114 protein-coding genes and 1 tRNA gene (2 of these 115 only partly in view) are annotated in these 111315 nt (G+C 62.8%); 65 read left to right on the top strand and 50 right to left on the bottom strand.

Features of this window, described 5'->3' with window-relative positions:
- The 10 genes from AC1D05_RS23400 to AC1D05_RS23445 form a co-directional block, all read left to right on the top strand.
- A protein-coding gene (locus tag AC1D05_RS23400) for an alpha/beta fold hydrolase (protein ID WP_477444216.1) crosses the window boundary here: on the top strand, positions 1 to 514 show its 3' portion. 302 nt of this gene lie to the left of the window's left edge; 514 of the gene's 816 nt are visible here — the last part of the coding sequence; the start codon falls outside the window, past its left edge; the stop codon is at positions 512 to 514.
- A 439-nt stretch (positions 515 to 953) separates the two neighbouring features.
- Complete coding sequence (locus tag AC1D05_RS23405) at positions 954 to 1985, top strand: glycosyltransferase (protein WP_477444117.1); 1032 nt, start codon at positions 954 to 956, stop codon at positions 1983 to 1985.
- Entirely contained in the window at positions 1982 to 2926 is a 945-nt protein-coding gene (locus tag AC1D05_RS23410) for a hypothetical protein (RefSeq protein WP_477444118.1), read from the top strand. Before AC1D05_RS23405 ends, AC1D05_RS23410 begins: the two co-directional genes overlap by 4 nt.
- 204 nt (positions 2927 to 3130) lie before the next feature.
- Complete coding sequence (locus AC1D05_RS23415) at positions 3131 to 3772, top strand: 50S ribosomal protein L25/general stress protein Ctc (RefSeq protein WP_477444119.1); 642 nt, start codon at positions 3131 to 3133, stop codon at positions 3770 to 3772.
- Between the two features lie 23 nt (positions 3773 to 3795).
- Entirely contained in the window at positions 3796 to 4518 is a 723-nt protein-coding gene (gene pth, locus AC1D05_RS23420; protein WP_477444120.1) for an aminoacyl-tRNA hydrolase, read from the top strand.
- Between the two features lie 96 nt (positions 4519 to 4614).
- Positions 4615 to 5718, top strand: coding sequence for a redox-regulated ATPase YchF (gene ychF, locus AC1D05_RS23425; RefSeq protein ID WP_477444121.1), 1104 nt, complete (start codon positions 4615 to 4617; stop codon positions 5716 to 5718).
- 397 nt (positions 5719 to 6115) lie between these two features.
- Complete coding sequence (locus AC1D05_RS23430) at positions 6116 to 6253, top strand: hypothetical protein (RefSeq protein WP_477444122.1); 138 nt, start codon at positions 6116 to 6118, stop codon at positions 6251 to 6253.
- 157 nt (positions 6254 to 6410) lie between these two features.
- Positions 6411 to 7385 (top strand): magnesium/cobalt transporter CorA, encoded by a 975-nt coding sequence (corA, locus tag AC1D05_RS23435; protein ID WP_477444123.1) that lies wholly within the window; start codon positions 6411 to 6413, stop codon positions 7383 to 7385.
- Positions 7386 to 7509: 124 nt separating this feature from the next.
- Complete coding sequence (locus AC1D05_RS23440) at positions 7510 to 7980, top strand: MaoC family dehydratase (RefSeq protein WP_477444124.1); 471 nt, start codon at positions 7510 to 7512, stop codon at positions 7978 to 7980.
- On the top strand, positions 7977 to 8447 hold the full coding sequence (locus tag AC1D05_RS23445) for a MaoC family dehydratase (RefSeq protein WP_477444125.1): 471 nt from the start codon (positions 7977 to 7979) through the stop codon (positions 8445 to 8447). The genes AC1D05_RS23440 and AC1D05_RS23445 overlap by 4 nt, the downstream gene beginning before the upstream one ends.
- 169 nt (positions 8448 to 8616) lie before the next feature.
- Here AC1D05_RS23445 and AC1D05_RS23450 read toward each other — a convergent pair whose 3' ends face one another.
- From AC1D05_RS23450 to petA, 6 genes are all read right to left on the bottom strand, one after another.
- Complete coding sequence (locus AC1D05_RS23450) at positions 8617 to 9162, bottom strand: adenine phosphoribosyltransferase (protein WP_477444126.1); 546 nt, start codon at positions 9160 to 9162, stop codon at positions 8617 to 8619.
- A gap of 184 nt (positions 9163 to 9346) precedes the next feature.
- Complete coding sequence (locus tag AC1D05_RS23455) at positions 9347 to 10492, bottom strand: alpha-hydroxy acid oxidase (protein WP_477444127.1); 1146 nt, start codon at positions 10490 to 10492, stop codon at positions 9347 to 9349.
- Positions 10493 to 10667: 175 nt separating this feature from the next.
- Positions 10668 to 11363, bottom strand: a complete 696-nt coding sequence (locus AC1D05_RS23460; RefSeq protein WP_477444128.1) for an acid phosphatase — start codon at positions 11361 to 11363, stop codon at positions 10668 to 10670.
- Between the two features lie 131 nt (positions 11364 to 11494).
- Positions 11495 to 12361, bottom strand: a complete 867-nt coding sequence (locus AC1D05_RS23465) for a cytochrome c1 (RefSeq protein WP_477444129.1) — start codon at positions 12359 to 12361, stop codon at positions 11495 to 11497.
- Positions 12362 to 12388: 27 nt separating this feature from the next.
- Complete coding sequence (locus AC1D05_RS23470; protein WP_477444130.1) at positions 12389 to 13729, bottom strand: cytochrome b; 1341 nt, start codon at positions 13727 to 13729, stop codon at positions 12389 to 12391.
- Between the two features lie 17 nt (positions 13730 to 13746).
- On the bottom strand, positions 13747 to 14307 hold the full coding sequence (petA, locus tag AC1D05_RS23475) for a ubiquinol-cytochrome c reductase iron-sulfur subunit (RefSeq protein WP_477444131.1): 561 nt from the start codon (positions 14305 to 14307) through the stop codon (positions 13747 to 13749).
- A 315-nt stretch (positions 14308 to 14622) separates the two neighbouring features.
- Here petA and AC1D05_RS23480 point away from each other — a divergent pair, with 315 nt between their 5' ends.
- Entirely contained in the window at positions 14623 to 14967 is a 345-nt protein-coding gene (locus AC1D05_RS23480) for a cupin domain-containing protein (RefSeq protein ID WP_477444132.1), read from the top strand.
- A gap of 3 nt (positions 14968 to 14970) precedes the next feature.
- Here AC1D05_RS23480 and AC1D05_RS23485 read toward each other — a convergent pair whose 3' ends face one another.
- The 5 genes from AC1D05_RS23485 to AC1D05_RS23505 are packed head-to-tail and all read right to left on the bottom strand — an operon-like array spanning position 14971 to position 19967.
- Positions 14971 to 15282: a DUF6665 family protein gene (locus AC1D05_RS23485; protein WP_477444133.1), complete on the bottom strand. Its 312-nt coding sequence runs from the start codon at positions 15280 to 15282 to the stop codon at positions 14971 to 14973.
- Position 15283: 1 nt separating this feature from the next.
- Positions 15284 to 15760 (bottom strand): GNAT family N-acetyltransferase, encoded by a 477-nt coding sequence (locus AC1D05_RS23490; RefSeq protein WP_477444134.1) that lies wholly within the window; start codon positions 15758 to 15760, stop codon positions 15284 to 15286.
- Positions 15761 to 15764: 4 nt separating this feature from the next.
- Positions 15765 to 17648: an ABC transporter ATP-binding protein gene (locus tag AC1D05_RS23495; protein WP_477444135.1), complete on the bottom strand. Its 1884-nt coding sequence runs from the start codon at positions 17646 to 17648 to the stop codon at positions 15765 to 15767.
- Positions 17649 to 17658: 10 nt separating this feature from the next.
- The gene (locus tag AC1D05_RS23500) at positions 17659 to 19545 is read right to left on the bottom strand and encodes an ABC transporter ATP-binding protein (protein WP_477444136.1); all 1887 of its coding nucleotides are present in this window, start codon (positions 19543 to 19545) and stop codon (positions 17659 to 17661) included.
- Positions 19546 to 19574: 29 nt separating this feature from the next.
- Positions 19575 to 19967 carry a hypothetical protein gene (locus AC1D05_RS23505; RefSeq protein WP_477444137.1) on the bottom strand — a complete coding sequence of 131 codons (393 nt, stop codon included), beginning with the start codon at positions 19965 to 19967 and terminating at the stop codon, positions 19575 to 19577.
- 443 nt (positions 19968 to 20410) lie between these two features.
- On the opposite strand from AC1D05_RS23505, the gene AC1D05_RS23510 reads away from it, so the two are divergent.
- Positions 20411 to 20869: a tRNA (cytidine(34)-2'-O)-methyltransferase gene (locus tag AC1D05_RS23510; RefSeq protein ID WP_477444138.1), complete on the top strand. Its 459-nt coding sequence runs from the start codon at positions 20411 to 20413 to the stop codon at positions 20867 to 20869.
- A gap of 128 nt (positions 20870 to 20997) precedes the next feature.
- Positions 20998 to 21468: a redox-sensitive transcriptional activator SoxR gene (gene soxR, locus AC1D05_RS23515; protein WP_477444139.1), complete on the top strand. Its 471-nt coding sequence runs from the start codon at positions 20998 to 21000 to the stop codon at positions 21466 to 21468.
- A 94-nt stretch (positions 21469 to 21562) separates the two neighbouring features.
- Here soxR and AC1D05_RS23520 read toward each other — a convergent pair whose 3' ends face one another.
- Positions 21563 to 21820, bottom strand: a complete 258-nt coding sequence (locus tag AC1D05_RS23520) for a hypothetical protein (RefSeq protein WP_027030665.1) — start codon at positions 21818 to 21820, stop codon at positions 21563 to 21565.
- Positions 21821 to 21984: 164 nt separating this feature from the next.
- Here AC1D05_RS23520 and hemF point away from each other — a divergent pair, with 164 nt between their 5' ends.
- From hemF to AC1D05_RS23540, 4 genes are all read left to right on the top strand, one after another.
- Positions 21985 to 22899: an oxygen-dependent coproporphyrinogen oxidase gene (gene hemF / locus AC1D05_RS23525; RefSeq protein ID WP_477444140.1), complete on the top strand. Its 915-nt coding sequence runs from the start codon at positions 21985 to 21987 to the stop codon at positions 22897 to 22899.
- A gap of 193 nt (positions 22900 to 23092) precedes the next feature.
- Positions 23093 to 23278: a DUF1059 domain-containing protein gene (locus tag AC1D05_RS23530; protein ID WP_095201919.1), complete on the top strand. Its 186-nt coding sequence runs from the start codon at positions 23093 to 23095 to the stop codon at positions 23276 to 23278.
- A 295-nt stretch (positions 23279 to 23573) separates the two neighbouring features.
- Entirely contained in the window at positions 23574 to 24152 is a 579-nt protein-coding gene (locus AC1D05_RS23535) for a hypothetical protein (protein WP_477444141.1), read from the top strand.
- An 83-nt stretch (positions 24153 to 24235) separates the two neighbouring features.
- Positions 24236 to 25216, top strand: coding sequence for a S8 family serine peptidase (locus AC1D05_RS23540; RefSeq protein ID WP_477444142.1), 981 nt, complete (start codon positions 24236 to 24238; stop codon positions 25214 to 25216).
- A 56-nt stretch (positions 25217 to 25272) separates the two neighbouring features.
- Here the strand turns inward: AC1D05_RS23540 and AC1D05_RS23545 are convergent, their stop codons facing one another.
- The 3 genes from AC1D05_RS23545 to AC1D05_RS23555 are packed head-to-tail and all read right to left on the bottom strand — an operon-like array spanning position 25273 to position 27793.
- A complete protein-coding gene (locus AC1D05_RS23545) occupies positions 25273 to 26535 on the bottom strand; it encodes a CCA tRNA nucleotidyltransferase (RefSeq protein ID WP_477444143.1) in 1263 nt (420 codons plus the stop codon).
- On the bottom strand, positions 26532 to 27164 hold the full coding sequence (locus tag AC1D05_RS23550) for a CoA pyrophosphatase (protein WP_477444217.1): 633 nt from the start codon (positions 27162 to 27164) through the stop codon (positions 26532 to 26534). The genes AC1D05_RS23545 and AC1D05_RS23550 overlap by 4 nt, the downstream gene beginning before the upstream one ends.
- Positions 27164 to 27793, bottom strand: coding sequence for a DUF1285 domain-containing protein (locus tag AC1D05_RS23555; RefSeq protein ID WP_477444218.1), 630 nt, complete (start codon positions 27791 to 27793; stop codon positions 27164 to 27166). The genes AC1D05_RS23550 and AC1D05_RS23555 overlap by 1 nt, the downstream gene beginning before the upstream one ends.
- 142 nt (positions 27794 to 27935) lie before the next feature.
- On the opposite strand from AC1D05_RS23555, the gene AC1D05_RS23560 reads away from it, so the two are divergent.
- The 4 genes from AC1D05_RS23560 to AC1D05_RS23575 are packed head-to-tail and all read left to right on the top strand — an operon-like array spanning position 27936 to position 34878.
- Positions 27936 to 28940, top strand: coding sequence for an AAA family ATPase (locus AC1D05_RS23560; RefSeq protein ID WP_027044016.1), 1005 nt, complete (start codon positions 27936 to 27938; stop codon positions 28938 to 28940).
- The gene (locus AC1D05_RS23565) at positions 28940 to 29977 is read left to right on the top strand and encodes a DUF58 domain-containing protein (protein ID WP_477444144.1); all 1038 of its coding nucleotides are present in this window, start codon (positions 28940 to 28942) and stop codon (positions 29975 to 29977) included. The genes AC1D05_RS23560 and AC1D05_RS23565 overlap by 1 nt, the downstream gene beginning before the upstream one ends.
- Positions 29974 to 32796, top strand: a complete 2823-nt coding sequence (locus tag AC1D05_RS23570; RefSeq protein WP_477444145.1) for a DUF4159 domain-containing protein — start codon at positions 29974 to 29976, stop codon at positions 32794 to 32796. Before AC1D05_RS23565 ends, AC1D05_RS23570 begins: the two co-directional genes overlap by 4 nt.
- 3 nt (positions 32797 to 32799) lie before the next feature.
- Entirely contained in the window at positions 32800 to 34878 is a 2079-nt protein-coding gene (locus AC1D05_RS23575; protein ID WP_477444146.1) for a hypothetical protein, read from the top strand.
- A gap of 257 nt (positions 34879 to 35135) precedes the next feature.
- Here AC1D05_RS23575 and clpS read toward each other — a convergent pair whose 3' ends face one another.
- The 4 genes from clpS to AC1D05_RS23595 form a co-directional block, all read right to left on the bottom strand.
- Positions 35136 to 35441, bottom strand: coding sequence for an ATP-dependent Clp protease adapter ClpS (gene clpS / locus AC1D05_RS23580; protein ID WP_027044011.1), 306 nt, complete (start codon positions 35439 to 35441; stop codon positions 35136 to 35138).
- Between the two features lie 139 nt (positions 35442 to 35580).
- Positions 35581 to 35895 (bottom strand): hypothetical protein, encoded by a 315-nt coding sequence (locus AC1D05_RS23585; RefSeq protein ID WP_027044010.1) that lies wholly within the window; start codon positions 35893 to 35895, stop codon positions 35581 to 35583.
- Positions 35896 to 36054: 159 nt separating this feature from the next.
- Complete coding sequence (locus tag AC1D05_RS23590; protein ID WP_477444147.1) at positions 36055 to 36348, bottom strand: hypothetical protein; 294 nt, start codon at positions 36346 to 36348, stop codon at positions 36055 to 36057.
- A gap of 41 nt (positions 36349 to 36389) precedes the next feature.
- Complete coding sequence (locus AC1D05_RS23595) at positions 36390 to 36689, bottom strand: hypothetical protein (RefSeq protein ID WP_032931440.1); 300 nt, start codon at positions 36687 to 36689, stop codon at positions 36390 to 36392.
- Positions 36690 to 36971: 282 nt separating this feature from the next.
- Here AC1D05_RS23595 and AC1D05_RS23600 point away from each other — a divergent pair, with 282 nt between their 5' ends.
- A complete protein-coding gene (locus AC1D05_RS23600; protein WP_477444148.1) occupies positions 36972 to 37688 on the top strand; it encodes a response regulator in 717 nt (238 codons plus the stop codon).
- A complete protein-coding gene (locus tag AC1D05_RS23605; protein WP_477444149.1) occupies positions 37685 to 39094 on the top strand; it encodes an ATP-binding protein in 1410 nt (469 codons plus the stop codon). The genes AC1D05_RS23600 and AC1D05_RS23605 overlap by 4 nt, the downstream gene beginning before the upstream one ends.
- A 6-nt stretch (positions 39095 to 39100) precedes the next feature.
- Here AC1D05_RS23605 and choV read toward each other — a convergent pair whose 3' ends face one another.
- The 3 genes from choV to AC1D05_RS23620 form a co-directional block, all read right to left on the bottom strand.
- Positions 39101 to 40282: a choline ABC transporter ATP-binding protein gene (gene choV, locus AC1D05_RS23610; protein ID WP_477444150.1), complete on the bottom strand. Its 1182-nt coding sequence runs from the start codon at positions 40280 to 40282 to the stop codon at positions 39101 to 39103.
- Positions 40279 to 41133 carry a choline ABC transporter permease subunit gene (gene choW, locus AC1D05_RS23615; RefSeq protein ID WP_477444151.1) on the bottom strand — a complete coding sequence of 285 codons (855 nt, stop codon included), beginning with the start codon at positions 41131 to 41133 and terminating at the stop codon, positions 40279 to 40281. The genes choV and choW overlap by 4 nt, the downstream gene beginning before the upstream one ends.
- 132 nt (positions 41134 to 41265) lie before the next feature.
- Positions 41266 to 42201, bottom strand: a complete 936-nt coding sequence (locus AC1D05_RS23620) for a choline ABC transporter substrate-binding protein (RefSeq protein ID WP_477219810.1) — start codon at positions 42199 to 42201, stop codon at positions 41266 to 41268.
- 237 nt (positions 42202 to 42438) lie between these two features.
- Between AC1D05_RS23620 and AC1D05_RS23625 the strand changes: the two genes are divergently transcribed.
- The gene (locus tag AC1D05_RS23625) at positions 42439 to 43050 is read left to right on the top strand and encodes a thymidine kinase (protein WP_477444152.1); all 612 of its coding nucleotides are present in this window, start codon (positions 42439 to 42441) and stop codon (positions 43048 to 43050) included.
- Here the strand turns inward: AC1D05_RS23625 and AC1D05_RS23630 are convergent.
- Entirely contained in the window at positions 43037 to 43966 is a 930-nt protein-coding gene (locus AC1D05_RS23630; RefSeq protein WP_477444153.1) for a DMT family transporter, read from the bottom strand. The two genes, AC1D05_RS23625 and AC1D05_RS23630, sit on opposite strands and share 14 nt — an antisense overlap.
- 97 nt (positions 43967 to 44063) lie before the next feature.
- Here AC1D05_RS23630 and AC1D05_RS23635 point away from each other — a divergent pair, with 97 nt between their 5' ends.
- The 8 genes from AC1D05_RS23635 (at position 44064) to AC1D05_RS23670 (ending at position 54477) form a co-directional block, all read left to right on the top strand.
- Positions 44064 to 44921: a LysR substrate-binding domain-containing protein gene (locus AC1D05_RS23635; RefSeq protein ID WP_477444154.1), complete on the top strand. Its 858-nt coding sequence runs from the start codon at positions 44064 to 44066 to the stop codon at positions 44919 to 44921.
- Between the two features lie 95 nt (positions 44922 to 45016).
- On the top strand, positions 45017 to 45406 hold the full coding sequence (locus tag AC1D05_RS23640) for a c-type cytochrome (RefSeq protein WP_477444155.1): 390 nt from the start codon (positions 45017 to 45019) through the stop codon (positions 45404 to 45406).
- A 308-nt stretch (positions 45407 to 45714) separates the two neighbouring features.
- Positions 45715 to 46803: a hypothetical protein gene (locus tag AC1D05_RS23645; protein WP_477444156.1), complete on the top strand. Its 1089-nt coding sequence runs from the start codon at positions 45715 to 45717 to the stop codon at positions 46801 to 46803.
- A 40-nt stretch (positions 46804 to 46843) separates the two neighbouring features.
- Positions 46844 to 47989: a hypothetical protein gene (locus tag AC1D05_RS23650; protein WP_477444157.1), complete on the top strand. Its 1146-nt coding sequence runs from the start codon at positions 46844 to 46846 to the stop codon at positions 47987 to 47989.
- A 24-nt stretch (positions 47990 to 48013) separates the two neighbouring features.
- The gene (locus AC1D05_RS23655; protein ID WP_477444158.1) at positions 48014 to 49924 is read left to right on the top strand and encodes an AAA family ATPase; all 1911 of its coding nucleotides are present in this window, start codon (positions 48014 to 48016) and stop codon (positions 49922 to 49924) included.
- Positions 49917 to 51254, top strand: a complete 1338-nt coding sequence (locus AC1D05_RS23660; RefSeq protein ID WP_477444159.1) for a DUF6638 family protein — start codon at positions 49917 to 49919, stop codon at positions 51252 to 51254. The genes AC1D05_RS23655 and AC1D05_RS23660 overlap by 8 nt, the downstream gene beginning before the upstream one ends.
- A 104-nt stretch (positions 51255 to 51358) precedes the next feature.
- Entirely contained in the window at positions 51359 to 52483 is a 1125-nt protein-coding gene (locus AC1D05_RS23665; RefSeq protein ID WP_477444160.1) for a DUF2333 family protein, read from the top strand.
- A 314-nt stretch (positions 52484 to 52797) separates the two neighbouring features.
- On the top strand, positions 52798 to 54477 hold the full coding sequence (locus AC1D05_RS23670) for a formate--tetrahydrofolate ligase (protein ID WP_477444161.1): 1680 nt from the start codon (positions 52798 to 52800) through the stop codon (positions 54475 to 54477).
- Positions 54478 to 54542: 65 nt separating this feature from the next.
- Here the strand turns inward: AC1D05_RS23670 and AC1D05_RS23675 are convergent, their stop codons facing one another.
- Positions 54543 to 55187 (bottom strand): cysteine hydrolase family protein, encoded by a 645-nt coding sequence (locus AC1D05_RS23675; protein ID WP_477444162.1) that lies wholly within the window; start codon positions 55185 to 55187, stop codon positions 54543 to 54545.
- Between the two features lie 126 nt (positions 55188 to 55313).
- Here AC1D05_RS23675 and AC1D05_RS23680 point away from each other — a divergent pair, with 126 nt between their 5' ends.
- Complete coding sequence (locus AC1D05_RS23680) at positions 55314 to 56300, top strand: GlxA family transcriptional regulator (RefSeq protein WP_477444163.1); 987 nt, start codon at positions 55314 to 55316, stop codon at positions 56298 to 56300.
- 17 nt (positions 56301 to 56317) lie between these two features.
- Here the strand turns inward: AC1D05_RS23680 and AC1D05_RS23685 are convergent, their stop codons facing one another.
- A complete protein-coding gene (locus AC1D05_RS23685; RefSeq protein WP_477444164.1) occupies positions 56318 to 56875 on the bottom strand; it encodes a sugar O-acetyltransferase in 558 nt (185 codons plus the stop codon).
- Between the two features lie 139 nt (positions 56876 to 57014).
- Between AC1D05_RS23685 and AC1D05_RS23690 the strand changes: the two genes are divergently transcribed.
- From AC1D05_RS23690 to AC1D05_RS23705, 4 genes are all read left to right on the top strand, one after another.
- The gene (locus tag AC1D05_RS23690) at positions 57015 to 57476 is read left to right on the top strand and encodes a DUF4126 domain-containing protein (protein WP_477444165.1); all 462 of its coding nucleotides are present in this window, start codon (positions 57015 to 57017) and stop codon (positions 57474 to 57476) included.
- Complete coding sequence (locus tag AC1D05_RS23695) at positions 57473 to 58849, top strand: FAD-containing oxidoreductase (protein WP_477444166.1); 1377 nt, start codon at positions 57473 to 57475, stop codon at positions 58847 to 58849. Before AC1D05_RS23690 ends, AC1D05_RS23695 begins: the two co-directional genes overlap by 4 nt.
- A gap of 111 nt (positions 58850 to 58960) precedes the next feature.
- A complete protein-coding gene (locus tag AC1D05_RS23700) occupies positions 58961 to 60136 on the top strand; it encodes an MFS transporter (protein WP_477444167.1) in 1176 nt (391 codons plus the stop codon).
- A gap of 175 nt (positions 60137 to 60311) precedes the next feature.
- Positions 60312 to 61367 (top strand): peptidase M14, encoded by a 1056-nt coding sequence (locus AC1D05_RS23705; protein WP_477444168.1) that lies wholly within the window; start codon positions 60312 to 60314, stop codon positions 61365 to 61367.
- Position 61368: 1 nt separating this feature from the next.
- Here AC1D05_RS23705 and AC1D05_RS23710 read toward each other — a convergent pair whose 3' ends face one another.
- The gene (locus tag AC1D05_RS23710; protein WP_477444169.1) at positions 61369 to 62139 is read right to left on the bottom strand and encodes an isocitrate lyase/PEP mutase family protein; all 771 of its coding nucleotides are present in this window, start codon (positions 62137 to 62139) and stop codon (positions 61369 to 61371) included.
- Positions 62140 to 62459: 320 nt separating this feature from the next.
- Between AC1D05_RS23710 and AC1D05_RS23715 the strand changes: the two genes are divergently transcribed.
- Positions 62460 to 64649 carry an anthranilate synthase gene (locus tag AC1D05_RS23715; protein ID WP_477444170.1) on the top strand — a complete coding sequence of 730 codons (2190 nt, stop codon included), beginning with the start codon at positions 62460 to 62462 and terminating at the stop codon, positions 64647 to 64649.
- Positions 64650 to 64654: 5 nt separating this feature from the next.
- Positions 64655 to 65602, top strand: coding sequence for a cation diffusion facilitator family transporter (locus tag AC1D05_RS23720; protein ID WP_477444171.1), 948 nt, complete (start codon positions 64655 to 64657; stop codon positions 65600 to 65602).
- A 33-nt stretch (positions 65603 to 65635) separates the two neighbouring features.
- Here AC1D05_RS23720 and AC1D05_RS23725 read toward each other — a convergent pair whose 3' ends face one another.
- Positions 65636 to 66298 carry an NUDIX hydrolase gene (locus AC1D05_RS23725; RefSeq protein ID WP_477444172.1) on the bottom strand — a complete coding sequence of 221 codons (663 nt, stop codon included), beginning with the start codon at positions 66296 to 66298 and terminating at the stop codon, positions 65636 to 65638.
- 125 nt (positions 66299 to 66423) lie between these two features.
- Here AC1D05_RS23725 and AC1D05_RS23730 point away from each other — a divergent pair, with 125 nt between their 5' ends.
- The 3 genes from AC1D05_RS23730 to AC1D05_RS23740 all read left to right on the top strand — a co-directional run bounded on the left by AC1D05_RS23730 (position 66424) and on the right by AC1D05_RS23740 (position 69718).
- Positions 66424 to 67467, top strand: coding sequence for a hypothetical protein (locus AC1D05_RS23730; protein WP_477444173.1), 1044 nt, complete (start codon positions 66424 to 66426; stop codon positions 67465 to 67467).
- Positions 67468 to 67485: 18 nt separating this feature from the next.
- A complete protein-coding gene (locus AC1D05_RS23735) occupies positions 67486 to 68397 on the top strand; it encodes a hypothetical protein (RefSeq protein WP_477444174.1) in 912 nt (303 codons plus the stop codon).
- 109 nt (positions 68398 to 68506) lie between these two features.
- Entirely contained in the window at positions 68507 to 69718 is a 1212-nt protein-coding gene (locus AC1D05_RS23740) for an adenylosuccinate synthetase (protein ID WP_477444175.1), read from the top strand.
- A 243-nt stretch (positions 69719 to 69961) separates the two neighbouring features.
- On the opposite strand, the gene AC1D05_RS23745 is transcribed toward AC1D05_RS23740, so the two are convergent.
- Positions 69962 to 71059, bottom strand: coding sequence for a hypothetical protein (locus AC1D05_RS23745; protein ID WP_477444176.1), 1098 nt, complete (start codon positions 71057 to 71059; stop codon positions 69962 to 69964).
- A gap of 95 nt (positions 71060 to 71154) precedes the next feature.
- Between AC1D05_RS23745 and AC1D05_RS23750 the strand changes: the two genes are divergently transcribed.
- From AC1D05_RS23750 to AC1D05_RS23765, 4 genes are all read left to right on the top strand, one after another.
- Positions 71155 to 71592: a DsrE family protein gene (locus AC1D05_RS23750; RefSeq protein WP_477444177.1), complete on the top strand. Its 438-nt coding sequence runs from the start codon at positions 71155 to 71157 to the stop codon at positions 71590 to 71592.
- A gap of 63 nt (positions 71593 to 71655) precedes the next feature.
- On the top strand, positions 71656 to 72438 hold the full coding sequence (locus tag AC1D05_RS23755; RefSeq protein WP_477444178.1) for an SDR family NAD(P)-dependent oxidoreductase: 783 nt from the start codon (positions 71656 to 71658) through the stop codon (positions 72436 to 72438).
- A gap of 63 nt (positions 72439 to 72501) precedes the next feature.
- Positions 72502 to 72810 carry a putative quinol monooxygenase gene (locus AC1D05_RS23760; protein WP_477444179.1) on the top strand — a complete coding sequence of 103 codons (309 nt, stop codon included), beginning with the start codon at positions 72502 to 72504 and terminating at the stop codon, positions 72808 to 72810.
- Between the two features lie 67 nt (positions 72811 to 72877).
- Positions 72878 to 73981, top strand: coding sequence for an AbrB family transcriptional regulator (locus AC1D05_RS23765; RefSeq protein ID WP_477444180.1), 1104 nt, complete (start codon positions 72878 to 72880; stop codon positions 73979 to 73981).
- Between the two features lie 12 nt (positions 73982 to 73993).
- On the opposite strand, the gene AC1D05_RS23770 is transcribed toward AC1D05_RS23765, so the two are convergent.
- The 3 genes from AC1D05_RS23770 to AC1D05_RS23780 form a co-directional block, all read right to left on the bottom strand.
- Complete coding sequence (locus AC1D05_RS23770; protein WP_477444181.1) at positions 73994 to 75073, bottom strand: siderophore-interacting protein; 1080 nt, start codon at positions 75071 to 75073, stop codon at positions 73994 to 73996.
- Between the two features lie 144 nt (positions 75074 to 75217).
- A complete protein-coding gene (locus AC1D05_RS23775) occupies positions 75218 to 75547 on the bottom strand; it encodes a hypothetical protein (protein ID WP_477444182.1) in 330 nt (109 codons plus the stop codon).
- A gap of 98 nt (positions 75548 to 75645) precedes the next feature.
- The gene (locus tag AC1D05_RS23780) at positions 75646 to 76533 is read right to left on the bottom strand and encodes a LysR family transcriptional regulator (RefSeq protein WP_477444183.1); all 888 of its coding nucleotides are present in this window, start codon (positions 76531 to 76533) and stop codon (positions 75646 to 75648) included.
- 147 nt (positions 76534 to 76680) lie between these two features.
- Here AC1D05_RS23780 and AC1D05_RS23785 point away from each other — a divergent pair, with 147 nt between their 5' ends.
- A complete protein-coding gene (locus AC1D05_RS23785) occupies positions 76681 to 78213 on the top strand; it encodes an MFS transporter (RefSeq protein ID WP_477444184.1) in 1533 nt (510 codons plus the stop codon).
- 63 nt (positions 78214 to 78276) lie between these two features.
- Here AC1D05_RS23785 and AC1D05_RS23790 read toward each other — a convergent pair whose 3' ends face one another.
- From AC1D05_RS23790 to AC1D05_RS23800, 3 genes are read right to left on the bottom strand one after another with little or no spacing between them, the layout of a single operon-like run.
- Positions 78277 to 78591 (bottom strand): nuclear transport factor 2 family protein, encoded by a 315-nt coding sequence (locus tag AC1D05_RS23790; protein WP_477444185.1) that lies wholly within the window; start codon positions 78589 to 78591, stop codon positions 78277 to 78279.
- Positions 78591 to 79367: an esterase family protein gene (locus tag AC1D05_RS23795; RefSeq protein ID WP_477444186.1), complete on the bottom strand. Its 777-nt coding sequence runs from the start codon at positions 79365 to 79367 to the stop codon at positions 78591 to 78593. Before AC1D05_RS23795 ends, AC1D05_RS23790 begins: the two co-directional genes overlap by 1 nt.
- Before the next feature lie 4 nt (positions 79368 to 79371).
- Positions 79372 to 80538 carry an ATP-grasp domain-containing protein gene (locus AC1D05_RS23800; RefSeq protein WP_477444187.1) on the bottom strand — a complete coding sequence of 389 codons (1167 nt, stop codon included), beginning with the start codon at positions 80536 to 80538 and terminating at the stop codon, positions 79372 to 79374.
- Between the two features lie 428 nt (positions 80539 to 80966).
- Between AC1D05_RS23800 and leuA the strand changes: the two genes are divergently transcribed.
- The 4 genes from leuA to AC1D05_RS23820 all read left to right on the top strand — a co-directional run bounded on the left by leuA (position 80967) and on the right by AC1D05_RS23820 (position 86450).
- Positions 80967 to 82712 carry a 2-isopropylmalate synthase gene (gene leuA, locus AC1D05_RS23805; protein WP_477444188.1) on the top strand — a complete coding sequence of 582 codons (1746 nt, stop codon included), beginning with the start codon at positions 80967 to 80969 and terminating at the stop codon, positions 82710 to 82712.
- Between the two features lie 253 nt (positions 82713 to 82965).
- Positions 82966 to 84738 carry a hypothetical protein gene (locus AC1D05_RS23810; protein ID WP_477444189.1) on the top strand — a complete coding sequence of 591 codons (1773 nt, stop codon included), beginning with the start codon at positions 82966 to 82968 and terminating at the stop codon, positions 84736 to 84738.
- A 208-nt stretch (positions 84739 to 84946) separates the two neighbouring features.
- Positions 84947 to 85747, top strand: a complete 801-nt coding sequence (locus AC1D05_RS23815) for an alpha/beta fold hydrolase (RefSeq protein WP_477444219.1) — start codon at positions 84947 to 84949, stop codon at positions 85745 to 85747.
- A 94-nt stretch (positions 85748 to 85841) separates the two neighbouring features.
- The gene (locus AC1D05_RS23820) at positions 85842 to 86450 is read left to right on the top strand and encodes a hypothetical protein (RefSeq protein WP_477444190.1); all 609 of its coding nucleotides are present in this window, start codon (positions 85842 to 85844) and stop codon (positions 86448 to 86450) included.
- On the opposite strand, the gene AC1D05_RS23825 is transcribed toward AC1D05_RS23820, so the two are convergent.
- The gene (locus tag AC1D05_RS23825) at positions 86434 to 87363 is read right to left on the bottom strand and encodes a metallophosphoesterase family protein (RefSeq protein WP_477444220.1); all 930 of its coding nucleotides are present in this window, start codon (positions 87361 to 87363) and stop codon (positions 86434 to 86436) included. The genes AC1D05_RS23820 and AC1D05_RS23825 overlap by 17 nt on opposite strands.
- Positions 87364 to 87416: 53 nt before the next feature.
- On the opposite strand from AC1D05_RS23825, the gene AC1D05_RS23830 reads away from it, so the two are divergent.
- Positions 87417 to 87914 carry an NUDIX domain-containing protein gene (locus AC1D05_RS23830; RefSeq protein ID WP_477444191.1) on the top strand — a complete coding sequence of 166 codons (498 nt, stop codon included), beginning with the start codon at positions 87417 to 87419 and terminating at the stop codon, positions 87912 to 87914.
- Positions 87915 to 88003: 89 nt separating this feature from the next.
- Complete coding sequence (locus AC1D05_RS23835) at positions 88004 to 88459, top strand: ABZJ_00895 family protein (protein WP_477444192.1); 456 nt, start codon at positions 88004 to 88006, stop codon at positions 88457 to 88459.
- 31 nt (positions 88460 to 88490) lie between these two features.
- Here AC1D05_RS23835 and AC1D05_RS23840 read toward each other — a convergent pair whose 3' ends face one another.
- Positions 88491 to 89474 (bottom strand): glutathione S-transferase family protein, encoded by a 984-nt coding sequence (locus AC1D05_RS23840; RefSeq protein WP_477444193.1) that lies wholly within the window; start codon positions 89472 to 89474, stop codon positions 88491 to 88493.
- Between the two features lie 273 nt (positions 89475 to 89747).
- Between AC1D05_RS23840 and AC1D05_RS23845 the strand changes: the two genes are divergently transcribed.
- From AC1D05_RS23845 to AC1D05_RS23865, 5 genes are all read left to right on the top strand, one after another.
- The gene (locus tag AC1D05_RS23845) at positions 89748 to 90272 is read left to right on the top strand and encodes a GNAT family N-acetyltransferase (protein WP_477444194.1); all 525 of its coding nucleotides are present in this window, start codon (positions 89748 to 89750) and stop codon (positions 90270 to 90272) included.
- Positions 90273 to 90341: 69 nt separating this feature from the next.
- Positions 90342 to 91103 (top strand): 3-hydroxyacyl-CoA dehydrogenase, encoded by a 762-nt coding sequence (locus tag AC1D05_RS23850; RefSeq protein WP_477444195.1) that lies wholly within the window; start codon positions 90342 to 90344, stop codon positions 91101 to 91103.
- Positions 91104 to 91125: 22 nt separating this feature from the next.
- On the top strand, positions 91126 to 91905 hold the full coding sequence (locus AC1D05_RS23855) for a HugZ family pyridoxamine 5'-phosphate oxidase (protein ID WP_477444196.1): 780 nt from the start codon (positions 91126 to 91128) through the stop codon (positions 91903 to 91905).
- A gap of 155 nt (positions 91906 to 92060) precedes the next feature.
- On the top strand, positions 92061 to 92405 hold the full coding sequence (locus AC1D05_RS23860) for an ArsR/SmtB family transcription factor (protein ID WP_477444221.1): 345 nt from the start codon (positions 92061 to 92063) through the stop codon (positions 92403 to 92405).
- Between the two features lie 103 nt (positions 92406 to 92508).
- Complete coding sequence (locus AC1D05_RS23865) at positions 92509 to 93306, top strand: TrmH family RNA methyltransferase (protein WP_477444197.1); 798 nt, start codon at positions 92509 to 92511, stop codon at positions 93304 to 93306.
- Positions 93307 to 93323: 17 nt separating this feature from the next.
- On the opposite strand, the gene AC1D05_RS23870 is transcribed toward AC1D05_RS23865, so the two are convergent.
- Positions 93324 to 94475 (bottom strand): coiled-coil domain-containing protein, encoded by a 1152-nt coding sequence (locus tag AC1D05_RS23870; RefSeq protein WP_477444198.1) that lies wholly within the window; start codon positions 94473 to 94475, stop codon positions 93324 to 93326.
- 160 nt (positions 94476 to 94635) lie between these two features.
- Positions 94636 to 95172 carry a DUF1134 domain-containing protein gene (locus AC1D05_RS23875; protein WP_244494150.1) on the bottom strand — a complete coding sequence of 179 codons (537 nt, stop codon included), beginning with the start codon at positions 95170 to 95172 and terminating at the stop codon, positions 94636 to 94638.
- A gap of 414 nt (positions 95173 to 95586) precedes the next feature.
- Here AC1D05_RS23875 and chpT point away from each other — a divergent pair, with 414 nt between their 5' ends.
- Both chpT and AC1D05_RS23885 read left to right on the top strand, forming a co-directional pair.
- Positions 95587 to 96216, top strand: coding sequence for a histidine phosphotransferase ChpT (gene chpT / locus AC1D05_RS23880; RefSeq protein WP_477444199.1), 630 nt, complete (start codon positions 95587 to 95589; stop codon positions 96214 to 96216).
- 245 nt (positions 96217 to 96461) lie between these two features.
- Entirely contained in the window at positions 96462 to 96830 is a 369-nt protein-coding gene (locus AC1D05_RS23885) for a response regulator (protein WP_027043951.1), read from the top strand.
- A 224-nt stretch (positions 96831 to 97054) separates the two neighbouring features.
- Here the strand turns inward: AC1D05_RS23885 and ctrA are convergent, their stop codons facing one another.
- Positions 97055 to 97750: a response regulator transcription factor CtrA gene (ctrA, locus tag AC1D05_RS23890; protein WP_006203583.1), complete on the bottom strand. Its 696-nt coding sequence runs from the start codon at positions 97748 to 97750 to the stop codon at positions 97055 to 97057.
- 451 nt (positions 97751 to 98201) lie between these two features.
- Here ctrA and AC1D05_RS23895 point away from each other — a divergent pair, with 451 nt between their 5' ends.
- On the top strand, positions 98202 to 98579 hold the full coding sequence (locus AC1D05_RS23895) for a flagellar export protein FliJ (protein ID WP_140705050.1): 378 nt from the start codon (positions 98202 to 98204) through the stop codon (positions 98577 to 98579).
- A gap of 136 nt (positions 98580 to 98715) precedes the next feature.
- Here the strand turns inward: AC1D05_RS23895 and AC1D05_RS23900 are convergent, their stop codons facing one another.
- The gene (locus AC1D05_RS23900) at positions 98716 to 99114 is read right to left on the bottom strand and encodes a winged helix-turn-helix transcriptional regulator (RefSeq protein ID WP_477444200.1); all 399 of its coding nucleotides are present in this window, start codon (positions 99112 to 99114) and stop codon (positions 98716 to 98718) included.
- Positions 99115 to 99203: 89 nt separating this feature from the next.
- On the opposite strand from AC1D05_RS23900, the gene AC1D05_RS23905 reads away from it, so the two are divergent.
- Complete coding sequence (locus tag AC1D05_RS23905; RefSeq protein ID WP_477444201.1) at positions 99204 to 100130, top strand: NADP-dependent oxidoreductase; 927 nt, start codon at positions 99204 to 99206, stop codon at positions 100128 to 100130.
- A gap of 69 nt (positions 100131 to 100199) precedes the next feature.
- Here the strand turns inward: AC1D05_RS23905 and sciP are convergent, their stop codons facing one another.
- Complete coding sequence (gene sciP, locus AC1D05_RS23910; protein ID WP_013529904.1) at positions 100200 to 100475, bottom strand: CtrA inhibitor SciP; 276 nt, start codon at positions 100473 to 100475, stop codon at positions 100200 to 100202.
- A gap of 287 nt (positions 100476 to 100762) precedes the next feature.
- Between sciP and mnmA the strand changes: the two genes are divergently transcribed.
- The gene (mnmA, locus tag AC1D05_RS23915) at positions 100763 to 101953 is read left to right on the top strand and encodes a tRNA 2-thiouridine(34) synthase MnmA (protein ID WP_477444202.1); all 1191 of its coding nucleotides are present in this window, start codon (positions 100763 to 100765) and stop codon (positions 101951 to 101953) included.
- A gap of 153 nt (positions 101954 to 102106) precedes the next feature.
- Here the strand turns inward: mnmA and AC1D05_RS23920 are convergent, their stop codons facing one another.
- Positions 102107 to 103066, bottom strand: a complete 960-nt coding sequence (locus AC1D05_RS23920; protein WP_027043946.1) for a Gfo/Idh/MocA family protein — start codon at positions 103064 to 103066, stop codon at positions 102107 to 102109.
- 240 nt (positions 103067 to 103306) lie between these two features.
- On the opposite strand from AC1D05_RS23920, the gene AC1D05_RS23925 reads away from it, so the two are divergent.
- A tRNA-Met gene (locus AC1D05_RS23925) sits at positions 103307 to 103383 on the top strand.
- Here AC1D05_RS23925 and AC1D05_RS23930 read toward each other — a convergent pair.
- The 3 genes from AC1D05_RS23930 to AC1D05_RS23940 all read right to left on the bottom strand — a co-directional run bounded on the left by AC1D05_RS23930 (position 103340) and on the right by AC1D05_RS23940 (position 106205).
- Positions 103340 to 104965, bottom strand: a complete 1626-nt coding sequence (locus tag AC1D05_RS23930; RefSeq protein WP_477444222.1) for a recombinase family protein — start codon at positions 104963 to 104965, stop codon at positions 103340 to 103342. The two genes, AC1D05_RS23925 and AC1D05_RS23930, sit on opposite strands and share 44 nt — an antisense overlap.
- A gap of 24 nt (positions 104966 to 104989) precedes the next feature.
- Complete coding sequence (locus AC1D05_RS23935; protein ID WP_477444203.1) at positions 104990 to 105220, bottom strand: hypothetical protein; 231 nt, start codon at positions 105218 to 105220, stop codon at positions 104990 to 104992.
- A 268-nt stretch (positions 105221 to 105488) separates the two neighbouring features.
- A complete protein-coding gene (locus AC1D05_RS23940) occupies positions 105489 to 106205 on the bottom strand; it encodes a hypothetical protein (protein ID WP_477444204.1) in 717 nt (238 codons plus the stop codon).
- 151 nt (positions 106206 to 106356) lie between these two features.
- Between AC1D05_RS23940 and AC1D05_RS23945 the strand changes: the two genes are divergently transcribed.
- Positions 106357 to 106617 carry a helix-turn-helix domain-containing protein gene (locus AC1D05_RS23945; protein WP_206438833.1) on the top strand — a complete coding sequence of 87 codons (261 nt, stop codon included), beginning with the start codon at positions 106357 to 106359 and terminating at the stop codon, positions 106615 to 106617.
- A gap of 258 nt (positions 106618 to 106875) precedes the next feature.
- Here AC1D05_RS23945 and AC1D05_RS23950 read toward each other — a convergent pair whose 3' ends face one another.
- The 5 genes in view from AC1D05_RS23950 to AC1D05_RS23970 are tightly spaced (at most 13 nt apart) and all read right to left on the bottom strand, a layout consistent with a single transcriptional unit that may run on beyond the window.
- A complete protein-coding gene (locus tag AC1D05_RS23950) occupies positions 106876 to 108030 on the bottom strand; it encodes a response regulator (RefSeq protein ID WP_477444205.1) in 1155 nt (384 codons plus the stop codon).
- Positions 108031 to 108043: 13 nt separating this feature from the next.
- Positions 108044 to 108409, bottom strand: coding sequence for a response regulator (locus AC1D05_RS23955; RefSeq protein ID WP_477444206.1), 366 nt, complete (start codon positions 108407 to 108409; stop codon positions 108044 to 108046).
- Positions 108406 to 110514 carry a sensor histidine kinase gene (locus AC1D05_RS23960; protein ID WP_477444207.1) on the bottom strand — a complete coding sequence of 703 codons (2109 nt, stop codon included), beginning with the start codon at positions 110512 to 110514 and terminating at the stop codon, positions 108406 to 108408. The genes AC1D05_RS23955 and AC1D05_RS23960 overlap by 4 nt, the downstream gene beginning before the upstream one ends.
- Entirely contained in the window at positions 110480 to 111085 is a 606-nt protein-coding gene (locus AC1D05_RS23965) for an SCO family protein (protein WP_477444208.1), read from the bottom strand. The genes AC1D05_RS23960 and AC1D05_RS23965 overlap by 35 nt, the downstream gene beginning before the upstream one ends.
- On the bottom strand, positions 111082 to 111315 hold the end of the coding sequence (locus AC1D05_RS23970; RefSeq protein WP_477444209.1) for an ABC transporter substrate-binding protein. 765 nt of this gene lie beyond the right edge of the window; 234 of the gene's 999 nt are visible here — the last part of the coding sequence; its start codon lies beyond the right edge, outside the window — the gene reads right to left on this strand; it ends in the stop codon at positions 111082 to 111084. The genes AC1D05_RS23965 and AC1D05_RS23970 overlap by 4 nt, the downstream gene beginning before the upstream one ends.

Genomic DNA, 111315 nt, shown 5'->3' on the forward strand with positions numbered 1-111315 from the left:
GGATGGACCGACGATCCTCGTCGGACACTCCTTTGCCGGCATGATCGTCAGCGAGGCGGGAATGGATCCGAAGGTGTGCTCGCTCGTCTATGTCGCGGCGCGCGCGCCGGATGCGGGTGAAGACTACACGGCGCTCGCCAAGACTTTTGCGGCGCCGCCCGCCTCGGCGGGCCTTGTCTGGTCCGGAGGCTATGGCAAGCTCAGCGAAGAGGCTTTCCTGCGGGATTTCGCCGGTGGTATTTCGCGCGAGAAGGCGCGCATCCTCTATGCCGTCCAGGGACCGATCTCGGACACGCTTTTCTCCGGCAAGACAACCCAGGCCGCCTGGCGCTCGAAGCCAAGCTGGTATGCCGTCTCGACCGAGGATCGCACCATCAACCCGGATCTCGAGCGCTTCATGGCCAAACGCATGAACGCCAAGACCATCGAGGTGAAGGCAAGCCATTTGTCGCTGATTTCTCACCCGCGCGAGATCACCCAGCTCATCTCGCAGGCCGCAGGGCAGCTCAGTTAACGAGCTTGGTCGGGTCTGGGGCGGCATGGCATTCAGCCGCCCCGAGGCCGGCTCGTTCGAATGCCGCGAACCCCAAGCCGACCGACCGGGCACAGCGACCGTGGTGAACAGCCCCGGCGATGCTTGAACTGCGCTCGCGCAGCCAAGATCAACATCAATCAATCGCGCCGCCTTTTCGTCGGGAGCATGCAGCGCCAAAGCGGATTGAGATTGCGCCACGGCAACGTCGATGGCTTGGCGAGTGCGGGCCAGCCAATCGCGGCGCGTGTTGCGCGGACTTGCCATCAACTGGGATCGAAATGCTTCCGTCGGTCGCCCTCTAGTGTGCAGGCTGGCACAGAAGGAAATTGAGCATGAAGAGTCGCGGGGAGTTGACCTGCAGGCGCTCTATTCTGCTATAGGGTATAGCGCGAGTAATGCTTCGGCAAGGGTGAGATGTATGGGTGTCAACAGCCCCAAGATAAGCGGCTTCGTCATAACCTACAACAGTGGAGAAATTCTCAAGACTTGCTTGCGTTCATTGCGATTCGTCGATGAGCTCATTGTCGTCGACAAATCATCCACCGACGGTTCCGCTGCTGTTGCGGCCGGCTTTGCCGACAAAGTCATCTCCGTGCCGTGGTCGCCATTGCCCACCGAGACGCGGTTCGTCGCCTACGACGCCTGTTCGCACGACTTCATACTCTACCTGGATCATGACGAATGCCTCAGCGTCGAAGCCATTCGCTGGATAAGGGAGAATGCCGGCTCCTACCCGGCTGGCGTGTTTCGCTTCCCCAAGCGCGAATACATTATGGGACGCCACGACGATAACGCCTATTACTGGCCGTCCTACAATGTGCGCGCCTTTCGCCGCGGCGCGGCAGAATTCGTTTCGACCCTGCATGAAGAGGTCGGACGAATAACGGGCGAGGTCTGCGATGTCCCGCATGACGGAGGCGTGTGCATCCACAATTTGTCGCATCGGGATGCGCATCAATGGATTGAAAAAACCAATCGGTATACGAGCGAGCGAGACAGGGTCTCGTTCTTCGACGCCAACACTCCCCTGGAGACGTTCGGGCAAAAGCGCATAGCGTACTGGCTGGCTCAGTCCAGGTCGCGGTCGGACTACGTTGTCGCCACCGCGCTGCTGCGGGCGGTCTACGATATAGTGGACCGGGTGAAACTATGGGAAGCACAGGATGGCCTTGATGGCGACGCGGCATTCGCCGCCGTCTGCTCGGAATTGGAGGCAACCTACGATATTGCCGAACGGGCGAAGCTCTGGGAGACCCCCGGTGGACCCGAGGAAGCGGCAATATTCGCCGCCGTCCGCAAGGAGATGGAAGCGTTTCATGACCCGTTGAGGTCCGACCGCCGTCAAACGTCGGCGCAAGCCGCCGGACAGAAGGTTCGACCGAAGCCACCATCCCGTCTCAAAAAGACCTTGAAAAAAATCCGCTCGCGCTTGACGGGAAGAAGGCGTTGACGCCGGAAAGCGGCGCGCCTGGATCGGCCATGCACTTGCAGCCGCTTCGTGTTTTGACCCTGATGGCGCGTCACGGGACCGAGAAGTATCCGACCGCATGGCAGGACTTGCGCGCCATGTTCGCTGACCAGATGCCGGACGTTGCGCATCGCTTGCTGGTGATCGACAATTCGCTGCCAGTCGGTCACGGCTCCGATCTCGACTGCTGGGTCGAACTGATCGGCGCGTCGAACGACGATTGGGAGTTCTCCGCGTGGGACCGCGGTATCAATCATACCGGCGCCAAACTTCAGCACTATGATCTGGTTCACTTGGCCACTTCGGCTTTCGCGGCATCCGCATCCGACCATCTCAAATTGATGGATGGCGGCTTGTTGCGGTCGTTGCTTGACTTGCAAGGGGCGCTGGGCCGCATTGATTTTCACGGCGAGGCCATCTCGATTTTCGGAATCCCTTCGCAGGCCTGGCTCCGCAGTTCGTTCATCCTGATGCACCCGCGGCAACTCAGCGGCCTGGGATCTCTGGTAAGCGTCAGCTGGAACGCGCCGATTTTCAGCGGCAATCCCCGGCAGCCCTTCCGTGAAGACGCTGCGATCTCGCAAGGATATCAGCAGTTTTTGCTGCGTTGGCTCACCGGCGACGGAGCCGGCAACGGGCCAGTCTGGCATTCAAGGTTCGATCTTACGCCTGAAACGCTGCCGTTTTTCGAAAGCAAGGCCCGAGCTATTCTCAATGAGCAGATGCTCACCAACCGGTTGCTGGCCAATGGCTGCGCGCCTGTCGACGTGACATGGCTGGCACGGAAGGCTCGGGCGACGGGCACGCAATCCCAGAATGATATTCCGGACTGGCGCGTGCAGGTCAGTTCCCGAGCGCCAGCCAAACGCACGTTGACCCAAAAGCTCCGCCGCCGGTTGTCTAAACTTATGTCGTGGCAATGATGCCTGCCATCGCTGGTGCCCCCGCAGGCATGGCCAGCCCAACCGCTTGCACCTGTGGCCGCCTTCCGCTATAGAGCCGCCACCCGCGTAGACACCCTTGGAGGCAACGCGGCGGAAGGCCGCCTCACCCGGCGGCTTTCGACGTTTACGGTCCAGGCGCATTGCCCGCCGCGAACGCTCCAGAACAAACCGAAAGGAAATGCCATGAGCCACGACACTTACGAGCTCAAGGCCGAAGCACGCGAACAGGTCGGTAAGGGGTCCGCCCGTGCAGTTCGCCGCAACGGTAAAGTGCCTGCAGTAATCTATGGTGACAAGCAGCCTCCCCTGGCAATCGCTCTCACCTATAAGGACATCTACTACAAGATCCATGGCGGCGGGTTCCTGACCACGATCGCCACGATCGATGTCGACGGCAAGAAGATCCAGGTCCTGCCGAAGGACTTCCAGCTCGACCCGGTCAAGGATTTCCCTGTCCATGTCGACTTCCTGCGCATCGGCAAGGACACCGAAGTCAACGTCGACGTGCCTGTCCACTTCATCAATGAGGACAAGTCGCCCGGCATCAAGCGCGGCGGCGTGCTCAACATCGTGCGTCACGAAGTCGAGTTCCACTGCCCGGCCAATGCGATCCCGGAATTCATCACCGTCGATCTCACCGGCACCAACATCGGCGACTCGATCCACATCTCGGCGGTCAAGCTGCCGGCCGGCGTCAAGCCGGTCATCTCCGATCGCGACTTCACCATCGCGACCATTGCCGGCTCGTCGGCAATGAAGCCGGAGACGGAAGAGACGGTCGAAGTGGCTGCACCTGAAGCGGCTCCTGCCGCCGAAGAGAAGTAATCCCTTTCCGCCCGGAGCTGACGATGCTGCTGTTTGCAGGACTCGGCAATCCGGGCGCGAAATACGCTGGCAACCGGCACAATGTCGGTTTCATGGCGGCGGACGCTATCGCCCGCCGCCATTCCTTTTCGCCCTGGTCAAAGAAATTCCAGGGCCTGATTTCAGAAGGCACGCTCGGCGGCGAGAAGATCGTCCTGATCAAGCCGCAGACCTTCATGAACCTGTCCGGCCAGTCGGTCGGCGAAGCGCTGCGCTTCTACAAGCTCGACCTTTCCGCGCTCACCGTCTTCTATGACGAGATCGATCTTGCCGAAGGCAAGCTGCGCATCAAGACCGGCGGCGGCGCCGGCGGCCATAACGGCATCCGCTCGATCGACGGCCATATCGGCAACGCCTACCGCCGCGTGCGCATCGGCGTCGGCCATCCCGGCGTCAAGGAAATGGTCCAGCATCACGTACTCGGCGATTTCGCCAAGGCCGACCGCGAATGGCTCGATCCCTTGCTCGATGCGATCGCCGACAACGCCGCCATGATCGTCAAGGGCGACGAATCCGGCTTCATGAACAAGGCCGCCCTCGCCGTCCAGGGCAAGGCGGCGCCCGAGCCGGAAAAGCCGGCGCAAAAGCCGGTTCCAAAACAGCAGAGCCACATCCGCCAGGCACGCCCGCAGCAGGCGCCCGCCAAGCTGCCGGAATCCGGGCCGATGGCCGCCATGCTGAAGAAACTGTTCGGCAACAAGGACTGAGCGCGCACGCATGCGGCCTTACGGGGCTTGACGTTGATCACCCCTATCGCCCATAGCCCTCATCAAATTTCGCTTTTCCCGATAGGACTGGACACAATGGGTTTCAAATGCGGCATCGTTGGCTTGCCCAACGTCGGCAAGTCGACGCTTTTCAACGCGTTGACCAGGACGGCGGCGGCGCAGGCCGCCAACTATCCGTTCTGCACCATCGAACCGAACACTGGCGAAGTTGCGGTGCCCGACCCGCGCCTGCAGAAGATCGCCGCGATCGGCAAGTCGAAGGAGATCATTCCGACCCGCATCTCCTTCGTCGACATCGCCGGCCTGGTGCGCGGCGCCTCGAAGGGCGAAGGGCTGGGCAACCAGTTCCTCGCCAACATCCGCGAAGTCGACGCCATCGTGCATGTGCTGCGCTGCTTCGAGGATGACGACATCACCCATGTCGAGGGCCGCATCGACCCTGTCGCCGACGCCGAGACGGTCGAGACCGAGCTGATGCTCGCCGACCTCGACAGCCTGGAGCGCCGCATCGTCCAGATCCGCAAGCGCGCCTCGACCAAGGACAAGGAAGCGACCACCGTCCTGCCGATGATGGAGGCCGCGCTCGAACTGCTGCAGGCCGGCAAGCCGACCCGCATCCTGCTCAAGGGCATCTCGGCGGAGGATTTGCGCATCCTGCAGGGGCTGAACCTACTGACCTCGCACCCCGTGCTCTATGTCTGCAACGTCGCCGAGGCCGACGCCGCCACCGGCAACGAGCACACCCAAGCCGTGGAAAAGATGGCCACCGCGCAGGGCGCCGGCACCGTGGTGATCTCGGCGGCGATCGAGGCCGAAGTCGCCCAGCTCTCGGATGAGGAAGAGATGGAATTCCTGTCCTCGCTCGGCCTCGACGAACCCGGACTGAACAAGGTCATCCGCGCCGGCTACGATCTGTTGCACCTGATCACCTATTTCACCGTCGGGCCGAAGGAAACGCGCGCCTGGACCATCCACAAGGGCGACAAGGCCCCGCAAGCCGCCGGTGTCATCCACACCGATTTCGAACGCGGCTTCATCCGCGCCCAGACCATCGCCTATATCGACTACATCACGTTGGGCGGCGAAGTGGCGGCCAAGGAAGCCGGCAAGGCGCGTGACGAAGGCAAGGAATATGTCGTCCAGGACGGCGACATCCTGCTGTTCAAGTTCAACACCTGATCTAGAAAAAATTATCGCCGCTGGATCTCAGGGCCTATGGCTGCGCGCTGGCAATTCGAATTTTGAGGATCTTAACCGCCAAGCAATCGGTGCGTGCTATCGGTGATTGATGCGCTCCGATATTGGCCCACATCTGTCACCACTAGCTTTAGCAACCTATGCGATTGCGATCGGGAGCCTTCTGCTGCGTTTTGTCTATGAGAAGGGTGTTCTTGTGGGGCTCTTCGTGTTGTGCGTATTGCTCGCGACATACGGGACTTGGATATGTTTCAAGGGCTGGCAAAGATCGACTTCCACAGGCCACAAACGCAGCACTGTAGCGCTGCTTTCCATAATTCTGGGAATTAGTCTATGGGGCGGATACATGTCGCTGAGGGACATTCTCAGGTGAGGCCATATGACGCCAGTATGGCGGCGTGACATCCGCTATAACATCGGCGAGACCTGGATAGAGCCTTTTCTCGAACGCTACGGGCCACCGCAAGCAGAGCCGGCCAAGCTTTCCGGGTATCGGCTCCTCGACGAGTTTTTCTGAGCGGCCGATGCCGGCCCGCCCGACCCGGGCTTGTCTTGATTTTGTCATCCCACAGGTCTAAGCGGCAGGCACACGCTCGACGCATGCGACGAAGCGCTGCGCAATCCGACACCAGCGTCAATCTGAACAAACCTTATCTGGCAGGGGAGATCTGGCGATGATCAAGGCATTTGTCGTGGACAATGATCGCCTGCGCGTCGTCGACGACCTGCTGGCCGATGGCGACAGGGTCGTCTGGGCCGACCTGGTCAGTCCGACCAAGGAGGAAGAGGCCACCATCGAAGGCTGGCTCGGCGTCGCCATCCCGACCCGCGAAGAGATGGAGGAGATCGAGATTTCGAGCCGTCTCTACATCGAGGACGGCGCCTACTTCATGACCGCCACTTTGCCCGCCCAGACCGAAGTCGATGATCCCTTGATGTCGCCGGTCACCTTCGCGCTCGCCGGCAAAAGGCTGATCACCATCCGCTATCATGAACCGAAGGCGTTCAAGACCTTCCCGCTGCGCGCCGAGAAGGTGGCGACCGGCTGCACCAGCGGCGACACCATCCTGATCGGCCTGCTGGAAGCGATCGTCGACCGTCTCGCCGACATCCTCGAGCGCGCCGGCCGCGACATCGAGGCGATATCGCGCGACATTTTCGAGGCACGCTCGACCAAGGTGTCGAAGCGCAACCGCGACTTCCAGGAGCTGCTGAAAGCCATCGGCCGCAAGGAAGACATCGCCTCGTCCGTCCGCGACAGCCTGATCTCCTTGCAGCGCCTGGCCGGCTTCCTCGCCCATGTCGCCACCCAGACCAAGATGAGCAAGGACGTCCGCGCCCGCATCAAGACCTTGTCGCGCGACGTGCTGTCGCTCGCCGACCACGCCACCTTCCTGTCGCAGAAGATCTCCTTCCTGCTCGACGCCACGCTCGGCATGATCTCGATCGAGCAGAACGCCATCATCAAGATCTTCTCGGTCGCCGCCGTCATCTTCCTGCCGCCGACGCTGGTCGCCTCGATCTACGGCATGAATTTCGACATCATTCCGGAGCTGAAATGGCAGCTCGGCTATCCCTTTGCCATCGGCCTGATGATCCTGTCGGCGATCCTGCCCTTCTGGTATTTCCGCCGCCGCGGCTGGCTCTGACCGCTGCCGCCGGTGCCGGCTGCCTCAGGCTGGCTCACCAGAAAGGACTTGACCAAATCGCGCGCTGCCTGCATCCGGGTTCGCCGATCCATACGGATCGCGCATTCTGCAGGGATGCCAGACCATGAGCGCAAAGACATGGGCCTATGAGGATTTCGTCGAGGGCGCCTCGTTCGACCTCGGCGCAAAAGAGGTGAGCGCGGCCGAGATCGTCGAGTTCGCCAGCGAATTCGACGCCCAGCCGATGCATCTCGACGAGGAGGCCGGCAAGGCCAGCATCCTGGGCGGCCTGTCGGCTTCGGGCTGGCACACCTGCGCCATATTCATGCGCATGCTGTGCGATGCCTTCCTGCTGGACTCCACCTGCCAGGGCGCGCCCGGCGTCGATCAGGTCAAGTGGAAGAAACCGGTCCTGGCCGGCGATACGCTCAGAGGCAACCTGGTTGTCCTGGCCAAGCGCCTGTCGAAATCGAAGCCGCAACTCGGCTTCGTCACCATGCGCAGCGAACTGGTCAACCAGCGTGGCGAAGGCGTCTTCGAGCTTGAGAATTCCGTCATGTTCCTGACGCGCGATGGCGCGGGGAATGCCGCATGACCCTGGATGAATTCTTCTGCATCGGCACCACGGTGACGCTGGGCTCGCACACATTCGAGCCCGAGGCGATCAAGGCCTTTGCTCGCAAATATGACCCGCAGATCTTCCATATCGACGAGGAGGCCGCCAAGAAGAGCGTGCTCGGCGGGCTCTGCGCCTCCGGCTGGCACACCGCCGCCACCTGGATGAAACTCAACCTCGAAGCCCGCATGGACGCCGAGGGCGCCAACTGGAACGGCCCCGGACCGATGCCCGAATTCGGCCCCTCGCCCGGCTTCAAGAACCTGAAATGGCTGAAGCCCGTCTATGCCGGCGAGACCGTCACCTTCACACGCACAGCGGTCTCCCACCGCCCAATCTCATCGCGCCCCGGCTGGCGGCTGCTGGCGCTGCGCTGCGAGGCTTTCGCCGCGACCGGCGACAAGGTGCTGGAGTTCGAGAGCGCCGTGCTGGTGAAGACAGAGTAGCAGCGGTTCTTCCCTTCTCCCCTTGTGGGAGAAGGTGGCCTCGCGAAGCGAGGTCGGATGAGGGGTGCTCCAGCTTGGCATCGACCGCGATCTGTCACCCACCCCTCATCCGTCTCGGCGCTGCGCGCCGATCCACCTTCTCCCACAAGGGGAGAAGAAAAAATGCGCCTCAATGCCCCTCAAACCCGATCAGTGTCCGCACCGGAACACCCAGCGCCTCGAGCTTGGCGCGCCCACCGAGATCCGGCAGGTCGATGACGAAACAGGCCGCCAGTATATCGGCGCCGATCTGGCGCAGCAGCTTGACCGCCGCTTCCGCCGTGCCGCCAGTGGCGATCAGGTCGTCGACCAGGATCACCTTCTCACCAGGGGCAATGCCGTCCTTGTGCATCTCCATCTCGTCCAGCCCGTATTCCAGGCTGTAGGCGACGCGCACGGTCTCGAAGGGCAGCTTGCCCTTCTTGCGGATCGGCACGAAGCCAGCCGAGAGCTGATGGGCGACGGCGCCACCGAGGATGAAGCCGCGCGCCTCGATGCCGGCGATCTTGTCGACCTTCTGCCCGGCATAGGGATGCACCAGCTCGTCGATGGCGCGGCGGAAGGCGCGCGCATTGCCGAGCAGCGTGGTGATGTCGCGAAACAGGATGCCGGGCTTCGGATAGTCCGGAATGGTGCGGATCGCGGCCAGCAGCGTGTCTTCGAGCGAAGGTTTCATGAGGCGGCTCCAGATGATCCAGCTGGCAAGTGCGAACGGCGCAGGGACCAAACCCGACGCGACCGACAACGGCTAGCGCGATGTGACGCCCGAGACAAGCGCATCCGGCAAAGGATTGGCCTGGCCGGCGCGGCTATCTTCCGCGCCGATGCTGTCTCGCCACGGCTTGCTCCTGCTCTGCTGGTTACCGGAAGCGCAGATTCTCGCGAGACAATTGTCCGATCGAACCGCAGCCCATCAGTCTCATGCCGCGTTCGATCTCGACCCGCATCTGTTCGAGCGCCCTTTCGACGCCCGGCTGGCCGGCCGCCGCCAGCGGGAACAGATAGTAACGGCCAATGCCGACCGCCTTGGCGCCGAGCGAGAGGGCCTTCAGCACATGTGTGCCGCGCTGCACGCCGCCATCCATGATGACGTCGATCCGGTCGCCGACGGCATCGACGATCTCGGCCAACTGGTCGAATGCCGCCCGCGAGCCGTCCAGCTGCCGGCCTGCATGGTTCGACAGCACAATGCCGCTGCAGCCGATATCGGCTGCGCGTTTGGCGTCCTCCACCGACATGATGCCCTTGAGGCAGAACGGCCCCGACCACTGCCCGACCATCTCGGCGACGTCGTCCCAATTCATCGACGGATCAAGCATTTCGGTGAAATAGCGGCTGATCGACATTGTGCCGCCGCCCATGTCGACATGCTCGTCGAGCTGCGGCAGCTTGAATCCTTCGTGCGTGAAATAGTTGATCGCCCAGGCCGGCTTGAGCGCGAACTGCGCCATCCCCGCCAGGTTGAGCTTGAAGGGGATGGCAAAGCCGGTGCGCTTGTCGCGCTCGCGGTTTCCTCCGGTGATGCTGTCGACGGTCAGCATCATCACCTCGACGCCAACTTGCTTCGCCCGCTGCATCATCGCCCGGTTGAGACCGCGATCCCGGTGGAAATAGAACTGATAGACCTGCGGACTGGCGCTGATCCTGCGCGCCTCCTCGAGGCTGACGGTGCCAAGCGAAGAGACACCGAACATGGTGCCGTATTTGGCCGCCGCTCTGGCGACCGCCCGCTCGCCCTGATGATGGAAAAGCCGCTGCAACGCGGTCGGCGAGCAGTAGACGGGCATCGCCAGCTTCTGCCCCATCACCGTCACCGACATGTCGATCTCGCTCACCCCGCGCAGCACGTTGGGAACAAGGTCGCAGGTCTCGAAGCTTTCGGTGTTGCGGCGACAGGTGACCTCGTCGTCGGCCGCTCCATCGATGTAGTCGAAGATCGGCCCCGGCAGCCTTTGCTGCGCCATGCGCCGGAAATCGGAATAGTTATGACAGTCGCTGAGCCGCATCGTCGTTTTCCAAGGCCAGGCGGGAGAAGCCATGCGTCGCCGTTTGATGCTTCGAATATCAATCGGATGCCGCCATGCCAACGGACTAATTTTTGAGCTCCGGCAGAACATGGCCGTGAACAGCAAAGAGGCGCCTGAGGCGCCCCTTTCGTCGAAGCCGACTTTTGACGAAGACTTACATGCCGAGGTCGGAACGAAGCTCGGCCTTGGCCACTTCGTATTCGGCCTTGAAGTCGTCCCGGTTGAGCAGGATCGCGGCAATGACGCTGCCGGAAATCTTGCCCATCTCGACGTCGGATGCATAGTGGATACCGCCGACCTCACGGTTGTGGGCGTATTCGGCCGCGCGCGCCATGATCTCGGCGCGCTTCTCCGGAACCATGTCGGCTAGGATGATGCCCATCATGGTGCCGACGGTGGCGTGGCCGGACGGCCAGGAGCCGGAGCTCGACAGCTTGACAGCCGGCTTGACAAGGTCGCTGAGCTGGTGCGGACGCGGGCGCTTCCAGACATCCTTGGCCGGATCGACGACAGCGCCTTCGGTCTCAACGACGCGATCGAAGAAGGCGCTGAACTTCGGCAGCTTATCCTTGTTGAAATTTGGCCCCATGACGTTGGCGAAGCGCCAGACATTCTCCTCCGCATCGGCAACAGCACTGGCCACCATCTCGGGCGTGCGCGTTACTTGCAGCGTCAGCACCTCGCCGAGTTCGGCCTTGGTCTGCGCCGAATCGTTCGCCGGCGGTGGCGGCAGAATCATCGTCAGGTCGATATCCTTGTTGGTGACGAAGGGTTTTGCGTCTTCGGCCTGGGCGGCCGAGCCGATGATCAGCAGCAGCAGACCAGCCGTCAGCGATGCGTATTTCTTCATGGGTGCGATCCTTTGGTGGCAATGACGCAGGATCACCATGGGCGATGACGGCCATGTGACGGGACCGCCTCCGAAACGCGAAAGGGCGCCTCGAGGCGCCCTTTCGTAGTCCTGTGTAGCTTTGGCGCGATTTAGTGCGCCACGCCTTCCCACACCTTGCGCTTGACGAGGTAGACCAGCGCACCGAACACAAGCAGGAAAAACAGCACGTTGATGCCGGTATGCTTGCGGGCTTCCATGTGCGGCTCGGCCGCCCACATCAGGAAGGCGGATATGTCGCGGGAATATTGGTCGACCGTCTGCGGTGCGCCGTCATCATAGGTCACCTGGCCGTCGGAGAGCGGCTTGGGCATTTTCAGCGACACGCCCGACATGAAGTACGGGTTGTAGTGTGTGCCTTCGGGGATGACCATGCCGGCAGGCGGCGTCTGGTCGTAGCCGGTCAGCAGCGAATGAATGTAGTCGGGGCCGCCGGCATCATACTGGGTGAAAATGTCGAAGACGAACTGCGGAAAGCCGCGCTCGACGCCGCGCGCCTTGGCCAGCAGCGACATGTCGGGAGGGGCCGCGCCGCCATTGGCGGCCGCGGCGGCCTCTACATTGGCGAACGGCGCCGGGAAATAGTCCGATGGCTTGCCGGGACGGTCGAACATCTCGCCGGCATCGTTGGGGCCGTCATGGATGGTGTAGGTCGCTGCCAAGGACTTGATCTGCGCATCCGAATAACCAAGCCCCGTTGGGCCCGCGAGTGTCCGGAACGCCACCAGATTCATCGAATGGCAGGCCGAGCAGACTTCCTTGTAGACCTTCAGGCCGCGCTGCAGCTGGCCCTTGTCATAGGTACCGATCGGACCTGTGAAGCTCCAGCTCATCTCCTTCGGTTCATTGATCGGGAAATGCGTCGGCGCTGCCGCATTGTGCGCCTCTTCGGCGGCGAAGGCCGCAGTGCCGGCGGCCACAAGGCCGATCAGCGCCAGCGAGGTGAGAATCTTCTTCATGCCAAATCCCCTTAGATTCTCTACCGCTCAGCCCTTGGTCTCTGGCGCGGCCGTGGCGCCCGCCGGATGCCCGCTGCCGCCCTTGTTCTTTTCGAGCACCGCCTCGGTGATCGAGTTCGGCAGCCTGCGCGGCGTCTCGATGAGGCCAAGCACCGGCAGCGCGATCAGGAAGAAGGCGAAATAGAACAGCGTCGCCGCTTGAGCGTAGCCAACGTAGTTGCCCGCAAACTCACCTATCAGGAGGGTCAACAGACCGCCGCCTTCCGCCGGCTGCGAGCCCAGCCAGCCAAGCAGGATGGCGTCGGCCACGAACAGCCAGAAGAACAGCTTGTACCAGGGCCGGTAGACCGCCGAGCGCACCTTGGAGGTGTCGAGCCACGGCACCAGGAACAGCATGACGATGGCGCCGAACATGCACAGCACGCCGCCGAGCTTGGAGTTGATCGGCCCGATGTTGAAGGTGATGGCGCGCAGGATCGCGTAGAACGGCAGGAAGTACCATTCCGGCACGATGTGGGCCGGCGTCTTCAGCGGGTTGGCGACGATGTAATTGTCGGGATGGCCGAGATAATTCGGCAGGAAGAAGATGAAATAGGCGAAGATGAACAGGAACACGATCATGCCGAACGCGTCCTTGATGGTCGCGTAGGGGGTGAAGGCGACGGTGTCGGTCTTCGACTTCACCTCGATGCCGGTCGGGTTCGACTGGCCGACGACATGCAGCGCCCAGACGTGCAGCACGACGACGCCAGCGATCATGAACGGCAGCAGATAGTGCAGCGCGAAGAAGCGGTTCAGCGTCGGGTCGTCGACGGAGAAGCCGCCGAGCAGCAGCTGCTGGATCCAGTTGCCGACCAGCGGAATGGCACTGAAGAAGCCGGTGATAACGGTGGCGCCCCAGAAGCTCATCTGCCCCCATGGCAGCACGTAGCCCATGAAGCCGGTCGCCATCATCAGCAGGTAGATGATGCAGCCGAGTATCCAGAGCAGCTCGCGCGGCGCCTTGTAGGAGCCGTAATAGAGGCCACGGAAGATGTGGAGATAGACGGCGATGAAGAAGAACGAGGCGCCGTTGGCATGCATGTAGCGCAACAGCCAGCCGGAATTAACGTCACGCATGATCTTCTCGACCGAACCGAAGGCGAGATTGGTGTCGGACGTGTAGTGCATGGCCAGCACGATGCCGGTCAGGATCTGCGCCACCAGCATGATCGCCAGGATGCCGCCGAAGGTCCACATGTAGTTCAGGTTGCGCGGCACCGGATAGGCGATGAAGCTGTCATAGACCATCCTGGGCAGCGGCATGCGGGCGTCGAACCAGCGTTCGATACCGGTTTTGGGCGTATAGGTCGAGTGTCCCTCGCTCATCGAAATATCCCCCTGCCTCAACCGATAAGGATCTTGGTATCGGAAATGAATTTGAATACCGGCACAGCCATATTCTCAGGTGCCGGGCCTTTGCGGATGCGGCCGGCGGTGTCGTATTGCGAACCATGGCACGGGCAGAACCAGCCGCCGAAATCGCCTTCCTGGCCGAGCGGAATGCAGCCCAGATGCGTGCAGACCTGAACCATCACCATCCAGGCTTCCTTGCCGGGCGTGGTGCGGTTGGCGTCGGTCGCCGGCGCATCGGCCGGCAAATTGGCGTTGCGAGCGATCGGATCCTTGAGATCGGAGAGGCTGACGGCCTCGCCGTCCTTCATTTCCTTTTCGGTGCGGTTGCGCACCACGACCGGCTTGCCGCGCCATTTGACGATCAGCGAACTACCAGGCGTCAGCGAAGCGACATCGACTTCAACAGAAGCGAGTGCCAGCGTCGAGGCATCAGGGCGCATCTGGTCGATGAACGGCCAGGCGAAGGCACCGGCGCCGACAACGGCGGCCATGCCCGTGGCGACATAAAGAAAATCTCGACGATTGGGATCGTGGATGTCGGTTGCGCTCACGGGTGCCTGATCCTTTCGCCTCTTCCGCGCCGGTGGCCGAGCCTTGTTCCCCGCTCAATCACGCCAACCCGACAGCGCATGGCGAACAGGCTAGCGAATTCCTCCGGCATTTGGACTTCGGTTTATGCGTGAAGCCCGTTTTTGTCCAGACGGGTGAAGGCACAAGGGCAGATTGTCGCGGGGACAAAATCCCCTATTGCCCGGCGGGACGGCGAATGGCCGCAAAAGGCGGCTAAACAACCGGGAAATATCAGCAAAATCCGAGGTTCTGGCTTGCCTCGACAGAGGGCGTTGGTGTGATCTATCTTCCCAGGCATGGCACACGTCATAGACCGTGAGGAATGGGCAGTTCGCTCCGACCACTGGAAGGGCGAGTTGCAATGCGGTGCCTTCGGCTCCAACTCCTGCCTGATCTTCAACTACTTGCCTGATGAAGGCGGCGGCCCGCGGCTGCACTCCCATCCCTACACAGAGATCTTCATCATCCGCCAGGGTACCGGCCTGTTCACCGTCGGCGATAAGGAAATCGAGGCTTCCGCCGGCCAGATCGTCATCGTGCCGCCCAACACGCCGCACAAATTCACCAATCTCGGTCCGGGTCCACTGGAAACCACTGACATTCACGAGAACGGCAAGTTCATCACCGAATGGCTCGAGTGATCCTTACATCGCTCCCAACCGGACAAGCACCGCCTTGGGTATGCCATACTCGCGGATGACGGCCTCGTGCCTGCGCAGGCCGCAAAGTTCGCGCTGGATGAAATAGGCGTGCACGGCCGCGGCAGCCTCCTTGAGAAACCGGGGACGCAGTTCCTCGTCTGCATTGTCGCTTAGCCGAGCCAGCGTTTCCTGGACCTTTTGGCCGGCCCGGCCGAGTGCCGCCGCCTTCTCGGCGAGGATTTCATGGCCAAGCGCGTCGAAGGCCGCTTCAGCGGCCGAAGAGCCGGTAAGTTGAGATGGCGGACGCAAGGACATTTCAGTTCCCCTTCCCGAACACCATGCGATGGGTGACGAATTCTTCGCCTGCCACGGGCTGAAAGCCAAGCCTTTCATAGAAGCCGAAGGCTTCCGGCGGCGCGCGGGTGTTCAACACGGTGAAATACTGGCGAGCCCGATCGATGACGGTCTCGACCAGCATGCGGCCAAGGCCGGCACGGCGGTGAGGCGCGCTGACGAACAGGTGCCGGACCCGGCCCTGCTCCCTGCCCTCGAAATAAGGATCGATGTTCAGCCCGCAGACACCGGCGAGGTCCCGGCCATGCCATGACCCGTAAAGCGCCTCGCCCCGCTTCCGGAACTTGTTGCGGCCACCTGACCAGCCATCCGCCAGGCGCACCAGCATCCAGTAGCCTTCCAGCCGGCTCTCGTCCTTCAGCCTGTCGAAGGCCGGCGTGGTTGGCCGGAGCCGCCTGAGCCCATAACCGATCTCTGGACTGGTCTTTGGCGATCCCATGCGCCTACTCCGCCGGCCGCGTCTCTTCGAGCACGCTTTCCTCGTGGTAGAGGAAGCCGCCGGACTGTCGCTTCCACAGCCGCGCATAAAGCCCGTCGAGCGCCACCAGTTCGTCATGCGTGCCTTGCTCGACGATGCGCCCGCCGTCCAGCACGACAAGGCGGTCGAGTGCGGCTATCGTCGACAACCGGTGGGCGATGGCGATGACCGTCTTGTTCTCCATCAGCCGGGTGAGGTTTTCCTGGATCGCCGCCTCGATGTCGGAATCGAGCGCCGAGGTTGCCTCGTCGAGGATCAGGATCGGCGCGTCCTTGAGGAAGACACGCGCGATCGCCACGCGCTGGCGCTGGCCGCCCGACAGTTTCACGCCGCGCTCGCCGACAAAGGCTTCGTAGCCGGCACGATCCCGGTTATCACGCAGGCCCAGGATGAACTCGTGCGCCTCGGCCTTCCTAGCCGCCGCGATGACCTCCGCATCGGTCGCGTCTGGCATGCCGAGCTTGATGTTGTCGCGCAGCGAACGGTGGAACAGGGCAGTGTCCTGGCTGACGACGCCGATATTGGCGCGCAGCGAATTCTGCTTGACATCGGCGACATCCTGCCCGTCGATCAGGATCTTGCCGCTCTCGAGGTCGTAAAGGCGCAGGATCAGATTGGCGAGCGTCGTCTTGCCCGCGCCCGATGGCCCGACCAGCCCGACCTTCTCGCCCGGCTTGACGACGAGGTCGATGCCGTTCAGCACGCCGAACCCCTTGCCGTAGTGGAACTCGACATTTTTCACGTCGATGCGCCCGCCGGCAACGACAAGCTCCCTGGCATCGGGCGCGTCGATGAGCCCGAGCGGCTGCGAGATCAGCGCCTTGGAGTTCTCCAGCACGCCAAGGTTCCGAAGAATGCCGTTGAGCTGCATCATCACTCGGCCAAGCAGCATGTTGAGCCGCAGCACCAGCGACAGCGTGAAGGCGACCGCGCCGACGGTGATCGAGCCCTCCACCCAGAGATAGACGGCAAAACAGCCGATCGCCGTGATCACGATGCCCGACAGCGTCGTCAGCGCCATGCGCACGCCGGTGAGCCGGCGGGTGAAGGGCCGCAGCGCGTCGAGATAGATGTCGAAGCCGTTGCGGATGTAATGGTCGTCGCCATCGGCCGAGAACAGCTTCAGCGTCTGCACGTTGGAATAGGAATCGACGATGCGGCCATTGATCATCGAGCCTGCTTCGGCCGTGGCCTCCGCATGCTTGCGGATCGCCGGCAGATAGAGTTTTGCCAGCAAGCCGAAGGCCGCGATCCAGATCACCACCAGCGCCGCCAGCCGCCAGTCAAGGCTGGCGACCAACGCCAGTGTCGTCACCGTGTAGATAAGCATGAACCAGATGACTTCGATGAAGCTTTCCATCAGGTCGCCGGTCGCCTGCCCCGCCTGCCAGACTTTTGTCGCGATGCGGCCGGCGAAATCGTTCTGGAAGAAGGCATAGGACTGGCGCGATACGTGCCGGTGCGCCTGCCAGCGCACCAGATTGTAGAAGCCGGGCGTGATCGTCTGCTCGTCGACCAGCGCCGACAGGCCGACGACGATGGTGCGGATGACCAGCACCACCGCGATCATGAACACCAGCTCCGGGCCGGCGGCGGTCCACAGCGCATGCCAGCTGCGTTCGCTGGGAAGCTGGTCGAGAATGTCGACCAGCCGCCCGACGAAATAGAACAGGCCGGCCTCGACCAGCGGCGCGATGCCGCCGATGACCAGCATGGCGAAAAAGGCGAACTTCGCCTGGCCGACATAGTGCCAGAGAAATCCGCCGACGCTCGACGGTGGCCGAAGATTCGCCGGCTCCCTGAACGGATAGACCCAGTTCTCGAACCAGCGATAGATGGCTGTCATCATGCGGCGGCCATCATTCTGCGGCTTGCCCCTTTGCTATTGCGTCGTTGGCGATTTCGGCCGGGATGTCCTCGAGCAGGAACCCGCCCGACTGGCGCTGCCAGAGCTGCGCGTAGAGCCCGCCCTTGGCGACCAGGTCCTCGTGCGAACCTTCCTCGATGACCCGACCCTGGTCCATGACCACAAGCCTGTCCATCGCTGCGATGGTCGACAGCCGGTGGGCGATGGCGATGACGGTCTTGCCCTGCATGAGTTTGTAGAGGTTCTCCTGGATGGCCGCTTCCGCCTCGGAATCCAGCGCCGACGTCGCCTCGTCAAGGATAAGTATCGGTGCGTCCTTCAACATAACGCGAGCAATGGCGATGCGTTGCCGCTGGCCGCCGGACAATTTGACGCCGCGGTCACCGACATAGGCATCGAAACCCTTGCGGTCCTTGTGGTCAGAAAGCCCACTGATGAAGTCCAGTGCCTCAGCGCGCCGCGCCGCCTCGACAAGCATCTCTTCAGTAGCGTCCGGTCGGCCATAGAGGATGTTCTCACGCACCGAACGATGCAGCAGCGAGGTGTCCTGCGTGACCATGCCGATCTGGGCCCGCAGCGAATCCTGCTTCACACCGGCAATCTCCTGGCCGTCGATCAGGATCCGGCCGCTCTCCAAATCGTAGAAGCGCAGCAGCAGATTGACCAGCGTCGACTTGCCGGCGCCCGAGCGGCCGACAATGCCGACCTTCTCGCCCGGCTTCACCGCGAGCGACAGGTTTTCGATGACGCCCTTCTGCTTGCCGTAGTGGAAGCGGATGTCCTCGAAGCGGATCTCACCCTTGGCAACGCTGATCTCCTTCGCATCCGGCCTGTCCTCGACCAGGCGCGGCAGCGAAATCGAAGCAATTCCGTCCTGCACCGTGCCGATATTCTCGAACAGGCCCGACATTTCCCACATGATCCATTGCGACATGCCCCACATTCTGAGCACCAGGCCGATGACCACGGCAACCGCGCCGATCGTCACCACTTGCCCCATCCACAGCCACAGCGAGATGGCGGTGACCGAGAACAACAGAAGCGCGTTCAGGATGTAGAGCGAACCGAAAAGCACCGTCACCAGCCGCATCGACCGATAGACCGTGTCGAGGAAGCCCGTCATGCCTTCCCTCGCGAAGGTGGCCTCGCGCTTGGCATGACTGAACAGCTTGACCGTCTGGATGTTGGAGTAGCTGTCGACGACGCGGCCGGTCATGACCGAGCGCGCATTGGCCTGCTCCTCGCCGACCTTGCCCAGACGCGGGATGAAATAGCGCAGCAACAGGATGTAGCCGACCAGCCAGACGCCGAGCGGCGCCGCCAGCCGCCAGTCAGCGGAGCCGACGATCCACAGCATGCCGAGGAAATAGACGATGACGTAGTTCAGGACGTCGATCACCTTGATGACGCATTCGCGCACGGCGAGTGCGGTCTGCATCAGCTTGGTGGCGATGCGGCCGGCGAACTCGTCCTGGTAGAAGCTCATCGACTGCTTGAGCAGATAGCGGTGCACCTGCCAGCGGATACGCATGGGATAGTTGCCCATCAGCGTCTGCTGGTTGAGCAGCGAATGCAGCCACACCGTGCCCGGCAGCGCGAACAGCACGATGAAGGCCATCGCGGCGAGCTTCCAGCCTTCCGTCTGCAGGAAGGTCTCGCGGTTCTGTGCCGACAGCCAGTCGACGATGCGGCCGAGGAAGCCGAACATCCACACTTCCGCGATGGCGATCGCCGTCACCAGCACCGCATCGACAAGGATATAGGGCCATGCGCCGCGCGTGTAATGCAGGCAGAAGGCGACCAGCGTCTTGGGCGGCTCGACCGGTTCCGCTGCCGGGAACGGATCAAGCCTTCTTTCAAACCAGCTAAACAACAACATGGGTCATGCCTGTGAAATCTGTTTTCCGCTTACGCGGCTTGGCCACGTACGAAGCTCCCGGGCCGTGTGGCGCCGAGGGCCGACGGTCCGGAATCATCCGGACCGTCGGCCCTGCTTCGCGCAATATAGGGGCTCGCGGGCTTTTCGCCGACAGACTCGTTTGTCGATCCTGACGGTGCGGTGTCGACAAGCCGGATTTTCGCACCCGGCCGGATCAGCCGGATGATCCGGCGCACCAGCGAAGGCCGGCTCGGGTCGGGGACTGCGCGCGAAAAATCGACATCCGGCAGCATGCCGCGATGCGGCCGACGGCGGACTTCGGCATGGACCGCCGACGAATAGGTGTCGCCGATCAGCAGCGCCCAGGTCGGCAGTCGGTGGATATGCAGGCTCCTCGAGCCAGGTATTCTGGGATCGAACATCGGTCCGTCCTCCGTATGAAAATAGAGATGAAAAGGCGAAGCAACATCGTCCGCCGGCATTCGGCCGGAGGGATGGATTGCGTCTGTCTGGACACGACAAGTGTCGGTCGGGACATGCTCAGTTCGGGCGTTCAGCCCTTTTGACTTTTTGAAAAACATCGCAGGATTCCTTCGAGAGCCGAAAAATCGTTTCGGCGGGAATCGGTGCGATCAAGTCTTAGAGAGTCAGGAGAATTGTCGCACCGAAACCGCCGGCAGGCAGGTAAGCCCACGAGAGGGGCGCTGGATGTGCATGGTCATCATGAGTTTCCCCTCCATCGGTTCGGGTTGACAATGCTGGCCGTATACCCGACTTCGAAAAAAATGGCCACCCGCAGGTCCCGCAATTTCCAAAACCACGACCCCGCTGTTGCCGATCTGCCACTTATTAGAAGGACGCGGAAATGAACTGTCGTCTCCGCATCGCGCTCTACCAGCCGGACATTGCCGGCAATACCGGGACAATCCTGCGCTTCGCCGCGTGCCTCGGACTTGGCGTCGATATCATAGAGCCGGCCGGCTTTCCGCTCTCCGACAAGGCGCTCAAGCGCGCCGGCATGGACTACCTCGAAATGGCTGCTCTGACCCGGCACATTGACTGGAACGCCTTCGAGGACTGGCGCAAGCAAGACGGGCGCCGGCTGGTGCTTCTGTCGACCAAAGCGACGATCCCCTACACCAGCTTCAGCTTCGCGGACGGCGACATCCTGCTGTTCGGCCGCGAATCCGCAGGCGTGCCGGATGCGGTCCATCAGGCGGCGGATGCGCGGCTGACCATCCCGATGCAAGGTGCCGCGCGCAGCATCAATGTCGCGCTGTCCGTCGCCATGGTGGCGGGCGAAGCCGTCCGGCAGCTCGGCTAGCGTTTCGCCGGCAACTCCGTTTTCCGTCAATCTCACCCAGGCGCACATCGCCTTCTCCTGTCATTTGCCCAATCAACATTTCTTCGCTACAAGCTCAACTTAACTTGAGGTCAAGCGGAAAATGGGACATGGCTCCAGTAACGGAATTGACGGTCGGTCAGGTGGCCATGCGCAGTGGCGTCGCGGTGTCGGCGCTGCATTTCTATGAGACGCGCGGATTGATCCGCAGCCACCGCACGTCAGGTAACCAGCGCCGCTACGGCCGCGACGTGCTGCGGCGGGTGGCGATCATCAAGGTTGCACAGGAGGTCGGCATCTCGCTGGCCGAGATCGGCGAGGCACTGGCATCACTGCCCGAGGGCCGCACGCCGACGCGCGACGACTGGAACCTTTTGTCGACCGCCTGGCGCGACGGGCTCGACCAAAAGATCGCCCAGTTGAAGAAACTGCGCGACGGGCTCACCGACTGCATCGGCTGCGGCTGCATGTCGATCGACAAATGCCCGCTGCGGAACAAGGGCGACCGGTTGGCAAGGGAAGGCACCGGCGCGCGGAGGCTGGTTCTTCCTTCTCCCCGTTCACGGGGAGAAGGTGCCTGAAAGGCGGATGAGGGGCAGCGCCAGCATACGAAGGTTGGCGCTGCCCCTAACCTGCCTGCCGGCATTCTCTCCCCGTAAACGGGGCGAGGAAATCCTAATCCGCCACCGGCAACCGCCTGATGGTGAACTCGATCAAATCGCCCGGCCGCTCGAACCAGCTTTCGATCTCGGTCCAGTAGGCCTGCTTGGGAAAGCGCTCGAACCATTCCTTGGCCTTGAGCCGCGCATCGGAGCGCGGCAGCACGAAGGTTTCGCGCAAAAAACCGTCGCGCGGCATGCGTGCGCGTTCGGCACGACTTTGGTCGAGCCTTTTCTTCAGGCCATCCAGCGGCGGTCTTGCCGGCGTGCGCACGAAACAACTCCTTGCACAGCAGCGCATGACCCCGAAACCGGATTTCGGAAAGGATCATGCGCAAAACCAAAGTGACTTGACCCTGTCTCTTAAGAGATTAGGGATCGCGCCCGGAAAAGACGAGTCTTTTGTCGACTCACCGCCCCGCAACCGGAGACGGCGCTTTGGAACGACCTGAAATACAAGCTGGCTTGCCCGCCGACATCGAAGAGAAGAAGATGAAGGCACGCCTGTGGTTCGAGGCGCTGCGCGAACGCATCTGCGGCGCCTTCGAGCAGATCGAGCAGGATCTCCAGGGCCCGCTCGCCTCATGGTCGCCGGGCCGGTTCGAAAAGACGCCGTGGGAGCGGGACCAGGGCAAGGGCGGTGGCGGCACCATGTCGATGATGCATGGCCGCGTCTTCGAGAAGGTCGGCGTCCACACCTCGACCGTCTATGGCGAGTTCTCGCCCGAATTCAGGAAGCAGATGCCCGGCGCCGAGGAAGACCCGCGCTTCTGGGCTTCCGGCATTTCGCTGATCGCGCACCCCTGGAATCCCAACGTTCCTGCCGTGCACATGAACACGCGCATGGTCGTCACCTCCAGGCAATGGTTCGGTGGCGGCGCCGATCTGACGCCGGTGCTCGACCGCCGCCGCACCCAGGAGGATCCGGATACTGTCGCTTTCCACCGTGCCATGCAGTTCGCTTGCGAGAAGAACGCTGACGTTGCCGACTACCCAAAATTCAAGGCCTGGTGCGACGAATACTTCTATCTGTCGCACCGCAACGAGCCGCGCGGCACCGGCGGCATCTTCTTCGACTGGCTGCATTCGGGTGAGGACAAAGGCGGCTGGAATGCCGACTTCAACTTCGTCCAGGATGTCGGGCGCTCCTTCCTCGTCGTCTACGGCCATCTCGTGCGCGCCAACTTCAACGAGAACTGGACCGACGGCGACCGCGACGAACAACTCATCCGCCGTGGCCGCTACGTCGAATTCAACCTGCTGCACGATCGCGGCACCATTTTCGGCCTGAAGACCGGCGGCAATGTCGCGTCGATCCTGTCCAGCCTGCCGCCGGAGGTCCGCTGGCCGTAACATCAGCCAGGGCAATTCGGTCTGGAATTGGCGGCTGAGCGGGCGGTGCACGATGCTTTGATGCAACCAGACCGCTCCTCCCGTGTTATAGTCTTCGCCCCGCTCACGTCCGGGAATTCAAATCTGGAATGGACCGTGAGCCAAAAAAATGGCGGAGCCTCGATTGGCTCCCCGGAGGAAAAGGAGAAATCCGATGAAGGCATTCCACTGCGGGTCGCTCGTTCCCGGCTGTGACTGGCACACCCGTGCCGACGAGGAAGCCGAAGTGATGCGCCGCGCCGTCGAGCATATGCGCGAGACGCATGGCGAGACTGTTATCCGCGAGACGATGGTCGAGGCGATCCGGTCGCGCATCGAGAAGGTTCGCGACGCCGCTTAGGCTTTCGCCCGTCTTTGCTTCGTGGGCGGCGGCAAGCGAACCGCGTCGGCGCTCACCTTTGGGGACAAAAACAGCTTGGGGCCGCGACGCCCGTGACTCGCGTTTGACGCCATCGCGGTCGCGGCGGGAGGCAGATTTTTTCAGGTCGAAAAATTATATTTGCCTCCGCTAAAGTAAACCCTGCGGTAACCGAACCCGTGCCAATGTCGCGCGGATAATCCGGCTACAGTGGGCTGCCAGAGAAGCCCGTCGCCACCAGGCACTGATCCGGACGGTGGGGCGAGGTGTTTCGCGCATGCGCGAAAAGTCCGGCAATCGAGTGCGTTTCGGCACGGCGGCGCTCCTGCTTTGCGCGCTCGTCGGGGCATCCCCGTCTATTGCCCAGGAAATGACGACATCGTTGGTCGACATCCACCAGGGTTCGGCGCTCAGCGATCGCGCGAGGGGCCTGGGCAATGGCGGTTACGAACTGCAGAACGGAACCTTTGTCTCGTTCAACCAATGGTACCGCGCGAGCTGGGTCGACATGCATGTGGACCTGCTGACACAGGTCACCGAGGATACCGGCATCCTTTGGGGTTTCGGGACTGGAGAAGAGGGCGAGAAGTATCGGATCGAGCCCAGCCTCAAGCTTGGCTTCCTCACCCAGATGCATCCCAATCCCAACAGTACCCTTTCCCTGTCGTTCACCACGACCTTCGGCGGCAAGCTCACCGAAAAGTCCTGCGAAGCCGACTATGGCGATCTGGGCAGCTACAGCGTCAATTGCCGGCTCGCGGCCAGCCAGATGGCGCCTGAGGAAACCTTGAAATATCTGGTTAATGCTAAACCGGAAAGCCAGCATCTCTGGTTGAATTACCGTGTTACTTTCTGATCGCCGCGAGGTTGCAAATGCAGAATTTATCTCGCCCCGAAAGCGATCGCTCATCTTGGTTCTTGTCTGACTGGAGTAGGAACATGTCGGGTACTTGCATGAAGTTCGGCCTCGCCGCCGCCCTTGTCATCCTTTCGGCGCCATTCGCATCGGCGCAGGAGGCCCTCGACGCTGATGAAATGGCCGCGCTCTGCCACGGTGGCGGATCCATATGCGTGAGCGCGACGATCCCAGCCGCACCGGCGACGCAGGCGCTACAGAACTGGATGAGCCCCGACGTCGGCGCCGCGTGGGCGGCAGGCTACAAGGGCAAGGGCGTCACCATTACCATGGTCGACGACTTCAGCAGTTCGTCGCGCTTTTCCGGCAATTTCGGCCTCGGGGTTCAAACCCAGCGGCACGGTGAATGGACCCGCGAGGAAGCCAGCATGGTTGCGCCACTGGCGACCATAAGGTCGAAAGACTTCACCACCGGTTCATACGTCCCGCTGGCGAGCGGCCTGAACGTGCTCAATCTGAGCTACGGCATGTACGCCAAGGCGGGCTACAGCTCAAACCAGATCGGGTGGGCACCGGAGGAAGCTTCGATCATCTCCTACGCCGCCAAAGGGCTGGCCGCTGTCTCCAAGGCGGCTGGCAACGACTCGGTTGCCGTGGGCGGCGTCACCGGCGGCCAGCAGGATTATCTCGACATCGCCTTGATCGGCAAACCCTCGGCGATTTTCGTCGGCGCGCTGTCCACCAACGGCACGACGTCCAACAAGGCCCAGCTTGCCTGGTATTCCAACTACGCCGGCTCCAACACGGCTGTGCAGAGCCATTTCCTCGTCGTGGGTGTCACCGGCGACAAGACCGGCCTTTACGGCACGTCCTTCGCCGCGCCGATCATTTCAGGATACGCGGCGATCATCGGCAGCAAATTCACCAAGGCCACGCCGACCCAGATCACCAACGATCTGCTCAATACGGCTCGTACCGACACGCTGGTCAACTACAGTGCATCCGTCTACGGCAAGGGAGAGGCGAGCCTCTCACGCGCCCTGGCTCCCGTAGCAATCAGGTAGGCGCGTAGCGCTTCGCTCGACGAGCGCGTCGCCTGTATCCGTTCGAGTGCGACGCTTTAGGTTTCCAGCGCCTTTGCCGCGCGTTCGAGCAGCGCGCCGCGATCGGGCGCAAACCCGGCTTCGATCCATTCCGCCTCGAGGTTCTTGAGGATTTCGCCCAGTTTCGGCCCCGGCGTTGCGCCGAGCGCCGCCACATCGGCGCCTTTCAGCGGGAACACCGGCTTTTCCCATTTGAGCGCGAAGGCCAGCAGGCGCGAAAAGCCGCCGGCTTCGAGCAGCGCCGCATTGTCCTCGACAGCCCGCACCCGCGCGGCAGCGAGCGCCAGCCGCAGGCGATCGACAAACCCTTGCTTGTCGCCGCGATAAAGCCTTTTCGCCAGCTCGCCCTCGGTCGTCTTCGGCTCCACGGCGGTGGTGAGTGCCCAGTGGCGCAAACGGTCTGATTCCGCGGTCGAAAACCTCAGCCGCTCGGCGAGTATCTTCATGCGCGCGGCATCGGGCGGCACGATCGCCTCCAGCCGCAGCATGGGATCGGCCATCCAGCCCAGATCCTTCTCGGCCTTGGTCAGCCCATGGATGGCATCGATGCCCCATTTCTCGCTTTCCGGCAGCGCGGTGGTCAGCACACTTGCCTGCCGCATCCACAGCAGCGCCCGCGACGGGTCAGGCGCCGACAAGAGCTTCTTCAGTTCGGACCAGACGCGCTCCGCCGAGAGTTGGGCCAGGCCCTCCTTCAGCCGGGCGCAGGCCTTCAGCCCCTCGGCGTCAGGCCGGCCTTCGCCATACCAGGCGAAGAAGCGGAAGAAGCGCAGGATGCGCAGATAATCCTCGCGGATGCGCGCTTCCGCATCACCGATGAAGCGCAACCGCCGCGCCTCGATGTCGGCGATGCCGCCGACAAGGTCGACGACCCGGCCATCGGCCTCAGCATAGAGTGCATTGATGGCGAAGTCGCGCCGCGAGGCATCCAGCTTCCAGTCGCGTCCGAACGACACTTTGGCGCGGCGGCCGTCGGTCTCGACATCGGCGCGCAAGGTGGTGATTTCATAGGGTTTTCCGCCGGCGACCACCGTAATCGTGCCGTGCTCGATGCCGGTCGGCACCGCCTTGAAGCCCTCCGCCTCGGCGCGGCGGATGGTTTCCTCAGGCAGGCAGGTGGTGGCGATGTCGATATCGGCGACCGGCTGGCCCATCAGCGTGTTGCGCACGGCACCACCGGCGATACGCGCCTCTTCACCGCCTTCAGCCAGGGCGGCAAGCAGGCGCTGCAAATGCTTGTCGGCGAGCCAGTCGGCCCTGCCCGCGATCGAAACACTCACGCATAGAGCCTTTCATAGAGCGTACGGATGATGCCGGCGGTGACGCCCCAGATGCGCCGGTCGCCATAGGGCATGTCGTAGAAGAACCATTCGAGATCGTTCCACATACGGCTGTCGCGCTTGTGGTTCACCGGGTCCATCAGGAACCGCAGCGGCACTTCGAAGGCGGCATCGACCTCCTCGGCGTTCAAGCTCAGCTGGAAGCCGGGCTGCACGATGCCCAGCACCGGTGCGATGCGGTAGCCACTGCCGGCGACATAGTCTGGCATGCGGCCGATGACCTCGATGCGGTCCTGGCCGAGGCCGATCTCCTCGAAGGTCTCGCGCAGCGCCGCCGCCTCCGGGCTGGCGTCGTTGGAATCGATGGTGCCGCCGGGGAAGGCCACCTGTCCCGAATGGCTCCGCAGCTTTTCGGCCCGTTTGGTCAGCAAAACCGTCGCCTCGCCATCATGATCGACCACCGGGATCAGCACTGCGGCATTGCGCAGCGGCTTGCCCTGGTTGAGGCGTGGATGGCCCGGATTGAAGCGATGGTCGCCATAGTCGTCGCTGGCATGCGCGTCCGGCTGCACGGCAAAGCGCGCGCGAAAATCCGCCGACGAAAACGGCACCGACGATGCCTGGTCCATCATGCGCTCAGCCGTTTCAACTGGTCCGCCGGCATGATCGGGAACACAGCGCCCTTCGAGCGCACGGCAAACATCGTCTTGCCGCCGATTTCGATCTCCTCGCCATGCCCGACCAGTTCATACATGACAGGCCGCCCCACCAGCGCCTCCAGCCGGCCGCGCACCAGCACATAGGGCTTCAGACCGCCGGTCTCGTTCTCGTCGACGAAGCGCAGTGGCCGCTCCGGCCCGGCTTCGACCACGTCGCCGACATTGGTGCGGAAGGTGATGATCTGTTCGTCGCCACTGCCCGAAACATCCATTTCGACGGCGACGAAGGGCGCGTCGGCGACGCGGATGCCGACCTTTTCCACAGGCGTCACCAGATAGGTCCTGCCATCGGCGTCCTTGCGCAGCACGGAGGAGAAAAGCTGCACCAGCGGCATGCGCCCGATCGGCGTGCCCAGATAGAACCAGGTGCCGTCGGCCTTGATCTCCATGTCGAGATCGCCGCAAAAGTCGGGATTCCAGCGCTCGACGGGTGCTGCGCCCTTGCCGGCACGCGCCGCGCGCGAGATCAACGCCTCCAGGCCGCGCGCCTCGGTGGCGCTCGTAAGGCTTTGTTCGCGATGTTCGTCGTGTTCCGCCATCGTCACGAAATAGTCACTGTTGTTCCGCTTGTCAGCCTAAGTCTGTGATTTAAGTTCGACCATAGGCGCTACGCGAGGCCGAATCGCGGCAACCTATGATATGATGCGGGCCGGTATTTCCAACCAAAGGGATCGATGCGGCATGAGCGTGATGGTCAAGGAAAGCCCGATCAGCGAAACGGAGATGGTCGCCGAGGCCGAGAAGGCGCTGGCCGACATTTCCAGGATCCGCGACGGGGTCGGCCGGGTGATCTTCGGCCAGGAGAACGTCGTCGAGCGTACGCTGGTGGCGGTCCTGGCTGGTGGCCATGCGCTACTGGTCGGCGTTCCCGGCCTCGCCAAGACCAAGCTGGTCGAGACGCTGGGCATCGTGCTCGGCCTCGATTCGCGCCGCATCCAGTTCACGCCCGACCTGATGCCGTCAGACATCCTCGGCTCCGAGGTCATGGAGCAGGACGAGACCGGCAAGCGCTCCTTCCGCTTCATCTCCGGGCCGATCTTCGCCCAGCTGCTGATGGCCGACGAGATCAACCGCGCCTCGCCGCGCACCCAGTCGGCGCTGCTGCAGGCCATGCAGGAATACCATGTCACCATTGCCGGCGCCCGCTACGACCTGCCGGCGCCCTTCCATGTGCTGGCGACGCAGAATCCGCTGGAACAGGAAGGCACCTATCCGCTGCCCGAAGCCCAGCTCGACCGCTTCCTGATGCAGGTCGACATCCTCTATCCCGAAATCGAGGCCGAGCGCCGCATCCTGCTGGAGACCACCGGCATCGAGGACGCCAAGGCCCAGAACGTGCTGCAGCCGGCACGCCTGAAGGAAATCCAGACGCTGATCCGCCGCATGCCGGTTCCCGAAAGCGTCGTCGAGGCGATCCTGACCCTGGTGCGCTCGGCGCGTCCCGGCCAGGGCAATGCCGAGACTGACAAGCATGTCGCCTGGGGGCCCGGCCCGCGCGCCAGCCAGGCTCTGATGCTGTGCACCCGCGCTCGCGCGCTCTACGATGGGCGGCTGGCACCATCGGTAGACGATGTGCGGGCTCTGGCCGAACCGGTGCTGCAGCACCGCATGGCGCTGACCTTCGCCGCCCGCGCCGAAGGCACCAGCGTGCGCGACGTGGTGGCAAAGCTCGTGAAAGGAATTTGATGGCGCGTATCGGCGAAGTCCAGGCTCCGGCAGCGACGCGTGACGCGCTCGCCCGTGGCCGGTTGCGGGCTTCGCTTGTGCCCGACCTGCTGGTCGAGGCGCGCCGCATCGTCAACACCGTGATCGCCGGTTGGCATGGTCGCCGCAAGCGCGGCATCGGTGAGAATTTCTGGCAGTTCCGGCCCTATGTCGAAGGCGATTCCTCGCGCATCGACTGGCGCCGCTCGGCCCGCGACGACCATACCTATGTGCGCGACCGCGAATGGGAAGCCGCCCATACGGTGTGGCTGTGGGCCGACCCCTCGCCCTCCATGCTCTACAAATCGACCGGCGCCAGCGTCTCCAAGCAATCGCGCGCGCTGGTGCTGGCGCTGGCCATGGCCGAACTGTTGTCGCGCAGCGGCGAGCGCATCGCCTGGCCGGGCCTGACCGATCCCTTCACCGCCCGCAACGGCGCCGAACGCATCGCCGCCCAGCTGATGCATGTCGGCGACCTGCCGGCCAAGCCTGACCTCGCGGACATCAGGCGCTTCTGCGACATCGTCATCGCCAGCGATTTCCTCGATCCCGTCGAAGAGACGATGGAATGGCTCGACGTGCTTGCCCGCCACGGCGTGCGCGCCCATCTGATCGAGGTTGCCGACCCGGCCGAGGAAACCTTTCCCTACGCCGGCCGCACCGAGTTCACCGACCCCGAGACCGGCGACAAGCTGACCGCCGGACGCGCCGAGATGCTGGGCGACGAATACCGCCTGCTCTACACCGCCCGTCGTCAGGAGCTGGCCGCCTGGTGCAAGCGGCTCGGCTGGAGCTTTACCGTCAACCACACCGATCGGCTCGCCTCCGACGCGCTGGTGCGCCTGCACATGGCAATGACCGCTGACGGCGGTTATGCCGGGCCGACCGCAGGTCGTGCCGGTAGCGGTCGTACCAGTCAGCCCGGGCCGACCACCGCTCGTGCCGACATGACCGCCGGTGGCGGTCAGCCCAGGCCGACCGCCACCGGCGGTCGTGCCGGAAAGGTGGTTGGCGCATGAGCTGGCTGCCGCTCTCCTTTGGCGCCCCCATGGTGCTGTGGGGCCTGCTGGCGCTGCCGGTGATCTGGTGGCTGCTCAGGCTGACGCCGCCCAAGCCGCAGGCCGAAATCTTCCCACCGCTGAAGATCCTGGCGCGCGTCTTGAAGCGCGAGGAGACACCGCATCAAAGCCCCTGGTGGCTGACGCTGCTCAGGCTGCTGATGGCGGGCCTCATCGTCGCGGCCCTTGCCGAACCGGTCTTCAACCCGCGTGAAAAACTGCCGGCCGAGGGTGCGGCCCTAGCGCTGGTCATCGACAATGACTGGGCCAGCGCCGCCGACTGGAACAAACGCGTCGCCACCGCCGAGCGGCTGATCAAGGACGCCGGCTCGAACGGCGTGCCTGTCATCATCGCCTTCACCGCCGAAAAGGCCAATGCCGAGATTGGCCCCTTCGATGCCGCCGCCGCACTCGACCGGCTGCGCGCCGCCAAGCCGCGGCCGATCCCGACCGACCGGCCCGCCGTCTACGCTCGCGTCGCCGGCGTGCTGGAGACCTTGCCCGGCGCCAGCGTCGCCGTGCTGGCCGATGGCCTGGCGGCCAAGGGCGACGAGGCCGCCTTCAACACGCTGTTGTCGAAAAATGCAGCTCGTGTCGTCTGGGCCGTTGCCGACCGGCTTTCGCTGACCGGTCTGACCGGCGCCGACAACCAGGTCGACGGCTTTGCGCTCACCGCCATCCGCGCGCCGGGTGACCCGGCACCGGCACAAGTCACCGCCGGCGCCTTCGACGACAAAGGGCGCCGCATCGCCGATGCAACGCTGACCTTCGCGCCGGGCGAAGCCACCGCCACCGGGACGATGGCGGTGCCGTTCGAGCTGCGCAACGACTTCGCCTCGATCGCGCTCGACGGCGAGCGCCAGGCGGGTGCGGTGCGCGTGCTCGACGAAAGCACCAAGCGCCGCCGTGTCGGGCTGTTGTCGCAGGCCGAGGCCGACCAGGCGCAGCCGCTGCTGTCGCCGCTCTACTACATCAGGCGCGCGCTGCAGCCTTTCGCCGATCTGGTCGAGCCGTCGAGCGCCGATCTCGCCGACGCCATCCCGCAGATCCTCGACCAGAAGCCGGCGATGATCATCATGGCCGACGTCGGCACCATCCCGACGCAGGTCCGGCAAAGGCTGGTCGACTGGGTCGACAATGGCGGCACGCTGGTGCGTTTCGCCGGCTCGCGGCTGGCGGCCGCCGGCAATGATGACGATCTGCTGCCGGTCCGCCTGCGCACCGGCGAGCGTTCGCTGGGCGGCGCGCTGTCATGGACGTCGCCGCAGCCTGTCACCGAATTTCCCAAGGCAGGCCCCTTCGCCGATCTGTCGCCGCCGACCGAGGTGACCGTGAACAGGCAGGTGCTGGCCGAGCCGACACCCGATATTGTCGAACGTACATGGGCAGCGCTCGCCGATGGCACGCCGCTGGTCACCGGACTGAAGAAAGGCAAGGGCACGCTGGTGCTGTTCCACGTCACGCCGGAGGCGACCTGGTCGAACCTGCCGATCTCTGGCAGCTTCGTCGAGATGCTGCGCCGTATCGTCCAGCTGTCGCGCAACCAGGGCGCGGCGATCGCCAATGCCGAAGCCGCCGCCACATCGCTGGCGCCCTACCGCATGATCGCGGCCGACGGCTCGCTGGTGCCGCCGACGCCGGATGCGAGGCCGCTGGTGCCCGGCGCCGGCGCGCTGCCGGTGACCTTCGAGAACCCGCCCGGCCTCTACGGGTCCGAGACCGGCGTCTTCGCCCATAATTTGCTCGATACTGCCAGCACGCTTGCGCCGCTGGCGCGCCCGCAAATCGCTATTCCGGTCACCACGATCCAGTATGCCTTCGACGAATCGCGCAATCTGAAGGGTTCGCTGGTCGCGGCCGCCCTGGTGCTTATGCTGCTCGACACGCTGGCGGTGTTCTGGATGGGCGGCCTGTTCTCGCGCCGGCCGCGCCGCGCCGGCGCGGTGGCCATCACCGCAGCGATCCTGATTGCGCTTGGCGCATTGTTCGGCCATGCCGATTTCGCCCGGGCCGACGATGCCAAGCCGGGCGACGATGCAGCTATCGAGGCGATTTCGAAGACCCGCATCGCCTATGTGCTGACCGGCGTGCCTGGCGACGATTCGATCAGCCGCGCCGGGCTCGAAGGCCTGACCCGCTTCCTGATCGAGAAGACCGCGCTCGAACCCGGCGCACCCGCCGGCGTCGACATTTCGAAGGACGAACTGTCCTTCTATCCCTTGATCTACTGGCCGATCGACCCGGCGGCACCGATGCCGAGCCAGGCGGCGATCGCCCGCATCGACGCTTATATGCAACAAGGCGGCACGGTGCTGTTCGACACGCGCGACCAGTTCGCCAACGGCATCGGCGCCGATTCCACCAGTCCGGCGACCGAGCGGCTGCGCGACATCCTCGGCAACCTCAACGTGCCGCCGCTGGAGCCGGTGCCGTCGGACCATGTGCTGACCAAGTCCTTCTTCATCCTGCCGGAATTTCCCGGCCGCTTCGCCGGCAGCCCGCTTTGGGTCGAGGCATCGCTCGAAGCCAGCAATGCCGACAACCGTCCGGTGCGCACCGGCGACGGCGTCTCGCCGATCATGATCACCGCCAATGATTTCGCCGGCGCCTGGGCGGTCGACGAGAATGGCGACCCGCTGCTGCCGACCGTGCCGAACGACCCGATGCAGCGCATCTATGCGCTGCGCGCCGGCGTCAACATCATGATGTACATGCTGACCGGCAACTACAAATCCGACCAGGTGCATGTGCCGATACTGCTCGAACGGCTGGGGCAGTAAGATATGAATTGGGCGATCTCCTTCGAACCGCTGATCTCCTGGCCATTGCTGGCTCTGGTGCTGGTGCCGCTGGCGCTGCTTGCGCTTGTCGGCCTGTGGTTTCGCCAGCGAGGCGGTGTCCTGCGCTTCGTCGCCCTGCTGGCGCTCGCCGCCGCTTTGTTCAACCCGGTGTTCCTCAATGAGGAGCGCGAGCCGCTGAAGAGTGTTGTCGCGCTCATCGTCGACCGCAGCCAGAGCCAGGACATTGGCGACCGCACCAGGCAGACCGATGAGGCGGTGGCCGGGCTGCAGCAGCGTCTTGGCCGCTTCAAGCAGTTCGACGTCCGCGTCGTCGAGGCCGGCAAGTCCGATGCCGCCGAGGAGCGTACCGAAACGCGGCTGTTCGGCGCACTGGAAGGCGCCTTCCGCGACGTGCCGCCGTCGCGCATCGGCGGCGCCATCATGATCACCGACGGCGAAGTGCATGACGCCCCCCCGGCCGCGCCCGACTTCAACGCCCCGCTGCACGCTTTGATCACCGGCAATGACCACGAAAAAGACCGCCGCATCCGCTTCGAGAACGCGCCGCGTTTCGGCATCGTCGGCAAGCCGCTCGACATGACCTACCGCGTCATCTCGACGGAAAACGAGGCTGGCCCGGTCGATGTGCGCGTCTCGGTCAATGGCGAGCAGGTCTCGGTCGAGCATGCCACGGTCGGCCAGCCAATGCCGCTGCAGGTGACCATCCCCGGCGCCGGCCGCAACATCATCGAACTCGCCATCGACCGCGAACCGGGCGAACTGACCGACACCAACAACCGCGCCATCGCGCTGGTCGACGGCATCCGCGAGAATTTGCGGGTGTTGCTCGTATCGGGCGAGCCGCATGCGGGCGAGCGCACCTGGCGCAATCTGTTGAAATCCGACGCCTCGGTCGATCTCGTCCATTTCACCATCCTGCGGCCGCCGGAAAAGCAGGACGGCACGCCAATCAACGAATTGTCGCTGATCGCCTTCCCGACCCGCGAGCTGTTCGTCGAGAAGATCAAGGATTTCGACCTCATCATCTTCGACCGCTACCAGCACCGCGACGTGCTGCCGATCCTCTACTACGACTACATCTCCGAATATGTTGAAAAGGGCGGCGCGCTGCTGATCGCCGCCGGCCCCGAATATGCCGGCGAGGCTTCGATCGCACGCACGCCGCTGATGTCGGCCCTGCCGGCGATGCCTACCGGCGAGGTGGTCGAAAAGGCCTTCTATCCGCGGCTGACCGAACTCGGCCAGCGTCATCCGGTGACCCGCGGCCTCGACGGTTCGGCCACCGAACCGCCGCACTGGAGCCGCTGGTTCCGCACCATCGGCGTGGAGAACCCGCAAGGCGAAGTCGTGATGAAGGGTGCCGACAACCGGCCCTTGCTCCTGCTCGACCGCAAGGGCGAAGGCCGCGTCGGCATGCTTCTGTCCGATCAGGGCTGGCTGTGGGCGCGCGGCTTCGAGGGCGGCGGGCCGCATGTCCAGCTCTACCGGCGCATCGCCCACTGGCTGATGAAGGAGCCCGAACTCGAGGAAGAGCGGCTGACCGCCGAGGGGCGCGGCATGGTGCTGGAGATCCGCCGCCAGACCATGGCCGACGATCCCGGCCCGGCGCAGATCATCACCCCGTCCGGCAAGACCGTGACCGTCAAGCTCGACAAATCCGAGCCCGGCGTCTTCCTGGGCAGTGTCCAGACCAGTGAGATCGGCCTGTTCCAGGTCGCCAATGGCGATCTCACCGCGCTCGCCCATGTCGGGCCGGTCAATGCGCCGGAATTCGCCGACGTCGTCTCCACCGAGAACCGGCTGAGGGCGCCGGCGGAAGCCACCGGCGGCAGCGTGCGCCGGCTGGCCTCGTCCACGGCCCTCGGCAGCGACGTGACCTTGCCTTCCATCGTGCCGGTGCGCTCTGCCGGCGAAGCGTCGGGCAGCGACTGGATCGGCCTGCGCACCACCGACGACAGCGTGCTCAAGGCCGTCTCGCGCGTGCCGCTGTTCGGCGGCTTCCTCGGCCTCGGCCTGCTGCTGCTGGCAATGGGCTCGATGTGGTACCGCGAGGGACGGTGAGAGCCTCTTCCTTCTCCCCTTGTGGGAGAAGGTGGATCGGCGCGCAGCGCCGAGACGGTTGAGGGGTGTTCCAGGGAACACCACGTCTCACTCCGCTGGAACACCCCTCATCCGACCTCGCTTCGCGAGGCCACCTTCTCCCACAGGGGGGAGAAGGAAGGGCGCGCCCGGCCCCTGCCCTCCGCTATGGCTCCGGGCGTTCGAAACTCAAAAAGCCAAATCGTTGGCTTTTTGCCGGCCTATGGGCCGGACGTTTCTCACTCCTCCGGCTCCGTCGTGAACAGCAGCGGATAGCCCTTGGCCTTGCCGGCATCGGTGGCCCGCGTTGCCTTTGTCTCGGCGACATCCCTGGTGAACACCGCGACCACGCAGACACCGAGCCGGTGCGCGGTGATCATCACCCGGTGCGCCTGGTCCTCGCTGAGCTTGAACTCGCCCTTCAGCACCGTCACGACGAATTCGCGCGGCGTGAAGTCATCGTTGATCAGGATGACCTTGTAGAGCTTCGGCCGCTCGGTCTGCGGCTTGACCTTGGTACGCGGTTTTGTGGTGATTTCAGGCATCGGGACCGACAGTTTCGCGATCGGGCTTCACCGCGCATTTTGCCGCGGGCAGCAGCGATCGTCCATTTTGATTAGCGCACGGACCACCGGCGGGGGAGCCCGATCATTCACAATCATGTGGGGAATTGTCGGGCGCGGTTCAACGGCCCTGACGGCCGAAGACGCGGTGATGCGCGGCGGCATCCGCCCGGCGCTCCAACCACGCCGCGATCGGCCATCCGGCAACGCAGACCAGCGTCACGGCAAGGAGCACGATCAGCAGCCACGCCTGGACAGGCGTAATGTAGTCCCAGTTGCTGGAAATTATCGGCGCGAACAGCGAGGGTTCGGTGCGGCCGCTGGCCGGGTCGGGCACGGGGCTGGCGGTGAGCAGAATCAGCGCCCTGGCGACACCGGTGGCCACGAGGCCGCCAATCACCATGGAACGCAAAATGGACGAAAGCCGCTTCTTCATGCGGATTGTCCTACATGGCCGGCGTTGAAAACGGGTTAAGTCAGATCGAGGTGGCTGGCGGTGAGCCGCCGGTGTTCAGCCGCTCGATCGGATGCTTGGCAGAAGGCCGCCCCAGCCAGTGCGGCTGGAACGGCCTTGATAGAACAGGCTTTAGACCGATCAGGGCTTCTTCGGTGCAGCCTTCGGAGCAGCAGCCATCGGCGCCGCCTTCGCAGGGGCCTTCTTGACCGGGCACTTGTGCTTCTTGGTCACCTTGCAGACGGTCTTCTTCGCGACCTTCTTCGGAGCAGCCTTGGCCGGAGCGGTGGTCGTCGCGGCAGCAGCCGGAGCGGTGGTCGTGGTGGCAGCAGCAGCCGGGGCAGCGGTCGTGGTGGCGGCAGCGTTGCCGAGAACCGGCATCGAGAAGGCGAGAGCAACGGAGAGGCCGAGGGCGGACAGGAGGGACTTTTTCATGGCTTCGTTTTCCTTTTTTTGTGCTGGTCAGGTTTTGAGTGTCATTGAACCGGATCGTTCGGCGTCACTCCAAGCAGCTTCAAAGCGTTGGCGAGCATCCGGATGCCCTGCGCCTGTTTCTTGGCGGCGCAGTACCGGTTGCCCTTTCTCTGAAGTGCCTTCGCCGCGGTGACCTGCGTTGCCGTGGCGTGGGTTTCGAGGGCTTCATCAAATTGGTGGCTGAGATTGGCGCACCGTTCGCTCCGGGTGAGCGGGGCCTTTGCGTCCGATTGTCCGACAGCGGCAGTGACCAGGCCGAGACCCAGCAACGCACCCAACAAACTGATCGACAAGCCTGGCATCGGTTTTTCCGTGAACCCGGAGATTAGCGTCGCAGCCGATAACCTGACCGCCACGGCACCGTTATGCCGCCTTACCTTTTCAGGAGTTTTTCCCGATTGTAGAATTTTGTTTCTGGATTGTGTCTGGCCGGAGCGCCGCGAAGAGGCCATAGCTTTCCATGTGGAGAAGGCGGGGAATTCATTCTCCCTTGAAAAGCAAGGCACTGGCCAACATATGGCCCGAATTCTATCGTGTGGCTCACCAGCCAGAATACTTGGCCGGCAATCGAGACAGGGCACCCCGTGAAATCCGACGCACACATACTGATCGTCGACGACGACAAGGGCATCCGCGATCTGCTTCAGGAGTTCTTCCAGAAGCGGGGCCTGCACACTTCGGTTGCCGCCGACGGCATCGAGATGGAGACCATCCTGCGCCGCTCGCAGGTGGATCTCATCGTGCTCGACGTGATGCTGCCCGGCAAGAGCGGGCTGGAATTGTGCCGCGACCTGCGCGCCCAATATACGACGCCGATCATCATGCTGACCGCCGTAACCGAGACCACCGACCGCGTGGTCGGCCTGGAGATGGGCGCCGACGACTATGTGCCCAAACCCTTCGATCCGCGCGAACTGCTGGCACGCATCCGCGCCGTGCTGCGGCGCAACGGCACCTCCGAGCCGAAACGCGCCACCACCAAGCAGATCTACCATTTCGCCGGCTGGACCATGGACTGTTCGCGGCGCCGGCTGACGGCGCCCGACGATGTCAGGGTCGAGCTGACCATGGCCGAGTTCAACCTGCTGCAGACCTTCGTCAAGAGCGCCCAGCGCGTGCTGACCCGCGACCAGCTGATCGAACTCTCCGGCGGCGACAGTGACTATTCCTTCGACCGCAGCATCGACATCCTGGTCAGCCGGCTGCGGCGCAAGATGGAAGATGACCCGAAAACGCCGAAACTGATCCTGACGGTGCGCAGCGGCGGCTACCAGTTCCTGCCCGAGATAACCTCCGAATGAGACGTTTCCTGCCGCAGACCTTGCCTGTCTGGGTGCTGCTGATCGTCATTGCCGGCCTCTTGATCAGCCAGGTCGCGACCCTCTACATCGTGTCGCGCGACCGCGCCGCCGCCAACGATGTGGTCGATCTCTATCGTCTCAACGACCGCGCCTTCTCGCTGGTGCAGTTGATGAGCGGCGCCACGCCCGAGGAGCGCAAGGCAACCGCGGCGGGCCTGTTCAACGCGACTTACGCCCTTACCGTCTCGGACACGCCCGCCGTCACCTCCTCGATCGCCGGCGACGATGAGCTGGCCGAACTCGAGGACATCCTTGTCGGCCGGCTGTCGAAGTTCGGCGTCACCGACGCGCGCGTGCGGCGCGATCCGGCGACGCGCGAGGCCGACGACGCCAGCGGCACCGTATCCGGTCCCGATATCGGCCAGGTCGAGCGCGACCTTCTGGTGTTGGCCGCCGACTTCGCCCAGAGCGACAAGCTGACGGCTTCGCTGCGCTTCGCCGACGGCCAGTGGCTGAACTTCACCGAGCCGATCACGCCCGTTGGCCCGATCCTGAGCTTCGACAGCCTGCCGCTCTATTCGCTGATCGCCGGACTGGTGGTGATCATGTCGATCTGGTCGCTGCGCCGGCTGACCGCGCCCTACCGGATGATGGAAACCGCCGTGAACCGGATCGGCAAAGACTTGAAGAGCCCGCCGATCGCCGAGTCGGGCAGCCGCGAGGTTCGTGCCGCCGCCAGAGCAATCAACGCCATGCAGGCGAGGTTGCGTGAATATGTCGAGGACCGCGAACATCTGGCCGCGGCGCTCGCGCATGATTTGCGCACGCCGATGACGCGCATGCGGCTGCGGCTCGAACTGTTGCGCAAATCGGCGGTTCGCGAGGCGTTGGCGCACGATCTTGCCGATGTCGAGAGCATCGCCAGTTCCGTGATCGACTTCGCCACTTTCGAGGTCAACGAGGAAAAGACCGAGCGCATCGATTTCTGGTCGCTGGTGGAATCGATCGCCGACCCCTATCCGGAGGTCTCGTTCGACAATGACGATACCCGTTCGCGCGGCCTAATCTGCATCGCGCGGCCGGTGGCGCTCAAACGCTGCGTCACCAATCTGGTGCAGAACGCGGTCACCTACGGCAAGAAGGCGCATCTCAGCCTGCACCGCTCGGACGGCACGATCACGCTCACCATCCGCGACGAAGGACCGGGCATACCGCAGGCCCAGATCGATGCCGTGTTCGGTTCCTTCGTGCGCCTCGAGCATTCCCGCAACCGCCAGACCGGTGGTCTTGGCCTCGGCCTCACCATCGCCCGCAACATAGCGCGTGCCGCCGGCGGCGAGATCCGCCTGTCCAACCATCCGGACGGCGGGCTGCTGACTGAGCTGCGCCTGCCGCTGGCTGCCTGAACCGCTTTACCTTCTCAGTACCGCGCTCAGCACATCCCTGATGCCGATGGCGCCGACGAAGCGCGACTGGTCGTCGAACAGCGCGACGGGCGCCGTCTGCGAGCGGTGCATGGCGAGCATCACGGTTTTCAGCGAGGTGCCGGGATTGGCCCAGAACACTTGCGCTGTTTCCTCCGGCTGGGCCTCGACATCGGCGCAGGAGACCCACACCGCCGGCTTGCCGTCGCGTTCGGCCGCTGCCACCAGCCCATGCTCGTCGATCTTGAAGCGCGTCGTCTTGCGCCGGTCGAGCCACACCCAGCCATTGTCGCCATGTTCGAGGTCGCGGCGGTCGCGCATGACGTTCCAGGCGGTCAGCACCGACAGCGGGTTCACATTGGCGATGAAATCGCGGACGTAATCGTTGGCGGGGCGCAGCACGATGTCTTCCGGCGCGCCGGTCTGGACGATACGGCCGCCCTCCATGATGGTGATGTGGCTGCCGATCTTCAGCGCCTCTTCCAGATCGTGGCTGACGAAGATGATGGTCTTCTTCAGTTCGGCCTGCAGCTGCAGCAATTCATCCTGCAGCTTGGTGCGGATCAGCGGATCGAGCGCAGAGAATGGCTCGTCCATCAACAGGATCGGCGCCTCGGTGGCGAACGCCCGCGCCAGGCCGACACGCTGCTGCATGCCGCCCGAAAGCTCGTGGGCATATTTCTTCGACCATTGGTCGAGATTGACCAGCTTGAGCTGGCGGTGCACGCGTTCCTTGCGCTCGGCTTCCGGTACGCCGGCGAGTTCGAGGCCGAGGCCGACATTTTCCTCCACCGTGCGCCACGGCAGCAGGCCGAACTGCTGGAACACCATCGCCACCTGCTTCTGCCGCAGCCGCCGCAAGGTCGCCTCGTCGCAGGTGACGACGTCGACGGTCTTGTCGCCGTCCTTGACCAGCACCTGGCCGCGCGACACCACGTTCAGCCGATTGACCGCCCGAAGCAGCGTCGACTTGCCCGAACCGGACAGGCCCATCAGCACGGAAATCTCGCCCTCGTTGACGGTCAGGCTGGCGCCTGCACAACCCAGCACATTGCCGGTTTTCTCGAGAATTTCGGCGCGCGTGGCACCCTTGTCGATCATCGCCAGCGATCCAGCCTGATCGGCGCCGAAGACGATATCGACATTCCTGAAATCAACGGCGACGGTCATTTCTTGCCTCCAACGGCAATGCGGGTCATCCGGTCGAGCACGATGGCGAGTACGACGATGGCGAGGCCCGCCTCAAGCCCGAGGTCGATGCGGCGCGAGCCAAGCGCCCGGTTGATTTCGGTGCCGAGGCCGCCGGCGCCAATCAGCGCTGCAAACACCACCATCGACAGCGACAACATGATCGACTGCGTCAGGCCGGCCATGATGGTCGGCAGCGCCGAGGGCAATTCGACTTTCCACAGCAGTTGGCTCTTGGTGGCGCCGAAGGCCTCGCCGGCCTCGACGATCGACTTCGGCACCGAAACGACGCCGAGATGGGTGAGCCTGACCGCAGTCGGAATGACGAAGATGATGGTGACGATCAGGCCGGGCGCATTGCCCAGTCCGAACAGCGTCAGCACCGGGATCAGATAGACGAAGGTCGGCAGCGTCTGCATCAAATCGAGCACCGGCAACATGATCCGGTAGACCTTCGGCTTGTGCGCCGCCCAGATACCGAGCGGCACACCGATGGCCATCGCCATGGCGGCTGCGGCGACGACCAGCACCAGCGTCTGCACCGTCTGCTTCCACAGGTTCTGGTTGATGATGAAGATCAGGCCGAGGAAGACGCCGATGGCCAGCGGCCGTGAGCGTTGCAGCAGCCAGGCGATAACAGCGATGACCAGCGCCAGCAGCACCGGTGGCACCATCAGCAGGATGTTGACCAGCCCGTCGAGAAGGAAATTGAGGCCATTGGAGAAGGCCCTGAAGATGGTGTCGAAATTGTCGGTCAGGAAGCCGAAGAACGCCTTTCCCCAGGCCCCTATCGGGATCTTGTGATCGACCATGAATTGCGAAATCGGATCCATTTCACCCCTCTTCGTCCAGGAGCCGCCCTGCTCTCGGCTCGCGCAACGTCATCTTGTCACAGGATATGAAAAAGGGCAGCCTTTTCTAAGATGGCTGCCCTTCCTGGTTCGGCCTTGCCGAATTCAGTCGGCTCAGCTTCCGAGAGCGGTCTTGATGGCCGCTGCCGCGTCGCCACCGTCAAAGGTGGTCACGCCGGCGATCCAGGGGGCTACCGCGCCCGGATTTTTCTTCAGCCAATCGGTCGCCACCGTGGTGGCATCGCCGCCCTTGAGGATCGCGTCCATCATCTGGCCTTCCATATCCAGATTGAACTTCAAATTGGCGATCAGCTTGCCGGCATTCGGGCATTCGGTGGTGTAGCCCTTACGCACATTGGTGAACACGGTGGCAGCGCCGAAGCCGCTGTCGCCCATGCCGTCGAGATAGGTGATCTTCATCGCACCCATCACCGGATGCGGCGTCCAGCCGAGGAAGGCGATCCACTCATTGTTCTTCATCGACTGCTCGGCCTGCGTCAGCATGCCGGCCTCCGAGGATTCGACCAGCTCGAAGCCGTCGAGCTTGTCGGCGGGATTCTTGATCATGTCGAGGATGATGCGGTTGCCGTCATTGCCGGCCTCGATGCCGTAGATCTTGCCGTTGAACTTGTCCTTGAACTTGCCAAGGTCGGTCAGCGACTTGACGCCGGCATCCGCGACATAGGTTGGCACGACGATGCCGTAGCCGGCGCCGGTGAGGTTCGTGCTGATGGTCTCGACCGAGCCATCGGCGGTATAATCCTTGATGTCGTTGGTCATCGACGGCATCCAGTTGCCGAGGAAGACGTCAAGATCCTTGTTCTTCAGCGACGCCATGGTCACCGGCACCGACAGCTGGATCACCTTCGGCTCGTAGCCGAGCGCGGTGAGCAGCACCGAGGCAACACCGGTGGTGGCCTGGATGTCGGTCCAGCCGACATCGGAAAGACGCACGGTCTTGCAGCTTGCGGCGTCACCAGCGAAGGCGGCGCTCGTGGACAACAAAGCCGCCAGGCCGAGGCCGGCGGCGAAGGAATTCATACGCGACATAGTTAGTCTCCCATTGTGATTCTTTGGCGAAGCGTAGTTACGGTTTCTCTGCCCGCCTTGTTTCGTCAGCCAAACACCATTCTGGTGTGGATTCAAGCGTTAAGGCAATCACGATCAACGGCGCGGACTGGCCAATCAGCGACACGGTTGACGCTTTTGTTATGCAAGGCTGCTTTTTCGGGGGAATGCGGTGACGGGCCCTCCCCGCGCGGAGGCAAGTCGGCTTAAAAGAGCGGCATGGCCAAGCTCTATTTCCACTACGCAACGATGAATGCCGGCAAGACGACGATGCTCTTGCAGGCGTCGTATAATTATCGCGAGCGCGGCATGACGACGATGCTGTTCGTCGCCGGCCACTACCGCAAGGGCGACAGCGGCCTGATCTCATCGCGCATCGGGCTGGAGACCGAGGCCGAGATGTTCCGCGACGGCGACGATTTGTTCGCCCGCGTCGCCGAACATCACGACCATACGACGGTGCATTGTGTCTTCGTCGACGAGGCGCAGTTTCTCGAGGAAGAGCAGGTCTGGCAATTGGCCCGCATCGCCGATCGGCTGAACATCCCGGTGATGTGCTACGGCCTGCGCACCGATTTCCAGGGCAAGCTGTTTTCCGGCTCGCGTGCGCTGCTGGCGATATCAGACGATTTGCGCGAGGTGCGCACCATCTGCCGCTGCGGCCGCAAGGCAACGATGGTCGTGCGCCTTGGCGCCGATGGCAAGGTGGCCCGCCAGGGCGAACAGGTGGCGATCGGCAAGGATGTCTATGTCTCGCTCTGCCGCCGTCACTGGGAGGAAGAAATGGGCCGCGCCGCGCCCGACGATTTCATCGGCTTCATGAAATCCTGACTCGCGATTCGCGTCCGGCCGCCGAGACACGCCGACGCGAAAACCGCCATCCCAGCCGGACGCCGAGCGTCGCCACGGCGATCAGCACCATGCCGGCGGCCTGTGCCGGCCCGAGCGGATGCCCGTAGACCGCCCAGTCGATGATAATGGCAACGACCGGATAGATGAAGGTGATGATGCCGATCACCGGCGTTGTCAGGCGCGGAAAGGCCGAGTTCATCAGCACATAGGCAATGCCGGTGTGCAGCACGCCGATGCTGATCAGCCAGCCCCATGAATGCGCGGGAACAGGCTGGCCGATCCCGGCGAAAGGCGCGAGCATGACAATCCCGACGATGGTCTGGCAAAGCACCGTGACCTCCGCGCGCTGCTGGCCCAGGCCTTTGGCGAGGATCGTCGCCACCGCATAGAGCAGCGCGGCAACCAGCGTCAGCGCGATGCCCAGCGCCCATGTCGTGCTGGCCTGCGCATGAGCAGGCGAAACCACCAGCCCGCTGGCCAGCACGACGCCAAGGAACGCGCCAAGCATCCACAGAATCTGGTCGAGCGAGATGCGCTCCTTGAGGAAGACCACCCCGATGATGACCACGAAGAAGGGCTGGACGTGATAGACGATCGTCGTCGTGGCGATCGACGTCATGGCGAAGCCGGCGAAGAAGGCCGTCCAGCTCAGCACCATGCAGGCGCCGGCAAGTGCGGCCAGCGCGAGGCGGGTCGGGGACAGGGTGCGGTCCGGCAGATAGCCGCGCAGAAAGCACCATGCGCCGAGGAACATGGCGCCGAAGACGCAGCGCCAGAACACGATCGTCACGGGATGAAGCCCCGCTTCCGTCACGAAGGCGCCAACCGTGCCGGCGATCGTCATCGCAAAGGCCAGACTCGCGGCCGGAAAACGGGAGGTGGGCAGGTCCTTCATCGACGATCCTCAGACGACGAGACCCATCTGGCCAGCAGGATAGCTTTCAAACAAGCGAATAGATTTGGACCTAGCTATTCGATATGCTGATAGCACCATGGCTGCTCCACTTGACCTCAATTTGCTGAAAACCTTCGTCGCCGTCGTCGAGAGCGGCAGCTTGTCCAATGCGGCACCCCGGGTCGGCCGCAGCCAGTCGGCGGTCAGCATGCAGATGCAGCGGCTGGAGGAGATGGTCGGCAACCAGCTTCTGGTGCGAGGACCGAGAACCGTTACCCCCAACGCCATCGGCGAGGATTTTCTCATCTATGCACGCCGGCTGTTGAAGCTGTCGGATGAGGCCTGGGCGAGCGTCACCCGCCCGAAGGAGACGGGCAGCGTGCGCCTTGGCGTACCGGACGACTATGCGGCCTTCCTGCTGCCGCCGGTCCTGTCGCGCTTCGCCCAGGATCATCCGCTGGTGACGGTGGAATTGATCTGCGAACAATCGACCGCGCTGGTGAAAACCCTGGCGGAAGGGCGGCTCGATCTGGCGATCGTCACCCGTTTGCCGGAGCAGGCGCTCGAGGTGATCCGGCTGGAACGTTTCGTCTGGGTCGCCTCGCCAAACCATGTCGCGTGGCAGACCGATCCCTTGCCCGTCGCGCTGTTCGAGCCCGGCTGCGCCGCCAGGATGAACGTCCTGCAGGCACTTGGCGAAGCCGACCGGTCCTACCGCTGCACCTATTCCAGCGCCTCGCTGCTTGGCCTGATCGCGGTCGTGCAGGCTGGGCTCGCGGTCGCAGGTCTCGCTCAGCGCAGCGTGCCGCCATCGCTGCGCATCATCGGCGGCAATGAAGGGCTTCCCGTGCTGCCGGATCTCGAAATCGGCATTTTGCGCAACCCGGTGTCGACGACACCGGCCGTCGATCGGCTGCATGACTTCCTGCGCCGCGACCTCGCGCAGCAGGCCTGAGATCATCGTCCAGGCCTTGCCAATCCGCCACGATGCAGCGTTTGTTAAGGGCTCGGTCCTATAAGGCCGTCAGCCAGAGCTCTCCGGGGTCAGCCATGCTTCGAGCCGTTTCCTCAGCCGCCCTTCTTCTCCTTGCCACCTCCATTGCCGCACATGCCGGCGGCGACCCCGCGCAGGGCAAGCACGTCTTCAACCGCTGCATCGCCTGCCATGAAGCAGCCAGCGACCGCGACAAGGTCGGCCCGCATCTGCAGGGTGTCGTCGGCCGCACCGCCGGTACGGCCGAGAGCTTCCTTGGCCATTATTCAGAGGCAATGAAGGCTGCGGGCGCGGCCGGTCTCGTCTGGGACGAGGCAAATCTTGCCGAATATCTCAGGGCTCCCAAGCTCAAGGTTCCCGGCAACAAAATGGCTTTTGGCGGCCTGACCAATGACGACGATATCGCCAATGTCATCGCTTATCTGAAGGCCGATCCGAAGCCCTGAGTGAGCGCCAGTGCGCCGCATGACGGCGCTGGCTTTGCCTGCAACGGGTTCAATTTCCTGCCGAATTCAGCATCTCCGCGTCGACGGGAACCGGTTGCTTTGCCGGCATGAAAGTTCAATGACAGTTGAACTAAACCAAGCCGGCTGGCTAATCACGCCATGACCCCACCTTCATTGTCTTTCAAGGCCTTGGCGGATTCTTTTGTTTTCACGCCGCCTCTATCTTCACGTCTTTCAATCCCCGGATGCCCCACATATATTCGCCGCTGTTCGCAACCAGCGATCGGAAGCCGAAGCGGGAGGCCCCTATGGCGACATTGCAGAATTTCGATGCCGAAATTGCCAAGACCAAGCAGGTCGTCCAGGACATGCGCACCAAGATCGAGCAGTCCGGCACCGTGCTCGACACGCTTGCCACCGCGGACAAGAAGATCGGCGACGCCAATTTCGACATCGAGAACGCCCGCATCGAGGATGTGCTGAAGCAGCAGAAGGTGATGGAAGGCAACATCGCCGACCTGATCATCGGCCTTGAGGACGCCACCAATGTCTTCGGCGCCGAGTTCGAGAGCATGAAGAACTATTCCGGCTGGGAAAATTTCGTCGGCATCTTTTCGGCGCAGCGCAAGCAGCGCATGCGCACCGACCGCGTCCGCAACATGTCGCTGGCCGGCAATCTGCAGGAACTGCTGGCCAAGTCCGACACCATCGTCGGCATCCTCAAGGCGCAGAAAGAGGTTCTCGACCAGCGCTACAAGACCTCCGAGGCCAGCCTGTCGCAGGTCATCGAGCGCCGCAAGACCACCATGTCCAACCTTGAAGCCGTGCAGAAGCGCATCGAGGAACTCAACCCGATGTTGCTCGACATCGAGAACAAGATCGCCGCCTCGACGAACCAGAAGGACCGCACACAGCTCGAAGGCGAACGCTCCCAGCTCGCCACCGAATACAACGAGAAGCAGGCCAAGGAACAGGAACTGCTGGCCGAAAGCCAGACGCTGGAGCGCTACACCTCGATGTTCCAGACCTTCGTCGATTCGCTGAACAACCAGATCGCCGCGCAGTCGACGCTGATCAACAAGCTGACCATCGATACCGAGCAGCGCATCGTGCTCTACAAAGCGCTGGAAGATTCGCTGAAGACCGCAGCCCAGCAGGACGTCGCCCACAAGATCAACACGCTGGGCAGCCAGGTCGACAACACGGCGGAAGAAACCATGGCCGGCATTGGTGCGGCTTCGCAAAAGCACATCGGCGACCTGCTCGAGATGCACGAGAAGAACATGGTCGCCAGCGCCGATATCCAGCGCCGCAAGAAGCTGGCCGACGATGCCTTCGCCCGCCGCTTCGACGAGGTGCTGAAGAAGCACAATTCGGCCAACTACGTGCAGTCATAATTGCCGCGCGCACCGGTGCGACAATCCCAGGGCTGACAGCATGACCCCCGAAAACGACGCGGCGGCGCGGTATTTCTCGGCAATCACGGCCGCGCTCAGCGGCCTTGAAGTGTTCATGCGCGACGACCGCTCGCCGCTCTACCGGCACGGCATCGTCGCCAAGATCGTTGCCGAGTACATCGCCCGGCTCGACAAGTCCTTCTCCTGCTGGCGCAACCGGCTGGGCTTCATGGACACGTTCCGCATTTCGCGCGCCGAAAGCGGCTTCCCGGTGTTCCAGAACCTGCTCGAACTGGAAAACGACCGCCGCCAGGCCGACGCGCGACTTGCCAACATCCCGCTGGCCGGCGAGTTGCGCGAGGAGATGGCCGACTTCATCCTGCGCCACAAGGAATTCCCCGAGGCGCTGCAGAAGTCGATGGCCGAGCGGCTCTATCTCGAGGACGTCAAGAGCGAGCAGACTTTCGGGCCGTTCACGCTGGCGCAGACAGCCAAGGTCTCGGTCAATCCGAAGACGGCGCGGCCCTATTATCTCGTCCATTGGGCGACCTTCGACGGCAGTGCCAACCTGCCCCTGGTCTACATGGTGACGGTGGAGGATTCCTCGGAAAGCATGATCCGCCAGCTCGTCGACAGCAACGGCAAGCTCAACGACAAGGTCGACATCCCGCTGCCGGTCGACGGTCTGCTCAATCCCGAGCTTGCCCACCGCTTCGACGATTTCACCGAGAAGAACTCCGCCTACACGCTGTCGCCGGCGACCATCGCCGTCAACCTCGACAAGGATTTCGAACCGCTGCATCCCAAGCAGCTGCGCCGCGTCGTGCTCGGCCCTTTCTATTCGGCCGGCATTACCGACAACAATTCGACTGTGACCGAGGTGCTGGCCAAGGTGCGCAAGCCGGAAAACGCCTGGCTGCTGACCTGGACCATCCAGGAGGTCTATTCCAAGGGCGAAAAGCCCGGCCGCAAGGGACTGTTTTCCAGCGAAAAGACGACGCAGGAATTCTTCATCAACACCGATGATCTGGAAGCCGCGCGCCAGGGCGTGTCGAGCTACGAGAACCACGCGCTGATCCCGCACGAGGCCTATCAGGCGCTCTACGCCGCCGGCGAGGCACAGAAGATCTTTGCCGGCTACAAGGTCCACATCCTGTCCAACGGGCAGGTCATTTCAGACGTCTGACCGTAACACCACGGAGCACACTTCATGGACACCGGCCTGACCACCATCCCGGAAGCAGCGATCGAGAAGCACCGCGCCACCGCGCAGAGTTTTATCACCCGCATCGTCGTGCTGGAGGATCCCTCACGCGAATCGGGCACGGCCTTGGCCGGCACCAACCGCCGCTTCGTCTCCACCGTCTCGGTCGGCTCGGTGCGCCGCACCCGCGAGGTCGAGTTGACGAAGACCGTCGGCGCCGTCCATCCCGACGACCAGTTGCTCACCATACCGCAGCATACGCTTTTGTTCCGCGCCCGGCGCGGCACGGCGATTGCACTCGCCGTATCGGATGTCTTTGCCGAAGGCTCCGACCTCGAAAGCCTGCAGGCGAAAAACACCCGCGCCCCGCTCGAAGGCGACGAAGCCTCCGCCTTCAAGAAACTCCTGTCGGCCTCGGCCTACATTTCGGCTTTCAGCCTCGCTTCCTATCTGTTCCAGCTGATCGACAGCGATGGCGAGGCGCCCAACGACATCCCCGAGCCGGACTTTCTCTTCGACACGCCGCAGGACGCGGTGAAGTCGATCCTCGCCGGCCTCGACAAGGCAATAGCGGGCTCGAAGGACGATGCCGACTTAGGCACGCGGGCACGCGCTTTCGCCCGCGTCGCCATCGACGGGCTGTTGGCCAGAAAAGGCCGCTTCGACGGCATCGGCCCGTTCGAGAACGCCCATATCCGCATCGATGCCGACGATTTCACCCTCGATGGCTTCGACGTCGCGCCGGGCAAGCGCTCCAAGCCGCTGGTGATGACCTTCAAGAAGCCGGAAGAGGTCGTCGGCAACCACATCGCCAAATACCAGTCGGTCAAGCTCGCCAAGATGCTGATGGCGTATGATTTCGAGCGCGAGCTGAACCCCTTCGTCGAACTCGGCGGCTTCCTGTTCACCTTCATCGGCGACGGCGCGCCCGGCACCGGCAAGACGACGCTGATCCAGATGATCGCCGGCCTCGTCAACGGCTATTGCCAGGTCGCCGGCTATCCCTTCGCCTATGAGAATTTCGGCGTCGACCAGATCTCGTCCTATCAGGGCAAGTCGGGCCAGAACTGCCGCCAGTTCATCAACAATGTGCTCAATCCCCGCGTCATCGGCTTCGGCACCATCGACGACATCGACCAGGTGGCCGCTAGACGTTCCGACGACCGCGCCTCGGCCGGCCAGCAGGAGATCACCGGCGTCTTGATGGATGCCTTCGCCGGCGCATCAACCGTGGTGCGCGGCAACTGCTCGTTCGGCATGTTCTCCAACTATCCCGAAAATGTCGACGACGCGCTGCGCCAGCGTGCCGGCGCTCGCTGGCTGGTCGACGGACCGCAGACCCGCGACGACTATATCGACATCTTCGTGCTGCTGGCCGGCAAGAACCACGAGATCCCTCTGGGCAAGCACGAACTCTACGCCGCGCAGGAGATCCAGAGCGCCGTGACCGAGGCCTATGAGGAGCATGAGAAGCCGCAAGAGGACGGGCTGATGAAGGTCTACGAGCGCTACATGAAGGAGAATGGCGCGCCCAAGACCATGGCCGATATCGGCACCTATCTGCACCTGATCAAGGATGCCGAACCCCGCTTCACCGGCCGCGCCATCAAGAACGTCACCGACGCCATCAAGATGCGGGCCATGGACATCGAGCTTCCCGACGACTGGTTCGAGAAACCCGAAGCCTTCATGCACAAGGGCTATGACGAGAAGAAAGCCATGATCGAGGAACTGCGCGGGCCGTTTTCGATGGACATGGTCATGCAGGAGATCAACCGCTACGCCGACTCGGAGTTCCGCTATTCCGACAAATCCGACGATGCCGCGGTGGAGAAGCTTCTGCGCGACGCACGGCTGCGGGAACGGGCGGCGCGCGAGATGGAGGAGATGAAGAAGAAGGGCAATTGGAATGCGTAGACCTTCGTCGACGGTGGAAGACGCGCCGCACGCAGCCAAGAAACCCGACCTTCTGCGCGACAACGAACTCATCTATGGCCGGCTGCTGACCGTCGACGAGCCGCATCTGATCGATCGCTACAACAAGGCGCTGGCCGCGTTCGGCAAGAAGCCCACCAAGCTGAAAAGTTTCCAGATAGACCGCACCGGTTTCTCGCCCGAGATCGCCGACGAATGCGGCGACCCGGACTACCTCGACCCTGACGAGGTCAACCGCCGCTTCATCATCCTGACGCCGTCGCAGATCGACCTGCCGGTGGTGCACACCGCCTTTTCCAACACCTCGCTGCTGATGTTCGAGTTCATGTCCAAGAACCAGCGCGCCATCGACGCGCTGACCATCAAGGACGTCATCTACGGCGAGATCGAGGATTCCGTTCCCAAGGTCAACGACATCGAGGACCTGCTGTCGATCAACCAGGTCGAGTTCAAGGTGCTGTCGGCGGAGGATGTGCTGGGCAAGGCCGCCGAACTCGGCAAACTTGTCGACCGGCTGAAGCAGGAACCCGACGCCTGGCGCGACAATGCCATGCTGACCCGCATGGTGGAGCTGGCGAAAATCTGCGGCGATATCCGCGAAAATGCGCTGGTGCCCGACCAGGTGATCTTCCGTCACAACGCCTACTGGACCAGCCATTTCGGCGGGCTCTACGTGTTCGTCGACCCCGACATGACGACGGTGATCAGCGATCCGTCGGCCCCTGGCTTCCGCCGCTCGCGGCCATGGCAGGTCAGCTACCTCTCGATCAACGACGCAGACAAGGTGTTCAAGTTCCTGGCCTCCACCGGCCGCATCGAATTGCCGCGTGCCTCCTGGGTCGAAGCCTCGGGTTATCTCGAACACCGGGCCGAGATGGTGGTGCGCGCGCTGATCCGTGACGCCGAGCCGGACCGCAATCTGACCGATGTCGACAAGGTCTGGCTGCAGACCTGGATCCAGAGCCATGCCGACCTGATCACCAAGGACGGCAATTTCCCCTTCCTCAACGCCGCCAAGCGCGAGATCGCCCAGCTCGGCCACCTCAAGATCGACGATGTTTTCCCGCAGCAGCGCTTCCTGGTGATCCGCGCCAAGCCGGACCATCCCGACGCCTGGCTGACCAACCGGCTGATCTCGGATTTCGTGCCGTCGGACTTCGTCTCGCGCTACATCTTCAACAAGGACGGCTTCTACAAGGATTATGACGGCTTCAGCGACGCCTGGCGATCGCATGTTGTGGACGTTCTGAAAACCACATATTTGAAGGACAAGGTGGCGTTTCGCACACGCCTCTACGGCCTGACTGACTAGAACGAAATGAACCGTCATTTCGTTCTAACTTATTGTTTGGCGCATGATTTTATCCAGAAAGTCTGCAACTTTTTGGCATCATGCTTTGAGGGGATGACACAGCCATGCTCGATCCGATCGTGAACTTCTTCACCCGGATTTTCCAAGGGATCGGCCGCGGCATCGGCCTTTTGATCGGCGTCATCCTGTGGCCGTTCCTATGGGCCGGCCGCTGGTACACGCAGCGCGGCTGGATCCTCAAGGCCGTGGTCGGACTGGCTCTGCTGGTGCTGATCGGCCTCTACGCCAACTTCTTCTATGCCACCCAGTGGTGGAACAATTTCAACCCGAACTATCCCGACACCTACACGTTCGAGAAGCGCAATATCTCCGCCGGCGAGCAGGTGGCCGCCGGTGCGGGCACCGATACGGCCAAGACTTGCGGCAACTCGGGCATCGCCCAGGTGGCAGCAGACCTGACCGATTTCAACGTCAACCAGAATGCCTGGGTCTCGTCGATGATCCTCTACAAGGTCGGCCTGTTCGGCATCGACTGGGACGATACACCATGGATGGACAACAAGGCCTCGTTCCAGCGCGGCATCAACCAAGCGGTGCGGCGCACGGCGACCGAGCTTGCCGACAATCTCGGCCGCGTGCGCACGACTTCGCAAATCGACGCTGACCTGCAGGATGCGCGCGGCAATCTGCAGTTCGACGAATACACCTGGTATTTCGGCGTCAGCCCGTTCGGTCCGAAGACGCCGACGCCGAGCTATTATCGTGACGCGGTGCGCAAGCTGCGCTCGTTCAACGCACGGCTGGCCACCTGCCAGGCCACTTTCGATGCCCGCGCCGACAATCTGAAGCAGTATATCGACCGTATCGCGTCGGACATCGGCTCGACCTCGGCCATCCTCAAGGAGCGTGCCGAAAACCACAACAATGGCTGGTTCGACACCCGCGCCGACGACCGCTACTGGTTCGCCTACGGCCAGCTCTATGCCTATTACGGCCTGATGAAGGGTGCCCAGGCCGATTTCGAGGACGTCATCAAGGAAAAGCACCTGCAGAGCCTGTGGGATACGATGGACGCGCAATTCGTCTCGGCGCTGCGCATTCAGCCCTTCATCATCGCCAATGGCCGCGAGGATGGCTGGCTGCTGCCGACGCATCTGACGACGATGGGCTTCTACATCCTGCGCGTGCGCTCCAACATGGTCGAAATCAGCAACGTGCTGACGCAGTAACCCTTTGGGCTTCGGCCCAGGCGATGGCGGATTTGCGTCGTCGCCTCTGTCGCATTCCGTGCATTGTGCGGCTGTTTTGAGACGGCGGAAGCGCCCTTGCTCTGGCTTCTATACGGCGCGGCAAGCGGAGCCAGAAAGAACCGAGGACAGGTCGGCCGGCCGCAAAAGAATTTTCTCTATAGGAAACATAGTTGCATGGAAGTTGACGCCACGGCAGCGACAGGGTTAGAACATGCCCGCGCGCCCGGTTCCAACCTGCTTGCGAGTGAGATCAACCCCGTCCCCTCCACCGTCCAATCCAGAGGAAAGCCGTCATGGCCGAAGTGAAGTCCGACATCGAGATCGCGCGCGCCGCCAAGAAAAAGCAGATCCAGGAGATCGGCCAGAAGATCGGCATTCCAACCGAACATCTGCTGCCCTACGGCCACGACAAGGCCAAGATCTCCGCCGAATTCATCAAATCGGTGAAAGGCAACAAGGACGGCAAGCTGATCCTGGTCACCGCCATCAACCCGACCCCGGCCGGCGAAGGCAAGACCACCACCACCGTCGGCCTCGGCGACGGCCTCAACCGCATCGGCAAGAAGGCGATCGTCTGCATCCGCGAAGCCTCGCTCGGTCCGAATTTCGGCGTCAAGGGCGGTGCCGCCGGCGGCGGCTATGCACAGGTCGTGCCGATGGAGGACATGAACCTCCACTTCACCGGCGACTTCCACGCGATCACCACCGCGCACAATCTGCTTTCGGCGCTGATCGACAACCACATCTACTGGGGCAATGAGCTCGGCATCGACACCCGCCGCGTTGTCTGGCGCCGCGTCATGGACATGAACGACCGGGCGCTGCGCGAGATGATCTGTTCGCTCGGCGGCGTCGCCAACGGCTTTCCGCGTGAGGGCGGCTTCGACATTACCGTCGCTTCCGAAGTCATGGCGATCCTGTGCCTGTCGACCGACCTCAAGGATCTGGAAAAGCGCCTCGGCGACATCATCGTTGCCTACCGCCGCGACAAGTCGCCGGTCTACGCCCGCGACCTCAAGGCCGACGGCGCCATGGCCGTGCTCTTGAAGGACGCCATGCAGCCCAATCTGGTGCAGACGCTGGAGAACAACCCGGCCTTTGTCCATGGCGGCCCGTTCGCCAACATCGCCCATGGCTGTAACTCGGTCGTCGCCACCACGACGGCGCTGAAGCTCGCCGACTATGTCGTCACCGAAGCCGGCTTCGGCGCCGACCTCGGTGCTGAAAAGTTCTTCGACATCAAGTGCCGCAAGGCAGGCCTCAAGCCGGCGGCCGCCGTCATCGTCGCCACCGTGCGCGCCATGAAGATGAATGGCGGCGTCAAGAAGGAAGATCTCGGCAAGGAAAACATCGAGGCGGTGAAAAAGGGTTGCGCCAATCTCGGCCGCCACATCGAAAACATCCGCCAGTTCGGCGTGCCGGCGGTGGTTGCCATCAACCACTTCTATTCCGACACCGACGCCGAAATCCAGGCGATGAAGGACTATGTCGCCTCGATGGGCGAAGAGGCGATCCTGTGCAAGCATTGGGCCAAGGGCTCGGCCGGCATCGAGGAGCTTGCCAACAAGGTGGTGGCGCTAGCCGAATCCGGCGCCTCGCAGTTCGCGCCGCTTTATCCCGACGCGATGCCGCTGTTCGAGAAGATCAACACCATCGTCCAGCGCATCTATCGCGGCTCGGAAGCGATCGCCGACAAGTCGGTGCGCGACCAGTTGCACGCCTGGGAGCAGGCCGGCTACGGCCACCTGCCGGTGTGCATGGCCAAGACGCAGTATTCTTTCTCGACCGATCCGAACCTGCGCGGCGCGCCAACCGGCCACACCGTGCCGGTGCGCGAGGTCAGGCTTTCGGCGGGTGCGGGCTTCGTCGTCATCATCTGCGGCGAGGTCATGACCATGCCCGGCCTGCCCAAGGCACCGTCCTCGGAGAAGATCTTCCTCAACGAAATGGGCCAGATCGAAGGCCTGTTCTAAAATCCTTCAATTCCAAACAGAAAGGGCGCCGTAGCGATGCGGCGCCCTTTCTGTTTCCAGGGATATTACGCAGCGCTGCGCGCCAGCGCCCGCTGGTTGGAGGCGTAGATCGTGTCGCGCTCCGGCAAGGCGCCGGTCTTCAGGCACTCGACCCATTCGGCGGTCTTGAGCACGGCCGCAAAGCGTGACTGCAGGATGATCGTCACCACGCGGTGGATCTCCTCGGCCGAGGCATAGCCGGCGCTGTTGGCATAAGGCACCGAGCCGGTCGCATCCGACAGGAACTCGACGGCAAAGCCCATATGCACGGCATGGATGATGGTCGACAGGTCACAATTGTGCGTCATGTAGCCGACCACCGTAAGCGTATCGATGGAATTGGCGCGCAGCCACGCCTCGAGATCGGTGCCGGTGAAGGCCGAGGGCAGCATCTTCTCGACATAGTGGTCGCGATTGCGCCTGGCGATCTCCGGATGCAACTCGCCGCCGTGACTGCCCTTGGCGAAGATCGGCGACGTCTCGGGCGCCATCTGCTTGACCACCACGACCTTGATGCCGGCGGCCGCCGCGGCGTCCATGGCCCGTGCCACATTGACGACGCTGTCGCGGAACGGCGGATGCTGGATGGCCAGATTGCCGCCATCATAGTCGTTCTGGACATCGACGACGATCAACGCGCGGCGCGGTGGGGTGTTGGCTGGGTCAGACATGGTGTTTCCTTTCCGGCTTGAATGCGATGGGCCGAAGATAGGCCGGTCGGTGAGCAGCCAAAAGTGGCCCGATTGACATCATTCGAAAGAATTGGGACAATCCGTATTCGCCTGCAGGAAGCTCCCATGACTGATCAGATCATCGCTGTTCTCGCCTTCGACGGCATCAGCCCATTTCATCTCTCCGTGCCATGCCTGGTGTTTGGGGAGGACAGGACGAAGCTCGGCCTGCCGCGCTTCGAGTTCCGCATCTGTGCGCTTAAGGCCGGCCCCGTCCATACCGAAGCCGGGCTAACGGTTGCGGCGCCGCATGGGCTCGAAGGGCTCGACGGCGCCGACATCGTCATTGTCCCAAGCTGGCATCATCTCGACGAGCCGCCGTCGCCGCTGCTGGTGGCGGCGCTGCGCCAGGCGCACCGGCGCGGCGCGTTGATCGTCGGCCTGTGTCTCGGGACCTTTGCCGTCGCCGCTGCCGGGCTGCTTTCGGGACGCCGTGCCGCGACGCACTGGGCCTATTCCGAGCGGCTGCAGAAACTTCATCCCGACATCGCTGTGGATGCCACGGTGCTCTATGTCGATAATGGCGATGTCGTGACCTCGGCCGGCGTCGCCGCCGGGCTGGACTGCTGTCTCCACATCGTGCGCGCCCGCTATGGCGCGGAAGCAGCACTGCGGCTTGCCCGCCAGATTGTGCTGTCCCCGCATCGGCAGGGCGGGCAGGCACAGTTCATCGAGCATCCGGTGGCAAGAAGCGCCAACGCCGACCGCTTCACCCAGGCCCTCGACGCCGTGCGCGCGACACTCGGCGAGACGCACAGCCTCGACAGCGTCGCCGAGGCCGCCGGCCTGACAAGGCGCACCTTCACCCGCCGCTTCCAGAAATCGATCGGCACCAGTTTTGGCGATTGGCTGACCAGCCAGCGCATCGAACTGGCGCAACTGCTGCTGGAAGCGACGGAGAAATCGATGGATATCGTCGCCTTCGAAGCCGGCTTCGGCAGCGCCACCTCGCTGCGCCAGCACTTTGCCGCAAGGCTCAGGACATCGCCTGTGCAGTATCGGCGCGAATTCTCCAGGCGGGCCGACCGGGAAGAGCGGATGGCGCACGCTTGATCGCTTGCGCCCGGAATTCAGTCGCGCTTGACCGGACGTGCCGGATTGCCAACCACCGTGGTGTTCGCAAGCACATCGCGCGTCACCACGGCACCGGCGCCGACGATGGCGCCCTCGCCGATGCTGATGCCGCCAAGGATGATGGCGCTGCCGCCGATCCAGGCATTGGCGCCGATCTCGACCGGCCTGGCGATCTCCAGTCCCGCCTGCCGCCCTGCAGCTTCCTTGTGGTGCTCGGCGCAGTAGATCTGCACATTGGGGCCGAGCAGCGTTCCCTTGCCGATGCGCACGCTCGCCGTGTCGAGAATGGTGCAGCCGGCATTGAGGAAAACGCCGTCGCCAAGAACGATGTTGAAGCCATAAGCGCAGTGGAACGGCGCTTCGATGCGGGCGCCTTCGCCCACGCTGCCAAGCAGTGCCTTGAGGCCCGGTCCGAGATTGCCGCGCTGCCTCGGCGGCAATGAGTTGTGCTCGAACACCGCGTCGCGCGCGGTGACACGCAACGCCTCCAACTCGTCATCGAGGCAAGTGTACCATTCGCCGGCCGCCATCTTCGCGCGCTCGCTTCCAGCCATGCGGGGTCTCCAATTGACGTCATTGCAAAGCATAGTTGCGGCCAGCAGAAAAGCGCCAATCCAAGTACTGGTCAAATATCGGACCTATGGTAGCCTGCCGCCTCAAGGCCGTCCTGGCCGGGTGATCGAGGGGATCAACATGCTCTATCTTCTTGCACTTCTGATCGGCGTCATTGCCGGTCTGCGCGCCATGACGGCGCCGGCCGCGGTCGCCTGGGGCGCCTGGCTCGGCTGGCTGCCGGTTGCCGGCACCTGGGCGAGCTTCATGAGCCATTGGGCTGCTGTCGGCATCTTCACCATCCTCGCCATCGTCGAGCTCGTCACCGACCAGCTGCCGTCGACGCCAAGCCGTAAAGTGCCGCAGCAATTCGGCGCCCGCATCATCTTGGGCGCCTTCAGCGGTGCGGTGATCGGCGCCACCGGTGGTGCCACCATCGGCGGCCTGATCGCTGGCGCCACCGGCGCGGTCATCGGCACGTATGGCGGTGCCGAGGCGCGCGGTCGGCTGGCGGCCGCCTTCGGCAAGGATCCGCCCGCCGCCTTCATCGAGGACGCGGTGGCGATCATCGGCGGCCTGCTGATCGTGGCGGCGGTGGCATGACGGCAAAAAGCTTCGACGCCATCATCATCGGCGCCGGCCAGGCCGGCACACCGCTCGCCGGCAGGCTGAACGCAGCCGGCATGAGCGTGGCGCTGATCGAGCGCAAGCTGGTCGGCGGCACCTGCGTCAACACCGGCTGCATCCCGACCAAGACGATGGTGGCGAGCGCCTATGCCGCGCATCTGGCGCGGCGCGCCGCCGACTATGGCGTAACGCTCAGTGGCCCCGTCAGCGTCGATTATAAGGCGATCAAGGCGCGCAAGGACAAAGTGTCGGGCGCCTCCCGCACCGGGCTGGAAAGCTGGATCGCCGGCATGGACAAATGCACGCTTTACCGCGGCCATGCGCGCTTCGAATCCGCCAACACGGTGCGCGTCGGCGACGAGCTTCTGACCGCCGAAAAAATCTTCCTGAACACCGGCGGCCGCGCCTCGGTGCCGGACCTGCCCGGCATCCACGACATCGACTATCTGACCAATTCCTCGATGATGGATCTCGATGTCCTGCCGCGCCATCTCGTCGTCGTCGGCGGCAGCTATATCTCGCTCGAATTCGCGCAGATGTTTCGTCGTTTCGGCTCGGACGTCACCGTCATCGAGAAGAGCCCACGCCTGACCGGCCGTGAGGACGAGGACGTCTCGGCCACTATCCTGTCCATTCTCGAAAACGAAGGCATAGCGGTCCATGTCGGTGCCGACGACATCGGCTTCGCCAAACAAGGTAACGATATCGCCGTGACCTTCTCGTCCGGCAAGCCGCCGACCGTCGGTTCTCATGTGCTGCTGGCGCTCGGCCGAACACTCAACACCGACGATCTCGGCCTCGACAGAGCCGGCGTCGCCGTCGACAAGCGTGGTGCCGTTATCGTCGACGACCAGTTGCGCAGCAGTGTGCCAGGTATCTGGGCGATGGGCGACTGCAACGGCAAGGGCGCCTTCACCCACACCTCCTACAATGACTACGAGATCGTCGCCGCCAACCTGCTCGACAATGATCCGCGCAAAGTCAGCGACCGCATCGAGGCCTACGCGCTTTACATCGACCCGCCGCTCGGCCGCTGCGGCATGACCGAGGCGGCGGTGAAGAAATCCGGACGCCGCGCGCTGGTCGGCCAGCGACCGATGACCCGCGTCGGACGCGCCGTCGAAAAGGGCGAAACGCAAGGCTTCATGAAGATCCTCGTCGATGCCGACACCAGGGAGATCCTCGGCTGTTCGGTGCTTGGCCCCGGTGGCGACGAGGCGGTGCATTGCGTGCTCGATTTGATGTACGCCAAGGCCCCGGTCGACACGCTGGCGCGCGCGGTGCACATCCATCCCACCGTCTCGGAACTGCTGCCCACGATTGCGCAGGAGTTGAAGCCGCTGGTCTGAGACCTTTCGAGCTCTGGACTTTCTGCATCGGTGCATTGCAGCAATGTGCATTGCGCATAGCTCAACTCCTCGCGCAATCTCTGGATTGAACCGATTCAGTCTGGACGCCCCATGCCTTTGCCGATCCTTGCGCTTGCCATTGCGTCCTTCTGCATCGGCACCACCGAATTCGTCATCATGGGCCTGCTGCCCGAGGTCGCCGCCGACCTCGGCGTATCGATCCCGTCGGCCGGGCTGCTGGTCACCGGCTATGCGCTCGGCGTCGTCTTCGGCGCTCCGATCGTCGCCATGGCCACCGCGCATTTGCCGCGCAAGCCTGTGCTGGTCGGGCTGACCGCTTCGTTCGTCGTCGGCAATCTGTTCTGCGCCGTCGCGCCAGACTATTGGACGCTGATGGCGGCGCGCGTCTTCACCGCCTTTGGCCACGGCGCTTTTTTCGGCATCGGCTCGGTCGTCGCCGCCAGTCTGGTGCCGCGCAACAAGCGCGCCAGCGCCATGGCGCTGATGTTTGCCGGCCTGACGCTTTCCAACATTCTGGGCGTTCCTGCCGGCACAGCCCTTGGCGAAGCCTTCGGCTGGCGCGCCACCTTCATCGCCGTGGTCGGCATCGGTCTGATCTCGGTCGCGGCAATAGCCTGGCTGGTGCCGTCAGATGTCGCCGAGCCGAGCGGCGGCGGCCTGCGCGGCGAGTTGCGGGTGCTGGGCAAGCTGCAGGTCTGGCTGGCGATGCTGATCGCGTCGCTGGCATCGGCCAGCCTGTTTGCCGTCTTCACCTACATAAAGCCCTACCTCACCGACGTGTCCGGCCTGTCCACTTCAGCGGTCACCTGGGTGCTGTTGCTGTTCGGCGCCGGCATGACCATCGGCAACATCATCGGCGGCCGGCTGGCAGACTGGAAGCTGATGCCGACCGTCATCGGCACGCTGCTGTTGATGGCGGTGCTGTTCGTTGGCTTCATGCAGTTCGGCGCCATTGCCAGCGTCGCCATCGGCATCGTCTTCCTCTGGGGACTGCTGATCTTCGTCGTCGTGCCGCCGCTGCAGATCCGCGTCGTCGAGGCGGCCTCCGATGGCCCGAACCTTGCCGCCACGCTGAACCAGGGCGCCTTCAATGTCGGCAATGCCAGCGGCGCCTGGATCGGCGGCGTGGCCCTGTCCTCCGGCGTTTCCTATGCCCACCTGCCTTTGGTTGGCGCGGTGCTCGCTTTGCTGGCGGTCACCGTCGCGGTGCTGTCGCAAGCGCTGGACCGGCGGGCACCTGTCCCGCTTCAGGCTGCCGCGGAGTAACTGCCTGTCGCCCAAAAGCATGTCCACGGGCTTGATCGAGGGTGCGCAGCGGTTTTGGGACAACGACATGCAGCAAGGCAAAAGACCACCCTTGCGCCCATAGCGCGACCGGCTGGACCAATCGACATCAGTACTTTCAAATGGGCATGTCTTCTTGCTCTTGATGGAGGAAGTCATGCAGAAATCGATCGAACGCATCGCCGGTGACAGCGACGGCGTTTCCTACGAATTCCCGGTATTCCGCTTCGCCGGCGCCGACAAGGCGGCACCCTCAGCCTATCTGCAGGCGGCCCTCCACGCCGGCGAGTTGCCAGGCGTCGTCGCCATCGACGCGTTGATGCCGGCGCTGAACAAGGCCGCGGCCGAGGGCCGCATCAAGGGCAACATCACCATCGTGCCCTGGGCCAACCCGATCGGCCGCGCGCAATATCATTTCGGCGAACACCAGGGCCGCTTTCACCTGGGCACCCGCACCAATTTCAACCGCGCCTTTCCGCTGCTTGCCGCACCCGACGCCAAGCTCTTGCCCGACACCACTTTCGGTGGCGCCGATCAGCGCCTGAAGTCCCGCCTGGTACAGCTCTCGCTCGGCCACGACATCGTGCTCGACCTGCACTGCGACGACGAAGGTCTCGCCTATCTCTACATCCACACCAGCCTGTGGCCGGCGATGGCCGATTGCGCCGCCGCCATGGGCATCGATGCGGTGGTGCTGTGGAGCGAAGACAGCGACGGCACCTTCGAGGGCGCCTCGATCATGCCCTACCAGAACGTTCCCGCCGATGTGGCGAAGTTCGACCGCCGCGTCGCCACCACGGTCGAATATCGCGGTATCCTCGATGTCGATGGCGCGCTGGCTAGCGCTGATGCCGAAGGCCTCTACCGGCTGCTGGTGGCGCGCGGCGTGATCACCGACAGCGCGCTCCCCGCACCCGGTCCGTTCAAGGGCATCGTCGCCCCATTGGAAAACATCGACATGATGCCGTCGCCCCGGGCCGGCGCTGTCCTCTATGACGTGAAGCCCGGCGACCGCGTCGCCAGGGGCGATCGTCTCGCCACCATCGTCCACGCGCCAGGCGAGACTGATGGCCGCGCGGAAGTGTTCGCGCCGCAGGACGGCATCATCCTGACCCGCCGCTCGCGCCGCATCATCCGCGCCGGCGAGGATCTGCTGAAGCTCGTCGGCGACAGGAAGAGCGCCGATGCAAGATCAGGGACGCTGGAGGACTGAACTAACCCGAGATTGCCAGCCGCGCCTTGGCCTCCAGCCATTCCGCCATCTGCCGGTACGGCACAGGGCCGTGGCTGATGCGGGCGACGCCGAGTTCGGCCAGCCGCTGGCGCGGCGGCACATGCGCCAGCGCGATGATGTTGACCGGCAGGCTCGTCGACTTGCAGAGCGTCTCGATAAGACCCTCGTCACCAAGACCCGGCGCGAAAAAGCCGTTCGCTCCAGCCTTTTCGTAGGCCTGCGCCCGCTCGATGGCCTGGTCGAGCAACTCGTCGTCATGCGCATCCGGCTTCGCCTTGAGGAAAATGTCGGTGCGGGCGTTGATAAACGCCGGGATGCCGGAAGCCTTCACGGCAGCGGCGGCGGCTTCGATACGTGTCACCTGGACGTCAATGTCGTGCAGGCCGCTGCCACCGACAATCTGGTCTTCGAAATTGAATCCGATGGCGCCGGCACGCAACGCCAGCGTTACCGTACGGGCAACGAATTCCGGATCGACCCCGTAGCCGCCCTCGAGGTCCATGGTCACCGGCAGGTCGACCGCTGCCACGATGCGCTTGATGTTGTCGAGCGCCAGCTCCAGCGGAATCTTCTCGCCATCGGCATAGCCAAAGGCGGCCGCCACCGGCCAGCTTCCCGTGGCGATCGCCTTGGCGCCCGCCTTCTCGACGATCCTGGCCGAACCCGGATCCCAGGCATTGTAGAGAACGACCGGGTTACCCTTGACGTGGAGGGAATGGAAGGTCCGCGCGCGCTCGGCCTGGTCGGTCATTGGTGTTTTCCCGTCTTCGTGTTGTTGGATATCCAGCCTAGTCGGGACTGCCGCCTGTGACGATGTGCCATGAGCCCGGGAAGCGGCGGCCAACGGACAGACTTTTCAAACCTGTTGCGCATCCGGTCTTTCGCCGCTATGGATTTCGCCATGAACATGCGTTCGACCAAGACCATTTGGTGGTGGGCCTGCTGACAGCGGCCTGTTCGAACGCGCGTGCGTGAAAAGAGAGGGTGGCCGCAACGGAAAGTCCGGGCGGCCATTTGTTTTTTCCAAGCCAGTCCCGGGTCCGTTGCCCCAACAAGCTGATGGAGACGGCAATGACGATGCAGGTTCTGGACAACGGTGCTGAACGTTTCGTGACCGGGGGTGGCATCACCATCACCCGCGAGCGCCACGACCGGCCCTATGCAGGCGCGATCGACGCTTACGTCGACGGCCTGAATTCGCGCCGTGGCGCCGTGTTTTCCTCGAATTACGAATATCCCGGCCGCTACACGCGCTGGGACACCGCCATCATCGATCCGCCGGTGGTCATCTCCGCACGTGGCCGCGCCATGCGCATCGAGGCGCTGAACGGTCGTGGCGAGGCACTGTTGCCGGTAATCGGCAAGACGCTGGGCGGCCTTGCCGACATCACCATCGCAGAGACGACGAAGACGCTGATCCGCCTCGACGTCGCCAAGCCCGGAAGGGTCTTCACCGAGGAGGAACGCAGCCGCGTGCCTTCGGTGTTTACCGTGCTGCGCGCCATCACGGCCCTGTTCAAGACCGCGGAAGACGCCAATCTCGGCCTTTACGGCGCCTTCGGCTACGACCTTGCCTTCCAGTTCGACCCGGTCGACTACAAGCTTGAGCGCAAGCCGAGCCAGCGCGACCTTGTCCTGTTCCTGCCCGACGAGATCCTCGTCGTCGATCATTATTCGGCCAAGGCCTGGACCGACCGCTACGACTATTCAGGCGAGGGTTTTTCGACCGAAGGCCTGCCGCGCGACGAAATCGCCGAGCCGTTCAAGACCGCCGACCGCATCCCGCCGCGCGGTGACCACGAGCCCGGCGAATATGCCAATCTGGTGCGCAAGGCGATGGATAGTTTCAAGCGCGGCGACCTGTTCGAGGTCGTGCCCGGCCAGATGTTCTACGAGCGCTGCGAGACACAGCCCTCCGAGATTTCGCGCAAGCTGAAGTCGATCAACCCCTCACCCTATTCCTTCTTCATCAATCTCGGCGAAGGCGAATATCTGATCGGCGCCTCGCCGGAAATGTTCGTGCGCGTCAACGGCCGCCGCGTCGAGACGTGCCCGATTTCGGGCACCATCAAGCGCGGCGACGATGCGATTTCGGATAGCGAGCAGATTCTGAAACTGCTCAATTCCAAGAAGGACGAATCCGAGCTGACCATGTGCTCGGACGTCGACCGCAACGACAAGTCCAGGGTTTGCGAGCCAGGCTCGGTGCGCGTCATCGGCCGGCGCCAGATCGAGATGTATTCGCGCCTGATCCATACCGTGGACCACATCGAAGGCCGGCTGCGCGAAGGCATGGATGCCTTCGATGCCTTCCTGTCGCACGCCTGGGCGGTCACCGTCACCGGCGCGCCGAAACTGTGGGCCATGCGCTTCATCGAGCAGAACGAGAAGAGCCCGCGCGCCTGGTATGGCGGCGCGATTGGCATGGTCAACTTCAACGGCGACATGAACACCGGCCTCACCTTGCGCACCATCCGCATCAAGGACGGCATTGCCGAAGTGCGCGCCGGCGCCACATTGCTGTTCGACAGCATTCCCGAGGAAGAAGAAGCTGAAACCGAACTGAAGGCATCCGCCATGCTCTCCGCCATCCGCGACGCCAAGATGGGCAATTCCGCCAGCACCGAGCGCACCACCGCGCGTGTCGGCGACGGCGTCAACATCCTGCTCGTCGATCACGAGGACTCCTTCGTCCACACGCTGGCCAACTATTTCCGCCAGACCGGCGCCAATGTCTCGACCGTGCGCACGCCGGTGCCGGAGGAAGTCTTCGAGCGGCTGAAGCCCGACCTCGTCGTGCTGTCACCCGGACCGGGCACGCCTAAGGATTTCGATTGCGCCGCCACCATCAAGAAGGCGCGCGCCCGCGACCTGCCGATCTTCGGCGTCTGTCTTGGCCTGCAGGCGCTGGCCGAGGCCTATGGCGGGGAGTTGCGCCAGCTGCATATTCCCATGCATGGCAAGCCCTCGCGCATCCGCGTCTCGAAGCCCGGCATCATCTTCTCCGGTCTGCCCAAGGAAGTCACCGTCGGCCGCTACCACTCGATCTTTGCCGATCCGGTGCGGCTGCCCGATGATTTCATCGTCACGGCCGAGACGGAGGACGGCGTCATCATGGCCTTCGAGCACCGCAAGGAGCCGATCGCCGCGGTGCAGTTCCATCCGGAATCGATCATGACACTCGGCCACAATGCCGGCATGCGCATCATCGAGAACATCGTCGCCCACTTGCCGCGTAAAGCCAAGGAAAAGGCAGCCTGACCTCGATGGCTGAAGCCGAGAACACGATGGCGATCGCAGCCAAGGCGGCCGCGAAGCGTAGGGTTGCCAACCTTGCCTTCTGGTCGATCGTGGTCGCCTTTGTCGTGCTCGCGCTGAAAGCCGCCGCCTGGTACTTGACCGGCTCCGTCGCGCTCTATTCCGACGCGCTGGAATCGATCGTCAATGTCATTGCCTCGGGCGCCGCCTTCTGGGCGATCCAGGTCAGCTACAAGCCGGCCGACCAGGATCATCCTTTCGGCCACCACAAGGCCGAGTATTTCTCGGCGGTGCTCGAAGGCGTGCTGATCGTGCTCGCGGCTTTGCTGATCCTCAACGAGGTCTGGCGCTCCTGGCAGGCGCCAGCGCCCATTGAAAAGCCCTGGAACGGCCTTGCCGTCAACGGTATCGCCACAATCATCAATGCCTTCTGGGCCTGGACGCTGATCCGCGCCGGACGGGCCGAGAAATCGCCGGCACTCGTCGCCGACGGCAATCACATCATGACCGACGTCGTCACCTCGATCGGCGTCTTCGGCGGCCTGGTTGGGGCAATCCTGACCGGCTGGCAGATCCTCGATCCGGCGCTCGCTGTCCTCGTAGCACTCAACATCCTGTGGCAGGGCTGGCATGTCATCGGCTCGTCGATGAACGGCCTGATGGACCGCGCCGTCGACACCGCCGAGCACATGCGCATCCGCGACATCATCTCGGCCAACTGCAAGGGCGCGCTGGAGGTGCATGACCTGAAGACCCGCATCGCCGGCCGCGCCACCTTCATCGAGTTCCATCTGGTCGTCGATGCCGACATGACGGTCGGCGCCAGCCACGTAATCTGCGACCGCATCGAGGACGCGCTGAAGGCAGAAATCCCCTCCGTGCGCGTCACCATCCACGTCGAGCCCGACGATGAGGCCAAGCTGCCCAAGGGCACGACGGCGGTGCCCTTCGCTTAGCCGGCATGGCCCGCAGTTTCAGCTTTGATGCCGTCAAATGGTCCGGTCAAACATCAGCACACCTCGCTTGGCGCGGTATAGCCTGCCTGGACGCTTTCGGGGGGCCGGCGCTTCAAATTCGTCAGTCGCTTCCACGACTTCGAGTTCAGCGATCTTTCTGCGAAACGAGCTCGGGTCGAGGTTTACCCCCATCACCTGCTCGTAAACTTCCTGCAGCGCCGGCAGCGTGAATTTTCTGCCCAGCAATTGCATGGGAAGGGTCGAATAGGCCCCTTTGCCGCGCAGCCTACCAACGGCAGCATCCAGAATGTCGCTGTGATCGAAAGGCAGCCCCCTCACCTCATCCACCGGCCTCAACATGAGAGCAGTGCTGTCAGCCAGTCGAACCGCCGGAACCAGCGCCATATAGGCAATCGAAACAGACCAGCCTCGCGGGTCCCGCAGCAGGCCCGCGAAACTGGCCAGCTGTTCGAAATAGATTTTTTTCAGGCCGGTCTTTGCCATGAGCACGCGCGCCACGGTTTCATCCGCGTCCTTGTCTTCATCGACATGGATGAAACCACCGATCAGCGCCTCCTCGCCTTCAAAAGGCGGCACCCGACGCCTTGCGAGCGCGACGTGAAGGCGGCGGTCGACGATGGTCAGCAAGACCACATCAACGGTGACGATCGGCTTCTCGAAATTGTCTGCCTGCATTCTTCGAGCCCGCCCCTGCGCTGCGTCTAGCAAATCAGTAACATCAAGTTTGTAATTTGCAAAATGCAACTTGCAAATTACAAATCAGCGCGTATTATCTGACCTGAGAGCGACGGAGACGAACCATGAAATCAGCGAGTGAAATTTTGACGATCCGCCCAAGCGACGCTCGCTCCCTGTTTCCAGGCGATGCCATCGCCATCCGCAAAGCCTATCGTCAACTGGCTGCGGCGTGGCATCCCGACCACTGCTGCGACGAACGAGCCGCACAGATTTTCGCCCACCTGACCAGCTTGAGAGAAGCCGCCCTGAGGATCGTGCAGGGCGCGCGCCCAACCCTGAGAGAGCGCACCTACCACGCGGCCGGCGCCAAGACATGCCGGATGCGCTTTTACTCTGAACAACCCGGTCCCCTCGGCGATGTTCTGGTCGGCCGCAGCCATGTCGTCTACGAAGCGCCGGATGCCTTCGGCGATATCGTCAAGGCCGAAGCAGCCAATATTCGCTCCCTTGCCTTTGCCGGACCTGAAATGGCGGCTGAGATGAAGCGATTTCTTCCCGCCTTTGACCGGGTCGTGGCCAGAAGCGGCATCAAGGCATCTGTGTTGGACAAACCCAGGGATGCCGTTCTGCTGGGTGATTTGCTCCGTCACATGGGCGGCAGGCTAGAGCCCGTTCACGTCGCCTGGATCGTCTCCGGCATGCTTAACCTCGCCTCCTACCTGCATTGGCGCGGGCTCGCCCACTGTGCCATCGCTTGCGAGACGGTTTTTGTCGACCCGCAATCGCACGCGGTCATGCTGATCGGCGGCTGGGGTTTTGCCACACACTATGGAGCCAGGCCCGCTGCCATACCGGAACGAACCGCTGCGGCCATTCCACGCCTGATGCTCAACGGTGAACTGGCAAGCCCCGATATCGACCTTGGCCTGATCCGGGCAACGGCCTGCGACCTGCTTGCCACCCCTGGCGGTGGCGGGCTGGCGCTCGCACCAGACATTCCGTCAACGATGCGCGACTGGCTGCTGCTGCCGCCCGCACAGCATGCCTATGAGGATTACACGCGGTGGCAGGAATGCCTCGCTCGCTCATTCGGACCAAGGAAGTTCGTACCGTTTTCAACCACGGCGGCCGACATCTATCGCCAAAAGACGAATTTCGGCGCCTGACAGCAAAGGAGAAAGACCATGGGTAGTGGACGTTGGAGCAGCACGGACTGGAATGCCTATGCAACCGCGCATGTGAGCGGCAAATCGGCCGCCCATATTTTCAAGGCGCGCACACTGGACCCGACTTATGATCCGAAAATGATCCAGGTGCGAGAGTCCAGGGATTCCGCCGACAATCCGGCATCGACCCCGATCATCCTGGCTTCCGACGTAACAGGCTCGATGGGCATGGTCGCACACCAGCTGATGAAGGATGGGCTGAACACGCTTGCGCAGGAAATCTACGCCCGAAAGCCCGTTTCAGATCCGCATGTCATGATGATGGCCGTTGGCGATGCCGAATGTGACCAGGCCCCGCTTCAGGTAACGCAGTTCGAGGCCGACATTAAACTCGCCGATCAGGTCCGGAGCCTGTGGATCGAGGGCGGCGGTGGCGGAAACAGCGGCGAGTCCTATTGCGGCGCCCACTATTTCGCCGCCACCAAGACCGTGAGCGATGCCTGGGAAAAGCGCCGCAAGAAAGGCTATCTGTTCACCATCGGCGACGAACCGGTGCTCGACGGCATGCGCGGCAGCGAGGTTAGCCGTGTGTTCGGCGGGCCGGCAAAAAATGTCAGTGCCGCTGAGTGCATTGCCATGGCGTCGCGGACCTATGAGGTCTTTCATGTCATTTTGAAAAATGAAGGCTATGCTAAGGGCAGCCTCGCAAGAGTATTTGCGTCCTGGCAACCCCTTCTCCCACAGCGTCTCATCCTGCTGGACGACGTGACCAAGCTTGCGGAAGCTGTCGTCTCGACGATCCAGGTCGCGGAAGGGGCAAGTAAATCCACGGTCGCGGCCTCATGGAATGGCAGCACCGCAGTGACGGTCGCCAATGCCATCAAGGATATCGCCACACTGGGCACCTCCGGCGCTGTACGCCTGGCATAGCGGAACAAGACAACAATCCACGCGCATGCCGCCAAAAAATGTCCACCGCTTGTCGGCGGCATGCGCGATCAAGCTGCTCAGTATGGCTGGGGCCGCAGGGATAACGATCATGAACAAGGCAAGGACGGCCCGAGCTGTCATCGGGGCAGGCTACGGAGACGAGGGCAAAGGCCTGATGACGGATTGCCTCGCCGCGCAGGGAGGCGACGTCGTGGTCAGAACCAATGGCGGCACGCAGGCCGGGCACACCGTTATTGACCCTGCCGGCCGACGCCATGTCTTCCACCATTTCGGCTCGGGCTCGCTTGCCGGGGTGCCGACGCATCTGAGTCGGCATTTCGTGTTGCATCCCTTGCTGTTTGCCTCCGAAATGGAGACGCTCGCCAGCATCAGTGCATGCGTCAGAACCTCGGTCGACCCACGCGCCCTGGTGACGACCCCCTGGGACATGATGCTGAACCAGTTTGTCGAAATGAGGCGCGGTAGCGCCAGGCACGGTAGTTGCGGCGTTGGATTTGGCGAAACCATAGAACGAAGTCTCGTTCCGGAGCTGGCCCTCAGTTTCGGCGATCTCGCGTCAGCGAAGTGTCTGCGCCCTGCCCTCGAAAAAATAAGACTGCAATGGGTGCCGCAAAGGCTCGCCGCCTTGGGCGGCGGAATCCTGGGCAGGCAAGAGATCGAGCTCGTTATGAACGACGCTGTGCTTGATCGATATCTGAAGGACTGCGAAGCCATGGCCGCATCGCTTTCGGTTCTCGCCGATGCCGATTTGTCAGGGCATGTCATCTTCGAAGGCGCCCAGGGCCTGATGCTCGATCAGGATTTCGGAGCGTTTCCCTATGTGACGCGATCCAACACCGGTCTCGTCAACATGGCCGCTGTTGCCGCCGAGGCTGGCATTGAAACGATCGAGACATTCTACACCACCCGCGCCTATGTGACCCGTCATGGCGCGGGCCCGATGGCCCATGAAGGTGAGAGCATGGCGGCCTTCAGCATCCTCGATCCCACCAATATTGAAAACCCTTGGCAGGGCAGGTTAAGGGCAGCCCCTCTCGATGTGAATATTCTGAAGAATGCGATAAAGAACGACATCCGACGGTCTGAGGGAAAGGTCCATATCGTTCCCAAGCTCGTGGTAACTTGCCTGGATCAAATAGAAGGAGAAGCGCCCTTGTTTGTGGACGGCAGACGGATCCATTTGGCGGAAAGCGACTTGGCTGCTGTGGCGGCACAGAACATTGGAATTGATCTTGCCGCGATCTGCTACGGTCCTTCCCGCAAGTCAATCAAATGTCTACAGAAACAAATCAAGGCTTGAACAAAGCGTCCAACTCTGGCCGCTCCTGCTGATCAAGGTGCTCCAGCACGGCCTCGACAAAATCATCATCAAGTACCCCGCTTGCGACCGGCTCATCATGTGTCGGCTGCGGTTTCGATTATCGGCAAATGGTCGATGACAGCTTCGCCTTCGGCGTTGGCGAAACCGATGAACGGCAAGGAAGTCAGAAAACCAAGAAAGCTGCGACACATCATTTTCATTGCCGAATGGCTGCTACGGTGACTATGGCGCGCAGGCCGATTGCGGCATCGGCTCCAGCCGATACACCTTGTCGTCCGACTTCGTCTTGCCGTCAGCGGTCTTCGAGCAGAGATCGACGATCGCCAGGCTGCTGTTGGGATTGGCCAGCATCATCATGCCGTCGGCGCCGCGCTTGAGGAAGATTTCCTTCTGCGCGATGTCGCAGGAAAAATCACTCATCTTCGAGCTCGCGGCACAACGCCATTGGTCGGCTTCGCCCTGGCAGGAATAGGTCTGCGTGACCTTGCCCGACTTCAGCCGCGTGGTCACCGAGACGGCAATGTCGGCCCCATCGGGCCAGTTGGCGACGTCACCGCCAGAGGCGTAGGAAGCGAGTTCCACCGGCCCGCGAAAAACCCGGATCGACTGCGTCAGCTGATTGGGGTGTGAACTCATATGCGCGGCATCGTAATTACGGCCATAGCAGAAGGGTTGGTCGGGCTTCAGCCGCTCGCGCAGCGGCGCCCCAAGCGCCGGATCGATCGGATCAATGCGCGCGAATTCGGCCTTGCAGGTCGCAGCCGGCATCGGGTCCAGGCGGAAATTGTCATCCTCCGAGCCGAGCGCCTGCCTGTCATACTCCGCCTTGCCGAGTTGCTCCTCCGAGTCGGGATCGAGGTAGATATCCGGCGACAGGTCGGACAGCAGCACCCGGCCCTTGTCGTCGACCTTCAGCGAGGCCAGCGTACGGTCGCAATCCATGCCGCAGCGGATCGGGCCTGATGTGCCATCCTCGGATTCGTGATTGCACCAGCCGCTTGCCCATTGCGGTGCCTTGGCGCCGCGCACCGTAGTGGTGACAAAGCCATTGTAGGAGGTGTCGGAATTCGCGGTCGGTTCCTCGTTCGGCCTGCTGACCGGATCATGGCCATAGTAGAAGAAGATCCGCGCCACTTTCTGCTTCGGATGCGCTTTGAGATGCGCCGCGTCATAGACCCGGCCGAAACAGGCGTCCGCCCCGTTCGGGCTGAGTTCCCTAAGCTTAAGCGTATCGTCGGCGACAGCCGTGCCTGCCAGCAACCCAAGCAGCGCGGCGCCGAAGCCGGCAATTGTCGTCCATGCCCCTGCCCTGAACGTCATGTGACCTCTCCTCGCATCGACAGGACGTAACGTCAATTTATGCTAGTATTGCGGCCGGAGCCACGCAAATTGCGGTGAAATCCAAGGAGGATGCCATGCGCCGGCGCGACATGTTCCGCGCGGTTCTTGCCGGGACCGGAACGTTTCTTGGCCTGCGGGCCGTGCAGGCCGCGGCCACGGAGCCTGCCAGGCTGAAGGTCGCCTATCACCTCAGCGACCTCGACAAGGTCAATTTCGTGCTCGGCAACATCAAGAACCACTATGAGGGCACCGGCGGCAATGTCGACATCGTGCTGGTCGTGCACGGCCCGGCCCTGGCCGCCTTCAAGTTGAAAGGCATATCGGCCGCGGTCTCCGGCCGCTTCGCCGGCCTGGTGCAGCAGGGGCTCGAGCCGCAGGCCTGCGCCAACACCATGCAAGGCATGGACATTTCGCTCGCCGACCTGCTCGCCGGTTTCCATGCCGCCGACAAGGGCGGCGTCGTCAAGCTCGCTGAACTGCAAAGCCAGGGCTATGCCTATCTCCGGCCATAGTGCACAGTCTTGACTCCGGGGCCGGGAACGGCTGGTCTCGTTGAACCCTCCGGAGGACCAGCAGTGCCCGTCACGACCGCGCTTACCATCCCCGATCTCGCTGGCAAGGCGGTGCTGGTCACCGGTGCCTCGACCGGCATCGGTGCTGCGCTCGCGCTGGCCTACGCCGCGCAGAAATCCAAGGTGGCGCTGCACTACAATTCGAGCCGCGACGCCGCCGAGAAGCTCGGCAAGACCATTGCCGACGGTGGCGGCGAGGTCTTTCTTGTTCAAGGCGATTTCTCCATCCCCGCCGATGTCGAGCGCGTCGTCGAGGACAGTGCGCAACATTTCGGCCGCCTCGACGGGCTGGTCAACAATGCCGGCGGCATGCTTGGCCGCGTGCCCTACGCCGAACAGACCGAGGCGCATTACGATGCGGTGATGGACCTCAACGCCCGTTCCGTGCTGACGGCTTCGCGCAAGGCGATCCCGTGGCTGAAGAAGCAGGGCGGCTTCATCGTCAACACCTCGTCGATCGCCGCGCGCAATGGCGCCGGCGGCGGCGCCGGTCTCTACGGCTCGGCCAAGGCCTTCGTCTCCAACGTGACGCGCGGCATGGCCAAGGAGTTGATCGGTTTCGGCATCCGCGTCAACGCCGTGGCGCCGGGCACGATCCTGACACCCTTCCACGAACGCTATTCGACCGCCGAGCAGATCAAGGGCATGGTCGCCACCATCCCGCAGGGGCGCGCCGGCACGGCGGAAGACTGCGTCGGCGCCTATCTGTTCCTCTCGTCGGACCTGCTGAGCGGCTACATCACCGGCCAGGTGATTGAGGTGAATGGCGGCCAGTTGATGCCTTGACCGGCTATCTGCATACTGAAAGCCCGCATACTCTGTCGGAGACTTTGAAGGGGAGACAACAGAATGTACGGACTGATCGGCAAGATGCGGGCGGCGCGGGGCCAGCGCGACGCGGTCATGGATGTCCTGCGCGCCAGCACCGGCGCCCTGCCGGGTTGCCTAAGTTACATCATAGCCACCGACCCGGCCGATGCCGATGCGATCTGGGTCACCGAAGTGTGGACCGACGCCGAAAGCCACAAGACTTCGCTGCAGCTCCCGGAAGTCCAGGCCGCCATCGCCAAGGCGCGGCCCTTCATCGCCGGCTTCGAGTTCCAGGTGGAGACTCACCCTATCGGTGGCTTCGGATTGGTTGACGGCAAGGCGGGCTGAGACCTGCGAGCAGCTTTTTCGACGCAGCAGGGTTCGCATCGCCCCGCTCCAGGTCTAAGACCGAAGAATGGATTCCTCGGCCCAGCAGCCACCTCCTGACCAGCCCGCAACCGAGCGCATGGCGCGGATAGCCAGGCCCTGGCAATGGCTGATCCTGCTCACCATCTCCGCTTTGTTTGCCGCCGCGCTTGAACTCGCCACTCTGCCGGCGGCGCTGCTGATCGGGCCGATGCTGGCGGCCATCGTCGCCGGCACCAATGGCGCCACGGTGCGGGTGCTGCGCCTGCTGTTCGGCTCCGCCCAGGCCATTGTCGGCTGCCTTGTCGCCGCGTCGATCTCGGCTGATATCTTTCCCGTCTTCTACCAGGAATGGCCGCTGTTCCTCGGCGTGGTGATCGCGACCGTCTCGGCTTCCAGCCTGCTTGGCTGGCTGATCAGCCGCTGGCGCATCCTGCCCGGCACCACCGCCGTCTGGGGCTCCTCGCCGGGTGCCGCCACCGCCATGGTGCTGATGGCTGGCGCTTTCGGCGCCGACCAGCGGCTCGTCGCCTTCATGCAGTATTTGCGCGTCATCTTCGTCTCGATGACGGCGGCGATCGTCGCCAAGATGTGGGTCGACACATCGGGCATCGAAATCCCGCCCATCATCTGGTTTCCGCCGATCGATCTGCAGGCCTTTGCCGCCACCATCGGCATCGCGCTGGTCGGCGGGATGGCGGGAAAGCTGTGCCGGCTGCCCTCGCCCTTCTTCCTCGGCACCTTCATCTTCGGCACTGTCATCCATCTCGGCCTTGGCGTCGAGATGCAGTTGCCGCCATGGCTGCTGGCGGTCAGCTACGCCATGGTCGGCTGGTCGATCGGGCTGAATTTCACCAGGCCGATCCTGCGCCATGCAACGCGCGCGCTGCCGCAGATTATCGCCTCGATCGTCGCGCTGATCGCCTTTTGCGGCGGACTTGCCTTCCTGATCAGCCATCTCCTGGGCATCGATCCGCTGACCGCCTATCTGGCGACCAGCCCCGGCGGCATGGACAGCGTCGCCATCATCGCCGCCGCGGCGCAGAACGTCGACATCTCCTTTGTCATGGCGCTGCAATCGGCGCGCTTCCTGATCGTGCTGCTTGTCGGTCCGAGCGTCGCGCGGCTGGTGGCCAGAAGCATCCGGGACTGACAGGCTCGGACCCTACTCTTCGCCGCCCCCGTTTTCACCCTGCGAGCCGCGGCGCCAATAGGCGGTGACCAGATGCCTGTGGCGCGGCAGGCCCCACTCCTTGCGCACGATCTTGCGTATCTCGCGGAAGTCGGCGAATTCGCATCCGGCCCACACGAAGAGACCGTCGGCTAGTGCGGCGTGGCCGCGCTCCCTGAGCGCTGCCGGCAGCACGCCGGCGGTGCCGGCCTCACGGCCATGCCGGTAGAGCCAGCTGATGTCGATATTGTCCCCTTGCGGCAGCGCGATCCGGTCATCCGGGCCGTCGACCTCGATCAGCGCCTCGGCGCGGGTCGACGGCGGCAGATGCTCGAGGATCCTGCCAATGACCGGCAGCGCGGTGTCGTCGCCGACGAGAAGCAGGGCCTGCGCCTCCGGAACCTCGCCGCCACCGGGTCCGATCATGCCGATCACGTCTCCTGCCTGGGCGTTCTGTGCAAAGGCGGCCGCCGGCGTGTCCTGGCCGGGGTGCAGCACGAAATCGACATCGAGCCAGCCGCTTGCCGCATCGATCGCCCGGATCGTGTAGACCCGCACGGTGAGCGCGTCCTCGCCCGCGGGCCAGATCAGCAGGCCGTCAGGGCCTATCGAGGGCCAGACCGGCCGCCGGCCTCGCGGCGGCAACAGCAGCCGCATATGCAGGCCGCCATGGGTGAAGCGGCCGAGGTCCGTGCCGGCAAAGCGCAGGCGCTGCATGTGCGGCGAAATCCGCGTCGACGACACCACCGTGATCTCACGGAAGAAGACCGGCGTGCCGGCATCGCTGCCGTCGCCTTGCCAGCGCAATCCACTGGTCGTGCCGAGATGCTGGGCGACACGGCCGGCGACCGTCATCTTCATGTAGGACAGGCAGGTTTCGTCTGTAGCCGCAACGCGGACCAGCATCGCGTCGCCTTCGAGCGTGGCGCTCAACGACCCGTAATACAGGCGAAGCTCCCATCGATCGGGAGCACCGGTTTCGATCTCGAACTCACCATGTTCCGCGCGCAGCCGGTCCATCGCCGAGCGGGTCGCCTCATCGCTGATGCGGGTTTGCGCGCTCAACTGGTCCATTGCTGATATCCTTCGATAGCGGTCGCCATCGCCGGACATGCCATAGCGATGCCCGCGCTTCCACAGAAACATGACCTACGTAATCATATTTCTTTTAAGGTGCCGAACAGGGTCTTATCTGCAACGTGCCTTTTACCGGACCGCTCATCCGTCAACTGGGGAATTGCCGCCGTTGAAGCGGCCGAACATGCGTGCCGTCATCACGCCCATGAAGAGGGTGCCCAGTCCCAGCGCGAGGACGTCAGCCGTAGATCGCAGGTCGAAATCGCCGACACGGAGCACCAGAAGATAACCGATCGCCAGGTTCAAAAATCCCCACAGCACGTTCACGGTCGAGGAGGAATGGCCCTGGCCGCGCGGTGTGGCGAAGGGACTTTGAAAAGGTCGCCCCATCACGCCACTGACGAAATGCGGCACCGCATTCGTCAGCACGGCGCCACCGAAGAAATAGGACAGACAGTCGATCCATTGCATTTTTCAGGCACTCCCTTTCGCCAAGAGATCGAGGATGTCCCGCGTCGTGCCGCTTTCGCTCCACATCTGGAATCACAAAGCCGTGCCCCGCTGGCCGGCTATCGTGGTGCTGCAAGGCGGTCGGGAAGGAAATCGACGAAAACGCGCACCTTCGGCGACAGATGGCGATTGGAAGGCCACAGCATCCGGAACTGGCCACGGCCGTCGACATGATCGTCCAGCACGATCCGCAGCTTGTCCTCGCGCAGCGCCTCGCAAACCAGGAAATCGGGCATGCAGGCGATGCCAAGGCCAGCCATGGTAGCGCCCTTCAAGGCTTCCATGTTGTTGCAGGTCAGCATCGAGCGTATCTGTGGTTCGGCGCTTCCGGTCATGAATGGCCACTCCAGCAGCCTGCCGCTGTTGAGAAAGCGGAAATTGATGCCGAAATGCCTGATGAGATCCGCCGGCTCGCCGGGTGTGCCGTGGCGGTCGAGATAGGGGGGCGCCGCGCACAACAGCATGCGAAAGGGCGCAACGGGTCTCGACACCAATCGTGAATCGGGCAGCTGGCCGCTTCGAATGGCGACGTCGATGCCTTCCTCGATGACGTCGACGATGCGGTCGTTGAAATCGATGTCGAGCTCGATCTCGGGATAGCGCTCCATGAACTCCGACAGCACCGGCAAAAGCAGATGATAGGTGACGATCGGAGTGGAAATACGCAGCCGTCCGCGCGGCGTCTCCCGGGTCCGCGACAGCATCGCCTCGGCATCGTCGATTTCGTCGAGGATGCGCCGCACCCGCTCGTTGAACAATCTGCCCTCTTCCGTCAGGCCGATGCGCCGCGTGCTGCGCTGCAGGAGCCGCACGCCGAGTTCCTGTTCGAGCCTGGCGACACTCTTGCCGACGGCGGAAGCCGAAATGCCGAGCGCGCGTCCGGCGGCAATGAAACTGCCGAGTTCGGCGGTACGGGCGAAGGCCAGGAGGCCACTGAGACGATCCATGCATTCTTCCATTCGAGCGTTTTAGTCCGGTATATCAGGAGATATAGTACCATTTTTCCTGAAAGGCCGCTGACCTACCTTGTCGTTACGACCGGCGCCACGACCCACGCGGCATGCCGGCGGATGCTGCTTCAGATAGGAAAATCCATGACCTTGAAGATCCCAACCGGCCCGGCCGAGCCATGGCTCGTGCTCTTGTCGGTATGCCTTGCCGCGATGACGATGCCTTTGACCTTCACCGGCCCGGCCGTCGCACTGTCCCGCATCGCGGCCGATCTCGGCGGCAGCCCGATCGCGCTCAACTGGGTGACGAACGCCTTCATGCTGACCTTCGGCGCCAGCCTGATGGCGGCTGGCGCGCTCGCCGACCACCTGGGCCGCAAGCGGCTCTTCCTCGCCGGGCTCTGCCTCTATGTCCTGGCGTCATTGGGCGCCATGCTGGCGCTCGACATCGTCTGGTTCGACATCTTCAGGGCCGCGCAAGGGATCGGCAGTGCCCTGGCCTTCGCCGGCGGCGCCTCGGCACTTGCCCAGGAATTCGAAGGGCCGCTGCGGCTGCGCGCTTTCTCCTTCCTCGGCACCAGTTTCGGCATCGGCCTTGCCTTCGGCCCGATCGCCTCGGGCCTGCTCATCTCCGCATTCGGCTGGCGGTCGATCTTTGTTCTGGTCGCGGCATTGGCGATCGCCTCGGCAGTGCTGGGCCTGCGCACCATCAGGGAATCGCGTGACCCGGACGCGACCGGCCTCGACTGGGCGGGCGCCGGCACCTTCACCATAGCGCTGGCTTCGCTGACCTATGGTGTCCTGCAGGCGCCGCAGAGCGGTTGGGCCGATCCCCTCGTCATCGTTTTGCTCGCCGCGGCGGTCCTCTTCTTCACCGCCTTCGTGATCGTTGAGCGGCGTGTGCGCCGGCCGATGCTCGATCTCACGCTGTTTCGCTTTCCCCGCTTCGTCGGCGTCCAGTTCCTGGCGGCGGCACCCGCCTATGGCTTCGTCGTCCTACTCGTGCTGTTGCCGATCCGCTTCATCGGCATCGAAGGGATGAGCGAGATCAAGGCCGGGCAATTGATGATCTGCCTCTCGGGACCGCTGCTGATCCTGCCCTTGCTTGCCGGTCAGCTGGCACGCTGGGTCGCGCCGGCCACGATCTGCGGCGCGGGTCTGCTGATTGCTGCCGCCGGCCTCATCTGGCTGAGCCTGACACCACTGGTCGCCATCGCTCTGGTGGCGCCGCTGGTGCTGATCGGCATCGGCATCGCCCTCCCCTGGGGATTGATGGACGGGCTCGCCGTCAGCGTCGTGCCGCGGGAGCGCGCCGGCATGGCGGTCGGCATCTTCAACACCACACGTGTCGCCTGCGAGGGCGTGGCGGTGGCCATCGTCATGGCGATCCTGTCAGGCTTCACCGCAGCACAGCTCACCGCCCAGGGAGCATCTTCCAGGGATGCGGCTGCCGCGGCGCAGTTGCTGGTTACCGGCAATGTCGGTGAAACAGCGCAGCATCTGCCGACGGCCAGTACCCTGGCTTTGGTCCAGGCCTACGAGACGGCGTTCGACAGGCTGCTGATCGTACTGGCGGCGATCACCATCGTCACCGCCCTTGTCGTCTTCCTCGGTCTCCGCCGCGGATCGGCGGCGGAACACGAGGCCGTCCCGCTGCCGGCGTGCCAGGAAGGGTGATGTCGGTGCATGTCGCCCAAAAGTGCGCAGCGGTTTTGGGAAAACGACATGCACTAAGTGACGTCAGGTGATGACGAGGCTCGCTATGCGGTCGCCATCCAGCGTGAAGGTCATGTCGCCCTCGCCGTTGAAGCCCTTGCCTTTGACGGCGATACGGATGTGGTACGTGCCTTCCGCCGGCGTGATGCTGACGATGCTGAGATGCGACTTCACGCCGATATTGTCCGACTGGTTCCAGCGCGCGATCTGCTCGCGGCCCTGGAACGATCGTCCCCAGTCGCTCAAAAACGCGTCGTCGGCAAAGGTGCCAAGAAAGGCTTCCGTGTCGCCTTCATTGGTGGCCTCGACGAAGCGGCGGATGGGGTCGGGTGTCGTCATCAGTCCAATCTATGCATCAAATCATCATCCAGCCAGCGGCCGAAGAAATAGACCAGCTGCTTGTGCCACCATGGCCAGTCATGGCTAACGTCGCCGCCCCAGTAGTCGACCCAGGCGGGAATGGACTTGTCGCGCAGAATCTGTTCCAGCCGGCGCGTCTCGACCAGCATGCGCTCTTCCCAGGCGCCCTGCCCGCAGCAGAAGATCAGCCTCAGCCCCTTCAGCCGCGCCAGCAGTTTTGGGTCGACAATGCCGGGCAGATAGTCGAGCGGCGAGTTGTAGAAGATGTCGCCGTCCAGCGCCTTGCCGAAGAAATCGCGGGCTGAATAGACACCCGACAGCGAGATGACGCCGCTGGCGAGTTCCGGAAACCGGAAGACGAAATTCGAGGAATGGTAGCCGCCCATCGAGCAGCCTGAGAACAGCGGCTTCAGCTTGCGCCCGCCATTGGCGGCCGATGCGGTGGACAGGATTTCCGGCAGCGCTTCCTCGCGCACATAGCGGAAATAGGCCTCATGCCTGGCAATACGCTGCGCGGCGTCGACATGCTTGTTGAAGAAAGATTCCGAATCGATGCCGTCGAGCGTGAACAGCTGGATACGGCCGGTGTCGATGAATTCGGCCAGCGCGCCCACGCCGCCGGAATCCTCGAACTGGAAGAACCGCCCCTGCGAGGTCGGGAACACCACCACCGGCCGGCCGGCATGGCCGTAGCGCTTGTATTCCATGTCGCGGCCGAGCTTGTCCGAGAAATGCTTATGATAGGAGATGTCCATGGCCTCAGGCCTTTTCCGCGTGGATATAGGCGACTGCCTCGCGCAGATCAGCCTGATCCTTCGAGCGCATCTGGTAGGCGTAATTTCCCATGGCGCGGCTGAAAACCTCTTCTATCGGCTGATGGTGGACGATCTTGTCGCGGTGCGCCGCTAGCACGTCCTCATGGCTGTGCAAATAGTGGAGGTGGCGCTTGCGGCTGGCATAGGCGGTGAAATACTTGCCCTCATAGGGGCCACCGGCGGCGTCCTTGACCACCATGTCGGCCCATGCGGCGTAGACATCGATATCGAACGTGTAGTTGATGGCGTCGGTCATCCAGGCACCGGGCGGACGCATGTTGACCTCCAGCGCGATGATCCGGTCGTCCCTGGTCTCGAACAGCTCGATATGGAAGAAGCGCTCGCGCACGTCGAACGCTTTGAGGATCTTGCGGCCGGCCTCCTCGACAACAGGCCGGATTCGGGGAAAGCAGGTGTAGCTCATGTGGCGGTCCTTGTTGACCACCTCCATGACGCTCTGGTCATAGCGATGGCTGGCCGCCAGCACCACCTCACCGTCGCGGTTGACCAGCCCGTCATAAGTCACCACCAGCCCTTCGATGAACTGCTCCATGACGAAGGTCACGTCCTCGGGCTTGTCCCGGAAGAACTGGTCGAGCTCCCTGGCGTTGGAGATCTTGAAGGTGTTGGAAGCACCCGAGCCGCTGTCTGGCTTCACCACAACGGGGTAGCCGACGCGGCGGATGAAGGTCATGGCGCCGGCGCGGTCGGAGCATTTGCGCTGCGCGATCGTCTCGACGCCGCTCTTGCGGAAGAAGGCGCGCATGCGGCTCTTGCGCTTCAAATTCTTCACGAAATCGAGCTTGGTGCCGTAGATGTTGAAGTCGGTGCGGATGTTGGCTTCCAGCTCCAGCCAGTGCTCGTTGAGCGATTCGAAGCGGTCGATGCGGCCCCATTTGTGGATGAAATGGCCAATCGCCCGGAACACCGCATCATAGTCCTCCATGTCGGCGATACGGTAATATTCCGAAAGTGCTGCCTTCAGTCTGCCGTCCAGCGCGTCATAGGGCGCATCGCCAATGCCGAGCACGGTGGCGCCGGCTTTCTTCAGCCGGTCACAGAAATCGGCGCCGTTGGTCGGAAAATGCGGCGAGAAGAACACGAAATTCATGGACAATCCCCTCCCGGTGACAAGGCACCGCAGCCCCGTCGGCACCCAAGTCTGGCGCATTTGCGGCGCGTGGGGAAGAGCGCCTGCATCAAGGATAATGTTCAACAGATTCAGCACCCGCTTGCCTCTGCGGGGGCGCTCCTGTATGAGAACCGGCATGAACACGCGCGCCATCACAGCTTCCCGTCAGACCGGCTTTGCCGGCGAGACCGTGCGCGCGCTTGCCTCGACCCTGCTTCTTCTCGGCCTTATCGGCGATCGCCGGGTTCGCTGAAGGAGCGCCCGGCGGTCGAACCGCCGCGCAAGCGCATGCTCCTTGGCCAGTCTCAAAATTGGCAGTCACATCAAGCGAACGAAAATCTGGTAGAGGCGCCACTCGCCAGCCATCCGTCCAGGACGGATCCGAGGGCCGCCGGGAGAACAAGACGATGAACGCACGAGAACAAATCCGCCCTGATGCCGCGGTAGCCGGCAACGATGTTGAACCAACCCGCGGCATGCCCGACGCGGCCCGCAAATATCAGCCCTATCCAACCGTTGGCCTCACCGACCGCACCTGGCCCTCGAAAGTCATCGACAAGGCGCCGATCTGGTGTTCGGTCGACCTGCGCGACGGCAACCAGGCGCTGATCGATCCGATGGGCCATGAGCGCAAGGCACGCATGTTCGGCCTGCTGCTCGACATGGGCTTCAAGGAGATCGAGATCGGTTTCCCCTCGGCCTCGCAGACCGATTTCGACTTCGCCCGCTGGTGCATCGAGGAAGGCAACGTGCCTGCCGACGTGTCGCTGCAGGTGCTGGTGCAGTGCCGGCCTGAACTGATCGCCCGCACCTTCGAGGCGCTGAAGGGCGCCACCAACCCGATCGTGCATTTCTACAATTCGACCAGCGAATTGCAGCGCCGCGTCGTCTTCGAAAAGGATGTCGGCGGCATCAAGCGCATCGCCACCGACGCGGCCAAGATGATCACCGACATGGCGGCCAACGCCGGCGGCGGCTATCGCTTCGAATATTCGCCGGAGAGCTTTACCGGCACCGAGCTCGAAGTGGCGCTGGAGATCTGCAACGCCGTCACCGAGATCGTCAGGCCGACTTCAGACAACAAGCTGATCATCAACCTGCCGTCGACGGTCGAGATGTCGACGCCCAACATCTATGCCGACCGCATCGAGTGGATGTGCCGCAATCTCGACAACCGCGAGAACCTGATCATCTCGCTGCATCCGCACAACGACCGCGGCACCGGCATCGCCACCACCGAGCTCGGCCTGATGGCCGGCGCCGACCGCGTCGAAGGCACGCTGTTCGGCAATGGCGAGCGCACCGGCAATGTCGACATCGTCACGCTGGCGCTCAACATGTACACGCAAGGCGTCGATCCGGGCATCGACTGCTCCGACATCAACCGGATGAAGGACGTCTACGAGTACTCGAACCAGCTGAAGATCCCCGAGCGTCACCCCTATGTCGGCGAACTCGTCTACACCGCGTTTTCCGGCTCGCACCAGGATGCCATCAACAAGGGTATGAAGGCGCTGAAGAAGGCCAACACCAGCCTGTGGGAAGTGCCCTATCTGCCGATCGATCCAGCCGATGTCGGCCGCAGCTATGAGGCGATCATCCGCATCAACTCGCAGTCGGGCAAGGGCGGCATCGCCTATGTGCTGCAGGCCGATTACGGCCTCAATTTGCCGCGCAATCTGCAGATCGAGTTCAGCCAGGCGATCCAGGCGATCACCGATGCCGAAGGCAAGGAGGTGCCGGCCAAGCGCATCCACGATAGCTTCCTCGAGACCTACATCGACCAGCCGGGCGCGCGCCTGAAATTCCTCGACCACCACACCTATCCCGATACCGAGGTCAAGGGCCGGCGCGTGGTCGAGGCGGTCATCCTCGACAACGGCAAGGAAGTAACCATTACCGGCACCGGCACCGGCCCGATCGACGGTTTCGTCGATGCGCTGTCGCGCCATGTCGGCGTCGAGATGTCGGTGCTCGATTATTCCGAGCACTCGATGCAGCGCGGCTCAAATGCCTCGGCCATTTCCTATGTCGAAATGGAACATCCCGGCGGCAAGCTGTTCGGCGCCGGCATCAACACCAACATCGTTGCCGCCTCGCTGGAAGCGGTGACTTCGGCCGCCAACCGCATCGTCGGCCGCAAGGCGCGGTAGCGTTCGCCGATCGTTGGCGCGAGATCTGAACGGCTCTCGCGCCAGTCATTTTTTCAAGCCCGAACAAGGCCTTGGCCTTAGATGACTGCTGCTGGCGACGGCGCTCCTTCTGGAGCCGGCATCGGCCGCGCCATTAACCACCGGAAAATTATCCGGTTAGGTACGCGATCGCATAATGGGTGTATACTTGTGCGGTGGTGCGAGCCCTATATGATCGTATCTCAACCTGTGCCGACTTCGAGAGGATCGACACTTGCAGCATGCCACGCCTGCCGCCCCCGCAGTGCGCGAGACACTGGAGCGACTGCTTGCCAGCGAAACGTTCGGACGGTCCGAGCGCGCGCGCAAGCTGATCCGTTATCTTGTGGAACGCGAGCAGGCCGGCGAAGCCGACAGGCTCAAGGGCTTTTCCATCGCCATGGATGTCTTCGGCAAGGACGGCGATTTCGATCCGTCGACCGATGCCGTGGTGCGTGTGCAGGCAGGCAGGCTGCGCGAATTGCTGCAGCAGTATTTTGCCAATGAAGGCGTCGCCGAGCCCGTCCGCATCGCCATTCCACGCGGCGGCTACGTCCCGGCCTACGAGCTCAACGCGATCCGTTTGCCGGAAGCAGCCAAACCCGGCGAACAGACGGCAGCGTCAGTGGCTCCATCCGATCATCCCGGTGCTGCCGAAGATGCCTCTGCAGCCGCCGCATTGTTGGCGCCGGCAGCCCCCGTACCCTCGGTGGCGCGCCATCTCAGGTCCTTCTGGATGGCGATCGCTGTCGTCATCGCCATGCTCGGCATTTTGATCCTGCGCCAGGGCAGCGGCGCGCTGCTGGCCGGCGGCGATCTGCCGGCCACGTTCGAAACCGCCGGCCTGACCGGCAGCATCGCGCCGTCCCCCGTGAGTGAGGCGCTGCCGCTTGTGTACATCGCGGTCAAGGCCGATGGCACCGACGCCAGCCGCGTCGCCGCGTCGCTGCGCGCCGGCCTGAGCGGCTTCGACACGATCGACTTCATCGGTCGCGATACCGTCGAAAAGACCGACCCGGTCGCCAGTGCAACGAGCTTCATCTTCGATGTCCTGCCTGGACCGGACGCTGGGGACATCACCATCGAACTGCAGAGCGTGGCGACCGGACGAGTGCTTTTGTCACGCAACCTGACCGCCGCCGACCGCGCACCGAACGCTGTCGAGGACCGTATCGCCGGCATCCTCAGTTCGGCGCTGCCGGCGTCCGGCACGATCTATGGCTTTATCGAACAGAGCGGCGTTCAGACCGCGCTGACGCAGTGCCTGCTGCTCAACGACAAATATTATCTCGACCAGAACGCCACGACGCACGAGGCTGCCTATCGCTGCCTGGAAACCCTTGCCGAGCACGGCGCCAAATCGTCGCTGGTTTATTCCGAACTGGCCTCGTTGCAGCTCGAGGCCGTGAACGACCGCTACGTCTACCCGCCGGATGCGACAATCGAGAAGGCGCTGACATTTGCCCACCGCGCCGTGCAGTTGGGACCGACCAGCCCCAACGCGCATCGCGCCTATGGCTACATCTATTCGCGTCTCGGCAATGGCGACGAGGCGCTGCGCTGGATGCGCAAGGCCTACGACCTCAACCCCTATGATGTCGCTATGGCCGCGGCCTATGGCTACGGACTGATTTTCGCCGGCCGCTATACCGAAGGAACGCCGCTTCTGGCCCATGCGGTGGATGCCTCAAGCGGTCACCCGACATGGTGGGATTTCGGACTCTTCGCCGGTGAATTCATGCTTGGCGACATGAACAAGGCGACCATTGCCAGCAATGCCTTGAGAACGACTGCAACAAAATCGCACTATCTCGCCGCGCGGCTGATCGGCGCCAAGATCGCCGGCCAGGACAGTCAGGTGCGCAAACTGCTCGATGAACTCACCGCCAAATTCCCGAAATTCGCCGCCGATCCGCGCGCGACCTTCATCGACCGAAAATATCCGGCCGATCTGACCGAGCGGCTGGTCGGTGCCTTGCGCGCCGCCGGGCTCGGCAACGCCAGCTGAGGCCAACTACATCCACGGCTCGGCGCGCCGAGCCATTGTCGATTTCGTACGCAGCGATCATCGAGTACCCGTTAGCCGGCGCGTTCAGTCATCAACCGTACAAATCGCGAAAATTTTACTGGCCATAGCGCTGGACGAGGAGCAATCCAGCCGCATTTGGTGCCTGGTCACGCGCTTTTTCTCAGTCCTGCAACAAGCCCCCAGCTTCATGATTTCATCGCTCTATGCCGCCGAACAAGGATCTGGTTCGAAGACCATCGTCCTGCTGCATGGTTTCGGCGGTTGCCACGATGTCTGGCGCGAGGTGATCTCGTCCCTGTCGCCTCCCGCGCGCACGCTGGCCTATGACCTGCCGGGCCACGGCCTGTCGTTCGGTTTCCCGGACGCCGGTCCAGCCAAGGTGGCCGCCAGGGCTGTTCTCGCCGATCTGTCGGCGCGAAAACTGAAGCGCATTCATCTTGTCGGCCATTCAATGGGCGGCGCCGTGGCGATGTTGATGGCGTTGGCCGAGCCCGACAAAGTGGCCTCGCTGACGCTTCTGGCCCCAGGGGGGCTTGGCCCCGAGATCAATGGCCCGCTGCTGCGCCGCTACGCCAGCGCATGGGGTTCGTCCGAGATTCGGGACTGCCTTATCGCCATGTCCAGCCCTCACAGCCAGCCCCCGGAACGCATCGTCGATGTACTTCGTGAGATGCGTGGGCGGCCCGGCCAGGTGCAAAAACTCGCTGAAATCGCGGCCGCCATGACCACCGATGATCGGCAAGGTGTTATCCCGCGTGACCGTCTCGACGGGCTTAACATGCCTGTCATGGTGGTGTGGGGCGCCGACGATGTGGTGCTGCCCTCGACCCAAGCGGATGACCTGCCGGCGCATTTTCATGTGCATCATGTGCTGGAGGCCGGCCACATGCTTCCCGAGGAAGTGCCCGATCTCGTTGCCGACATCGTTCGCCGCAACATGAACCGCCGTGCCAGGCCGCATCGCCCGAATTTGGCAGCGACTGGGTGACTTTTCGCCTGTCCCGGACACGTCGATCTCGCCAGTGCATTTTGCCGACGGCTGTGTTAACCCCGTGTTAACCAAACCCGCGAGACAGATGCCGATGAAGGACGCAGGCGAAAAGATCGATCCGTCAAGAAAACTGTCCGATGCCATCCGCGACGTGAAGAACGCCTTCGCCGATCGCGACGATGTCGTCGTCGACATGCGCGAGGCGCATCGCATGCGCCTCGATCTGCTGGCCGGCGAACTTGCACCCGTCTTTGCCGATGTTCCCGCCGACATGGACAATTTCGACTTCGTCGTTTCCTCGGGGCTGCAGCCGCGCCTGTGGATCGATGCCGTCAGCCATGTCGCGATGGGGCGCGACCGCCGCACTTACCGCTTCCTCAAGGACACCCGCATCGGCCGCGTGGTGCTTGCCGAATCGACCGAGATGAAGCCGGTTGCCGATTCCGTGACACGCTATGTCGCCGAGCGCGTCGTCGAGCGCCAGAGGATGATGGAAGGCGGGATCGAGGCCGCCGGCATGAAACGCGCCGCGGTGGCGGAAGCCGAGCCGCCGCTGCGCTCGCCGCCACGCAGCAAGGGCTGGTCGGCCTTCCTGTCAGGCCTTGGCCTGGTAGCCGCCGGCGCGCTGGTCGGCCTGGCGGTGTCGGTCGCCCTGTTCTGGGACCGCATCGTGGCGATGGGGCTCAGCCTGCGGCCATAGCAGCGGTGGCCGCCACGCCAATCTCCAGCGTCTGAAGATCGGTAGGTGGCATCGCCGGCCCGGTCAGGCCGCGTCGTGTCAGGCGGATGCGCCAACTGCCCTTTTCGCCGTCGATGTCGAACAGATTGTACTGTGCCGCCGGATGCTTGGTACCCGGTGCCTGGCCAGCGGCGGCGACGCCGACCGCTGGAATCCGGACCGCCCGGGTACCGATGAAGAACAGCGACGGCAGATGCGAATGGCCGTGCAGGACAAGCTCGGCGCCATGGCGGCGGATGATCTTGTGGAAGCGTGAAATCCCGAACAGTCGCTTGTGTTGTGAGACCGCGCCGCGCACCGGCGGATGGTGGATCATGATCGCGCGAAACAGGCCTTGCCCGCCGGTGTCGCGAAGGATCTTGCCGAGCCGCTCCGCCTGCCCTTCCATGAAGAAGCCATTGGCCATGAAGGGTGCCGTGGCGCGCGCCGTCGAGACGCCGATCAGCGCGACATTGCCGCGCACGCGCAGATAGGGGAACGCGTTGCGGTCGACCGGCGAGTTGACGCCGTCACCGCTCATCCAGGCCGCCCATGACCGGCAGACCTTGTCGAAGGCGCCTGGCACATAGGCGTCGTGGTTGCCCGGAACCACCGAAACATCGTGCGGCGATCCCAGCGTCTCCAGCCAGTGTTTGGCCATCTCGATCTCGCCGTCGAGCGCCAGATTGACCAGATCGCCAGTGACCGCGAGGTGGTCGGGGTTTTGCACCTTGATGTCGGCGGTGATGGCGTCGATGACGGCGTCATGCATGTGGCGGCGGCGGTTGCGCTGCCAGTTGACGTAGCCGAGCACGCGCTTGGAGGCGAGATCGCGATAGGATACATCGGGGAGCGGCCCCAGATGGACATCGGAAATATGCGCGATCCTGAACATGTTTCTTTCATAGGCGACGCGCACGCGGCTTTCCACCCACGGTTTCGCTAGCGATGACGAACGATCCTGAAACCGCTTTCCGCCAGACCGGATGGGCGGGGCTACGGGCCGGGCTGTTTCACCTCTATTTCGTGCTGCGGCGGCCAATGACGCTCGGCGTGCGCGGCCTCGTCCATGACACCGCGACGAATTCCGTCTTCCTCATCCGTCACACCTATGTGCCCGGCTGGCAGCTTCCCGGCGGTGGTGTCGAGGTCGGCGAGACGCTGGCCGAGGCACTGGCGCGGGAACTGGCCGAGGAAGGCAACATCGCGCTGACCGCGCCAGCGGTGCTGAAGTCGATGCATTTCAACCGCCGCTCCAGCCGCCGCGATCATGTCGGCTTCTACTTGATCGAGCAGTTCAGCCAGCCGGCGCCGAAGCAACCGGACCACGAGATCGCCGAGGCCGGCTTCTTCCCGCTCGACCGCCTGCCCAGGGACACGACACCGGCGACGCGGCGGCGGATCGCAGAGATTTTTCAGAATGAACCCGCGTCGCCCTATTGGTAGGCTTGCCTTAGCTGTTTAAAAAGTTCTGCGCTATATTGATCTAGAAATACACGGGGGGCGGTTCCATGGATGTCGAACAAGTAGAATCCGTGAGCGTCTGGCCCTATGTCGGCTTCTATAGTCTTATGATGGTCGGCCTGACCGTCGTGTTTGTCGTCATAGCGATGATGTTTCCGTCGCTACCCGACAGCTTCAGCCATGCAAGCGGCTTCGCCATTACCTTCGGGTCGACCTCTTTCGCCTCCTACAAATTCATCAAGAGGAACCTTCGGCTGTTCAATCGAGACGAATATTGGATGATAACGCTTTTTTCGTCTCTGGCCTCGTGCCTGCTTTCACTGGTGTTCGTAGGCCTTGCTGTCGCGGGCGGAGCCATGCCGGGAAGCGGTACCATGCCTGCTCTCGCCTGGGTTTTCATCCTGTTGCTTGCCGGGCTTGTGGTTTTCGCCATCAACGCCTGGGGCTATTCCAGCCGCATGGGCAAGAATTTCCTGAAAGCGGAGCTTGCCAGACAGGCGCGCATCAACACCGAGACCTTCCGGTAAAGTCTCGGCGATTTTGGAGCTATCGGCGACTTCAGATTCCGAACCGCGCCCGGTCATGCGGCGCGCTATAGTCGAGCTCCGGCCCGACCGGCACGATCCGCGTCGGATTGATCGTTTCGTGGCTGGCGTAATAATGCGCCTTGATGTGATGCAGGTTCACGGTCTCGGCGACACCAGGCACCTGGTAGAGGTCGCGCAAATAGTTCGACAGGTTGGGATAGTCGGCGATGCGCCGCAGATTGCATTTGAAATGGCCGACATAGACCGGATCGAAGCGCACCAGCGTGGTGAACAGCCGCCAGTCGGCCTCGGTGATGCGGTCGCCGACGAGATAGCGCTGTTTTGACAGCCGCTCCTCCAGCGTATCCAGCGCCGCGAACAACTCGCTGAACGCCTCTTCATAGGCGCGCTGCGTGGTGGCGAAGCCGGCGCGGTAGACGCCGTTGTTGACGGCGGGATAGACCAGCGCGTTGATGCGGTCGATCTCGCGCCGCAGGTCCTGCGGATAGAAGTCGAGGCTTGCATCGCCCCATGCGTCGAACGCCGAGTTGAGCATCCGGATGATCTCGGACGACTCGTTGGAGACGATCGTCTGTTCCTTTTTGTCCCACAGCACCGGCACCGTCACCCGGCCCGAATAGGCGGGATCGGCCTTGGCATAGATCTGGTGCAGGAAATCGAGACCGTAAAGCGTGTCGCCGGTGGCGCCGTCCTCGGCCAGGAATGTCCAACCATTGGCGCCCATGAAATGATGCACGACCGAGACGGAGATGACGCCTTCCAGTCTCTTCAGCGCACGAAAGATTAGCGTCCGGTGCGCCCACGGGCAGGCGAGCGAGACATAAAGGTGATAGCGCCCGGGCTCGGCCTTGAAGCCGCGCGTCCGGCCTTCGGCCGGCGCCCCGTCGACGGTGATCCAATCGCGCCATTGCGACTGCGTCCGCACGAACCTGCCGCCATTGTCCGCCGTATCGTACCAGCGATCCTGCCACCTGCCCTCGACCAGCAATCCCATGCAAATCTCCTTGCGTCCTCTTGTGCAATGTAGGCGCAAGGCTGCCCTGACGAAGACGTCAGGTGCTGAACAGACCGTCACTTGACGGAGACGGCGGACATATCAGGCCGATTGCAGCGGCCGAAAATTGATGCTAGCGGACACTCCGCATGTTCGACTTTGCTTTGATCCGGTTTGACCGACGACGAAAGGGCGCCCGCGCTTGATGAAGCGCTGACTGGCGAATGCTGCCGTTTGCAGCAAACCTTTCCTCCTTACCGGAACGCAAAGACCATGAGCCTTGCCGACGTGAAATACCTGCCGGAAACCCCGGCGCACGACATCCAGATCGAAGCCATCAACGACGAAGCCTTCGGGCCCGGCCGTTTCGTGCTGGCCGCCTACAAGATCCGCGAAGCCGGCGGCCACGAGCGCGCGCTGTCCTTTGTCGCGGTCGACGGCGACCTCGTCGTCGCCTCGGTGCGCATGACCCGCATTGCCGCCGGTGCCGGCCGCGCGCTGATGCTCGGGCCGCTTGCGGTGCGGCCGGCCTTCAAGAATCTCGGCATCGGCCGCCGTCTGGTGGCGATCGCACTCGAGGCGGCCGTCGAGGCCGGCGCGCCGGCCGTCATACTGGTCGGCGACGAGCCCTATTACGGGCCGCTCGGCTTCAAGCGCATCCCGCGCGGCCAGATCTCGATGCCGCGTCCCGTCGATCTCGACCGCCTTTTGTCACACGAGATCACGCCGGGCGCAGTCGCCCGGCTCTCTGGCGAGGTCGGTCATGCCAGCCAGGCCAGGATCGCCGAGCACGTCTAGACGGTGGCTTGACCTTGGCCGTCGATCCGGGCCTGATCCAGTCCTGTTCCCATAGCAAAGGATGACGCCATGAATCCGAACAGCCAGATCGCGATCGTGACCGGCGGTGGCTCCGGTCTTGGCGAGGCGACGGCGCGCGCACTTGCCGCCAAGGGTGCCCACGTCGCCATCTTCGATGTCGGCATCGATCGCGCCGCCAAGGTCGCGGCCGAGATCGGCGGCATTGCCGTGCAATGCGACGTCAGCAGCGCCGACAGTGGTGCCGCGGCCGTCGCCGAGACGGCGAGCAAGCTGGGCGAACCGCGCATCCTGGTCAATTGCGCCGGCATCGCCATTGGCGTGAAGACGATCGGCAAGGAAGGGCCCCATCCGCTCGACCAGTACCGCAAGGTGATCGAGGTCAACCTGATCGGTACCTTCAACATGATCCGCCTCGTCGCCGACCGCGCGGCGAAGCTCGAGCCGCTGCAGGGCGGCGAGCGCGGCGTCATCGTCAACACCGCTTCGGTTGCCGCCTATGACGGCCAGATCGGCCAGGCCGCCTACTCCGCCTCCAAGGGCGGCGTCGTCGGCATGACACTGCCGGTGGCGCGCGACCTTGCCCGTTCCGGCATCCGCGTCTGCACCATCGCACCCGGTATCTTCAAGACACCGATGATGGCCGGCATGCCGCAGGATGTACAGGATTCGCTGGGCGCCGCCGTGCCCTTCCCGTCGCGCCTCGGCGAACCATCCGAATATGCCGCACTTGCCCTGCACATCATCGAAAACCAGATGCTGAACGGCGAGACCATCCGCCTTGACGGCGCCATCCGCATGGCGCCGAAGTAATCAACCTAGCAGGGCAAGACCCTTGGACGATCGAAAGAAGGACGTGATCCGCGAGACCGACGCCGAGGCGATCCGGTTGGCGAAGACACTTCTGCGCAGCGCCCGTTTCGGCGCCCTTGCGGTGCTGGAGCCGCAGACCGGGTCGCCGCTGGCAAGCCGGGTCGGTGTCGCCACCGACATCGACGGTACGCCGTTGATCCTGGTCTCGATGCTGTCGGCGCACACGCCTGCAATGCTTGCCGATCCACGCTGTTCCCTGCTGCTCGGCGAGCCCGGCAAGGGCGACCCGCTGGCGCATCCGCGCCTGACGCTGATCAGCCAGGCATCGCAGCTCGAACGTGGCTCTGACGCACATGCTCGCGCCGAGCGCCGCTATCTCAACCGCAATCCCAAGGCCAGCCTCTATGCCGGCCTCGGCGACTTCTCGATCTTTCGCCTCGAGCCGCAACGCGCCAGCCTCAATGGCGGCTTCGGCAAGGCCTATCTGCTCGATCGTTCCGATCTTGTCACCGTCGGACCCATCGTCGAAGAGCTTGCGACGAGCGAACAATCCGCCGTCGAGCACATGAACGCGGACCATCTCGGCGCGATCGCCGTTTATGCGCATCATTTTGCCGGGGCATCTGGCGGCGGCTGGAGCATCGCCGGTTTGGACGCCGACGGCATGGATCTGGTGTCGAGAGACAATGTTTGCCGGGTCTTCTTCCCACAACCCCTGGTATCAGCGCGGGACTTGAGACCCGTCCTGGTCGAGATGGCCAGGCGCGGCAGGGCCGCCGGGCAGGAAAACAACCAAACTTAATTGCATTTGATCAAAAGCAACACTTGAGATTTGAAAGAAATGTTCTACCTTTCAGGAAAGGCGCTGACTCGTCAGGGGCCGTTCGGAAGTGAATTTTTGGATTCAGGCCCCATTGCCCCCATGGTGCCTCGATGATCAAACAGCATGGGGCATTCATGGTCTCGACAAAGCTAACCGCCAACGCCGAATCGGCTGCCGAATTTTTGATGCTTATGGGCAACGAAAAACGGCTGTTGATCATGAGCTATCTGATCGACGGTGAAATGTCGGTCGGCGCCATCGCCGAAAAGGTGATGCTCAGCCAATCCGCCCTCTCGCAGCATCTGGCCAAGTTGCGGGCGCTCGACCTCGTGGAAACCCGCCGCGACCGTCAGATGATCTACTACTCCTGCAAATCCGATGCGGTGCGCGAGCTGCTTGTCGTGCTGGATGGTATTTTCGGCACCGGCAAGGAAGACCTGTCCCAGATGGCACAGAGATTGCGCCGCGCCGGGACTTGACCGGACGCTGCTGCGGCCGTTTACCTCGCTGACGATTTCCGGAGCGTGGCTTGTGTGTCTTTCTCGACGCACCAACCACGCTCTTGATGTTTGAGCGGAGGATATGGACCCAATTCGCATCGACGACCCGCGGGATCCACGCGTCGCAGCCTATCTCGATATCCGCGAACGCGATCTCGCCGGCCGGCAAGGCCGTTTCGTCGCCGAAGGCAAGGTAGTGCTCGATCTGCTTCTGTCGTCTGGCCGCTTTGGCACTGAATCAGTGCTGGTGCTGGAAAACCGGCTCAGCGGTCTGAACGACATCTTGCACAAGGCGCCCACGGACCTGCCGGTCTACGTCGTCACCACAACGGTGATGGACGCGATCGCCGGCTTCCACATGCATCGCGGCATCCTGGCCATCGGCCGCAAGGAGACGCCGCTAGCGGCCGGACCGTTGCTGGATGCCTTGCCCGCTCAATCCCTGGTGGTGGTGCTCGTCGGTATCGCCAACCACGACAATATGGGCTCGATCTTTCGCAATGCCGCCGCCTTCGGCGCCGATGCCGTGCTGATGGACGCCACATGCTGCGATCCGCTCTACCGCAAGGCGATCCGCGTTTCGGTCGGCGCCGCGCTCAAGATCCCGTTCGCCTCCTTCAGCGACACCTCAGGCTTTACGGCGATGCTCGCCGAACGGGGGTTCGAACAATTCGCCCTGTCGCCGCGCGGACGAACAGACATTCGCGATGCAAAGCCGGCCGGGCGCCTGGCGCTCTATCTCGGCACCGAGGGCGAAGGCCTGCCCGAAAGCCTGCTTGCGCGCCTGCAAACCGTGCGGATCACCATGTCGGAAGGCTTCGACAGCCTGAACGTCGCCGCGGCGTCAGCTATCGCGCTGCACCACTTCTCGCACCGCTAAATGGCGGCACCACCGCTTCAGTTCGCGTCAGCCTTCTGCAAGGCGCGCACACGGTCGGCAAGGCTGCGGTCGCCATTTTTTGATTGACTATCCTGCGGCGCTGCCAGTGCCTTGGCAATCGGTGAGTCAGGTCCCTCGAGTTTGGCCGTCATATGGACGACCTCCGCCGCCAGTTCGTTCATCTGCTCGCGCAGCGCGGCGCTGCCATTCACCGAACCCGACGATGCCATGGCGCCGAGATCCGCCTTGAGCCGCTTGTTCTCGCGCGCCAGCGCCGTCAGCCTCGCCTCCAGCCGCTCGCGATCGCTGTCGAGCTTGGCGATCGCCTGGTCCAGATCATCGCGCCTCGTGGCTTCGTCATGTCTGCCCGCTTCATCCGGCTTGCCGACCAGCCGCAAGGCCGGTCCGCCGTCCTCGGCCTTCGCCTTTTCGCGCAGCCGCGCCATTTCCTTTTCGCGGCGGTCGAGCTTGTCCTCGCGATCGGCGAGCGTTGCCAACAGTCGTTCGACCTTCTTGTCGAGTTCGGCCGCCCTTTTCTTCTCCGCCTTCAGGGCATCGCGCGCGGCCTTACTTTCAGCCGAGATCTCTTGCTGGCGCCGATCCGCTTCCTTGCGCTGGCCGCGCAGCAGCGAGATGTCGCTGGCAAGCTTCTGCAATTCGGATTCGCGCGCCACCAGCTCGATCTGCCGGCTCGAGGAGGAAAAACTGGCATCGTCGTACATGTGCTCCAGCTTTTCGAGCTCGAGCGCCCGCTTCTCCAGCTTGCGCTCGGTTTCCTTGAGCCGCTCCGAAAGCTGATGCAGCTCCTCTTCGCGCTGCCGCAGCGCCTCGTTCTTGGCGCCGAGTTCAGCGAGCGCGTGGTTCTTGTCCGTGCGCTCGACCGCCAGCCCCTTCAACGCCTCGCGACCGCGATTGATCTCGACGAGTTGTTCGGCCGCCTTCTCGCGCAACGCCTTGACGTTCATTTCGAGGCGGCGCGTCGCCATGGCGTACTCGGCCCGGATGCGGTCCTTGTCGGCCTGGATCTCGGACCGCGTCAGCGGAATAGAGGCCTCGATGCGCCTGCGGGTCAGCGCGACGGCACGCCGCCAGACGGCCGGAGCCACCATCAGCGCCAGAAAGCCGGCGCACAGAAAGCCGAGGGCAAAGAACAGGACCGACTGAACCAAAGGACAACCCGCTATCGGCGGCAACCACTTGGATTGAACCGCATCATACTGGCATGGCGGAAATCCGGCGCTGCGGCAAGAGCTTGCCGCGGCGCATTGGGGGTCACAGGCCTACAAATCCCATCGAAAAGCCGGCATTGCGGTCATGACAGGTGGGACTTTAGAACGGATTCCACGTCGCCCGCTCGGTCAGTTTCAAATAGCCGAGATTGACGCCGAGCCGGGCGCCGACACCGGTGCGGATCGGCACCAGAAGCACATTGTTGTTCTTCAGCACATTGAAGCCGACGCCCGCCACCACATAGGCCGACCCGGCCACGCCGCCATAGCGGTTGTAGAGATTGCCGACATCGTCGAGATTGTAGACCAGCATCATCACCCGGGACCCTTCGCCGCCGAAATCCCAACCCAGCGACGGGCCTTGCCAGAACACTTTGTGGTCGCCGGCATTCTTGGTGTAGAGCGTGCCTTCGCCATAGGTCAGGCCGCCGATCAGCGCGCCCGACCCCTCCTCACCAAGCAGATAGCCATTGGGCAAGCCGTAGGAGGCGAAGATCTTCTCCACGACGGTGGCGAGCCCACCCGATGTCGCGCCGAAGAACTTGTGACCGGAATCGATAATCTCCTGAGCGGTGTATTCCTGGGCCCTCAGGGCTGAGGTCGAGAAGACGAGAACGCCCATGAGCGTGATCGCCATTGAGCAGACACGGAGAAAGTTCCGGTCTGAGATGACGCGGAGGAAACTCCGGTCGTAGAATCGGGAAAACATGCTTCCAATCTCCGTCATGGAGCACTTTCGCCGACGCCTCGCATCCGGTCCGGCTCTTTAGGCGGCCGTTAAGGATGACTGTTAGGGCAAACTATGCCGTAATCCTTTTTCAACCATTAACTCCCACAGGAAGATGGCGGTTCGAAGGCTGGCTTTTGGGTTGCGCGGGGCCGGCAGGCTACGCGACACGCCATTTGCCGTGACGACAATTTTGGGTTTGTTGCTGTGCGTACGAGTGCTGTGTATTCAGAAAGCCTCGGGTTGGAGCGTGATTCGTGTTGGGCAGGCGCGACGATCAATCGCTCGGCCACGAATTGTGGAATTTTGCAGGGATTTTCACCGATGGCCGATCTGTTCACCCTCTCCGCGCCTGACCTGGCGGCGCTTCTGTGCAGCCGCGTCTGCCACGACATCATCTCGCCGGTCGGCGCGATCAACAACGGGCTTGAACTGCTTGACGAGGGCGGCGCCGACGAAGACGCCATGCGGCTTATCCGCCAGAGCGCCAGGAACGCCTCGGCCAGGCTGCAGTTCGCCCGCATCGCCTTCGGCGCGGCAGGCTCCGCCGGCATGCTGATCGACACCGGCGACGCCGAAGCGGTGGCGATCGCCTTCCTCAAGAATGAAAAGCCGGAACTGACCTGGAATGGGGCTCGCGCGCTGCTGCCCAAGAACAAGGTCAAGCTGCTGCTCAACCTGATCCTGGTCGCCAATGCCGCCATTCCGCGTGGTGGCAAGCTGGTCGTCACCCTCGAGAATCTCGACACCGAGCCGCGCATTTCGCTTTCGGCAAGCGGCCCGATGCTGCGCGTGCCGCCGAAATTCCTCGAGCTGCATTCCGGCCACAAGCCGGAAGAGCCGATCGATGCGCATTCGGTGCAGCCCTACTACACGCTGCTTCTGGCCCGCGAGGCCGGCATGACGATATCGATCCATGCGACGGCGGAAGAGATCGTGCTTTCGGCGGTCTGAGCATCCGGCCGATTTGCAAGGCAAAATAAAGTATTTCAACTGTCTAATATTGCCGTGGTGGCTCGATCGTAAGCGTTGAGCTTTTCGCGATCGGCCGCATCGAAGCATCTGCGAAGAAAAGTCCTCCAGACGGCATCTTTGCAAAAACTTTACCTAAAGGCTTTTCGGGTTCTTTACCAGATCGGTTTAGGGTGGTCACCAGATGCCCGCACGACCGGATTGCCCCAGGGCAAAGAGGACCCGGAATGAAACGCTGCATGTTCGTCGACGACTCAAGCGTCATCAGGAAAGTTGCAAAACGCATCCTGGGCGGTTCCGATATGGTGGTCATCGAGGCAGCCAGCGGGCTTGACGCACTGGAGATGTGCGCCGCCGACATGCCCGACATCATCGTCGTCGACGGCGCCCTGCCGGATGTACAGGCGGTTGACCTCATCCGCCGCGTGCGCGCCATGGAAAGCCCGATCAAACCGCAGATTCTGATCTCGCTGGTCGAGCTCGATATCGCCTCGATCATGCGGGCCAAGCGCGCCGGCGCCCAGGGCTATCTCTTGAAGCCGTTCAATCGGCCGCAGCTGCTCGAGCGCTTTCGCGCCCTGAAAATCGCTGCCTAACGCAATTCCAGGAAAAGTGTAAAACGGTTTTTCCCGGGAAAAGCGCGTAGCGCTTTCCCTTGGGAATTGCGTCAAAACAAAGAGTTAGAGCGGTTCGCCGTTTCTGTGAAACGGTGAAATGCTCTAAAGCCGGCGGCAGCCCACCCATTGAAGCGCGACACAAAAAACCCGGCCGAAGCCGGGTTTTTTGTCGAAGATGACAATAATTCAGGCGGCACTGGCGCTCAGGCGCTGACGCGGATGTCTTCGGGTTCGCGCAGCACATAGCCGCGGCCCCAGACCGTCTCGATGTAATTCTGGCCACCGGACGCGGCATCGAGCTTCTTGCGCAGCTTGCAGATGAAGACGTCGATGATCTTCAGTTCCGGCTCGTCCATGCCACCATAGAGGTGGTTGAGGAACATTTCCTTGGTGAGCGTGGTGCCCTTGCGCAGCGAGAGCAGCTCCAGCATCTGGTATTCCTTGCCGGTGAGATGCACGCGCTGGCCGCCGACTTCAACGGTCTTGGCGTCGAGGTTGACCACCAGGTCACCGGTGGTGATGACCGACTGGGCGTGGCCCTTGGAGCGCCGCACGATGGCATGGATGCGCGCCACCAGCTCGTCCTTGTGGAACGGCTTGGTCATGTAGTCATCGGCGCCGAAGCCGAGGCCGCGTACCTTGTCCTCGATGCCGGCCATGCCGGAGAGGATGAGGATGGGCGTCTTTACCTTGGAGAGGCGAAGCGTTCTCAAGACCTCGTAGCCGGACATGTCGGGCAGGTTGAGATCGAGAAGGATGATGTCGTAATCGTAGAGTTTGCCCAGATCGACACCCTCTTCGCCGAGGTCCGTCGTATAGACATTGAAACTTTCCGATTTCAGCATCAGTTCGATGCTTTGTGCGGTTGCACTGTCATCTTCTATCAGCAGAACACGCATTTAATTCCCCTTTTCTGCTGCCGGACCATCTTACGATCCGTCCGGATCCGGAGCAGTGGTTGCCTTGTGCAGAGGCTGCCATTGAATGGTTAACAAAACCTAATTTCCCGCCCACGACGGTACCAGATTTTTTAACCCCTTTCTACACCCTCTTGAATCTAATAACGAATCACAGACCCAAATTCCTAATGCAACACATTAATAACCTGGACTAAGCGACTCCAGGGACTCATCGACGCGCTTCCGAATCGGTGACCGGAATTTTTACCCGGCCTTAAGTCCTGACCCGTATGATTAACAATGCCCGTAAACGAATGGTTACCGCCGGCAAAAAACTTTAGGGTTTTGTTTCCTATAGTTCGGGGAAAGCCGGTGGACACGGGCAACGCCTGGGCCTTTCCAGGTGGTTTGGACGATATGTGCGGGTGTGCGTTTCCGGGAGTACCGAATCATGAAGTCACGTGAAAACCTCGTTCGGCTGAAACAGTTTCAGGTGAATGAGAAGCGGCGGCAGCTGCTGCAGCTCGACATGATGATCGCCGAGTTCGAACGCATGGCCGTCGAACTGGAGCTTCAGATCACCGCCGAGGAAAAGAAAGCCGGCATCACCGATATCAATCATTTTGCCTATCCGACCTTCGCCAAGGCGGCACGCTTGCGCCGCGACAACCTCAGAAACTCACAAGGCGACCTCGCCCAACAGCGAAGCGCTGCCGAATCATTACTCGGCGAAGCTGAAGCGGAGCTTTCGAAGGCTGAAATGCTGGAATCACGCGACACAAAGATTCGCGAGGCCGAAACCGGCGGCCGCAGCGCCATGATCGGCTGAACCTGCCGACATCCGAATCGTCAGCGTGCCCGCGCGGGCGCGCATCTGGATGCAATTCCAGGAAAAATGCCTAGCTGGCCATAGCTTCCCATAGCTTCGAACCGGCTCCGGGCGAATTGCCGCGGAGATCACCGATCTAAGCGGCCCAATCCCCTTCATTTGCCGCAATTGCCTTGGCACGGGCATCCTTGATGTCAGGCGCGTGCTGCTCCGCCCATGCCCTGATCTGGGTGAGCAGTGCCGCCAGGTTCTGGCCGAGCTCGGTCAATTCATATTCGACGCGCGGCGGAATGACCGGGAAGATCTCGCGCCGCACCAGGCCGTCGCGCTCCAGCACACGCAATGTCTGCGTCAGCATCTTGGGCGTGATGCCTTCGAGCTTGCGGGCAAGCTCGCCATTGCGCAGCCGGCCTTTGCGCAGCGCGCAGACCACCAGGTAGACCCATTTGCTGGCCAGCATCTCCAGCACGGTGTGCGACGCACATGTCCGCCGGAAGGCGTCATAGCCGAAGGGGGATTTGAAATCACTATCCATTAGGTACCTATATATCAAACAGGTACATACTGGACAAGAGAATATTACTATCCAAATGATAGCGGCACCAACCAAGCAGGAGACATCCCATGCGTGCCGTTATCCAGAATTCCGTCGGCGGACCCGACGTCCTTGTCATTGCCAATCAGCCCGACCCCAAGGCAAAGCCCGGCGAAGTGCTGGTCCGCATCAAGGCCGCCGGCATCAATCCGGTCGATGGCTCCGTCCGCGCCGGTAACTACAAGCTGCTCGGCGAGCCGCCCTTCATCCTCGGCTGGGATATTTCGGGAACCATCGAGGCGCTGGGCGCCGGTGTCACCGGCCTCAAGGTCGGCGACGAGGTGTTCGGCATGCCGCGCTTCCCCAAGCAGGCGGCGGCTTACGCCGAGCTCGCCGCGGTGCCGGCCGATGAGATCGCGCTGAAGCCTAAGGGAGCGGACCACATCCAGGCAGGCGCATTGCCGCTGGCCGGCCTGACCGCCTGGCAAGGCCTTGTCCGCCATGGAGGACTGAAATCGGGCCAGCGCGTGCTGATCCATGCGGCGGCCGGCGGCGTCGGCCATCTGGCGGTGCAGATCGCCAAGGCGCGCGGCGCCTATGTCATCGCCACCGCCAGCCCCAACAAGCTCGATTTCGTCCGCAAGCTCGGCGCCGACGAGGTCATCGACTACACCCAAGGCGATTTTACCGACCGGATCAGCGACATCGATCTGGTGCTGGAGCCGATGGGTGGGGGGCATGCCGAGCGCTCGCTGACGGTCATCAGGAATGGCGGCGTGCTGGTGTCCTTGCTGAACCTGAACGACTCCACCAGGATGCTGGCCAGCGCGCGCGACATCCGGGTCGAGCGTATGTCCGTCGTGCCTGACCGCGAAGGCCTTTTGGAACTTGGCAGGTTGATCGACGCGAACAAGCTCACCGTCCATGTGGCGAAGAGCTTCCCGCTCGAAGAGGCCGGTGCCGCCCACGCCTTTCTCGCCACCAAGCCGATCGGCAAGGTGGCGCTGACGGTCTGACGCCAAGACACGGCTTCGAAAAGACAAAGGGCGCGGAGTGCCGCGCCCTTTGATGTGTTCAGCCCGACCCTAATGTCGGTATTGCTGGATGCGCGTGGTGCGCAGCCCGGCAAGGCCATATTCGTCGATCGACGCCTGCCAGGACAGGAATTCCTCGGTGGTCAGCTTGTAGCGCTGGCATGCCTCGTCGAGGCTCAAAAGCCCGCCGCGCACCGCCGCGACGACTTCCGCCTTGCGCCGGATAACCCAGCGACGCGTGTTCGTCGGCGGCAGATCGGCAATCGTAAGAGGGCTGCCGTCAGGCCCAATAACATACTTGACTCTAGGTCTAACCAGATCGGTCATCGTACTCTCTACAAAAAACTCAAAGACCCAATCCCCGCCACGTTACCGCCACAGCTTTAAAAATTGCCTAAGCAGACCCTAATGACTAGGTAAGGATCGTGAACGGCGCGTTAGGGTTTTCGCAGGCATTTGAAATATCCGGCTGGAAGCCTTGGTTTGCCTGGGAAAAATCCCGATGACCGCGGATCGACCGCAATCTGTGTATTGCCCTGCAAGCTGGCGTCGCCGGAAAGCTTGACCTATATTCTCGACATTGGCATTCAGATGCCGCGCAGAATGAAAGCATCATGAACAGTCTCGATCTTCCCGGACGTCCCGAAAACACCCGCATTGTCGTCGCCATGTCGGGCGGCGTGGATTCGTCCGTGGTCGCCGGCCTGTTGAAGCGCGAGGGCTATGATGTCGTCGGCGTCACCTTGCAGCTCTACGATCACGGCGCGGCGACGCACCGGGCTGGCTCGTGCTGTGCCGGACAGGACATCGACGACGCCCGCCGCGTTTCCGAGACGCTGGGCATCCCGCATTACGTGCTCGACTATGAGGAGCGTTTCCGCAAGGCGGTCATCGACCCCTTCGCCGAGAGCTATGTCGCCGGCGAGACCCCCATCCCTTGTGTCTCCTGCAACCAGACGGTCAAGTTCGCCGATCTCCTGGCCACCGCCAAGGAATTGGGCGCCGATGCGCTCGCCACCGGCCACTATATCCGTTCCGGCGCCAATGGCGCCCACCGCGCGCTCTACCGGCCGGTCGATGCCGACCGCGACCAGAGCTATTTCCTGTTCGCCACCACGCAGGCGCAGATCGACTATCTGCGCTTTCCCTTGGGCGGCCTGTCGAAGCCGCAGGTTCGCGCCATTGCCGAGGAGATGGGGCTGACGGTGGCCGCCAAGCAGGACAGCCAGGACATCTGCTTCGTGCCGCAGGGCAAATATTCCGACATCATCGCCAAGCTGAAGCCGACCGCCGCCAATCCGGGCGACATCGTCCACATCGACGGCCGCGTGCTCGGCCGCCATGAGGGCATATTGCGCTACACGATCGGCCAGCGCCGCGGTATCGGCATTGCGTCGGGCGAACCACTCTATGTCGTCCATCTCGACGCCGAACGGGCCCGCGTGGTGGTCGGTCCGCGCGAGGCGCTGGAGACGCACAAGATCTTTCTGCGCAACATGAACTGGCTTGGCGACGGGCCGCTTACCGATATTCCCGCCAGCGGTCTCGAACTGTTCGCCAAGGTGCGCTCGACCCGGCCGCCGCGTCCGGCGGTGCTGCGCCACATCGCAGGCGTGACGTCGGTCGAACTGGCCGACGGCGAGTCCGGCATCGCGCCCGGACAGGCCTGCGTGCTCTATTCCGACGACGGCAACGAGGCCCGCATCTTCGGTGGCGGCTTCATCGAGCGCTCCGAGCGCGGCGCTGAGGCTGAGGCCATGCTGACGAAGCTTGCGGCAAGGCCGGCACAGGTTCCTGCCGAATAGATCCCTCTTAGAGACTGTTTCGAAACTCGCTCTGGCGAGTCATATGGTGGTGGCTTCGAGAACCGGAGCGGAGCGGACATTTGGGTCCGTGAGCACCGGAAGCGCAGAAAACGCCGCCAGATGGCCGCCAGAGTAGAGTTTCCAAACGGTCTCTCAAGACTTGGTGTGGGTGACCGTGCCCGCCGTCAGGATGCGCAGCACCCTGATCGCTTCCTCGCCGCTGGTGCGCGGTTCGGCGCGCGTCTCGATGCACTGGATGAAATGCTCCAGTTCGCGCGTCAGCGGCATGCCCTGGGCGACCGCGACATAGGACGGCTCGTTGGTGGTGAACGCCCATTGGCCGCTGTCCTGCCAGACCGCGTGGCGGTAGACGGCAAGCTTGCGCTCCCAAGGCTCGACATCATCGAACACCGCCATCGCCTTGGTGCCGACCACGGTCAGCCGCCGTTCGCGATAGGGATTGAGCCGCGAGGTGAAAAGATGGCTGCGCAGGCCGTTGGGAAAGCGCATGTGCAGATGCGCGAAATCGCTGAGATTGTCGAGGAGTGCCGCACCCTCGCCGCGCACCTCGATCGGCTCGGTGCCGGTGATGGCCAGGATCATCGACAGATCGTGCGGCGCCAGATCCCACAGCGCATCGTTCTCGGTGTGGAATTTGCCAAGGCCAAGCCGGTGCGAGTGGATGTAGCGGACTTCGCCGAGTTCGCCCTTGTCGATCAGTCCCTTCAGCGTCTCGAAGGCGGGATGGAAACGCAGGACGTGGCCAACCATGAAGACGCGGCCATTGTCCTTGGCCGCCTGCACCGCGCGCTCGGCATCCGGCACGGTCAGCGCGATCGGCTTTTCAACCAGCACGTCCTTGCCGTTTTCAGCGGCGCGTACGGCAAGATCGGCATGGAACTGCGGCGGCAAGGCCATGACGATGGCGTCGATATCGTCACGGACGAACAGCTGGTCGGGCTCGATCGCCAGGCAATCCTGTTCGCTGGCAAAACCTTCGGCACGCGCCCGATTGGCGTCGGAAACCGCGTGCAGCGCGCCGAGCGCCTTGAGGGTGCGGATGTGGTTGCTGCCCCAGTATCCGCAACCGAGGACTGCAATGCGCGGCTTCATCTGTTTCAAACTCTAAAAACTCGTGGCCGAGACATAGCGACGTGCCCCGTCGAACTCAACCCCGGCGGTTGCAACCAAATGTCCACGCGGCAAAGCTTTTTCGGCAAAGAGAATATGCGGCGATATAGAATGCTTCGAAGCTTGACAGGCTCGCCCTCCCAACCTTATATCCGCGCGACCTTGGCGAACGCCTCGAAATGCCTTTCGATTTAGGGCGGATTTCGGGCCTTTCGCCGCCCTGGCGGGGTAGCTCAGTTGGTTAGAGCACGGGAATCATAATCCTGGGGTCGGGGGTTCAAGTCCCTCTCCCGCTACCATCACTGCAGCGCTAGGCGCTGTTCCTGGTTTACGATTTGGCAGGTTCAGAAGCTCCGCCAGCGCACCGCGGACTTTCAGCTCAACCTTTCCCCTACCCTCCGTCGGAATGATATCAATCCCCGTGAGCAGCGAGCGGATGATCCTCGCCGCCTCGTGGCGCTCGCGCTCATCGGATTGCAACGCGTCCTGGAGCTCGGATACTTGCCGACGGTAAACCGTCACAGCGGCCGGATGAAACTCCACAATGCTTTCCGCGACCGCCATCGCCTGAAGCTCTCGGGCTAGATTCTCCTTTTCGCGCTCGAGGTCCAGCAGCTTCGACTTCATGCTGGTCGTCGCGACACCGTCAGCAATAGCATCGACGATGTTACCGATCTGCCTGTCGATGGCAGCATGCCGCCTTTCGACTTCCCTTTGCCGTTCGCGGTTCATGGCGTTCAGACGCTTATGCTCAGCATGATATTCAGCAAGGAAGCGCGCAATGGCATCTGGCGCCAGCAAGCGCCGCTGGATGCCTTCAAGCACACGCTTCTCAAGCTCGCCAACACGGATCGTCCTGTTATTGGCACAAGTGCCTTTCTCACGGTGCGCGGCACAAGCAAGCTGGTCTCTATTCTTCACCGTATAGGAAGCGCCACAGCAGCCGCACCGCACAAGCCCTGAGAACATGTGCTTCGGCCGTCGGCGGTGATGGAGTTTCATGCCTCCGTAAAGCTTCTTGCGGACTTGCACCGCATCCCACAGCTCATCGTCGATGATGCGCAGATGCGGCACTTCAACGACCTGCCAAGTTTCCGGCAGATTCGGCCGCGAGATGCGCTTCCCAGTCTCGGGATCCTTGCGCATTTGGAGACGATTGAAGACGAGCAGCCCGATATAGGCTTCGTTGTAGAGAAAGCCGCTTCTCCGCTTGAGATTGCCATTGATGGTCGAGGCGCCCCACGCACCCCCAAAGGGTGATGGAATACCGTCCTTGTTGAGGCTTGCAGCTATCGTACGTGCCGATTGACCATCCGCGAACTCCCGAAAAATCCGACGCACGACCTTGGCTTGATCCTCATCGATCTCGCGTAGACCGCGGATCGGTTCGCCGCGTTCATCGAGCTTTTTGACCACGCGATAGCCGTAGGAGAGGCCGCCGGCGTTGTAGCCGTTCAATATGCGGCCGCTTTGGCCCCGCCTGATTTTTGCGGCTAGGTCGCGCAGGAACAACGCGTTCATCGTTCCTTTGAGACCTACGTGCAGTTCGTCCACGGCACCCTCGGAGAGAGTGACGATCCTGACACCGGCAAAGCGCAGTCGCTTGAAGAGGCCGGCTACGTCCTCCTGGTCGCGTGACAGGCGATCGAGTGCCTCGGCTAGAACGATCTCAAATTGCCCGCTTTGAGCATCGGCGAGAAGCCGCTGGATGTCTGGTCGACGGATGATGCTTGAGCCGGATATGGCGGCATCGGCATAGGTCCCAACGACAGCCCACTTCTCCCTGGCCGCGAGTTCTCGGCAAAGCCGCAGCTGATCCTCGATAGAGGCTTCGCGCTGGTTGTCGGATGAGTAACGGGCATACAGCGCGACGCGGATCATGGACCGCTCCTCTGCCTCTGTTTGCTAATGTCCGCCGCCGCCGTCCCCACCCTCCCCTTCTGACGGTGCTTTCTCAGGAGGATGAACTTTGTTGTCGTTCGCCGTCTGCAATTCCTCGAAATGCTCCCGAGCAACCCGCCGACCCAACAAACAGGCGATCGACAGGACGGCCCGTTCAGCCATGTCTCGTGCCGAGATGTCAGCTTTGTAATCATGGCTTGCGCTGTCGTTCCCAGGTTTAGCCTCGTCCACCATGGCATGCCCGCTCTTCTGTGTAGATCAAGGGCATTGAGCGGCGTGATGGTCAGCGAGACAAGTTCAGTTGCAGCGCGGTCGTACGGTGGCGTGCAAATACTTGCGCGCTGCGATTTGGGAATTCCGAAACCAAGCCAAATTGTCAAAGTTCGAGGCTCCTGCAGTATCACAGGCGATATCCAATATGCTTGCATGAGACTGCTTCTCGATGCGGCGACCTTGGTGGCGGCGATCCGAAGTGACGCTGGTGCCTCGCGCCATTCGCCTTTCAGGCGCGGTAACAGCAGCCGGACCGCCGCTTGCGGAGCTTGGGACGCTGCTCGCGGTGAAAGAACTGTTCCTGCATCGTCTGCTTCCCGATGCGCTCCAGATCGCTGAGCGCCGAGCGGATTTGCGGCCAGGGGAACTCCGAGCATTCTTCCCACGCCTCGCCCTCGCGCAACACGGCATCGAGCTTGCCCGCCACACCGGCGAGAGTCGTGGCGGGGGTGGTTGAGAACGCTTCCAGCAGATCCTCTGCCCTATCGCCAGCCTCGCGCTCGGCCCTGAGCGCTGCGGTGTAGCCAGCCTCCTCGGCGGCCGCATTCCAGCGTGCCTGATGCGATGCGAAATCAGCTTCGGCCTTCCTGCGTAGAGCCGCCATATCCGGCCCCTTGCCAAGCACTTCATTGAGCGCTTCGATCGAGTGGATCGTCACGTCCCCCCTCTCTGGCAGGCGGACGGTCACGCAAGGAAAGCCGACGCTCTCGACAAGCCTCATCTCCAGACGCTGCTGCCTGCGGCAAAGCCGCTCGGTCAGTTTGTGGGCTGTCTCCCATTCCCGCCAAAGCGTCAGCGCTGGGTCGGGGAGTGCACTCGTTGCAGCACCGTTGCCGGCAAGTGCACTTTCCTCAAGCACCAAAGCGATGGACGTGATCATCCCTCCCGCAATCACTCGCCTGCGGGTGACGAAAGGCAGAGTCATGCTATTGTCGGAATCAGCCATGATCCGAGCTCCAATCAGCTTGGGGTTGTGGTCGGGCTGCTGAGGGGTGGTTGCACACCAACAGCGGCCGCTTTCATGCGAAAAATCGTATCAGAGGTACGATATTGAAAAAGCGGCGATGGATCAACAAGAATCGTATCACGGTTACGAAATGAATGCAGTTCAATGCAAGATGGCACGTGTCGCGTTGGGCTGGGGAACTCGAGAGCTGGCCCTGAATGCAAACGTATCTCCCGACACCATCGCGCGGTTGGAAAGAGGCGAACAGCTAAAGAATTCAACCATCGCTGCAATTCGTACGGTCTTCGAAGCGGCCGGGATCGAATTCATTCCGGAGAACGGTGGCGGCGCTGGTGTTCGACTGGCGCGTCGATCTGAGGACGTCTCGTCTATCCTTGGCAGCAAAGGGTAAGTTTGATCCAAAGACGACTTACTTCTGCTGAGACATTGACGGCCGCTTTGCGCCCAACGTCGGTCGTTGAGCAGGCCATAGCTGCATCCCAAAAGCAGACATCCGAGTGAACAGGCGAGAAGGCTCGTTTGCGCCATAGGCTGCCATTGGGTTGTTACTGGCGGATCGACCGCTTCTCCCCGTTGCGGCGATTTCGATGTCTGGGATACATGCCCACGGTTCTACGGGCCGTATCGTCCGAAAGAAACCGGAGTGCGTCTAACGCGAGCTTGGCCGACCGATCCACCGCACGATTTCATAGGCAAGCATCGGGCGGCGAAAACCCTTTAGCGTCAGTTCACCAACCGGAGCGGATTCGACCAGTGATTCGACAGCGCCGAAGACCCGTTGGCTGACGAGAATCTGCCGAGCCTTCGCCTCTTCGCACAATCGAGCCGCATGGTTCGACACAGTGCCGATTACCGCATAGTCGGCGCGCTGATCGAAACCGATCCGTCCGATGGTTGCATGGCCTCGAGCAATGCCGATTCCGAAGCCGAGCAAGTAATCCCGCTTGCGCCATTGCTCCGAATGCCCGTTAATCGCATCGCGCATCGCCGCGGCCATAGACACGGCCCTCTCGGAATGGTCGGCGCACGGCAGTGGATCGTTGAAAACCACGACGATACCGTCGCCGACGAACCGCTCCAAAGTCCCTTCGTAGCGGACGATTTGTTCGCCGAGACAGGCGTGATACTCGCCAAGAACCGTCATCACCTCCTCAGGCTCCGCGGTCTCCGCGAAGGCTGTAAAGCCGCGTAGATCGCAGAAAACGACGGTTACCTCGCGACGATGGCTCTGCAGAAGCGCGTCGCCATTTCCCGACGCAACGATGAGGTCGGCGACCTGCGCGGGCAGAAACCGCCGGAGTCGGCCCATTCGCTCGATCTCGGTCACCTGCTCCGCCACGGTCTGCTCGAGCGAGCGGTTCCAGCCGGAAAGCTGCGCGGCCTGATCCTGAAGCAGTTGGGCCTGGCTTGCGACTGTATCGTGAAGCGCTTTCTGGCGCAGCATTGATCGCACGCGCGCTAGCAGCGCCTGGTGTTCGAAGGGCTTCGTCAGATAATCGTCGCCGCCGGCATCGAGCCCCTCGACCACATCGCGCGTGTCGGCCTTCGCGGTGACGAGGATGACCGGAATCGCCTGCAGGGAGATGTCCTGCTTGAGCAGGCGCACCACGGCAATGCCGTCGAGCTTCGGCATCATGATGTCGAGCAGGATCAGATCTGGCGTGAGTTCGCAGGCTTTCGCAAGCCCCTCTTCACCATCGGCGGCGGTTGCCACTTCGTAGCCATTTGCCTCGAGGCGCATGCGCAGGATCTCGAGATTTTCCGGGGTATCGTCGACCGCGAGAATGCGAGGCGGATCGTGCAAGGCACTGTCTCCCTCAGGAAAGGAACTGGCGAATCTCGGCGAGCAGCTGCCGCGGACTGAATGGCTTGGCAATGTAACCATCGCACCCAGCAGCAAGGGCTTTCGCCTCGTCGCCCGACAACGCGTAGGAGGTGACGGCTATAATCGGAATGTGCCGGAGCGCCGGGTCGGCCTTGATGCGGCGTGCCGCTTCATACCCGTCGATCACCGGGAGCTGAATGTCCATAAGGATCAGGTCTGGCCTGTGCGCTCCGGCTGCAGCGATGCCGGCGGCGCCGTCCGCCGCCTCGATCAGTTCGTATTCGGTGGTGGCAATGAGATCGCGGATGATCTGGCGGTTGTCCTCGGTGTCTTCCACCATCAGGATTCGTTTGCTCATGCGGCCCTCACGTCCTCATTCACCCGGATTGGTACCTTCAGACGGAATGTCGACCCTGACCCGATCACCGACTCGACGTCTATGGTTCCGCCATGCATTTCGACGATGCGCTTCGAGATCGCCAGGCCAAGACCTGTGCCACCCTTCTGCCTGGTGCTGCTGTTGTCGACCTGCTGGAATTCTTCGAAGATGAGAGCCTGGTCCTTGGACGCGATGCCGGGACCGGTGTCTCGGACGGTGATCTCGAAGTGCCCGTCGACCGCATCGGCAAGAATGTCGACCGCACCCGTTTCGGTGAACTTGACGGCATTGCCTGCAAGATTGAGCAGGACCTGCGTCAAACGGCGTTCGTCCCCGCGGCCGAATGGAAGGTTCTCGGCAACAGTCGTTGAAAGCTCAAGACCCTTCGCTCGTGCCAGCGGCTCGACAGCCGTAACGGTCGATCGAACAATCTGCGCGACGGAGTAGTCCTCGATCGCCAGCCTGAGCTGGCCGGCTTCGATCTTGGAAAGGTCGAGTACGTCGTTGATGAGCCCGAGGAGGTGACGGCCGTTTGCCTGCACGCGCGCGACGGTCGTCTTTGCCTTGTCCGGGAGTTCGCCGTAGATGCCGTCGACCAGCAGTTCTGTGAAGCCCAAGACCGAATTGAGCGGTGTCCTGAGCTCGTGGCTCATATTCGCGAGGAACTGGGACTTGTGGCGGCTAGCTGCCTCCAGCTCCTGGCCTTTCTCCTCGATCTCGCGGAACAGCTTGGCATTCTGGATCGCGAGCACCGATTGGGCTGCGAAGGTCTCCAGCAGGTGGACAACTTGCTCATGGAAGGCACCTGGCTTGTGGCGCCTGACGACCAGTGCACCGACGATCTTGTTGGGCCTGAGTAGTGGAATTACCAGGATGCTGCGATAGCCGGCGTCGAGCACGATCTTCTGAGCGTGAGAGGGCGCTCCCGCGCCGAGATCAGGTATCTGGACGGGCGCGCGACGCTGTGCAGCGTCGCCAAGGCCCAGATCGTTCGGCCCGATGGCCTGGTCGGAGAGCGCGGCAACGAGGCCGTCACTCATCCCATAGGTCGCGCGCAAGCGGAATTGTTGTCTTGTGCTGCTGAACACATAGATGGTGCCTGCATCCGTATCCGACAGTTGAACCGCCTTAGCTACGATCGTCTGCAGCACCATGTCGAGATCGAGCGTCGAATTGACCGCCTTGCTGACTTCCCCGAGTGCCTCCAGTTCGCCGACTGAGCGTGCGAGCTCAGCCGTGCGCGCCTGTACCTCCTGATACAGCCGCCCCAGCTGCTCGGATGTCTGGTTGACGTTGTCCGCAAGCGCTCCCAGCTCGTCCCGGTTGGCGACGGCAACCTGTTGGGCGAAGTCGCCGGCCGCTATCTGGCTGAGGCGCGTTTCGATCTTCTTGACCGGCTCAATCAATGACCAGGATATGATGTAGCCAAGTCCCAGCGCCAGCAGGATGCTGCCGACGGCAAAGGAGACCACGATCAGTCGGGAGGTTCCGTACGCCCCCTCGGACGCTTCGATTGCCGCCACCATGTCGGCTTCGGCCATGTTGACCAGCTGGTTTGTCAGCCGCTCGAGGCGATCAGCCGACGGTATGATTTCATCGAGCTGAACCTTGCGCGCCTCCTCAGTGCGGCCGGCGCGGACGAGCTCTGCAACGTGCGTCACCCCGGCCGTCAGCCGTTCGTACTCTTGCCTGACCTGGCCAAGCACTTCCACCTCGGCTTTGGCGACGAACTCCATGCGGTCGAGGTCGTAGCCGAACTGATTGAGCTGGCGCAGCGCCGCATCCAGCATCCGGTTGTCCTGAAGCAAGAGTGCGGTCGAGATGCCGTAAAGTTGGTTCGTCGTGTCGTGCTGGACTTGGCGATAGGCTGCGATCCTGCGCTGCAGCTTGATCAGCTCGTTGGTCTGATCATTGACCCCGCTCAGCACCTGCAACCCGACGGCCCCGAGGACGATCAGCAGTCCGACGATCGACAGGAACGCAATCAGCAGCTTGGTCTGGACGCGCGCTGGCAGCCGCGCAACCCAGCGGACCAGCCGGTTCGTTGTGTTATTTGGATTCATCCAAGATGCTGAGAAGGTCACCCCGGAACTCCTCGAGGTCGAACCGAACGCCGAGATACTGTACGCGCAAGATGCCGTTCGGGTCTACTATCGACGTCAGCAGCGTGTGGTCGACGTCACCATCCGCCCTTTTTCTTGCGATAACACCGTATTTCCGTCCAACCTCATGGACAGTCGCAGGGTCACCGGTAAGAAACGACCAGCCCTTCAAATCGGCGCCGAAATTCTGCGCATATTCTTTCAACACGTCGGGCGTATCGCGCTCCGGGTCGACGGTGATCGAAATGAAGTCGATCTTCGACCCGAACGCAGAACCCAGCTTCTCCTGCACGCTGGCCATATGGGCGGTCAGCATCGGGCAGACGTCGGTACAGTACGTATAGATGAATGCAATGGCGACCACCTTGCCGCGAAAGTCGTGCAGCGACACCGGCTTGTGGTCCTGCGATATCAGCGTGAAATCCGGTGCAGCGCCCATTATCGGCAGGCGCTCGCTGTCCCCCGCGTGCGCTGACGCTTCGTGCGCAGAGGTATGCGCAGCCGCAGCGACGAGGGCGAGGAGCAGCAACGCGCGCGTCGGCCAGCGGCTCATGTCTTCATCTCGCGCTTGAGCTCCTTAAGGAAACGCCAGTCGGTGCCGCGGTCCAGGACCTCCTGTGGCCTCATCGTGACCGCATTTGTCTCCTGCATACGCAGCGCATAGAAACGCAGGGAGTCCTCGGGGTCATATTCGCGCCATTTGTCGTAGCGTATGTCGGAACGGATAGCCTGAAGCGTGTAGTCACTGGCGTAGCCTGTATCGACCGCACTTTTCGCAACCGC

It is taken from the genome of Mesorhizobium sp. P2_E9 (genome assembly GCF_056403815.1).

What these genes read in the sequence shown, in the direction of transcription:
- AC1D05_RS23405 (WP_477444117.1), top strand. Translation starts at nt 954, where the DNA reads ATGGGTGTCAACAGCCCCAAGATAAGCGGCTTCGTCATAACCTACAAC.
- AC1D05_RS23415 (WP_477444119.1), top strand. Translation starts at nt 3,131, where the DNA reads ATGAGCCACGACACTTACGAGCTCAAGGCCGAAGCACGCGAACAGGTC.
- pth (WP_477444120.1), top strand. Translation starts at nt 3,796, where the DNA reads ATGCTGCTGTTTGCAGGACTCGGCAATCCGGGCGCGAAATACGCTGGC.
- ychF (WP_477444121.1), top strand. Translation starts at nt 4,615, where the DNA reads ATGGGTTTCAAATGCGGCATCGTTGGCTTGCCCAACGTCGGCAAGTCG.
- AC1D05_RS23430 (WP_477444122.1), top strand. Translation starts at nt 6,116, where the DNA reads ATGACGCCAGTATGGCGGCGTGACATCCGCTATAACATCGGCGAGACC.
- corA (WP_477444123.1), top strand. Translation starts at nt 6,411, where the DNA reads ATGATCAAGGCATTTGTCGTGGACAATGATCGCCTGCGCGTCGTCGAC.
- AC1D05_RS23440 (WP_477444124.1), top strand. Translation starts at nt 7,510, where the DNA reads ATGAGCGCAAAGACATGGGCCTATGAGGATTTCGTCGAGGGCGCCTCG.
- AC1D05_RS23445 (WP_477444125.1), top strand. Translation starts at nt 7,977, where the DNA reads ATGACCCTGGATGAATTCTTCTGCATCGGCACCACGGTGACGCTGGGC.
- AC1D05_RS23450 (WP_477444126.1), bottom strand. Translation starts at nt 9,162, where the DNA reads ATGAAACCTTCGCTCGAAGACACGCTGCTGGCCGCGATCCGCACCATT.
- AC1D05_RS23455 (WP_477444127.1), bottom strand. Translation starts at nt 10,492, where the DNA reads ATGCGGCTCAGCGACTGTCATAACTATTCCGATTTCCGGCGCATGGCG.
- AC1D05_RS23460 (WP_477444128.1), bottom strand. Translation starts at nt 11,363, where the DNA reads ATGAAGAAATACGCATCGCTGACGGCTGGTCTGCTGCTGCTGATCATC.
- AC1D05_RS23465 (WP_477444129.1), bottom strand. Translation starts at nt 12,361, where the DNA reads ATGAAGAAGATTCTCACCTCGCTGGCGCTGATCGGCCTTGTGGCCGCC.
- AC1D05_RS23470 (WP_477444130.1), bottom strand. Translation starts at nt 13,729, where the DNA reads ATGAGCGAGGGACACTCGACCTATACGCCCAAAACCGGTATCGAACGC.
- AC1D05_RS23480 (WP_477444132.1), top strand. Translation starts at nt 14,623, where the DNA reads ATGGCACACGTCATAGACCGTGAGGAATGGGCAGTTCGCTCCGACCAC.
- AC1D05_RS23485 (WP_477444133.1), bottom strand. Translation starts at nt 15,282, where the DNA reads ATGTCCTTGCGTCCGCCATCTCAACTTACCGGCTCTTCGGCCGCTGAA.
- AC1D05_RS23490 (WP_477444134.1), bottom strand. Translation starts at nt 15,760, where the DNA reads ATGGGATCGCCAAAGACCAGTCCAGAGATCGGTTATGGGCTCAGGCGG.
- AC1D05_RS23495 (WP_477444135.1), bottom strand. Translation starts at nt 17,648, where the DNA reads ATGATGACAGCCATCTATCGCTGGTTCGAGAACTGGGTCTATCCGTTC.
- AC1D05_RS23500 (WP_477444136.1), bottom strand. Translation starts at nt 19,545, where the DNA reads ATGTTGTTGTTTAGCTGGTTTGAAAGAAGGCTTGATCCGTTCCCGGCA.
- AC1D05_RS23505 (WP_477444137.1), bottom strand. Translation starts at nt 19,967, where the DNA reads ATGTTCGATCCCAGAATACCTGGCTCGAGGAGCCTGCATATCCACCGA.
- AC1D05_RS23510 (WP_477444138.1), top strand. Translation starts at nt 20,411, where the DNA reads ATGAACTGTCGTCTCCGCATCGCGCTCTACCAGCCGGACATTGCCGGC.
- soxR (WP_477444139.1), top strand. Translation starts at nt 20,998, where the DNA reads ATGGCTCCAGTAACGGAATTGACGGTCGGTCAGGTGGCCATGCGCAGT.
- AC1D05_RS23530 (WP_095201919.1), top strand. Translation starts at nt 23,093, where the DNA reads ATGAAGGCATTCCACTGCGGGTCGCTCGTTCCCGGCTGTGACTGGCAC.
- AC1D05_RS23535 (WP_477444141.1), top strand. Translation starts at nt 23,574, where the DNA reads ATGCGCGAAAAGTCCGGCAATCGAGTGCGTTTCGGCACGGCGGCGCTC.
- AC1D05_RS23540 (WP_477444142.1), top strand. Translation starts at nt 24,236, where the DNA reads ATGTCGGGTACTTGCATGAAGTTCGGCCTCGCCGCCGCCCTTGTCATC.
- AC1D05_RS23550 (WP_477444217.1), bottom strand. Translation starts at nt 27,164, where the DNA reads ATGGACCAGGCATCGTCGGTGCCGTTTTCGTCGGCGGATTTTCGCGCG.
- AC1D05_RS23555 (WP_477444218.1), bottom strand. Translation starts at nt 27,793, where the DNA reads ATGGCGGAACACGACGAACATCGCGAACAAAGCCTTACGAGCGCCACC.
- AC1D05_RS23560 (WP_027044016.1), top strand. Translation starts at nt 27,936, where the DNA reads ATGAGCGTGATGGTCAAGGAAAGCCCGATCAGCGAAACGGAGATGGTC.
- AC1D05_RS23565 (WP_477444144.1), top strand. Translation starts at nt 28,940, where the DNA reads ATGGCGCGTATCGGCGAAGTCCAGGCTCCGGCAGCGACGCGTGACGCG.
- AC1D05_RS23570 (WP_477444145.1), top strand. Translation starts at nt 29,974, where the DNA reads ATGAGCTGGCTGCCGCTCTCCTTTGGCGCCCCCATGGTGCTGTGGGGC.
- AC1D05_RS23575 (WP_477444146.1), top strand. Translation starts at nt 32,800, where the DNA reads ATGAATTGGGCGATCTCCTTCGAACCGCTGATCTCCTGGCCATTGCTG.
- clpS (WP_027044011.1), bottom strand. Translation starts at nt 35,441, where the DNA reads ATGCCTGAAATCACCACAAAACCGCGTACCAAGGTCAAGCCGCAGACC.
- AC1D05_RS23585 (WP_027044010.1), bottom strand. Translation starts at nt 35,895, where the DNA reads ATGAAGAAGCGGCTTTCGTCCATTTTGCGTTCCATGGTGATTGGCGGC.
- AC1D05_RS23590 (WP_477444147.1), bottom strand. Translation starts at nt 36,348, where the DNA reads ATGAAAAAGTCCCTCCTGTCCGCCCTCGGCCTCTCCGTTGCTCTCGCC.
- AC1D05_RS23595 (WP_032931440.1), bottom strand. Translation starts at nt 36,689, where the DNA reads ATGCCAGGCTTGTCGATCAGTTTGTTGGGTGCGTTGCTGGGTCTCGGC.
- AC1D05_RS23605 (WP_477444149.1), top strand. Translation starts at nt 37,685, where the DNA reads ATGAGACGTTTCCTGCCGCAGACCTTGCCTGTCTGGGTGCTGCTGATC.
- choV (WP_477444150.1), bottom strand. Translation starts at nt 40,282, where the DNA reads ATGACCGTCGCCGTTGATTTCAGGAATGTCGATATCGTCTTCGGCGCC.
- choW (WP_477444151.1), bottom strand. Translation starts at nt 41,133, where the DNA reads ATGGATCCGATTTCGCAATTCATGGTCGATCACAAGATCCCGATAGGG.
- AC1D05_RS23620 (WP_477219810.1), bottom strand. Translation starts at nt 42,201, where the DNA reads ATGTCGCGTATGAATTCCTTCGCCGCCGGCCTCGGCCTGGCGGCTTTG.
- AC1D05_RS23625 (WP_477444152.1), top strand. Translation starts at nt 42,439, where the DNA reads ATGGCCAAGCTCTATTTCCACTACGCAACGATGAATGCCGGCAAGACG.
- AC1D05_RS23630 (WP_477444153.1), bottom strand. Translation starts at nt 43,966, where the DNA reads ATGAAGGACCTGCCCACCTCCCGTTTTCCGGCCGCGAGTCTGGCCTTT.
- AC1D05_RS23635 (WP_477444154.1), top strand. Translation starts at nt 44,064, where the DNA reads ATGGCTGCTCCACTTGACCTCAATTTGCTGAAAACCTTCGTCGCCGTC.
- AC1D05_RS23640 (WP_477444155.1), top strand. Translation starts at nt 45,017, where the DNA reads ATGCTTCGAGCCGTTTCCTCAGCCGCCCTTCTTCTCCTTGCCACCTCC.
- AC1D05_RS23645 (WP_477444156.1), top strand. Translation starts at nt 45,715, where the DNA reads ATGGCGACATTGCAGAATTTCGATGCCGAAATTGCCAAGACCAAGCAG.
- AC1D05_RS23650 (WP_477444157.1), top strand. Translation starts at nt 46,844, where the DNA reads ATGACCCCCGAAAACGACGCGGCGGCGCGGTATTTCTCGGCAATCACG.
- AC1D05_RS23655 (WP_477444158.1), top strand. Translation starts at nt 48,014, where the DNA reads ATGGACACCGGCCTGACCACCATCCCGGAAGCAGCGATCGAGAAGCAC.
- AC1D05_RS23660 (WP_477444159.1), top strand. Translation starts at nt 49,917, where the DNA reads ATGCGTAGACCTTCGTCGACGGTGGAAGACGCGCCGCACGCAGCCAAG.
- AC1D05_RS23665 (WP_477444160.1), top strand. Translation starts at nt 51,359, where the DNA reads ATGCTCGATCCGATCGTGAACTTCTTCACCCGGATTTTCCAAGGGATC.
- AC1D05_RS23670 (WP_477444161.1), top strand. Translation starts at nt 52,798, where the DNA reads ATGGCCGAAGTGAAGTCCGACATCGAGATCGCGCGCGCCGCCAAGAAA.
- AC1D05_RS23675 (WP_477444162.1), bottom strand. Translation starts at nt 55,187, where the DNA reads ATGTCTGACCCAGCCAACACCCCACCGCGCCGCGCGTTGATCGTCGTC.
- AC1D05_RS23680 (WP_477444163.1), top strand. Translation starts at nt 55,314, where the DNA reads ATGACTGATCAGATCATCGCTGTTCTCGCCTTCGACGGCATCAGCCCA.
- AC1D05_RS23685 (WP_477444164.1), bottom strand. Translation starts at nt 56,875, where the DNA reads ATGGCTGGAAGCGAGCGCGCGAAGATGGCGGCCGGCGAATGGTACACT.
- AC1D05_RS23690 (WP_477444165.1), top strand. Translation starts at nt 57,015, where the DNA reads ATGCTCTATCTTCTTGCACTTCTGATCGGCGTCATTGCCGGTCTGCGC.
- AC1D05_RS23695 (WP_477444166.1), top strand. Translation starts at nt 57,473, where the DNA reads ATGACGGCAAAAAGCTTCGACGCCATCATCATCGGCGCCGGCCAGGCC.
- AC1D05_RS23700 (WP_477444167.1), top strand. Translation starts at nt 58,961, where the DNA reads ATGCCTTTGCCGATCCTTGCGCTTGCCATTGCGTCCTTCTGCATCGGC.
- AC1D05_RS23705 (WP_477444168.1), top strand. Translation starts at nt 60,312, where the DNA reads ATGCAGAAATCGATCGAACGCATCGCCGGTGACAGCGACGGCGTTTCC.
- AC1D05_RS23710 (WP_477444169.1), bottom strand. Translation starts at nt 62,139, where the DNA reads ATGACCGACCAGGCCGAGCGCGCGCGGACCTTCCATTCCCTCCACGTC.
- AC1D05_RS23715 (WP_477444170.1), top strand. Translation starts at nt 62,460, where the DNA reads ATGACGATGCAGGTTCTGGACAACGGTGCTGAACGTTTCGTGACCGGG.
- AC1D05_RS23720 (WP_477444171.1), top strand. Translation starts at nt 64,655, where the DNA reads ATGGCTGAAGCCGAGAACACGATGGCGATCGCAGCCAAGGCGGCCGCG.
- AC1D05_RS23725 (WP_477444172.1), bottom strand. Translation starts at nt 66,298, where the DNA reads ATGCAGGCAGACAATTTCGAGAAGCCGATCGTCACCGTTGATGTGGTC.
- AC1D05_RS23730 (WP_477444173.1), top strand. Translation starts at nt 66,424, where the DNA reads ATGAAATCAGCGAGTGAAATTTTGACGATCCGCCCAAGCGACGCTCGC.
- AC1D05_RS23735 (WP_477444174.1), top strand. Translation starts at nt 67,486, where the DNA reads ATGGGTAGTGGACGTTGGAGCAGCACGGACTGGAATGCCTATGCAACC.
- AC1D05_RS23740 (WP_477444175.1), top strand. Translation starts at nt 68,507, where the DNA reads ATGAACAAGGCAAGGACGGCCCGAGCTGTCATCGGGGCAGGCTACGGA.
- AC1D05_RS23745 (WP_477444176.1), bottom strand. Translation starts at nt 71,059, where the DNA reads ATGACGTTCAGGGCAGGGGCATGGACGACAATTGCCGGCTTCGGCGCC.
- AC1D05_RS23750 (WP_477444177.1), top strand. Translation starts at nt 71,155, where the DNA reads ATGCGCCGGCGCGACATGTTCCGCGCGGTTCTTGCCGGGACCGGAACG.
- AC1D05_RS23760 (WP_477444179.1), top strand. Translation starts at nt 72,502, where the DNA reads ATGTACGGACTGATCGGCAAGATGCGGGCGGCGCGGGGCCAGCGCGAC.
- AC1D05_RS23765 (WP_477444180.1), top strand. Translation starts at nt 72,878, where the DNA reads ATGGATTCCTCGGCCCAGCAGCCACCTCCTGACCAGCCCGCAACCGAG.
- AC1D05_RS23770 (WP_477444181.1), bottom strand. Translation starts at nt 75,073, where the DNA reads ATGGACCAGTTGAGCGCGCAAACCCGCATCAGCGATGAGGCGACCCGC.
- AC1D05_RS23775 (WP_477444182.1), bottom strand. Translation starts at nt 75,547, where the DNA reads ATGCAATGGATCGACTGTCTGTCCTATTTCTTCGGTGGCGCCGTGCTG.
- AC1D05_RS23780 (WP_477444183.1), bottom strand. Translation starts at nt 76,533, where the DNA reads ATGGATCGTCTCAGTGGCCTCCTGGCCTTCGCCCGTACCGCCGAACTC.
- AC1D05_RS23785 (WP_477444184.1), top strand. Translation starts at nt 76,681, where the DNA reads ATGACCTTGAAGATCCCAACCGGCCCGGCCGAGCCATGGCTCGTGCTC.
- AC1D05_RS23790 (WP_477444185.1), bottom strand. Translation starts at nt 78,591, where the DNA reads ATGACGACACCCGACCCCATCCGCCGCTTCGTCGAGGCCACCAATGAA.
- AC1D05_RS23795 (WP_477444186.1), bottom strand. Translation starts at nt 79,367, where the DNA reads ATGGACATCTCCTATCATAAGCATTTCTCGGACAAGCTCGGCCGCGAC.
- AC1D05_RS23800 (WP_477444187.1), bottom strand. Translation starts at nt 80,538, where the DNA reads ATGAATTTCGTGTTCTTCTCGCCGCATTTTCCGACCAACGGCGCCGAT.
- leuA (WP_477444188.1), top strand. Translation starts at nt 80,967, where the DNA reads ATGAACGCACGAGAACAAATCCGCCCTGATGCCGCGGTAGCCGGCAAC.
- AC1D05_RS23815 (WP_477444219.1), top strand. Translation starts at nt 84,947, where the DNA reads ATGATTTCATCGCTCTATGCCGCCGAACAAGGATCTGGTTCGAAGACC.
- AC1D05_RS23820 (WP_477444190.1), top strand. Translation starts at nt 85,842, where the DNA reads ATGAAGGACGCAGGCGAAAAGATCGATCCGTCAAGAAAACTGTCCGAT.
- AC1D05_RS23825 (WP_477444220.1), bottom strand. Translation starts at nt 87,363, where the DNA reads ATGTTCAGGATCGCGCATATTTCCGATGTCCATCTGGGGCCGCTCCCC.
- AC1D05_RS23830 (WP_477444191.1), top strand. Translation starts at nt 87,417, where the DNA reads ATGACGAACGATCCTGAAACCGCTTTCCGCCAGACCGGATGGGCGGGG.
- AC1D05_RS23840 (WP_477444193.1), bottom strand. Translation starts at nt 89,474, where the DNA reads ATGGGATTGCTGGTCGAGGGCAGGTGGCAGGATCGCTGGTACGATACG.
- AC1D05_RS23845 (WP_477444194.1), top strand. Translation starts at nt 89,748, where the DNA reads ATGAGCCTTGCCGACGTGAAATACCTGCCGGAAACCCCGGCGCACGAC.
- AC1D05_RS23850 (WP_477444195.1), top strand. Translation starts at nt 90,342, where the DNA reads ATGAATCCGAACAGCCAGATCGCGATCGTGACCGGCGGTGGCTCCGGT.
- AC1D05_RS23860 (WP_477444221.1), top strand. Translation starts at nt 92,061, where the DNA reads ATGGTCTCGACAAAGCTAACCGCCAACGCCGAATCGGCTGCCGAATTT.
- AC1D05_RS23865 (WP_477444197.1), top strand. Translation starts at nt 92,509, where the DNA reads ATGGACCCAATTCGCATCGACGACCCGCGGGATCCACGCGTCGCAGCC.
- AC1D05_RS23875 (WP_244494150.1), bottom strand. Translation starts at nt 95,172, where the DNA reads ATGGCGATCACGCTCATGGGCGTTCTCGTCTTCTCGACCTCAGCCCTG.
- chpT (WP_477444199.1), top strand. Translation starts at nt 95,587, where the DNA reads ATGGCCGATCTGTTCACCCTCTCCGCGCCTGACCTGGCGGCGCTTCTG.
- AC1D05_RS23885 (WP_027043951.1), top strand. Translation starts at nt 96,462, where the DNA reads ATGAAACGCTGCATGTTCGTCGACGACTCAAGCGTCATCAGGAAAGTT.
- ctrA (WP_006203583.1), bottom strand. Translation starts at nt 97,750, where the DNA reads ATGCGTGTTCTGCTGATAGAAGATGACAGTGCAACCGCACAAAGCATC.
- AC1D05_RS23895 (WP_140705050.1), top strand. Translation starts at nt 98,202, where the DNA reads ATGAAGTCACGTGAAAACCTCGTTCGGCTGAAACAGTTTCAGGTGAAT.
- AC1D05_RS23900 (WP_477444200.1), bottom strand. Translation starts at nt 99,114, where the DNA reads ATGGATAGTGATTTCAAATCCCCCTTCGGCTATGACGCCTTCCGGCGG.
- AC1D05_RS23905 (WP_477444201.1), top strand. Translation starts at nt 99,204, where the DNA reads ATGCGTGCCGTTATCCAGAATTCCGTCGGCGGACCCGACGTCCTTGTC.
- sciP (WP_013529904.1), bottom strand. Translation starts at nt 100,475, where the DNA reads ATGACCGATCTGGTTAGACCTAGAGTCAAGTATGTTATTGGGCCTGAC.
- mnmA (WP_477444202.1), top strand. Translation starts at nt 100,763, where the DNA reads ATGAACAGTCTCGATCTTCCCGGACGTCCCGAAAACACCCGCATTGTC.
- AC1D05_RS23920 (WP_027043946.1), bottom strand. Translation starts at nt 103,066, where the DNA reads ATGAAGCCGCGCATTGCAGTCCTCGGTTGCGGATACTGGGGCAGCAAC.
- AC1D05_RS23930 (WP_477444222.1), bottom strand. Translation starts at nt 104,965, where the DNA reads ATGATCCGCGTCGCGCTGTATGCCCGTTACTCATCCGACAACCAGCGC.
- AC1D05_RS23935 (WP_477444203.1), bottom strand. Translation starts at nt 105,220, where the DNA reads ATGGTGGACGAGGCTAAACCTGGGAACGACAGCGCAAGCCATGATTAC.
- AC1D05_RS23940 (WP_477444204.1), bottom strand. Translation starts at nt 106,205, where the DNA reads ATGGCTGATTCCGACAATAGCATGACTCTGCCTTTCGTCACCCGCAGG.
- AC1D05_RS23945 (WP_206438833.1), top strand. Translation starts at nt 106,357, where the DNA reads ATGAATGCAGTTCAATGCAAGATGGCACGTGTCGCGTTGGGCTGGGGA.
- AC1D05_RS23955 (WP_477444206.1), bottom strand. Translation starts at nt 108,409, where the DNA reads ATGAGCAAACGAATCCTGATGGTGGAAGACACCGAGGACAACCGCCAG.
- AC1D05_RS23965 (WP_477444208.1), bottom strand. Translation starts at nt 111,085, where the DNA reads ATGAGCCGCTGGCCGACGCGCGCGTTGCTGCTCCTCGCCCTCGTCGCT.